Origin of the sequence: Candidatus Poriferisodalis sp. (assembly GCF_965205175.1) — a bacterium.
Lineage (GTDB): Bacteria > Actinomycetota > Acidimicrobiia > Acidimicrobiales > Poriferisodalaceae > Poriferisodalis.
This window is the reverse complement of record NZ_OZ242038.1, coordinates 459,559-574,901: the sequence shown is the minus strand read 5'-3', so window position 1 is coordinate 574,901 and position 115,343 is coordinate 459,559. Positions and strand designations below refer to the sequence as shown.

The window sequence follows — 115,343 nt, the reverse complement described above, 5'->3', positions numbered from 1 at the left end:
CTGGGGCACTGCTCGTCGTCGTCGGCACAACAGCGACGCTCGATGACAAAGCCGTTGTCGCCCCAGGCCTCACCGCCGACATCGAAGAGTTCGTCGCCGTCAGCGGACACCCAGTCTACGCTTCGGAGGCTTCTATATCTCTGGTCAGCGTCCGCACCAGCTTCGCCCCGTCGCTGTTCGAGTTCGTCGGCGCCTGGCTCGACGGCGCGACAGACGTCATCGACGTCGAGGACATCCTCGGTGACCGCACCATCGAGCAGAACCGTGACGCCGGCCGGCGCCAGATGGACCAGTCCACGCAGGTCGCTGTCGCGGTCGCCCTCGAGCACCTCGGCTATGAGGTCATGACCCCGATCGGCGCTCGGGTCGTAGGGGTCATGCCCGATTCCCCCGCTGAGGGTGTCCTCCGCGAAGGCGACATGGTGCAAGCGGTCGACGGCACCGCCATCACGACGGCACAGAGCCTGTCGGAGACGATCAAGACCAGCGAACCGGGCGCGACCGTCGCGCTGACCGCACTCGACCCCGAAGGCCAGACCCGCACCATCACGGTCGCTCTGGCCGACTCGGAAGGCGTCGCCCTCCTCGGCGTCGTCGTCGCTACTCATGTCGAGTTCGAAGAACTTCCCATAGACGTGACACTGCACGTAGACAGCATCGGCGGGCCTTCGGCTGGCCTCGCCTTCACGCTGTCGGTCATTGACGCCCTCACGCCCGAGCCGCTCACCGGCAACCTCGACGTGGCCGCCACCGGCACCATCCGTCACGACGGCACGGTCGGCCCCGTCGGCGGTGTGACCCAGAAATCGCATGCCGCCGTGCGAGCCGGCACCGACCTGTTCTTGGTGCCCGCGTCTCAAGTCGACGAAGCGCTCGCCGTCGCCGACCCCTCGGTCGCCGTCGTCGGTGTCGAGTCCCTCCAGGAAGCCTTGGACGCCATAGCAAACCACCGCAGCTGACGGCGCTCGGGCTGAGCCCCAACGGGTTGGTGTAGCTGCCCGGCATGGTTGCAGAGTCCAGTCCCAGCGTCGCGACCGAGGCGCTTTGACCGGGGTTGTCGCCGTGTCACAGGGTGGGGTACGGTGCGGTTGTTGTTCTCAGGCGCCAGATGGGCGTTGCAGCGTTTGTGAGGTGTACTGTGTCGGTTGCGGGTGTTGCGGTGCGGAGTCGCAGGTTGTGGGCAGTGCTGGCGGCGGTGGTGCTGGCCGGTTCGGTGCTGGGCGTGGTGGCTGGCTCGCCTGCGGGCGCAGCGAACTCGGCGGCTGAGTATCTGGTCGACTCGAACAACGACGGGCGGCCGGATTCGCGCGCGTTCGCCGGCAGGGACCGGTACGAGACGGCGTTGCTGTTGGCGAAGCACTTCGCTGACGGCGGCGAGCCGGCTGCGGTGGACACGGTCGTGGTGGCGTCTGGGGAGTCGCAAATCGACGCGGTGGCTGCTGCAGGGCTGTCGAGGTGGGAGGAAGCGCCGGTGCTGTTGACGCGGCGTGACAGCTTGCCGCGTGGGGTGGCTGAGTTCGTCGCCGATCAGGGCGTCCGCAAGGTGTACGTCGCAGGCGGCATGATGGCGGTGTCCGATTCGGTGGTGGAGCAGTTGGAGGGGCTGGCGTCGAAGCCGACGGTGACGCGCGTGTCCGGTGCGGACCGGTACGCGACGGCTGCGGCGATGGCCAAGCTGGTCGGCACGTCGGCGCGTTGGTGCGACTCCGACGACGACGCCGTGCTGTTGGTGAACGGGGATCGGTCACCTTTCACGTCCGCGGTGCTGGCCGGCCCGTTGTCGTATGGGTTGGAGATGCCCTTGCTGTTGACCGCGGCGAAGACGTTGCCGAGTGCGACGGCAGAGTGGATCAGCGACAACAACATCGACCGAGTAGTGATCATCGGCGACAAGACCGAAGTGTCAGAAGCGGTTGCGGACGAAGTGACCGCGTTGGGCGCCAAGGTGGACCGGCACGCGGGCAGCGACGCGGCGGCGACATCGGTCGCAGTTGCGAAGCTGATGTGGAACTGCGGCAGCCTGGGTGCTGACAAGTCTCGTGTGGCTCTGGTGTCCGAGAGTTCGACGGCGGACGGTGTTGCTGCTGCTCCGGTGATGGGCAACGGCATCAGCCGTGACGACTCGCCGGTGCCGATTCTGTTGGTCGGCGCCGAGCTGCCCGCCTCGGTGCGGGACTGGCTGGCAGCCACGCCCGCCAAGAATACAGACGGCACCAAGAAGCATCTGCAGGTTGTCGCGGTCGGCGGCACGGCTGCAGTGTCGGCAGCGGTGGTGACCGCCGCAGTCGCCGCCGCCTCCTCCGGGACGCCACTCACCGCGACGATCAGCGTGGACGCTGCGTCACGCACGGGTCGCGCAGAGGGTGACCCGAACTCGTTCAAGATTACGTTCAGTGATGCCATTGACACGACGGGGGACTGGAAGGCGGACCTCGGTTCGATGCTGTACGTGAACGGCGTACGAGTGCTGACCGAAGAAGTCACTGAAGACTCGGATTATCCAGTGGCGGGCACGTGCGCGCCGGGCAAGCGTGTCACGGTGACGTTGGAGTCGAATCTCAAAGCAGGCGACAAGGTTGAGCTGCGCCCGAACGCGGAAGCGGCAGTGGGCGCGTCGGGAGACATGCGACGCGTGGGGGCGACGTCGTTCACGGTGCCGTTGAAGACGACACCGGCCGTACCGCCGCCGTTGGAGGTCATCGCGATCGAGGGCCAGAAGCGGCTGTATCTGCGCACGACGATGGCGATGGGTCGCTCGGATGATGTCGGTAAGCGAAACGGGAAGATCACGGTCACCTCGAAGCGCGGTGCCAAAGTCACCGTGCAAGACCTCACGGAGAAGATATTCAAAAGCAGCGACTCGCAGGCCTACGAGCCGGCGCTAACGTTGACCGAGGCCTTCGATTACAACGGTGATGACGACAAGACCGACACGAACGAGCCGGCGGGGTCGCCGTATTTCCTGGGCGCGGGAGATACGGTGACGGTGGAGCGTGGCGCGTTGGTGAACGGCACGGCACAATCGCAGCGCAAGCGTGCGGTGGTGACCAAGCGGATGCCGAAGCCGAAGATCACAGCCGTACGGATCGGCCGTCCCGACACAGGCGTCAACGACGATCCGACTGACGACAAGAAGCCCGGCGGACTGCCTGCCGATGCCCTGCCCGATGCCGCCTCCGGTTCGTACATCAGTCTGCGCCCGGTTGCTCATGTCGGGGACGAGATAGCGTCATTCACTGATCCGCGCAGCCCGGCGGACCCACCGGGAGCATCGAGGGCCATCGTCTGGGGGTCGGGCGATGCCAAGCCTGCCCGGCAATTGCAGATCTACGGTCGGTGGGACGGGATGGCGGCTGGCGCGAAGGGCAACGACTGGGCGGTGCGTACGGAATTCGCGAAATCGTATTTCCCCGCGGACAGCACTGACGACGTAGACATCGACGTGTCGGTAGGTGCCAACTTCGGGCAGTCAGGTGGCGGCGTCATCCGGATCACATTCTTGGCGGGTGCCCCGACGCTGGCTGATGTCGCAAAAGCGTTGACCGCCAACAGCGATTTCACCGCGAACTTCACTGTTGCGTACAACTGCGCCGATCACGATGTGCGCTTGAAGGTGCCTGCCTCGGTCAGCACCGAGTCGGCTGATCTTCACTGGCACCGCAAGACGTACGGTCTTCAGGGAGGCGTTTCCACCGTCGGCTTCGAGGTCGTTTACGACGAATGGCACAACACAGGACGCCAAACCTCTGAGCTGCGCAATTTCGTGTTGGCGACGCTGGTGCCGAGGCCCGGAGGCTGGGACGTCGACGATACCTCTAGCAGGGTCGGCTCGGACGATGTCACCGGAATGAACAATTTCGAAGACACCAGCGCTCAACGATATTTCGCTCACGGCCATGTCGCCATGGGGCCGTCGAAGACATGGCACTTGTGGTTCATCACTGGTGACGCATCGCTGCTGCCAGGGCCGCGCACCGGCCCGACCGGAGGCGTGCTGAACTTCCCGGGCTACTTCTACGACAACACTGGCGCTCGGGTGAACCAGTGGGAGGGCGAGACACTTCGCACTCCGGGCGGCATAGGGAATATCAACTGGGACGGCAGGTTTCCGTACAGCTTCTTGGACCCGAACTCCTCGGACCAGGTCGAGTACGATGCCGCGACCGCAGCGACCAATGTGGCCGGGATGCTGCCGCAGCAGATCGACGACGACAAGTCCGGCGATCCGAAGAAGTCCAAGGCGGCTGGCAAGTTGACCGAACAGGTCGAGTGGGCTGCGCCGAAGCAGACCGTGCGAGTCACCTCAGGTAGCGTGCCCTCACACGTCACCGAGTTGCCCGTCAACTAGCTCCCACCCGCCGCCAGTGGGCTCGGTGTGCGCACCGGGACTGGCCACGAACTGCGCGACCTTCCAAAGACAAGGCCTTGGGGCATCAGCTCCTGGGCCTTGTCGCGGCCAAGATGCGAGAAAAGCGAGGGCGAGGCTGCCAGCGGTTCGCCCAACAGGGCTGCTGATGCTCCAGAAACTCGCTTGGACGGCAGGGGGCCGCCTCCTATGGCCCGTCGCGTTCTGACGGTTCGATGTGCGGAGGCTGCGGCGTCCGAAGAAGAACATGCGCTGCTCTCTGCTCGGCTGTGTGATCAGTTCGGCCCGAAGCTTGCGAAACTGCTGATGTCGCTGGTCCCCCGTGAGCTGCCGCCGGACTTGGTCACCGAGGGCTTCGTCGTGTCGGAGTTGGCGCGGTTCGTGACAAAGGAGCACTTCGACGCTGAGTCGGCGCGGTTCATGACGAAGGAGCACTTCGACGCGGTGATGGCGCGCTGGGCCCAGGATGCTGCGGATCAGCGGGAGGCGGAGCGCAACGAGCGAGTTGCTCAGCGAGAATTGGACCGCAAGGAGCGCGATGCCCAGCGGGAGGCGGACCGTGAGCGGCTGGACGCGCAGCGCGCCGAGGACCGGCGCTACGTGGATGTTCGCATGGAGAGGCTTGAGCGCCGGCTGCGTCGGGTGCAGTACATGTTGCCGTTGGAGTTGGCGGCCGGCGCGGCTGGCTTGGTGGTGGTGCTGCAGTGGCTAGACGGAGGAGGCTGAGCACGCAGCCCTCGGTCCGGCACGGCTAAGTCCGGTAGCGGTCCCTCGGCTGGAGCATCGTCCCCGGTGCCGACACACTGCTGGCCTTCCTTGGGTGCGGGTGGTGGTGGGGTGTCACAGGTGTGGGTGTGGTGTGGTTGTGTTGGGTAGGTGCCTGTTGGGGTGCTGTCGGGTTTTGTGAGGTGTGTTGTGTCGGTTGTTCGTGTGTCGGGTCGCAGGTCGTGGTGGGTGGTGTTGGTGGTGGTGTTGTTGGGGGGTTCGTTGTTGGGTGGGTCGTTGGTGGGGGGTGTGCCGGTGGGTGCGGCGAATTCGGCTGGTGAGTGGTTGGTGGACTCGGATCGGGACGGTCGGCCTGATGCTCGTGGGTTTGCGGGTCGGGATCGGTATGAGACGGCGTTGTTGTTGGCGCGGCATTTCGCGGATGGGGGTTTGCCGGGGTCGGTGGATGTGGTGGTGGTGGCGTCGGGCGAGTCGCAGATTGATGCGGTGTCTGCTGCTGGGTTGGCGGGGTTTGTGGAGGCGCCGGTGGTGTTGACGTATCGTGATCGGTTGCCGGGGGGGGTGGCGGCGTTTTTGGAGGATCAGGGTGTGGGGACGGTGTTTGTGGCTGGTGGTCCGGTGGCGGTGTCGGATGCGGTGGTGGCCGAGTTGAAGGGTTTGGCGTCGAAGCCGCGGGTGGTGCGTGTGGCGGGTGCGGACAGGTATGCGACGGCGGCGGCGATGGCGGGGCGGGTGCGGTCGTCGGCGCGGTGGTGCGGTTCGGATGATGAGGCGGTGTTGTTGGCGAACGGGGATCGGGTGCCGTTCACGTCTGCGGTGTTGGCGGGTCCGTTGTCGTATCGGATGCAGGTGCCGTTGTTGTTGACGGCGGCTGACAGGCTGCCTGCGGTGTCGGCGGATTACATCGGGGACAACGGGATCGACCGTGTGGTGATCGTCGGGGACGTGTCGGAGGTGTCGGAGGGTGTGGCTGACGCGGTGACGGCGTTGGGGGCTCGGGTGGATCGGTATGCGGGGGGTGACGCGGCGGCGACGTCGGTGAGGCTGGCGGAGTTGATGTGGGGCGGTTGTGGGGGTTTGGGCACTGACACGGGCCGGGTGGCGTTGGTGTCTGAGTCCTCGACGGCTGATGGTGTGGCGGCTGGGCCTGTGATGGGCCGCGGTCTGGATCGGGACGGCCGTCCGGTGCCGATTTTGGTGGTGGGGGCGGAGTTGCCGGGGGTGGTGCGGGATTGGCTGGCTGCGACGCCGGTGAAGGACGCTTCGGGGAACAAGACGCATATGTCGGTGGTGGCGGTGGGGGGGACTGCTGCGGTGTCGGCTGGTGTGGTGTCTGCTGCGGTGGCTGCGGCGGGGTCGGCGCCTTCGTTGTCGGCGTCGATCAGCGCGCAGCCGGCGTCTCGGTCGGGCCGTGTGACCGGTGATCCGTCGGTGTTCACGGTGACGTTCAGCGACGCGATCCGCTCCACGCGGGCGGATCTGTCGAAGCTGGTTGGGATGCTGTTCGTGAACGGCGTGTCGGCTTTGGTGTCGAAGGTGGAGCTGGACGACGCGTTCCCGCCGGCGGGTTCGTGCACGGCGGGCACGAGGGTGACGGCGACTTTGCTGGCGCCGTTGAAGGCGGGCGACAAGGTGGAGCTGCGTCCGGACAGGGACGCGGCGTTGGGCGCGTCGGGTGACATGCGCAGGGTGGGGGCGGCGTCGTTCACGGTGCCGTTGAAGGCGTCGGTGTCGGTGGTGCCGCCGTTGGAGGTGATCGCGGTGGAGGGCCAAAAGCAGGTGTATCTGCGGACCACTGGGGCGGTGGGCGGCGATGAGGATCTGGTGCTGTCGAACGGGAAGGTGTCTGTGACCTCGAAGCGGGGCGCGAAGGTGTCGGTGGCGGCTTTGGAGGACGTGTCGTTCCGTCGCACGAACACGCAGGCGTTCGATCCGGCGTTGACGTTGGCGGAGGCGTTCGATTTCAACGGCGACAAGGACAAGACCGACACGAACGAGGCGAAGGGCAGTCCGTATTTCCTGGCTGCGGGGGACACGGTGACCGTGGAGCGGGGCGCGTTGTCGTTGGACGGCGTCGGGTCGAGGCTGGAGCGTGCGGCGGTGGCCAAGCGCACCCCGAAGCCGAAGGTCGCCTCGATCCGGGTGGGGCGGCCCGACACGGGGGTGAACGACGACCCTGCTGATGACGGCAAGCCGGGCGGTCTGCCGGGGGACGTGGCGCCCAAGCCGACCGAGACAGGGTTTTTGAGTCTGCGTCCGGTGGCGCACATGGGCGCCCCGGTGGGGGCGGCGTTCAGCGATCCGCGTGCGCGGATCAAAGCCGACGACGGTTCGACGTCCGCGTCGATCACGTGGCCGGCGTCGGGGTTGACGGTGGCTCGCGAGATGCAGGCCTATGCCCGCTGGGACGGGATCGCGGCGGGCGCGAAGGGCAACGACTGGGCGGTGCGCTTCGACTACGCGAAGGCGTATTGGGCGCCTGGCGCGGCGTTGGAGGACGAGGAGGTGGAGATCGACGTGACGGTGGGCCGCAATGTGGGCCGTTCGGGTGGCGGGCTGGTGCGGGTGACGTTCCTGGCGGGTTCCCCGACGTTGGGCGACATTGCGGACGCGTTGAACGCCGACAGGGACTTCGCCGACAATTTCACGCTGGCCTATGACTGCGCGGACCGCGAGAAGCTGATCACGGCTCGTCCGGCGAACGAGTCGGCGGTGAACACGTACTGGCATCGCAGGTTCTACCCGTTGATCGGGGGGGTGTCCAGCGTCGGCATCGAGGTGACGTTCGGGGAGTGGCATTCGGCGCATAAGAACACCAGCGAGCTGCGCAATTTCTTGTTGGGGTCGCTGGTGCCGGGCTGGAACCCGGACAACGCCGCGGACCTGATCGCTGCTGCGGACGTGTACGGCAACAGCAACTATGTCGCGGACTCGGCGCAGCGCAAGTTCACGCACCATCAGACCGGCAACGTGGCTGCGGCTCGGCCGATCAAGGTGTGGCATCTGCGGTTCACCACCGGCGACGCGTCGCTGCTGCCGGGGCCGCGTACGGGCGTGTCGGGAGGGGCGATCATGTTCCCCGGCTACTATTACGACGACAGCGGCACGCTGGTTGACCTGTGGGAAGGGGAGCCGGCCAAGACCCCGTTCGGGATCCGGAACATCAACTGGGACGGCCGTTTCCCGGTCAGCTATTTGAACCCGACGGCGTCCGATCAGGTGGAGGACGACTCGCAGGGCGTGCCGGGGAAGCTGCCGGCGCAGATCGACGACGACGGCGACGGGAACGCGAAGCAGTCCAAGACTGCCGGGGTGCTCACTGAGCAGGTGGAGTGGGCGGCGCCTGATCACACGGTGCGGGTCACCGCCGGCGACGTGCCCTCCTACCAGTTCGAGCTGCCCGTCAACTAGCCCCCCGGGGGGTCTGGCGCCGGCAGCCTGGCGGCGCCCTCGACGCGACACACCGGCGTACTCCTTTGGGTGGGGTCCGCCGGCGTGGCTGGGCGGCCCCGCGGCAGAGCCTGCCCGGGTCCGGTCCGGCGGGCTGCGGGCTTGTGGGGCCGGCGTCTTTGTTTGGGGGCTGCGGCTGGTTCGGGGAGTGTTCTGCGGTCGGCTGCGTGTCGGAGTGGGGCGGGGGTGGGCGTGCGGCCGGACGCGGATGCTGTGGGATGCTGGGGGTGTCACAGGTGCGGGTGTGGTGTGGTTGTTGTGTGTGAGGTGCCTGTTTCGGGGTGCTGCGGGTTTTGTGAGGTGTGTTGTGTCGGCTGTTCGTGTGTCGGGTCGCAGGTCGTGGTGGGTGGTGCTGGCGGTGGTGTTGTTGGGGGGTTCGCTGCTGGGTGGGTCGTTGGTGGGTGGTGTGCCGGTGGGTGCGGCGAACTCGGCTGGTGAGTGGCTGGTGGACTCGGATCGGGACGGTCGGCCTGACAGTCGGGGGTTCGCGGGCAGGGACCGGTATGAGACGGCGTTGTTGTTGGCGCGCCATTTCGCTGACGGGGGTGTGCCGGGGTCGGTGGACGCGGTGATTGTGGCGTCTGGGGAGTCGCAGATCGACGCGGTGGCTGCTGCGGGGCTGGCGGGCTATGTGGAGGCGCCGGTGATCTTGACCTATCGTGACCGGCTGCCGAGGGGTGTGGCGGAGTTCGTTGACGCTCAGCGGCCGGGGACGGTGTATGTGGCTGGGGGCCCGTCGGCGGTGTCCGACGCGGTGGTCGCCCGGTTGGAGGGGTTGGCGTCGAGGCCGCGGGTGAGGCGTGTGGCGGGTGCGGACAGGTACGCGACGGCTGCGGCGATGGCGAAGATGATCAGGCCTTCGGCGAGGTGGTGCGAGTCTGACGATGAGGCGGTGCTGTTGGCGAACGGGGACCGGGTGCCGTTCACGTCCGCGGTGTTGGCGGGCCCGTTGTCGTATCAGATGCAGACGCCGTTGCTGCTGACGGCGGCTGACAGGCTGCCGGCGGCGTCGGCGGAGTTCATCCGCGGCAACGGGATCGACCGGGTGGTGATCATCGGCGACAAGACGGAGGTGTCCGACGCGGTCGCGGACGAGGCGGCGGCGCTGGGCGCCCGGGTGGACCGTTATGCGGGCGCGGACGCGGCGGCGACGTCGGTTCGGGTGGCGGAGCTGATGTGGGAGGGCTGCGGGGGTCTGCGCGCGGACCGCACGCATGTCGCGTTGGTGTCGCAGGGCTCGACTGCTGACGGCGTCGCGGCGGGGCCGGTGCTGGGCCGCGGGATCGGCCGCGACGACCGGCCGGCGCCGATCCTGCTGGTCGGCAAGAGCTTGCCGGGGTCGGTGCGGGACTGGCTGGCGGGCACGCCGACCACTGACAGCGCGGGGAGCAAGACGCATCTGGCGGTGGTGGCGGTGGGGGGAACTGCTGCGGTTTCGGCTGGTGTGGTGACAGCGGCGGTGGACGCGGCGGGCACAGCCCCGGCGTTGTCGGCGAGGATCAGTTTCGACACGAGCGAACGTTCGCGGTTCACGTTGACGTTCAGCGACAGGCTGCGGCTGAGCAGCGACGCGTTGTCGGCGGCGGACCGGAAGGCGTTGGCGTCGATGGTGTACGTGAACGGCTCGAACGTGGAGGTGAACAATTTCACGGTGAACGAGGGCTACACGGCGCCTGATGCGTGCTCGGCGGGTGCGGGGACGCAGCTGTTGGTGCTCTTGCCGGCGCCTCCGGGGTATCGGCTGCTGCAGCCGGGGGACCGGGTGGAGCTGCGCCCGAACCGGAACTCGATGCTGGGCGCCGGGGGGGACAGGCGGATGGTGCAGGCCGCCTCCGCGGTGTTCCCGGCGCTGCCGCCGCCGGCGTCGGTGGACCCGACGCCGACGGTGGTGGCAGTGGAGGGCCAGACCAAGATGCAGCTGTACCTGGACGCCTACTCCTATCCGGACCGGGGCAACGTGAACACTCAGATCGACGGCACGGCGGGGAAGATCAGCGTCACGACCGCACGGTTCAAGAACCGGCCGGGTCCGAAGGTGAAGCCCGACGACGGCTACGACCTGGAGTCGGTGGGGAACGCGTCGGGGTTCCCGGGGTACAACGTGAACCTGGTATTGGCCGAGGCGTACAACTGGAACCCGGGCGAGGACTCCGACACGACCGACACGAACGAGGCCGCCGGGTCGAAGTATTTCCTGCGCGCCGGGGACACCGTCACGGTCGACCGGGGCGCTTTGACGCACACCGCGAGCCGCACCCAGTCCCGGTTCGCGCGCACCACGGTCTCCAAGCGGGTCCCGAAGTTCGCGGTCACCTCGGTGCGGGTCGGCCGCCCGGACACGGGAGTGAACGACGACCCCGCCGACGACGCCAAGCCGGGGGGCCTGCCGGCGGTGGTGGCGCTGGACGGGAACGCGAACGACTCCACGCCGCTGATCAGCCGCCGCGCGCTGGGGTTCGTCGGACGGGCCAACACGACGACGTATCTGCATGTGCGGCCCCGCTGGGACGGGTACGCGGCGGGCGCTTTGGGGAACGAGTGGACGGTGCGCACCTTGTTCTCCCCCGACTGGGACCCGAACGGGGCGCAGCGGCTCGACGTGGACGTGAACAAGTACGCGACCGGCGTCGGCGGGCAGATCTCGGTCACGTTCGTCGGCGGCAGCTTCACGCTCGGCGACGTGTACGACATTCTGCGGGCCGACAAGGAGTTCGCAGCCAATTTCGACGTGTACTATCCGCCCGAGGCCGGCGAGCTCAGCAACAACTGCAACTGGCGCAGGGTGCGGGTGAACGCCAAGGAATGGGCCGAGACGTCGTCGGGCACCGCGATAGGCGACCAGCAGGTCCGCAACCAGCCGACGTTCTTCGGCGGGGGGGTCAGCTCGGTCGGCATCGAGATCACCTTCGGCGACTGGGTCGCTGACCTGCCGGGCACCGCGACGGGCCAGAAGCTGCGCGACCAGGTGCTCGCCGCTTTGGTGCCCGGTCATGTCCTGAGCAATGTGCCGGCAGGGTTCCGCACCAACGGCGAGGTGCGTCACATCCAGAGCAACGAGTCCGGCGGGGACCCCGTGGGCCGTGACGCGTCCATGCTGGTGGACATGCTCACCCACTCGGCGCGTCCCTACACGCCGGCGAACCACGACCACTACACGGCGGTGGTGTCCTCCGCCGACAACGGGACAGTGGGCTCGAGCGGCCTGCCCACCAAGACGTTCCATGTGCGGGTCACCACCCGCGACCCGCAGCGGCTGCCCGGGCTGCGCACCGGCGCCGGCAAAGGCGTGGTCAGCTTCGGCGGGGAGTACTGGTCCACCACCGCGGGCACGCTCGCCGGCAGCCCGGCCGCGGTCGCGTACAGCTACCTGTGGGCGAACGGCTCCGACCAGGCCGCCGACACCAGCCTCGGGGTGCCCGGCCGGCTCCCAGCCGAGATCGACGACGACCGCGACGGCGCCGCCGACAAAGCCAAGACCGCGACCAGCGAGCCCGCGGACTACGCGTCGGCCGCGGGCAGGGTGCGGGCCGTGTCAGGCGACGTGCCCTCGCTGCGTCCCGGCAACCCCCTCGGCTAGCCCCCCCGCCCGCCGGCGCCTCGTGTGCTGCCGTCCCGAAGCTCTCGACGGCTTCGGGACGGCATCGTCTTCGCCGCCCCGGCGGCCCCCCGCCGGCGGCGTCCTGAGGCGCCCGGTCGGCCGCGGGGGTCGGCCGGCGGGTCCGCGGGCCGGCCCTGGGACTTCGCCGGCGGCGGCCTTTGGGGCGCCCGTCCGGCTGGGGGTCCTGCGGGGCTGGGGGGTGGGGGTGTCACAGGGGGGGGCGGGGTGCGGTTGTGTTGGTGAGGCGCCTGTTCGGGCGCCGCGACGGGTCGACGGGTCGTTGCTGTCTAGGGTTGTGCTGTGAGGTGTGCTGTGCTGTTGGGTCGAGCGAGGCTGTGGGTGCTGTCGGGTCGCAGGCGGGCGGCTGTGGTGCTGCTGGCGGCTGCGGTGGCGGGGTCGATGCTGGCGGTGGCGCCGGGCGCCGGGGTGGGGGCGGCGAACTCGGCGGGCGAGTTCTTGGTGGACACGAACCGTGACGGGCGTCCTGACAGCCGTGCGTTCGCCGGGGGGGACCGTTACGCGACGGCGCTGTTGTTGGCGGAGCATTTCGCTGACGACGGCACGCCTGGGACGGTGGACGCGGTGATCGTCGCGTCGGGGGCGTCGCTGGTGGACGCCGTGGCGGCTGCGGGGCTGGCGGGCTATGAGCAGGCGCCGGTGCTGTTGACCCGCCCCGACGGGCTGCCTCGCGGCGTCGCGGAGTTCGTGGAGGACCAGGGGGTGCGCACCGTGTACGTCGCCGGGGGCACAGCGGCAGTGTCGGAGCGGGTGGTGACCCAGCTGGAGGGCTTGGCGTCGTCCCCGAAAGTCACCAGGGTCGCGGGGGCGGACCGGTATGCGACCGCGGCGGCGATGGCGAAGCTGACCCGCTCCTCGGCGCGTTGGTGCGGCACCAACGACGACGCGGTGCTGCTCGCGAACGGGGACGCCGCCCCGTGGAGCGCGGCGGTCGCGGCGGGGCCGCTGGCGTACGCGTTGGAGATGCCGCTGCTGCTCACCCCCTCAGACGCGCTGGCGGCCGCCGCGGCGGAGTACATCGACGACAACGGGATCGACCGTGTGGTGATCGTGGGCGGCACCGATCAGGTGTCGGCTGCGGTCGCGGATCAGGTGACTGCTTTGGGGGCGAGGACCGAGCGTGTCGCCGGCGCGGATGCGGCGGCGACGTCGGTCGCGGTGGCGAGGCTGATGTGGGGCGCCTGCGCGGGTGTAGGCACCGACACGAATCGTGTGGCTTTGGTGTCCGCGACGTCCGCGGCGGACGGCGTGGCCGCCGCGCCCGTTCTGGGTGCGGGGATCGGCGGTTCGGGCAAGCCGGTGCCGGCGCTGCTGGTCGGCGAGGTGCTGCCCGTCTCGGTGCGGGACTGGCTCGCCGCGACCCCGGTCGCCGACGCGGCGGGCGCCCGTCAGCATCTGTGGATCGCTGCTGTGGGCGGCACCGCGGCGGTGCCGGCGTCGGTGATGGCCGCCGCGGTGGCGGCCGCTTCGGGGGGTGCGCCGCTGACAGCCAAGATCTCCAGGGACCCGCTGACACGCGACGGGCGCATCGTCGGCAATCTGTCCGCTGAGGACAGAGCGAAGCAGGAAGAAGAGGACCGCCAGTTCACGATCACTTTCAGCGACAAGATCAGCCAGACCCCCGCGGCGCGTACCACGACGACGACGTTCGACGCCTGGTTCGACCGGCTCGCGTCGATGCTGTACCTCAACGGCGCCCCGATGGCGGTCGCCGCTGACGGCATCGAGGCCGACACGAACTATCCGCCGTCTGGCACGTGCGGCGCGGGGACTCGTGTGACGGTCACCTCGTCGGACACGCTCAAGGCGGGGGACCGCATCGAGCTGCGCCCCAACGAGTCCGGCTCGATGCTCGGCGTGACCGGCGACATGCGTCGTGTGCAGCCCGCGAGCTTCACGGTCCCGCTGAAGACGACGGTGCCGGTGGTGCCGGTCGTGGAGCTGGTCGCGGTGGAGGGCGAGAACTCCGCCGCGGTGCGTGTCGCCCAGCTGTCCGACAGCGAGCTGACCCGGCCCAACGACGTGAACTCCGCGAGCCATGCGGCCGACTACCATCCCGTGTCGGTCGTCAGCAAAGCCGGCGCGAAGATCAAGACGCGCTTCAGCTTCGGCGACGCCACCTTGCAGACCGCAGCGGCGAACAACCAGATCAACGGCTACAAGGTCGTCTGGAAGCTGGCGGAGGCGTTCGACATGAACGGCGACGGCGACACCGGCGACTCCTACGAAGCCAAGGGCAGCAGCTATGCGCTGCAGGCCGGCGACGTGGTGACCATCGACCGGGGCGCGTTCGTGCACACCGAGAGCGGCGCTCAGTCCCGCTACACCCGCACCGTGGTCACCAAGCGGATACCCAAGTTCGGGGCCACCTCGGTGCAGATCGGCAAGACCGACACCGGCGTCAACGACGACCCCGCCGACGACGACCTGACCGGCGGGCTGCCCGCCGACGAGCAGTGGGGCAGCGACGCCGATCTCAGCCGCCGCGCGATCGGCTACCTGGGCCCCAAGAGCGGGGATCATCTCAAGATCCGTGCCCGCTGGGACGGCATCGCCGCCGGCGCACGCGGCAACGACTGGTCCGTCAACGTGCGCCGCCCGGCGGGCGCTTCGGGCAGCGGCTTCCACCGTCCCGACGACCCGGTCGACATCGACGTGCGGGTCGTGCCCGGGATCGGCGCCGCCGGGGGCGGCAGGATCGACGTGACGGTCCTGGCGGGCACCCCCACCCTGGGCGACATGCACACCGCGGTGACCGGCACCAAAGCCTTCGCGGACAGCTTCACCGCCGAGTACAGCAACTGCGCCCGCCGCGGCCGCAAGCTCGCCGCCGTGCCGGAGTGGCTGAGCTCCCGCTACAAGATGCGAGGCGGCGTCACCACCGTCGGCATTCTGGTCACCTGGGAGGACTTCGTGCACACCGTGCTCACGAACACCCTGACATGCCAGGTGCTCGGCGCGTTGGTGCCCGGCCACTACACAGGCGGCTCTCCCGTCTCGTGCACCGCGGGCGCGTTCTCTTCGGCCCGGATCACCGCCCGCACCGTGGTCACGACCGACGCCGGCTGGGCCGCCACACCACCCGAGCCCGCCGAGCGCAGCGTCTACTCAGCGTCGGTCGAGTTCTTGCGGCCCTCCAAGTCCGCCCGCATACAGTTCTCGACCACCGACATCTCCAAGCTGCCGACGCTGACCAGCGGCTCAGGCAGAGGCGTCGTCACCTTCTACGGCAGCTTCTACGAGTACGCGCCTGACGGCACCCGAGGCCAGTTCGACACCGACTCCGGCTCACACGTGGCAGGCAACTACCTGCTTTCGACCTACAGCTGGAGCGGCCGCGTGCCGGAGATCGACGACGACGGCGACGGCGACGCCACCTACGGCAAAGGCCCCCGCACCGAGCCGGTCGACTTCCACAACCGCGCCCAGAAAATCGCTGTCACCACCGGCAACGTCCCCAGCACCCCATACGGATACTGACCACACCACACCCCCCGCACCACCGCACCGCAGCACAGGCAGCCCCCCACCCCAAAAACAGGGGAGAGGGGCTGCCTGTGCTGCCGTGTCCGCACAGCCACCACAAACCAGCTACGACACAGCCGACAGCACCAGACACCCCCTCCCGCCACACAACCAGCCGAACCGCGTGAGACTGACCACGAGCCGCGTCACGGCTCTGCTACCGTGAGTCTCGGACGAGCCGCCATATGCCGGGAGGTGTCCGGTGAGCACGAGCCCAGCCGAAACCGCATCAGGCACAGCCCGCCGCAACAGCCCACGCCGCACACGCACGGCACGGCACACCGTTCGCCTGCGCGCGGCACTGATCGCAGCGATAGTGACCGCAGCCGGTCTCAGCATGGCGCCGCCGGCGTCGGCAGCAGCTCGAGACGCCACCTACACCCGCATCGCCGGCACTGATCGCTACGACACCGCGGCCCAGGTTGCCGAGGCGTACCGCACCGAACGCGGCGCCGGCGTCGACACCGTCGTCTTGGTCTCCGGCGCCGACGAAGACTTCGGCTACGCATTGGTGGCACCGGCGCTGGCACGCCGGCACTCAGCGCCCATGCTGCTGACCGAGCCAGACCGTCTGACCCGCTCGGCCGAGCGCTTCATCGAACGACGCGATATCGACACCGTCTACATCATCGGCGGTGAAGAGGTCGTCTCGGCTGAAGTCGAAGTCGACGTCGAGCGGCTGGGCGCGACGGTGCGGCGCGTCGCTGGCGCCGATGTGCACACCACCGCTGCGGCCGTAGCGCAACGTGTCGGCCATCAGCCCGGTAAGCCCGGTACCTACGGCTCCGAAGGCCGCACCGTGCTGTTGGCTACCTCTGACAGCTTCGCCGACGGTCTCGCAGCCGGGCCGCTGGCCTACCGCGGCGAGCATCCCGTGTTGTTGACGCCCAGCGACAACCTGCATCCGGCCGCGCTGGAGTTCATGCGTGCCAGCGACACTGCGCACGCGGTGATCCTGGGCGGCACCGTAGCCATCAGCAGCAGTGTGGATCGAGAGCTGCGAAGCAACGACATCAGCACTGAGCGGCTCGCAGGCTCGGACCGGTTCGCCACAGCGGCGGCCATCGCCCGCGAACTGCAAGAGACCAACTCGCCTCAGACGTGCTTCGGCGGCGCCGAGGTGGGACTGGCCAACGGCTGGCGTCCGCCTGACGCGTTGGTCAGCGCCCCGCTGCTGGGCGAACGATGCGCGCCGCTGCTGATCACCGACCCGGCGGGGCTGAGCAGCGCCACTGAGGATCTGCTGGCCGCAGACGGCTACTTCACCGGTGACAACACCGGCCGATTGCGTATCACGGTGTTCGGCGGCACTGCGGCGATCTCGAGCACCGCGCTCAGCCAAGCCGACACCGCTGCGACGCTGACGCCCATCACGGCCCGCATCGATGCCGTCGAAGGTCGCTGCCAGATTGTCATCACCTTCAGCGAGCCGGTGCGGCGTACCGATGCAGTGGCCATCGGCAACTACCGGCACGGAGGCAGGCGCCTCGGCGCGAGCTTCGGCGCCGTCGATGCTGGCGTTGACGTGAACACGAACCGAGCCGTCATCACGCTGGCTGGTGCAACGTCGTCGGAGAAGGGGGCTGAACCGCTCGGCTGCACGACCCCGCTCAAGCGCACCGAACGCTTCGAGATCATCGCGAACGCCATCTTCGCGCCGGACGGCAAGCGGGTGGTTCGCGGCGAAAACCAGCGCGTCAGCTCAGACCGTGCGCGCCCGAGGATCACCTTCACGCTGATCGAAACCGCCGGTAAGTTCTACGTAGATGTCAGCGAATCGGTGAGCGACAACCCGGGCGACGACGACCAAGGCATCAGTCCGGAGGTCGTTTATGTGCGCACCGGCGAAGACGACATGAAGCTCCCACTCAACTTCGGAACAGGCGTGACGCGTGTGACCCTCAACGCACCGCATGCGGGCGGTGTCAAGCCAGGCGATTCGGTTCGGATCGCGGCGGGCGTCCTGGTGGACTTGGCGGGCAACACCAACACCGCAGCCACGCAGCGGGCCATCCGGGACAACAGAGCGCCTCGCCTCTCCCGTGTGGAAGTCAGCCAGCCGGCGGCGCGTGTGGCGGCATCTGTCTCATTTGACGGACGCGACGGCGGCGGCCGAGTGACGGACGCGCTCACCATCCGCGGCAAGCTCTCCGGTGCAGCCGCAGGCGCTGCAGGCAACGACTGGACCGTCGACGTGGAACTCGATGCGCGGGCAGATGCCCGGCAGCGCACCACGGTCGACGTGAGCACCCAACGTAAGCACATCGACATCGTCGCTTCGCAGCAGCGGTCCTTGGCTAGCGTCGCCGACGACCTCAACACGAACAGCTCGTTCCGTCTACTGTTCACTGCGACTGCGTCGTCGTTGGCGCGCAGCGGCGGTGCCACGTTCAGCGCAGGTGCGAGCGCAGTGCGGCTGAGCGACGGCACCAGCTCCGTGGACATGGTGGTGAGCTGGTCGGAAGCGGTGTGGCACTGCGATGAGACCGACGGTGTCAAAGCCGACAGACTCGGCGTGGACGCCGATGCCGACAACAGGTCAGAGTTCTACCTCGACGGCCATCTCGCACGGGCCGCGGGCGTGAGCTTCGTTCTGGCCACCGACGGCGGCCGCCAGTTCAGCAGCAACGGCGCCATCTGCGACACGACGCCTGGGGCGAAGCCGGGCACGCTGGTGGCTTCTATCCAGTCGTCGTCGGCAGCAGCGCTGCCGTCGCTTGACTCGTGGCTGCACGACACCGGCGGCGCAGCCACCGACCTCGTCGGCAATCAGTCGACGAGGCGTCGCTTCGCCGGTTTCAGCTCGCTGCGATGAAGCGTTGAGATGAACTGCGGAAAGCGGCCCCGCGACCCCCGTTTCGGCGGATGCGCAGGCTTCCGCAGCCTGCGGCGCTGGCGACCGTGGCGCTGCGCAGCGATGAGTGCACTGGCGATCGCCAGCGTGCTGACCGTCGTCGGCAGCGGGTCTGTCGCAGACGCGGCCGCACCGCTGGTCAGCGTGCAGCGGCACGCTGGCGCTACCCGCTACGACACTGCCGCGGCTGTAGCGCAGCGCTACGTCTCTTTCCGTCAATCCCAGAACCCGCCGGTGCAGGTCGACACCGTCGTGCTCACCTCTGGCGAGGAAGCCCATTTCGGCTACGCCTTGGCAGCGCCGCCGCTGGCGCGTCAGCTCGACGCGCCGCTGCTCATCACTGCCCCGTCGGAGCTGTCTGGCGCGGCGGCTCGGTTCTTGCGCAACAACAGCATCGACCGCGTAGTGATCATCGGCGGACCAGACGTGGTGTCGTCGAGCGTCGAAGAGCAGCTGCGCGCAGACGGCTACGACGCGGATCGCATCAGCGGCGGCGATGCCTATGCCACTGCGGTGTCGGTTGCGGAGGAGGTCGGGCGCACCGGCGGCAGTCCCGGTGTCTACGGTCGGCGGGGCCGCACTGTGCTGCTGGCAACCGGCGAGAACTTCGCAGACGCGCTCGCCCTCGGGCCGCTGGCCTACGAAGGACGGCACCCGGTGTTGCTGACGCCGCGCGGGGAGCTGCACGCAGACGTCGCTGGCTTCCTGCGCAGTGCTGGCGTGAGCCACGTCATTGTCGCGGGCGGGACCGCAGCCGTCAGCCGCGGCGTGCAGGACGCCGTCGAGCGCCTTCGTATCAGCGTGCAGCGGCTGGCGGGCAACGATCGCTTCGAGACCGCCGCGGTGATCGCTCGCGAGCTGCTGGACTCCGGCAATGCGTCGAGCTGCTTCGACGGCAGCAGCGTCGGGCTGGCCTACGGCTACCGATCGCCGGATGCCATCGTCAGCGGACCGCTGCTGGGCGTGCGCTGCGCCCCGCTGCTGCTGACCGACATCGACCGGCTCGACGCCGAGACCCGCCGCTTCCTCAGCCATGTCGACTACCTCGGCGGCGGCGACGACGGGCGGCTGCGGATGATGGTGTTCGGTGGCGCAGCGGCCGTCTCAGCCGACACCGCTGCCGAGGCGCAAGCGGCAGCCACGCTGGAGACGGTCCGGGCACGGCTGAGTGGCCTCGAGGGCCGGTGCAGCTTCGAGGTCACCTTCGACGAGCCGGTGCTCACCTCGCAGGCCAAGAACGTGCTTGCCTACCGGGTAGGCGGCTCTACGCCGGCCGATGCCACCGTTCAGGCCGGCACCGAAGAGGTCACCCGCCGCGCCGTTGTGCTACTCCGAGGTTCACGCACCGGCGGCGGTTCCGTTCCGACCGGCTGCGTCGACCCGCTGGAGGCCGGTACCGACATCGCCGTCGCCGGCGGCATCATCCGAGCTGCCGACGGCAAACGAGTTGTGGCACGGGCATCTGCAAGGGTCGCCGACGACAACCGTGCCCCGCGCTTGACGATCACGGCTTTCGTCGGCGGGACGAAGGTGTGGGTGGACACTGACGAGCCGGTGTTGCTGCGCAGCCTCGGCTTGCAGCTCAGGCGGGACCTCGCTGGCACCGCAAACGATCTCGACCAGGAAGTCGCGCTGCGGCACTCCGGGATCGATGCAGGTCTCGAGGCCGATGTGCCGACCGTATTCGGCCGACTACGACTTGAAGACACCATCACCGTGAGAGCCGGTGCGGTCCGCGACCTCGCCGACAACCCAAACGCCGTGCAGACTGTCAGGCCCGGCACCGACACCTCTGCGCCTCGCATTGCACGAGTGCTGGTGACCTTGCCCACGCCGGTCGATGCCGCCCGCGTCACCATCGACGCGGATGACCGGGGCAGCATCATCCGTGACGCAGTCGAAATCACGTCCAAGGCGAACGGCGACGCGGCCGGCGCCCGTGGCAACAAGTGGACGATGAAGGTGGAGATCCGGAGCGGCTGGGCCGCGGACCAAGTCTCTGTGGTGTCGGTTTCGCCGTCGTCGTCGAACCCGACGATGGTGCTGCGAGCTTCGGACAAGCGGACCCTGCGGCTCGTTGTCGCCGACCTGAACCAGGACAGTAGCTTTGCGTCGCGGTTCAACGCTGAGGTCGCCTCTGCTGTCCGTGGTGACACAGCGACGTTGCGCGGCGACTCGGGACCGGACCGGTTCGCGGACGGCACCAGCATCAACCGGATGCGAGTGGAATGGAACGAAGCGGTCATCGGCTGCGGCGAGACCGGCGGCGTCAGCCTCGGCAACCTGGCGGTCGATCGCGATCGCGACGACCGCGCCGACTTCCGGCTCGACGGCACGGTGTTCGACCGCAATGTTGAATTCGTGAACGTGCCTGACCAGAGCAACATCAACACCTTGGGGGCCGCAGCATGCGACACCTCCCCCGGGGCTCGCGTGGGCACGCTCGTCGCCTGGCTGCGCTCGGCGGACTACGACGCGCTGCCGTCGACGCGTTCGCAGCTGATCGTTGGTGCCGGCGCTGCGCAGGACCGCGCCGGCAACCGTGCAGCCGCCCAGACCTTCCGAGGTTTCACCAGCGGCTGACCGGCGTCGGCTGATCTTGGAACGACATGTGCGGGCTGCCAACAGGCGCGCGCACCCGCTGCGTAGTCTCGTCGCCGTGACGAGTCTCTTCGGCAGTTGCAGGCTGCCGCGCTCTTGCCGAGGCCGTCCCACTGGCCGAACTGCTGCTGCGGTGATGCTGTCGTGTGTCTTGGCCGCCGGCGCGTTGGCAGCCGCGGCAGCCGGAATGGCCGGTCCTGTGGGGGCAGCCGGCGCATCGGAGCTGTCGGTGCTACGCGGCGGGCCGGTGCCGCCTGCGCAATGGCCTTCGGGGAAGCTGGCGGCACCGTTGTTGGAGGGCTGGCCGAATGCACTGCGCATCTGGGGACCGGACCGCTACCAGACGTCGCTGGCCTCCTCGCTGGTGCTGCGCGGCAGCGGCAGCTTCCCCTTCGATTCGCCCGATCGCGGCGGCGGTGCTGACACGCTGGCAGCCGCAGATCACTGGTGGGGCTTGGGTGTGTGCCCGAAATCGGTCACGATCGTCGCCGGGGACTCGCAAGCAGACGCGCTCGCGGCGGCCGCGTTGACCGACCCCAGCGGCGGCTCCAGCGAGCCGTATCTGATGCGCGTTGCCGCGGCGGATCCGCTGTTCGACCCGCCGGGCGGATTTGCCCGCGTGGACACACACGGCGCTCCGGTGCTGCTCACCGACTCGGCGCGCAGCGGTGCTCGCAAGCTGGCGGTGCCAGTGCGGCTGGCCGTGGCGGACCTGCGCTCGGGTGGCTGCAACACCGCGCGTCAGGCGATCATCGTCGGCGGCCCTGCGGCTGTGCCCGCAGAGGTCGAGGCCGAACTGGTGTCGGTCGGCATCGCCGAGGTGTTCCGTGTGGCGGGCGAGAACCGCTACGGAACCGCGGCCGCTGTGGCCCATGCGCTGGGCACCGCGCCGGTGCCCGACGGCGCATCGACATGCGCGTCTGCCCGAGGTGCCGACGTCACAGATGGCGCTGGCGATGGCGACGATGGAGACGGCGTGGCCGGCGTGGGCCAAGGCGCCCGGCGCCCGCCCACGCTCGCCTTCTGGGCGAACTCTGTCGTGGAATGGCGCGCCAGCCCCACTGAGTGCCGGCTGCTCGGTCGGACCGTCGTGCTCACCGACGGGATCGAGGGCATCGACGCGCTCGCTGCAGGGTGGTGGACCAGCTACTGGCAGGTGCCGGTGCTGCTGGGTGACGGCAGCCGCCGCTTGCCTGACGAGACCGTTGCGGCGATGACGCTGCTCGACATCGACCACATCATCGTTGTTGGTGGTCCGGCACGTCTGCCCGAAGAAGTTGTCGATGCCGCAGCCAAGCTGACCGGAGCTGAGGTCCTGCGAGTGTGGGGTTCGAATCGCTACACCACGAGTGTCGAGATGGCCAAGCACCTCGGTGGTTGGTGGCCCGGAGTCGATCCTGCCGAGGCCGAGCCTGGTGGCGGCGGTCTCGAATCGGCGGTCGTGTGCGTGGCGGCATCCGGCGGCACACATCGCTCGCTGGGCTGGCCGGATGCGCTCGGGGCGGGCGCTTGGTGCGGTACTGCTGCCGCTGCCGGCGCAGCACCGCCGCCGCGGATGCTGGGCGCAGCGTCGGTGAGCAGACCGCCGTCGGTGCGGGCTGCAGACATCCAAGCGGCAGATGTCACGGTGCCCGGCGCTGGTGCGGGCCGCAGCAGCACCGCCGCCAGCCGTTCAAGCGGGGCAGCCCGCGTCGCAGTTCCGCTGATACTGGTGCCCGGCGGCGCTGATGAGCTCACCCCATCGGTTGCGCACTACTTGGAGCAGATGTTCGCGGCACCGGCCGAGTGCGTGGACGCAGCGGGCACCGGAGCGGCCGGTGCGGACAGCGACGCCATCGCTTATGCGATTGCGCTCGATGCCGGCGTCTGCCCCGCACCAGGGTTCGCAGTGGCCTTCGGCGGCCCTGATGCGATCACTCCTGCCGTGCTCGGGCAGATGTCGTCGATCTTGAGCGGAGGGTTGACCCCGGCGGCGGTGCCTGAGATCGGTTTGGCGGGCGCCGAGACGCCTGATCCGCATTCGCCGTTCGGCATCTCGTCTGTCCGCGGCGTGCCGCTGGGCGTCGGCGCCTTCGTCACGACCTTGGCGATGACGCCGGTGTTCCACGACGGTTTGGACGTGCCCGCGTCCGGTTCGCCGGGAGGCGTCGTGTCGGGGCGTTCCACGTCGACCGGCTCTGCGGGGCGTGGAGGTGTCGGAGGCTCGACAGGGCCGGTCTCCAGCACGGCGGGCGATGCGGTCACCGTCTGTTTGCCACGCGGCAGCTATCCCGGCACCCGCTGGCTGAGCTTCGACTCGACCCGACCCGGCACGTTGGTGAGCCATTCGCTGGGCCATGTGGATCTCAGCGGCATCGACTGGTATCGCCGCGATCACGACGGAACGTCCCGATCGAGCGGCGAAGGTGCGCCGGGATGTGTTGAGGTGCGCTGGCCGGCAGACCGCCCGCTGCTGCTGCGCGCTGTGGACCCGCTGGGCCGGTCGTCGCCGACGTTGCTCGTGACTGCCGATGTGGGCCGTCGTTTCGGTGTGAGTGCACCGCTGAGGGCACGCAACCCGCAGACGGCCGGCCGGCGCGACGATGTGCATGGGGTGACGGGAGTGACGCAGTGGGTGTTCACTGGGCAGGCGACGTCATCGACGGCTGAGATTGCCGACGTGACCGAGCCCATCGTGATGTCGCACATTCAGATCGACCTGCGCCGCCGCGCCGGCGACGACGGAGCGCCGAGCACGACGACATTCCGGGCGGAGTGGTTCATTCGCACCCCCGAGGGTCGGGCGAGCGGGACCGCCGAGGGCGAAGCGGTACTGCGCGGCAACACGTGGCATCTGCGCGGTGCCAGCGTGCTGAACGGGGGCAACTGGGCGTCGTCGGTGCTGGGGTCGCCCGCCGCCGCGCTGCCAGAGGCGCGGGCACCCGCCCGCCCGCTGCCTGCGGGGGCTGCAGTGACGCCGCTGCGGGTTGGCACCTCCGGCGGATACGGCGCCGGCGGCTTCAGCGCCGAGATAGCGCTCAATGGCCACCGAAGCAGCGACGACACCATCTCTTGGCAACCCGAGGCATTCATCAACACCGTCGCAGACTGACATCCGCCCGCCGTACCGCACGTGTAGTGCGCCGCAACTGGCTGGGTACGGCAATGCGGGTGGGCTATGGTGGGGTCTGCCTTGCTGCCCGGCTGATGCGGCGGCCTTTCGGGAACCAGACGAGCGCATAACTGCGCCGCGACCTGCAGTGAGGCTCAATGTCAGCTTCTTTGGAATCGACCGCCGCAATGGACCCAGCGCCAGACCCGCACACGCCTGCTGAACAGGTCGGTGGCCCTGCAGAGCCGCACGCTGCTGCTGGGCTGGCTGCTGGTGCTGTGCTGGCTGCTGGCGCAGCCGCCGTGCCCGCCGCTGGGCCTGCTGGTGCTGCAGCCGTGCCCGCTGCTGAGTCGTCGGCTGAGAGCACCATGCGGTCGCGGCGCGAGGAGCGTGCGCCGGTGTCGGCGGGTGTGCTGATCTCGGTGGTCGGCGGGCTGCTGGCGGCGCTGCTGAGCGCCATGTTCTCGATGATGATGTGGCAGTTCTCCGCGCTCAACGACCGCATCGATGGCTTGGAGACCGAGTTTCGGACTGAGATCGCGACGCTTCGAGCGGAGATGCAGGAGGATTTCCGTGAGGTACACGTGATCTTGCGGGATCACACCGAGCGACTCGCGCGCATCGAGGCTGTGTCCGCATTGCAAACGCAGTAGCTGCACAGTTCGCTGATCTATCGCTGGCCGAGCGATTGGTGCCTCAGTAGCGGTTCAGCTGGTGTTCAAGCTCGCCATATCGGCCACGGTGCTGCAGTGGGCTGGTGCTGCAGTGCGTTAGGGTGGTGTTTGCCTTGCTGCCCGGCTGATGCGGCGGCCTGACGGGAACTACACGAGCGCATAACTGCGCCGCGACCTGCAGCGAGGCCCAATGTCAGCTTCTTTGGAATCGACCGCCGCGATGGACCCAGCGCCCGACCCGCACACGGCTGCAGAGCCGCACCTAGGTGCTGTCCCGCACGCGGCTGCTGAGCCGGCGAGCGGTGCGTCTTCGGCTGCGGGTGGACCGGCCGGGGGATCTGCAGCTGCCGTGCCAATGTCGCGGCGCTCCCGGCGCGGCCAGCGTGCGCCGGTGTCGGCGGGTGTGCTGATCTCGGTGGTCGGCGGGCTGCTGGCGGCGCTGCTGAGCGCCATGTTCTCGATGATGATGTGGCAGTTCTCCGCGCTCAACGACCGCATCGATGGCCTCGAGATCGAGTTGCGCTCCGAAATCGCTGCGCTGCGGACGGAACTGCGCTCCGAAATCGCGTTGCTGCGGGCCGAGATGTACTCCGAGATCGCGGCGCTGCGGGCCGAGATGTACTCCGAGATCGCGGCGCTGCGGGAGGAGTTGCGCTCTGAGATAGCGGCGCTGCGGGAGGAGCTGCGCTTTGAGATTGCCAGTGTGCGCTCTGAGATCGCGGTGCTGCGGGAGGAAATGCAGGAGGGCTTCCGTGAGGTACACGGGATTCTGCGGGATCACACTGAGCGACTTGTTCGTTTGGAAGCTGCTGCCTGACTGGAATCTCGCTGCAGCCGCGTCGTAGCATTGCCGCATCGGCGAGCGCCGGGGTGCACATCTCGGCCTCGGCACCAAACGCCTCCGTTGCAGAGACGAAGAGCGACTGTTAACAGCAGCAGAATCGCGGAAAGCAGCAGTGCGAAGGCCCCATGGTGCATCACGACTTGGACCACGACCTACTTGCCCACACCATGACGGCTGACACACCGCCCCAACGCAGCGGCGTGAGGCGGTCAGCAATGCGTGCTCGGCGCCGCTGGCGCAGGCCCGCAGCTGCTGTTGTCGGCTGCGCGCTGGCAGCTTCGGCGCTGGTTGGCCTGCGACCTGTGGCGGCCCAGACATCGAGCGTCGCAGTGCATCGGGTGAGCGGCGACAGCGTGTTCGAGCTGGCCGCCAACGTCGCCGGCAGCAGTTGCAACGCCAGAACCGGATCGCACAGCGTGGCCATCGCCTCGGGCGAGAACTGGCCCGACGCGTTGGCCGGCGCAGCGCTCGACCGACCATTGCTGCTGACCCAGCAGGATGCGCTGCCGGCGGTTGCCCGGAGGTACCTCGAGCCGTGCGCATCGCAGGACAATGCGAAAGCGATCATCCTGGGCGGCCCCGCTGCGGTATCGGAGGATGTGGTCGAGGAGTTGCGTTCCTTGGGCTACCGAGTGGACCGATTCGCCGGCGAGGATCGCTACGCGACGGCCCGCCGGATAGCACAGACTTTCGCCCCACAACAGATCGACACCGTCTATCTGGCTTCCGGCGCCAACTTCGCTGATGCGGTCGCGGCTGCGCCCAGCGTTACCCGCGAGACGCCGCTCGTGCTCACCACGCCCGACAAGTTGCACGTACAAGCCCGCCGCTTCCTCACCGATGCCGACCGGAACGTGTCGTCGGTCACGATCCTCGGGGGCACGGCGGCAGTCTCGGCAGCAGTCGAGGCCGAGATACGTGAGCTGGGCATCACCGTTCGTCGCATTGCCGGCGCCGACCGCTACGAGACAGCAGCGCTGATCGCCCGCCGCGCCATCAGCGACGCGGACTGCCATCCCGTCGTCGATGTGGCAGTGGCCAGCGGGACGATGCCGTTCGGCGGGCTGGCCGCGGGAGCGGTCCGCGGTCCGTGCGAGCCGCTGCTGCTGGTGCCCGCGTCCAGCGAGGCTGTCCCCAAGGCGCTGGCCGAGTTCGGGCGGGACTGGCTGGCGACCATCGGAAGCCGTGCCGACATCGCGACGGTGACCGGCATCGGCTCGGCATCGGTCGTGGCTGCCGCTGCCCTTGCCGCGGTGGCCAACAGCACGGCTACGGGTACGGCGCCGAGCACTTCCCAACGCACGGAGCAGCCTGCGGGCAGCGGCAGCGCTGAAGGCGAGGTGCCTGACTGGGAAGCCGTGGCACGATCGGTCGTGAGGATACGGTGCGTCGACGGGTTCGTCGGAACCGCCGGGTCCGGCTTCGTGGTAGGCGACGGCCGCCGAATCGTGACCAACCATCATGTGGTGGTCAGCGACAGCGGATTTTCGTGCGGTCGGATCCACGTGTACACGGGCGGCACATTCGAGCGGGCGCCACAGCGGGTGCAGTCAGCCGAACTCGTGCGGGTCTCGCAGCGTCATGACCTTGCGCTGCTCACGCTCGGCCCGGACGCTGATCCGCTGCCGACGGCAATCCTCTCGGATCGGCCGCTGCGGGCGGGCGAGCGGCTCACGGCGCTCGGCTACCCCGAAATCGGCGGCGACACCATGACGCTCACCGCGGGCCGCTACTCGGGCACGCTTGAGCGGGACGGCATCACACGGATCAAGACCGACACGCCGCTTGCGCCGGGTAACAGCGGTGGACCGGTGCTCAACGATCGCCGCGAAGTCATCGGCGTCAGCACGACGCTGCATCTGGCGCTCGGCGGCAGCGAGGTCGTCACAGTCGGAACCTTGGGACTCTTGGCGACCAGCGCGAGCGTCTTGGCGCTGCTCTCCGGCGACATCGGCTAGCAGCCCCCATAGCAGCGCACAGTCAGCGCTGCCGAGCACTGCGCCCAGAGTGCTGTCCGCGAGAGCCACAGCAGCACGCGTGAAGTGAGCACGCGTGAAGTGAGTGTCCTGGCTGGGGCCTAGGTCGGGATCAGCTCGGCGTGCCGAGGGTGCAGGGCTGCGAGGCCGCGATCGAGGGTCGCGAGACGGCCGTTGCGGTGACGCGCCAGCGCGGCCAAGTACGCATCGGTCACCTGCCGGTGGCCGATCACCCCTGCGAGCACCGTTGAGTCGAAGCCGATCTCGTCGGCCCAGAAGGCATGCTGAGGCAACGACTGAACCTGCTGAAGCGCACCGGGCGCGTTGCGCGCGCTGACGCCTTCCCGCACGAGGAACCTCAGCAAGGCCCCTTGGGTGATCGGACATGTGGCCAGCTGGCCGGTGTGGCTGTCGAACCACGCTCGTGAGCGGCGGTGATGCACGTGGTCCTGCACGGTCAGCGCAATCAGGAGGTTGCTGTCGGCGAGCGCTGCGCTCATCGGCCCTTGCCTGCTCGTCGTCTGCTTGTCGTCTACTCGTCATCGAGCGATCGCACGTCCTCAGACGTGACGCTCCGGCCGATGCAGATGGTGGGCAGGCCGCCGGCCCGCGAGCTAGTCGGCGAGGGCAGTGTCGAGTTCTCGACGGGGTCCAGCCCGAGCCGGATCAATTCGGTGACGACTTGGCTCAGCGATTTGCGCTGCTGATGCGCCAGCTCGCGTGCGACAGCGTGCAGATCGGGCGGCAGGTCGATCGTCGTCCTCATGCAGGCAAGTCTAACGCATCAAAGCACCAGTACATCAATACACCACTATATCACCGCATCAGTACTTCAGCTCATCACACGCAGTCCCGGAGCTTGACGCCCCGTCTGCGCGTGTGTGTTCTAGAGTCCGTGGCGGAATCTCGGGCTGCTGCGACCGCCGGTCGTGGGCAACCTGTCGGAGGGAGACGAGTGGCGACGATGCTTGACTGCTGGCGCGCCGACGCGTCGGCTGAGTCGCTGGAAGGCGCGCAGGCCGCGTTGTTGGATCTGCTGTGCGCCAAGGGACTGACCGAGCTTGACGAACCGGTGCGGCTGGCCTCGGGCAACTGGTCCCGGTACTTCATCGACGGCAAGGCAGCGTTGGGTGCCGGGAACGACCTGCGCTCGGCGGCCATGGCGATTGCTGAGCGGGTACGAGCCGCGGGCATCGAATTCGATGCTGCGGGCGGCCTGACCTTGGGTGCCGACGCGCTGTGTGCTGCGGTCGCGGTGGTGAGCGGCGCGGGCTGGTTCATCGTGCGCAAGGAGGCGAAGGGCCGCGGCACGAACCGCCTCATCGAGGGTACGCGCATCGGGCAAGGCAGCCGGGTGTTGTTGATCGACGATGTGGTGACCACCGGCGGTTCGATCCTGCGGGCCTATGAGACGGTGCAGGAAACCGGGGCGGAGGTTGTGGCTGCGGTCACGCTGGCAGACCGCGGCGGCGACGCTCGCCAGAGCTTCGCCGACCTCGGCGTGCCGTACTTTCCGATGGCCACCTACCGCGATCTCGGCATCCCCGCCGTCGGCACCGAGGCCGCCGCTGAGGCTGCGGTTGACTGCGCTGCGCGCTGATCTAGCTGGCCGCAGAACATGCCAGGCATGCCAAGAAAATGCTGGCAGACTGAGCGTCGGCTCAAGTTAGTGTCATTCCATGACAGACGAACATATGACTGACCAACATACGACTGACGAACATACGACTGACCAAGCCGGCGCCCACGACGCTCTGCGCGACTACCTCGGCGTGATGTTCGCGCAGGTGGCGGAGAACTTCGGCGAGATGCACAAGCAGTTCGACGAGGTGCTCAAGCAGTTCGGCGAGATGCACGAGCAGTTCGACGAGATGCACAAGCAGTTCGGCGAGATGCTCAGACGGCTCGACCAGATCGAACGGCGGCTCGACCGGGTCGAACAGCGTCTCGACCGGGTCGAATGGCGGCTGGACCGGGTCGAACAGCGTCTGGACGTTGTGGAGACCAAGGTCGACCGCATCATGCGGGAGAACAGCGCACTGATCGACGCGGTCGCAGACATCAACCGCAGGCTCAACCCCGAGTCCACCTGAACAGCCGGCACTGGGCAGCCTGCACCGGGCTGCTGCCGCGACACGTAGGTGTACAAACAGAACCAGCCCCAACGCGACACCACAGGTGCAGGAGTGTTGCGGTACCCTCGTCCGAGACGGGAGCGACGGCGCTCTCGCTGTGCCCACGTGTGACTGACCGGTGTGTGACTGTCATGGCCCTGCGTCTTGATGATCGAGATCTCGTCCTCGCCTACCAAGCCGGTGACGAAGGAGCGTTCGTCGAACTGGTGCGCGAGTACCGACCGCAGCTGCTCAGCCATGCGCGCCGCCGGCTGAATTGCCCAGAGGCGGCCGAGGATGCCGTGCAAGAAGCGCTGGTACGTGCGCTGCGAGCCATGCCGCGCTTCAACGGCAACTACCTCGTGGGGCCGTGGCTGCACCGCATCTTGTCCAACGTCTGCAACGACGAAGGCAACCGTCGCAAGCGTGACTCCGACAAGACCGAGCGGTTCGCGTCGAACGACCAAGCGCTGAACCCGCCGTTCACCGTCGAGGACGAACTCGGTCTGGACTTTGACGATGCGGCGCTGGCCGAGGCCGTCGGCAATCTCTCCGAGCCGTATCGCGAAGCACTCATGCTGCGCTTCGTCGAGGAGCTCAGCTACGAGGAAGTCGCTGCGGCTGCAGGCATCTCGGAAGTCAACGCCCGTGCGCGGGTGTCGCGGGCTCGCAGCGCAGTTCGCGCCGCTCTGAAGCTGGCGGCCGTGGCACCGGTGGCGCTGGTGAGCCTGTTGCGGCGCGGTGAGCGGGCTGCAGCTGCGATGACCAGCCATGCTTCGCCCGGCACTGCACGAGCGGCGCTGCACTCGACCATGCCGATGCTCGCCGAAACCGCCCCGATGGCGTCGCGTGCTGTCGCTGCGACGGCGAATGCCGCGACGGTGGGCGTGCCGGTCGTTGCCAAGGCGGCCGTCGGCTTGGGGCTGGCGACAGCGGTCATCGCTCCGACGGTCGACTCGCCGATGCACAAGGCGGCCGACCGGGTGCTGCCTGACACGGTCATGGATGTGCTGGCGCCGCTGACGCTGGAGTTGCCGTCCCCGGATGCGCCCGTGGTGGTCCCCCTCGACGCGCTGGCTGTCGGTGCGGCTGGTGCTGGTGTGCCCGGCGACGCTCCAGCTGATGGCAGTGTTGTTCCCGTCGCTGCTCAAGCGTCGCCAGACAAGGCCGCAGCGCTCGTGGCGTCAGGATCTGCGTCAGGACCCGACGTTGATGCGGAGGCCGCTGGCACCGCGTCGCAGACTGCTGCGCAGGCGAGTGACGCTCCGTCTGCTCCGCAGGAGACCGAAGCGACAGCCGGCGACACCGAGTTGTCGGGCGGGCAGGCTGGCGAGCAGGGCGACACGACGGTCCAAACGGAGATTGTCGTCAACCCCCTGTCTTCGTCGCCGGCAACCGGCAGCGTGCAAGACAGCGTCCAGGGTGCCCGAGATGCTCAGGGTGCCCGAGACGCCCAAGAAGTCCAAGACGTCAAGTTGACGTTCACGCCTGCGGGCGCGGCCCGTTACGACGTGTCCGGTGCGCTGTCGCTGAAGGTCACCACGATCACCTCGACAACCGTCGATGGTGTCGAGTCCACCGAGACCGTGACCTCGACGGAGACGGTCGCCGTCATCCCGCCCAGCAGCGCATCGCTGCAAGCGGCTGAGCCCGCGGTTGACCCAGCTGCTGATGCGGATGCCGAGCCCGCCGCCGAGCGTCGTTTCAGCGCTCTGCTGGTGTTCGCCCCAGGCGACGACGGCGCGTCGGCCGAACTGCGCTTGGCCGCTCGGGGCACCGCGAACGAGGACGGCACGCTGGAGATGACTGGTTACTTCACGGCCGCCGGGACGGCATCCCTGCCGCTGGCCGAGCGCGGAGATCTGTCAGGCACACTTGTCCTTGACGCCGACGGCATGCCGGCCTCGCTGTCGATGGTGCTCACCAAGTAGCGCAAAACCCCAGCGCAGCATCCCAGCGCTGGCTCTGCTGATCTGGGTCGGCTGCGTTGGCTCAGGCGTTCTTGATGAGCAGGCCGCCGTCGACCGGCAGCACCGCACCAGTCATGTACTGGCTGGCGGGCAGACAGAAATTGAGCGTGCCGTGAGCCACTTCCTCCGGTTCGCCGTAACGACCCAGCGCCGTGCGTCGCTTGGCGAAGATCGTCTTGTGCTCTTCGGTGATCTCTGCGGTCATGGCGGTGCGGATCGGGCCGGGGCAGATGCAGTTCACCGTGATTCCTTCACGGCCCAACTCGACTGCCAAGGACTTGGTGAGGCCGATGACGCCGTGCTTGGCGGCGGTGTAGGGCGAGCCGAACTTGGTGGCACCCCACCCTTCTGTGGATGCAATGTTCACGATGCGTGCCGCGTCCGACTGGCGCAGGTACGCCAGCGCCGCCCGCACCGTGTAGGTGTGCGCCGTGAGCAGCACTTCGAGCGAGATGGCCCAGCTGTCTTCGTAGCTGTCGCTGTCGATCGGCGAGAACCGCGAGATGCCCGCGTTGTTGATCAGATGGTCGATGCCTCCGAAGCGCTCGGCGACCTCGTTCGTGACCTGGCTGACCCGGTGGCGGTTGGCGACGTCCATGGTCCAGCCTGCTGCAGAGCCGCCGGCATCGACGATCTCGCCTACCACGGCGTCCACTTCGGCTTGGCCGAGGTCGGTCACCGCAACGTGCGCCCCTTCGTCGGCGAACAGATGCGCCGTAGCCCGTCCCTGCCCGACGCCGGCACCGGTGATCAGCGCGACCCGGCCTTGGATCGAGCGGCTCAACGCCGAGAGTCGTGTCGTTGTCCCCATGATCGTCGCCTCCGTTGTTGTCGTCCCGTAGGTCACCTCGCCCGGGCTATGTCGCCCAAGCGGTGCCGCCGTCGACTTTCAGCACCGACCCCGTCGTGTAGCTCGATGCTTCCGATGCAAAGTACAGCGCGGCGCCGACCACTTCGTCGGCCTCGCCGCCTCGCTGCAGAGCGATCTCGTTGGCAGCCCGCTCGTTGAAGACCTCCATGTCCCACGCCGTGGAGATGTCCGTCAGGAACGGTCCTGGCATGATGCAGTTCACCCGCACGCGGGGTGCGTACTCCCGCGCGAACGACTGGGTGATCGCATGCACGCCTGCCTTGGCCGCCCCATAGGCAGTCTCGTTGGGTGTGGGTGCCACTGCGGCCACCGAGCTGACGTTGATGATGGCGCCGCCGCCCGCTTCGTACATCCGCTTGCCGAACACCGCTGAGGCCCGAAACGGGCCCTTCAGGTTCACGTCGATCACCTTGTCGAACAGGGCTTCGGACACGTCGTGGAGCGACGGGTACAGCGGCGACAGGCCGGCATTGTTGACCAGCACTTCGCAGTGTCCGAACTCGGAGTAGACGCGCTCGCACAGTCGGTCGTTCTGCTCCCAGTAGCCCACGTGGCACTCCACCGCCAAGGCCTGCTGCCCGGTGGCGTCTCGCACCTCGGCGGCCAGCGCCTCGCAGTTGTCGAGCTTGCGCGAGGCGATGACCACGTCGGCGCCGGCGTGAGCGAACGCCAGCACCATCTCGCGGCCGAGTCCACGCGAGCCGCCGGTGACCACAGCCACCCGACCCGACAGGTCGAACAATTCCGAGACTGGCCTTGCTGATTTCTCTGACACGGTGCTCCCTGACTTGTCGGACACTGACTTCCCTGTTGCAGAGTCTTCCGGTGCCCTGCCAGATCAACAGGGCCAGATGAGCGGTTCTCGGTCAGCGGTTCCAAGTCAGCGGCGCCAGCTGTTCCAGCTCATCACCGAGTCGAGGTCGGTGCGGGTGGCCGGCTTGAAGTCCGTGCCCTTGGTGTAAGCCACCGGGCTCAGCGCATACTGCCGCACGGTGTCGTAGGGAATGCCCAAGACGTCTGCTGCTTCGCGTTCGTAGCCGAGGTGCAGTGTGGTCCAACAGGTGCCTAGGCCTCGCTCGCGGGCGGCCAGCATGAAGCTCCAGGCGGCGGGGATGATCGAGCCGGCCTGGCCGACCATCATCCGCGGTTCGTCGGTGCGGCCGGTGATGCACGGGATGAACAGCACCGGACTGCGTCCCATGTGCTGCGAGAGGTACTCCGCCGACGAGGTCACCCGTGCCTGCTGAGCGTCGCGCTCGGCGCTCAGGCCCGATGCCACTCGGCCCGCGTACATGGGGCTGTTGCGGTACGCGTCGAAGCCCTGCTTGTACAGCGCGCCGATGGCCTCGATCTTGTCGCGTTCGGTGACGAACACGAAATGCCAGCCCTGCATGTTGGAGCCCGTAGGTGCCTGCACGGCGGCTTCGACGCACTCCCGCAGCACCGATTCCGGAACCGGGCGGTCGAAATCGAGCCGCTTGCGCACCGCCCGCGTGGTCGCCAGCACCTCGTCTGCCGACAGGCCCAGCTTTACGGCACCCGGTGCTGTTGCGCTTGGTGCGGTGCTGTCTGTCTCGTTGCCGTCTGCTTCGGTGCTGTCTGCCTTCAGTGTGTCTGTTTCGCTCATGGTTCTCGAGCGTAACCGGTGCCTGTGACACGTTTCCGGGACACGGTTCCGCGACACGCTTCCGAGGCCTCGCTGCCGCTGACCGAGCTTCGAAGCGCCATCAGCACTGTCGCTCGGTTGATGGTCACTGAGTTCTGCGCTTGAGTCTCCGCTGTGGATCCGTTGGGCGGCCGCTCCCACATCGACGCTTTCGTTGGCAGCAGTCGGCAATCATGCAGTCGGCGATCATTGGGAGCGCTGCGCTGGCGCAGGCTCGCAGGCGGACGCCGGGCGCTGTCGCAGTTGCCGCTCGCTGTTTCCGTTGGTCCTGCCGCAGGGTGCTACCTCAAGAACTTGCTGGTGGTGTTGTCGGCCAGCACGCGGCCGTCGGTCTGGCATCCGGCGCAGTAGTTGACCGAGTAGCTGTTGTAGGTGACGGCCCGGACCGCTTTGCTGCAGACCGGGCACGGCTGGCCGGTGCGACCATGCACCGCCGAGGGTCGCTCGGCCGACCGGCTCATCTCCGACCGTCCTCGTTCGAAGGCCAGCGATTCCTCCACGACGGTGCCGATGGCCGCCACCACTGCAGCGATGCTCTCGGCGTCGAGGCGACCGACCGGGGCGAATGGGGACAGTCGCGCTCGGTGGCATATCTCGTTGGCGAGCCGTCGTCCGAGACCGGAGATGACGCGCTGGTCTCGCAGGAAGTTGTGCAGGCGCGTCGAGCGGACCGCCATGAGCTCGGACATGGCGGACGTGTCGAGGGCGGTGGCCTCGGGGCCGAGCCCCGCCAGCGGAGCTGACCGGTGAAGGTCGCCGGGGAGCACCCAGACACCTGCCCGCTTCTGCGTGCCCGGCTCGGTCAGGACGAGCCCCAGTCCGCTGTCGAACTCGAAGCGGACCAGGCCGTCGCGGGGTCGTCGTGGGCGCTTGGCCGTCGGCGCCAACACTCGCAGCCGCCCGCCCTGCATGAGATGAACCACGAACGTCAGGCCGGCCTTGGCGGCGCCGCCGGTCGTGCCGGCCCTGCTGGCAGGCGTTGTTTCGACGGTTGGCTCGAGTTCGGGTGCGAACTCGGGCACGAACCGCAGCAGCAGGAACTTTGCTCGTTGCGTGACGCTGCGCAGCGACCATCCCACAGCGTCGCTCGGAGGCGGGCTGGCGGTCTTGAACGCCGTGAACGACAACGGTTCGATGCGCCGAAGCACGTCGCCGGCAGCGAGCGATTCGAGCCGTTCTGCGTGTGCTTTGATTTCGGGGATCTCCGGCACGGGCTGCCCCGTTTGGTCGGTGAGTTGTGCTCGGTGAGTTGTGCTCGGTCAGTTGTGGACGCTGCCAGCGCCGCCGCCTGCCGATCCGCTTGCACTGTCTCGTTTGCTGATGGCGCCAGCTGTGTGAGGATGATTGCTGTGGGTAGCGAAGCTGTCCGCGTCAGGCATGTCGCTATGAGTGCGGTCGCGGCTGTTCAGGCCAGCGCGGCTGCCGTGCCCGCCATCTTGTTCGTCGGTGACCTCGCTGGCGTGTTGCCTTGTGCGCGGTATGTTGCTGTCCACGTCACCCGCGCTGCCGGTGGAGAGACGGCTCTCGTCATCGGCGAGCGCGCGGCCAAGGGCGGCGTTCACGAGTTCCAGCGCTTCCGAAGCGGCGATCAGCACGCGCACGTCGCCGCTCACCTTGATGAGCCCGGCCTGCAAGGCTGCCAGCGCGGCCAGCTCGCCCCGCCGTACGGCGTCAGCGATCTTCCGCGACTGGCTCATCACCACCACGCCGTGGCCCGAGCTGCACTCGCCGCCGTGGCCACCTGCTGCGATGACGGCGCTGCTGCCGCATTCGTGCTTCGCCGGGGTGTCGCAGTGCCCACCGCGGCTGGCGTCGGCGCTGTGTGCATCCCCGGCTGGGCCGTTTGCTGGTCGGCCTGCGTCGTCGCGGCTGCTTGCGTCTTGGGCATTGCCTGCCGGTTGATGGCCGGTGCATTGGACGGGCAGGTCAGCGAGCTGGCGGCGGATTGGGTCCCCGTACGCCGACGCTTCGGGTGCCCTCGACGGTGGGCGCGGGCCTCCGGCCGGCTCGGCTTCGGGCGATACCGGCACGACATGCGCGCGACCGCCGTTGATCACGAGCCGGTAGGCCACCGCCGGGCCTCCGTTGCCGTCACTGATCCGCTGCTCGACGACGGCGCTGACCATCGGCAATTCCACGTCCGCTAGCACCTCGGACATGGCGGTACACCAACGCTGCGAACCGATCTCCACAGCAGCGAAGCTATGTCACGAGCACTCGGGCGCGCGCCGTTTTCTGCCACGACAGCATGCTGGACCTGCCCAGCTCGTACCCAGCTCGTACCCAGCGCGTAACAAAATGCACACCCGGCACTGCACCCTCAGCGGCCCGGCACCTGCGTGCCCGGCGGCCCAGCACCGCACATCCGGCACCGGCAGTCGGCTGGATGCGGGCGTAGCATTGCGGGGTGACCTTTCCGGCTCGCCGCCTTCGCCGGATGCGTCGCACCCCGGCACTGCGCCGCCTCGTGGCGGAGACAACCGTGACGCCCGACGACCTCGTTGCCCCGCTGTTCGTGCGCGAGGATGCCGCCGAGCCGCAGCCCATCGGGTCGCTGCCGGGCATCGTGCAGCACACCCAAGAGTCGCTGCGCACGGAAGTCAGCGAGCTAGCGGCCCTCGGCATCAGCGGTGTCGTCCTGTTCGGCCTGCCAGCACGCAAGGACGCGCTGGGGTCGCAAGCTTGGAACCCCGACGGCGTCGTGCAGGTGGCGCTGCGCAACCTGCGTGACGATCACGGTGCCGAAGTGGCGGTCATCGCCGACCTGTGCCTCGACGAGTACACCGACCACGGCCATTGCGGCGTCGTGACCGACAGCGGCGACATCGACAACGACGCCACGCTCGAGCTGTATCAGCGGGTCGCGTTGGCTCAGGCCGCCGCCGGCGCGGATATGGTGGCCCCGTCGGGAATGATGGACGGCCAAGTCGGGGCGATCCGCCAGGCGCTCGACCGCAACGGCTTCGAGGGCCTGCCGATCATGGCGTATTCGGCCAAGTACGCGTCGGCGGAGTACGGGCCGTTCCGCGACGCCGTCGATGTGACTATTGCCGGCGGCGGCGACCGCAAGGGCTACCAGCAGGACCCTGCCAATGCCCGCGAGGCAATGGCAGAGATCGAGCTCGACATCGCCGAGGGCGCCGACATCGTCATGGTCAAGCCGGCGCTGGCCTACCTCGATGTGATAGCGGCGGCCCGAGCCCGCTTCGATCTGCCCTTGGCGGCCTATCACGTGTCCGGCGAATACGCGATGCTCAAGGCGGCCGCGGCCAACGGCTGGATCGACGGTGCCGCCACCGCTGTCGAGCATCTCACGGCGATCAAGCGAGCCGGCGCGGGCCTGATACTGACCTACCTCGCACGAGAGTTCGCCGAGACGCTGCAGTAGCCGTGAAGACAGTAGCCGTGAAGACAGCAGCCGTGCGGCAGCCGCGCACCAGCAGATCGCGGACAGGCCAAGCCGCCAAGCGCTTGACCGCTTCGCGCCGCAGCGCTGCAAACCCGAACGCCACGGACGAGCCAGCCCATCCAGCCCATCCAGCCCAGATCGAGCTTGAGTCGAGCCCAAGCCGAGACAGTCCGCGTCGGCGGGCAAGCAATACCAAGCAATGCCTAGCGCCAAGCACCATCGGGCGCTTCGGTTGCCCGGATGAGCACTGCGATCTTGGCTGCGACGGTCCGCTTGAGACTGCTTTGGTTGAAGACTGCTTCAGCGCTGCGGGTGGGTAATTCGGGCGACAGCGATTGCGCACAGCGCGCCGGCGAATTGCGCCACGATGAACAGCGGCGCGCTGGCGGGTGCGATGCCGGCGAAGGTGTCGGAGAACATGCGAGCGATGGTCACCGCCGGGTTGGCGAAGCTGGTGGACGAGGTGAAGAAGTAGGCGCCGCCGATGTAGGCGGCCACGGCGAAGGCCACGAACTGGGCCTTGCCGGACCGCACCACGCCGATGATGACGATCACCAGTCCGAACGTGGCGATGATCTCCGACACGAACGCTGCGGCGCTGATGCGGTCCCTGGTGGACCACGACACTGCGTCGAGCTCGAAGATGACGTTCGCGGCGATGACGCCGAGGATCCCGCCGGTTGTCTGCACGGCCACGTAGAGCCCGGTCATTCGGTTGTCCAGCTCGCCGTCGAGGCGTGCCCACAGCGTCACTGCCGGGTTGAAGTGCGCCCCCGAGGTTGCTGCGAACAGCAGGATCAGGCAGGCCAGCGCAGCGGCCGTGGCGATGGAGTTCTCCAGCAGTTGCAGCCCGATGTCGTCGGGGCTGAGTCGCTGCGCCATGATGCCCGAGCCGACCACGCTGAGCAGCAAGAAGCCGGTGCCGACGAACTCCGAGGTCAGTCGGCTCGCCGTGGTGTCGCGCAGCGCTGTCACCGTGTCAGCCTGCCATCGCAGGGCAAACCAGCGTCAACGAGCAGGTGAACTCCACGAACTCGTGGTGCAGCGGCGACGCAGTGCATCAAGTGCGCCGCTGGGGGGTACTCCTCGGGTACTGCCGACCGGGGACTGGGGGGGGGGGACTGGGCGGGGACTGCGCTCACCGTCTGTCGCACCTGCTCGCGTCGTCTTGTGCGGCGGCCACGTTGGAGCAGGCGGCGCAGGGAACCACGGTCGAGTGGGTGGAGCAGGTGGCGCGCGCAGGGATACTGCCCGGAAGAACACCAAAATACGCACAGTAGACACACATTTTTCGGCTATTTTCGCGCATATGCACTACAGACGCTTGGCGCAGGTACCGGACCGGAGCTTCTTCCTGCTCGGTATGCGGGGCACTGGCAAGAGCACGTGGGCCAGTCGTGTGCTGCCAGACGCGTTGCGCCTGGACCTGCTTGACGAGGCACTGTTCACGGACTTGCTGGCCGACCCGTCGTTGTTCGGCCACATGCTGTCGGGTCTTGAGCCCGGCCAGTGGGCAGTGGTGGACGAGATACAGCGGATTCCCAGCTTGCTCAACGAGGTGCATCGCCAAATCGAAGACCGCGGCGTGCGATTCGCACTGCTGGGTTCCAGTGCTCGCAAGCTGGCCTCGGCGGGCACCAATCTGCTCGCCGGCCGTGCGTTGCACCGCACGATGCACCCGCTCTCACCTGTTGAGCTCGGCGACGACTTCGACCTCGACGAAGCGCTCGCGTGGGGCACCATCGCATTGGTGTGGGCCGCTCGGGATCGCCGCGAGGTGCTGCAAAGCTATGTGCATCTGTACGTGCGCGAGGAGATTCGGGCGGAAGCGGCGGTGCGGAACCTGTCGGGGTTCGTTCGATTCCTGCCGGTGGCAGCGCTGATGCACGGCCAGACGGTCAATGCGACATCGATTGCGCGCGATGCGGGCGTGACGCGGGCCACGATCGACGGCTACTTGGAGATCCTCGAGCAGACGCTGATGGCGGTTCGCTTGCCGGCGTTCGAGGCCAAGCTGCGTGTACGAGAGCGGCGCCGGCCGAAGCTGTACTGGGCCGATCCGGGGCTCGTGCGCGCCGTCAAGCGACAGCTCGGGCCGGCCACAGCCGAGGAGCGCGGCGCGTTGGTGGAGGGGTGGGTCCTCGGATTGCTGCGCTGCCACAACGAGCCCCAGCATCTGTTCGACGACATCGGCTACTGGGCCGCAACCGAGTCGAGCGCCGAGGTGGACTTCGTGCTCACACGCGACGGTGAGCACCTGGCCATCGAAGTGAAGTCGGCGCAGCAATACCACACTGCGATGCTCAAGGGGCTGCGTGCGCTGGCAGCGCTGCCCGGACTGCGGCGACGAGTGTTGGCTTACGGGGGCCGGCGGTCGTTCCGAACCGAGGACGGCATCGATGTCTGGTCGATGCCCGAGTTGCATCACGCGCTCGCTGCCGACGAGCTATGGCCGTGACTGTTGCGAGCGCGACTGCGGTGAGCGCGACACGCGTACTGTGCGCCTGCCGGCCACCAGCGCTTCAGCCAGTCGCCAATTGTGAGGTGAGCGAGAGGCGAGCGGCGCGATCAGGCCGCGTATGTGCGCTGTCTGTGCTGCTCCGAGCAGGTGGTTGCCAGGTGGTCGGCGAGCGCTGCGATCTGATCCTTGATGTCGTTTGGGCTGCCCGATAGATCGATGCCGACAGCGTGGAGTCTCATGCCCGTGTGTCTCACAGTGACGGTTGACTTGACGATGGATGACGCAGCCGGGCTGGGCCGCGCGGACGAACCGTTCGCGGGCGGCCGCTTGCTGCCCTCTTCCGGGTTCACGTCGGCGCAGTAGACGAGCGTTCCTTCGCGCAGGTCGAGCGCGGTGGTGTAGGCCAGCAGCTGGTACCAGTCGCCTTGGCGCGCACGCATTTCCGTGTTGGCGGGTGCGCTCGCGTCATATTCGGCGAGTTCGGCGAGCTTGTACTTGAGGTCCGCGACGCCGACTGTCTCGCCGCCGCTGCGCAAGGTGAGGTCAGGCCGCATCTGCACACGCTGCTCGTCGTCGAGATACAGGCTTGACTGAGCGGCAACGCTGAGCGGTCCGTGTGGCGCCCGCAGCGCACGCAGCTCGCGTTGCAGGCGGCGGGTCACGAACTGCTCGAACAGATCATTCATGTCCAGCATGAACGCTGAGGCAGCAGTGTGGCCGTGACGGTCTCGCAGGGTGCAGTTGGCCAGCAGCAACTGTGCCAGCATGAGCGCAGCGCGGTAGTGCTCGTTGATGCGCGTGTAGGCAATGCGGTCGAGGCATTCCAGCGCCGCCGATGCGGTGGGTTCGGCCACGCCGTCCAGCGCAGCCAGCAGCCGCCGGAGCCGTCGACGGTCGTCGTAGGGCACGTCGGGCACCCGCAGCGCCAACCTGATGGCCGCCGCAAGGCAGCGGTTCTCGTCGACGTCCGCGGTGAAGTCGTCCCATTCGCAGGCCATCGGCACCAGCACGCCGCCCCGCCGGAACTGCCGCACGAAGTCCATGCGGCCCCGCAGCGCCAGCAGATCGTCGGTTTCGTGCCGGTAGTGATGGAACAGCCCGCGTGCCAGCGTGGTCTCCGCTGTGCGTGCGAAGAACGACACCAGTGCCGCGAGCAGGTCGTGGTTGTCGGCGTAGTCGATGGCCTCGGCCCGCCAGTCCTCGGGCCGCAGCCCGACCTCCAGCAGCAAGAACAAATTCTCAGGCTTGATCTTCGGCTGCACGATGATGCGCAGGTCGCCCAGCGTGAACGCTCCCACGTAGTGGCGCGGCCGGACCCTCCACCAGCCCGGTTCGGGGTCAGGAGTCACGTGAAGCCACTGAGTCTGGCTGACTTGACTAGCTCGGCTGGCTTGGCCGACTCGGCTGGCCCGTCCGGTGGCTTGGTGGACTTGGCCGACTCGGCTGGCCCGTCCGGCTTGACCGAGATATCGAGCCGTCCCATCGTCCAGCCGAAGCCGCTCGCTACGCCACTCGACCAGTGTGATGACATTGCCGGATCCAGGCGCGGCCCAGGGCGCGGCCGCATGAGCACGCCGAGCCTCGCCACGAGTGCGGCCTTCAGCCATCCGAGCTGACCTGTCCGCTGCGGCGAGCTTCCGTCATGTGAGCGTCAATCATCCGAGCTGTTGGTTACGAGCTGTTGATCACGAGTTGTTGGCCACGGGTTGTTGGTCACGAGCTGTTGGCAATTTGAGTCGTGGGCCGTTCGGCAGTCGATGGATTGCCGTTTGCGGTGCGCTGCTCGCCTGTTTCGTGGTGAACCGGCACCCGCGCGGCCTGCAGCCGAGTTCATCGGAACGCTCGCTGTGCGCTGCTCGCCTGTTTCATGGTGAACCGGCACCGCTCACGCCGACGCGGTTCTGGAGGGCGTGGTTTGCGGTGCGCTGCTCGCCTGTTTCATGGTGAACGACTCTCGTTTTTCGGGCGGGAGGCTTGGCGGGAAGCTTGTTTGTCGGGTTCGTGCTCGTGTCATCAAGAGTCGAGGTGCTCTCGCGGCTCCGACACGACGTCGTGTCGGTCCGGGTCATGCATGTCCGGGCTATGTATGTCCGGGCTATGTATGTCCGGGTCCTGTTGGTCCGGGCCTTCTACGTCCGGCTCGACTCCAGCGGTGTCGCCCAGGTCAGAGTCATGCATCTTGGCTTGAGGGTCTCCAGGGCCTTGGGCGTTCGGGGGCGTGTCGGCGCTGTTGTTGCGCGCAGCTTGCGCCCGAGGGCCGTGCTGCTTGAGGACACTGTCGAAGCGAAACTGGTCGATGACGTCGTGGCGACCGAAGAGCTGGTCCTCGATGAGCGGCTCAATGTTGTACTCCCAGATGAGGCGCAGCGCGTCCTCGTCCAAGTCATCCTTCATGAAGTGGCTCGGACCGATCAGCATGTGCTCACCGCCCATCGCATCTGCGAGTTCATCGTTGACCGCATCCACCAACGCGGCGATCCAGCGTTGACCAGGTGAGTGCTCGTCCATCCAACGCCTCAGCAGCCCTTCGGTCGGACCGTGGCTCGGGAAGAACGGCACGAAGTGGAATCGTCGCCGCATAGCTGCGTCGATCAGCGCGATCGACCGGTCAGCAGTGTTCATCGTGCCGATGAACCAGAGGTTCTTGGGCAGCGAGAACTTGGCGTCAGGCCGATACTGCGTGTGAATGGCCTCGTCGCGGTACTCCAGCAGGTATAGCAGCTCGCCCAGCACGCGTGGCAGGTTCGCACGGTTGATCTCGTCGATGACCATGACGTGCCGCTCGTGCGGCTGCTGCACGGCCCGCTCCGCAATCCGCACCAACGGACCAGGCGTGAGTACATAGGTCATCTGTCCGCTGTCGTCGACTCGAGGCCGGTAGCCCTCGAAGAAATCCTCGTAGGAGTACGCCGGGTGAAACTGCACCAGCGAATATGCGGACGAGCCGTCGCGACCATTCTTGCTGTCTTGAACGTCGCCACTCGTATTGCCAGCGGCATTGTCGTTGTCACGACCGGCCACAGGGCTTCCATCGACGAGCGTGCTGTCACCAGAGTCGCTACCGGCACTCGCACGTGCCGACTCTTCGCTTGACAGCCTTTGACTTGCCGGTGCCTCGCCGGTAAGGCCGGCATCTAGATTGCTCACATCGTTAGCGCTGATAATGGCCCGTGCTAGACGCTGAGCAAGGTAGGTCTTGCCAGTGCCGGGAGGTCCGTACAAGATGACTTGCCCTTTGTCGTCGAGCAGTTTCGCGATATCGGCAAGGAACGCCTCCTCAACGAGCATCTCTTCGGCTAAGGCTTCCAAGTTCATGTTGTGGAGACCAGGCAGTCTTGAAGCGTCGTAAACTCCAGCATAACGAGGTCCGGGATCAAGTCCGTGTTGTGCCAGGTACAATAGCCGATATGCAGCATCGTCACAGTTCACCCTAAAGACCGTGCCTCTACGCTTCAACGAATCATTTAAGTCATGCTTGATTTGGTAGCGATCTACATCTGTTGCTAGCCATTCTACTGGCCGATAGAGCTGTTGGCGATCAGGCTGAGTCGCGTCGCTATCGCATGTTCCTTCAATGCGACCAATGCAAATGGTGCCTCCGCTAGCCTTATTTTGGGGCATGACAACGAGATCCCCAATCTCTATCTCCCGGCCAAAGCGCCAAATTTGATCTCGTACGTGGTATCGGCGGCCCCGAGACATGTCATGGGTGCGGTCGTCAATAAGTTGTCCCAAGTCAGCGCGTGAAGTGCAGCGCTCAAAGCTAGCGAGGTCTCCCCATTTGTTCCAGTTGAAGCCGACTGTAACGCGCCTCATTCGACGATTAGAGTAAGAATCTTCGCCCCCAGCGCTGGCTCGCACAACCCAGCAATTTGACGGTACGTCTGGCATCTGTCGAGACCATGGCTCGTTCTTGCACCAGTCACACCAAACCTCGATGCGTCGACTGTAGTTTTTCTTTTCTTGCTGATTGCGAATATGGGTGGTAGCCAAGAGATCATCTACTAGAGCTGACGAGTACTCTGCGGGATTATGGTTTGCTTGGAGCGAGAGGTGAATCCATTTCTTTAACCGGCGTCTACGGTCTCCAAGTGTCCTGACTGTTTGGCCTTGGCTACGGCGGTATTCGAGATACTGCTCAAGGCGACCAAGCCAAATCTGTTCGCTATCAACTGTATCGTCCTCGCCATTTGACTGTGGTAGAGTTGACGTATGCCACGGTTGTTCATGGCACCATTCGCACCATGACTTGGCGATCTGCAGATACAGTTTGGCACTAGCATCAGCACAGCCGGGAAAGATCTCCTGCAGCTGCTCGGAGCCATATTCTTCGAACAGCGCCGGGTCCCGTCCCGTGTCCAGTGACCATTGGATCCATTGCTGAAGGGCGGACTGATCCCTGTCGGGAGTCTTCTCTGCCAAGCCGTTACGAGATCGATGTCGGAGATATTCGTCGAGCCGCCGCTGCCAAAGCTGTTGTTGATCTGTGATTTCATCCATGGTGAAGAACCTATCTGAGGGGTGTGACGCGGCCGCTGATCACGGTAGCTCCGGACTCGCTTGACTCAGCGGGCCGAGGACGCGTCGCCGCGCCGTCGCGTGGTAGTGCCTGTGCGGATGCCGATATCGGTGAACTGGCTGATGGTCGGCGGAGCGGCCGGTGTGTCGATGAGTCCGTGCGCACCGGTGAGTGAGCGTCGAGCAGACGGCAGTTGATGGACGGCGTCTAGTCATTGCATTCATCGGTGGGTGTTGCACGGGTTTCGTCGTTGGTGTTCTAGTGTTCTAGTGTTCTGGTGGTCGGTGTCCGAGCTTGGGCAGCCGGAGCGATTGGTTGCTAATCCTCGCCACAGCGGGCCTCTGCCGCTGTTCATTGCAGTGGAGCCCGAGTCACTGTGACTGTGGTGGTGTTGGTATCGGCTACGGGCTGCTTGGGCGGTTCGCGAGACAGCCGTTTGCTTGACGGCGGCGGCTTGATCGATGGCTGCTTGGCTGACGACGGCGTCACCGGCGACGGAACGGCGGCTCGTTGCTTGTTCGGCGGCTGGCTGAGTCGAGGAGGCGGCCGGACTGACATGCGCTTGGCCGATTGCCAATGCGCAGGTGACCGGTCAGCAGAGGGTTCTGCAGATGATGTGTGTTCGGTCGCCGGCGCTGTGGCTGTTGGCTGCCTGCTCGCTGGCGGCTTGGTGGGTGGTTGGAGGCGGTAGTGGCCGGTGGCGGAATCGCGCTCGACGGTGAAGCCGTCTTGGTGGATGCTGTGGTGATGGCAGTGGTGGCAGACCGACACGAGGTTGTCGAGGTCGGTCTTGCCTCCGTGCCGCCATTCGACGATGTGATGCGCCCTGCACAGCTCGGGCGCTGCCCCGCAGCCGACGCAGCCTTGGTCGCGCACGGCGAGAGCGCTGCGCTGCAGTTCAGTGGCCGAGCGGCGCCGTCGGCCCATGCGCAGCTCGCCAGTCGCTTTGTCGAAGATCGCAGGCAGCACGCCTACATCCACGGCGATCTTGGCGATCTCACTGATCGGCACTGGTGTGCCGTTCGCGAGCCGCGCGTTGGCGATCTGCTGGTTGACGGTGTCGTAGTCGGCGACGAGCATCAGCGACGTGCCTGCTGGCCGAGCTGTGTCGGGGTCGCACAGGAGCTGGGTGATGGCGTCGGCGGTCCGCTGTGCCGGTGTGAGCCGCGCGCCGGGGGCCTCATCGCGGAACAGGCGTCCCGCAGCGGCATCCACGGCTGCGGCGATACGGGCGCCAGTGATCGGGTCGAACTGGCCGTTCACCACCGTCATGCCCGTCTCAGGACTCGTGAACACGCCTGCGGCACGCTTGTGCCGCTGCCGGTCCAGCAGCGAGGCCCCGTCGTCACCACTGCGGTCCGCTACGTGACGCTCGACCGTGCGGCGGAACGCATCGTGACCCTCCTGCTGCGCCCGCTCGGCCAAGAACTGCTCGTTGATAGTGGCGTCCTGAGCGGCTCGCGCAATCAGCCGAGCGTGACCCGCAGGAAGCGCGCCCGACACCAGGCCGCTGCGAGTCGCGTCCAGCTCATCGAGCGCAACCGCCGCAGCCACGTCGCGGCGCGCCGCACGTCCCGACACCGACAGTGCCTCTGCAGCGGCGTGTGCCGCATGGGCTGCGCCTTCGCGGCGGGCGATCTCGCTCAGCGCGGCTGCCCTGATCGCCGCCAGGCGCGACTCCGCGCGCCCAACTTCGGCCAGACGCAATCGCAGCCCGTGATCGCTCAACTGCGTCACGTCCGCAGCGCTCACATGAACTGACACATCCGCAGCGTCAATGCACTGCAGCACGTCCCGACCCGCTGGACTGGGACCAGCGACGCCCGACGGCCCTGCCGAGCCTGCGCCTGCATGACGCAGCCGGTCAGCATCGGGCGCGTCGTCGATGCCGGGACCGGCACCGCTTGTCCCATCGCCGCTGGTTGGTTCGGTGTGTGCCATATAGCGGAAGGTAGGGAGGGGGTGTGACACGGCGAATGGGGAGCCGATGTCAGTGGACTCGGCTTGCCCTGCGCCGTTGCCCGCTCGTACCGCTGCAAGGCGCACCGCCGGGAGGCCGACACCTTGTCGTACATCACTGTTCGCGGCGTCGGTGCTTGCCATGTGCCTCAACGTAGGTGAGGGGTGTGATACGACCAATGGTGCGACGGTGCATGCGGGCTTGGTTCGCCTTGTGCCGCCCACCCGCCCGCGTTGCTACGCCCTCGCCCGCTCGTTCGGCTGTGCCTTCGCCGTGCGCGCGGCGAGGCGCGCCGCTCGAGAGCCGAAACCGTGCAGCACCGCACCGGCGTCCGCAGCGACTGAATTCGATGCCCGACCGCAGCGCTACTGGTTGCGCAGGTCGAAGGCGATCTTCACCGAACCACGCGCGCCGGCGTTGGCGGCGTGGTCGAGCGCGGCGCGGTAGTCCTCCAGCCGGTAGGTCTCCGACACGAGCCGGCCGAGGTCGCAGTCGCGCACCAGGCCAGCGGCGGCCTTGAACGTGTGAGCGCCGTGGAGCGACGGTTCGGTCCCGTAGCAGTAGGCGCCTATCAGCTCGGTCTCGCGGTGCCACAGCGCCGACAGGTTCAGCTCCACATCGGCGGGCATGCCCAGCACCACCACTCTGCCACGAGGCCGGGTGATGGCGATGGCATCGCGCAGCGACTCCGACGAGGCGACGGCGTCAATCGTCACGTGCGTGCCCGAGCCCAGCGTCTCGCCGATCACCCGGGTGCCGGTCGCACGCCGCACGGCCCGCCCCAGCTCGTCGGGCGACACCGCCAAGTCGGCACCCAGCTCGCGAGCCAGCCGACGCTGATGGCCGTAGCGGGCGCCCACCACGATCACCGCCACGCCGGTCAGCCGACGCAGCGCCGCCACCGCCGCCAGGCCCATCGTTCCCGCGCCGATCACCGCCGCCGTGCCGCCCTCGGCCACTTCTGCGCGCAGCGCCGCATGCACACCCGCGGCGGTCGGCTCGATCATCACGGCGGCCTCGTCGGACAGTTCGGCAGCGTCCAGCGAGCCCGCCGAGCCCGATGAGCCCAGCGAATGCACCGAACCCGCCGATCCCGCCGAGTCCACCGAGCCCAACGAATGCAGCTGCGACTCGTGGGCAGCGAACGCCTCTGACCAGCCCCCGCCGGTGGACGCGCACGAACCGGTCTGCAACCCAGCCTCAAGCCGGCCTCCGATCAAGTGGCCGTAGTCGTGGCCGTCGGCAGGCGCAGCATCGCGCCACGGCGGGGCGAACCCGTGCGCACGATGGCCGAGCACCGGCTCGAGCACCACTCGGGTGCCGTCGTCGACGCGCCCCACCACCTCATGGCCGGGCACGAACGGGAACGACACCAGCGGCTCGAAGTAGCGCGACACCCGCCCGTCCACTGTCGCTAGATCGGAGCCGCAGATGCCTGCCAGCGCGGGGTACACATAGTGCCAGTCGTCGCCGGGCAGCTCCGGCGGCACCGTCTCGGTCAGGCGCAGCGGCCCGACGCCCGCACCCGAGCCGGGCTTCAGCCGTCCGACAGCCATCGCCGCTGCGAAGCGCAGTTCCTTGCGCTCGAAGATCAGCGCCTTGATCGAGGCAGGTGCGGCCTGCGCAGCCTGTGTCATGCAGCATCCTCGCCGCCGCCTGCATCGACCGCCTTGCGCTCCACCTCGTCAGCCAGCAGCGCCACGAACTCCGCCAACGGCACGTCGCGCCGCACCGGCCGGCCCCGCGGGTTCACGCCGACGGTGCCTGCCGCTGCATCGTCGTCGCCCACCACCAGCACGTAGGGCACCCGCTCCAGCTTGGCGCGCCGAATACGAGCGCCCAGCGGGTCGTCCGCAGGCACCGACTCCGCCCGGAACCCCGCATCGCGCAGCAGCGCGACGACCTGCGCGGCGAACGCCTCGTGGTCGGCCCGCACGCCCAGCACCACCGCCTGCACCGGCGCCAGCCACGGTGGGAACGCCCCCGCATAGTGCTCCACCAGCACGCCGAAGAACCGTTCGACAGAACCCATCAGCGCCCGATGCACCATGATCGGCCGGTGCAGCTCGCCGTCGGCACCGGTGTAGCGCAGGTCGAACCGTTCGGGCAGGTTGAAGTCGACCTGGATGGTGGACAGCTGCCACGACCGCCCGATGGCGTCGCGCACATCGATGTCGATCTTGGGGCCGTAGAAGGCCGCCTCACCCGCTGCCACCACGTACGCGACGCCGCGCCGCTCCAAGGCATCCTGCAGCGCGGCAGTGGCTCGCTGCCAATCGGCGTCGGCGCCCACGAACTTGCCCGCATCCTTCGTGGACAGCTTGAAAGTGAACTCGCGGAAGCCGAACGCGCCCAGCACCGACAGGACGAAGTCCAGCAGTGTCTCGATCTCATCGCTCAGCTGTTCGGGCGTGACGAACAGGTGGCTGTCGTCCTGGGTGAAGCCCCGAATGCGCATGAGCCCGTGCAAGGTGCCCGACCGCTCGTAGCGGTACACGGTGCCGAGCTCGAACAGCCGCAGCGGCAGCTCGCGGTAGGAACGCTGGCGCTGCCCGAAGATCAAGCAGTGCATTGGGCAGTTCATCGGCTTGGGGTAGTAGACGCCGTTGTCCATCTCCATCGGCGGGTACATGCCCTCGGCGTAGAAGTCCAAGTGGCCCGATGTTTCAAAGAGCCGGGCGTTGGCCAAGTGCGGCGTGTACACGAACTCATAGCCGCCTGATTGGTGCCGCTCGCGGCTGTAGTCCTCCATGAGCTTGCGGACCACTGCGCCTTTGGGATGCCACACGGCCAGACCGCCGCCGAGTTCGGCGGGGAAGCTCAGCAGGTCCAGCTCGGTCACGAGCCGCCGGTGGTCGCGCTGGGCGGCCTCGGCGAGTTGCTTCAGGTGCGAGCGCAGCTCGTCCGCTGAGCCCCACGCGGTGCCGTAGATGCGCTGCAGCATCTGACGCTTCTCGTCGCCGCGCCAGTAGGCCCCCGCTACCCGCATCAGCTTGAAGTGGCCCAGCCGACCGGTGTCGGGCACGTGCGGGCCGCGGCACAGGTCCACGAATTCGTCGGTGTTGCGGTAGGTGGTGATCACGCCACCGGCGGGCCCCGAGGTCGGGTCGTCCGCTTCGCCGTCCAGGATCTCGATCTTGTACGGGTGGCGGGCGAACAGCTCGCCGGCCGCGGCACGGTCCACCTCGGCTCGGATGAACGGCTGCCGCGCGGTCACGATGGCGCGCATCTGCTCCTCGATCGCTTCGAGGTCGTCGTCGCTGAAGGTCCGCGGTCGACTGGACTCGTCGAGGCCGAGGTCGAAGTCGTAGTAGAAGCCGTCGGCGATCGGCGGTCCGATCGAGAAGGTGGCCTCAGGATGCAGCGTCAGCACCGCCTGGGCCAGCACATGCGCGGTCGAGTGGCGCAGCACCTCGAGTCCCTCGGCTGACGACGGGAACACCAGCGACACAGCCGCTCCGTCGGGCAGCGGCCGGTTCAGGTCCAGCTGCTCGCCGTCGGCCACCGCCACCAGTGCGTCCTTGGCGGCTCGTCGGCCCAGCGACGCAGCGAGATCGGCACCGGTCGCGCCGTCGGCAAGCTCGCGGCTCTGCCCGTCGGGCAGCACTACCGTGATCACTGCTCAGTCCACTCCGTTGTCGCTGTTGCTGTTGTCGCCGCTGCGGCCGCTTCCGGCACCGTCGACCTTGCTTGGGGCAGCGGTGGCTAGCTCCCGCCGCCGCCCGAGAACACGATGTTGATGAGAATGATCAGAAAGAGCAGCCCGCCGAGTACCCAGAGCTTGTCGGCGAACCCGAAGCTGCGGAACTTCGCGAACGGGACCATCATCCTGTTCGGGTCCTGCAGCGACTTCTCGTCGACCTTGCGGCTGTCGCCGTCGCTCATGAGTCCTCCTGCAGTCAATTGATCGGTCAGCGGGCAATCAGATCAGCGGGCCATCAGCGGAAGTGTTCAGCGGGTCGCGCCGCAGGAACACTGTCGCACGGCCAGACGAGCAATGCGCTAGTCGCCTCGGGCGAGGCTAATGGCCCAGCGCAATAAGCTCGCAGCCAGTCTGCGGGAGCAACTGTGAGCTACACCGAAGCCGACGTCTCCGCAGCCCAGGCTGCGATGGGCAAGTACCGTCAAGAGTTCGACGGCGAGGTCGCAGCAGCGCTGGCCGTCGTGGGTCTCAGCGCAGAGCGGGCGCTCAAGGAAGTGCAGCTGCGCGACGACCTGATCCGCGTGGCTCGTCGCTCAGGCGCTTCGCTGCGTCAGCTCGCGGATGCCTCAGGTCTTGGACGCAAGACCGTGACCGCCATCGTGCAAGGTGAGCCAGGCACGGTCGCCACAGGCACGGAGGCAGACACGAGTCACTGACGCCGCCGGCTGCGCGGCGCCGGGCAAAGTCAGGTGCGCACTGCGTCTGCGCCGAGCAGTTCGCGCATGGGGCCGGCCAGGTTGCCGGCGTTCACCCAGCGTCCTTCGGGCAGCTGCACCACCTTGTCGCCGATCCGCAGGTGTACCGGCGCGTCCCCCGGGCACTCGTTCAGCAGCTGCTCGAACTGTGCCAGCCAACGGTCGTCCATGTCGACCCGCTCGACATTCAACAACAGCGGCACCGTGCCCTTGCGCAGCGCGAGCGGCGCCAGTTCGCTGGCGAGGAACGTGGTGTCGCCTTCGCCGCGACGGTCGGGGCGTCCTCGCACGATCATCACGGCGTCCTCGGCCAGCTCTTCGCCTGCGGCGGCGAGCACCTTGGGGAACACCGTCACCTCCACCGCCCCCGTCAGGTCCTCGAGCATGAAGCGGGCCATCGGCTCGCCGCTGCGGGTAGGGCGGCGCTGGAGGCTCTGCACCACACCGCCCAGCGTTACCCACTGCTGGCCGCCGTCGTGTTCGGGCGGCAGATCGCCGAGGCCGCTCACCGTACAGGTCACCAAGCGGTGCAGCTGCGCTTCGCCGCCGCGCAGCGGATGGTCCGACACGTACAGCCCGAGCAGTTCCTTCTCCCAGGCCAGCGTGTCTCGTTCGCCGGCTTCGATGTCGGGAATCTCGATCCGCTCGTCGAAGGCAGAGCCGTTCGCACTTCCGTTGGCGCCGGCGTGGCCCGCGCCACCGGCGCCCGCGCTGCCGAACAGGGACTGCACGCCTGCTGCGGCCTCCTCACGCCGCCGCAGCGAAGCCTCGATGACTTGATCGAAGACGTCCAGCAGGCCCTTGCGGGTGTGGCCGCAAGTCTCGAACGCGCCGGCCTTGATCAACGACTCCACGAAGCGCCGGTTCAGCACCTCGCGAGGCATGCGCATGCAGAAGTCCTCGAAGTCCCTGAAGGGCCCGTTGGCGTTGCGCTCGGCGATGATCGGCTCGGCCACCTTCTCCCCGACGTTGCGCACCGCCGACAGCCCGAACGGGATGGAGCGCCCGTCGGTGGCAAAATCCAGCTCGGACCGGTTTATGTCGGGCACTAGCACGTCGATGCCGTGCTGACGGCAGTCGGCCAGGTACACGCCGGCTTTGTCGATGTTGCGCTTGGCGCCGGTCAGCACCGCGGCCAGGAACTCGGTGAGATGGTTGGCTTTGAGGTAGGCCGTCTGGTACGCGATCAGGCCGTAGGCGAAGGCGTGACTCTTGTTGAACGCGTAGTCGGCGAACGGCTCGATGATGTCGAACAGCTGCTTGCCCAGCTCCGCCGTGTAGCCCTTGGCCACGCTGCCTTCCACAAACTTGGTGCGGTGCTCGGCGATCTGCTCGCGGTTCTTCTTGCCGCAGGCCTTGCGCAGGTCGTCGGCTTGGGCCATCGAATAGCCGGCGATGTTCTGAGCCACCCGCATCATCGACTCTTGGTAGATCATCAGCCCGTAGGTCTCCTCGAGCAGCTCGGCGAGGTCGGGGTGCGGCGGAGTGGCCGGCTGGCGGCCGTTCTTGCGGTGCGCGTAGCTGTTGTGCATGTCGGCGGCCATCGGGCCGGGCCGGTACAGGGCGACCAGCGCGCAGATGTCCTCGAAGCGGGTGGGCGCCATCGTGCGCAGCAGGGCCCGCACCGGCGCGGACTCCAGCTGGAACACCCCCATGGTCTCGCCGGCCCGCAGCAGCTCGAACGTGGCGGGGTCGTCCAGCGGCACGGCGTCGATGTCGAGCCGCGAGCCTGAGCTGCGTTCGACCAGGCGGACCGTCTCCTCGATGATCGACAGCGTCCGCAGTCCCAAGAAGTCCATCTTCAACAGGCCCAAGTCCTCCACGCCGCCCATGTCGAACTGGGTGACGATCGGTGCGTCCGCAGGATCGGTGCCCGTGGGGGGCTTGCGCTGGATGGGCAGGTAGTTGGTGAGCGGTTCGGGGCTGATGACCACTGCGGCGGCATGCACCGAGTCCTGCCGGATGAGGCCCTCGAGTCCGCGGGCCACGTCCACCACCTCGCGCACCTCAGGGTCGGCGGAGTACATGGTGCGCAGCTCGGCCGCCGCTGCGTAGCCCTCCGCGTGGCGCTCGTCGCGCTCGAGGCAGGCGCCAAGCGGAGTGTCGCGGCCCATGATCAGCGGCGGCATGGCCTTGGAGATGCGATCGCCCAGCGAATAGGCCTTGCCGAGCACCCGCGCTGCGTCGCGCACGGCGGCCCGCGCCTTGATCGTCGAGAACGTGATGATCTGCGCGACGTGTTCCTCCCCGTAGGTCTGGGCCGTGTAGCGGATCATCTCGTCGCGGTAGCGGTCGTCGAAGTCGATGTCGATGTCGGGCATCGAGACGCGGGCGGGGTTCAAGAAGCGCTCGAACACCAAGCCGTACTTGATCGGGTCGAGCTCGGTGATGCCCAAGCAGTAGGCGACTGCGCAGCCAGCTGCCGAGCCGCGCCCGGGCCCCACCCGGATCCCGGCTTCGCGGGCGTGGCGGATGAGGTCCCAGGTGATCAAGAAGTAGCCGGCGAAGCCCATGTCGGCGACCACGCGCAGCTCATAGGCGATGCGCGCCGCCGTGTCCTCGGACAGGTTCGGGCCCCAGCGCCGCTTGGCGCCCTCGAACGCCAGGTGCTCCAGGTAGGCATCGGCGTCGGCGTGGGGAGCGGGCACGTCGAAGTGGGGCAGCAGCGTCCGCCCGAAGGCGATGTTGGTCTCGGCTTGCTCGGCGATGGCCAGCGTGTTGTCGCACGCCTCGGGAAACTCCCGGAACAGGGCCCGCATCTCCACGGCGGACTTCAGGTAGTGCTGATCTCCGTGGAATTTGAAGCGGTCTGCGTCGGTGCGCAGCGAACCGGTCTGCACGCACAGCAGTGCGTCGTGTGCGAGCGCGTCGTGCTGGTGGGTGTAGTGCAGGTCGTTGGTTGCGAGCAGCGGTGCGCCGAGGTCGCGGGCGATCTGCAGCAGCTGCGGGTTGCAGTCACGCTGGGCGCCGATGCCGTGGTCCTGCAGCTCGACGTACAGCGAGTCGCGTCCGAAGATGTCCTGCAGGCGACCGGCGCGGCGGCGGGCTTCGTCGTAGTCGCCGGCCAGCAGGGCTTGCTGGACGACGCTGCCGAGGCACCCCGTGGTGGCCACTAGGCCCTCGGCGTGGTCGGCGAACATGTCCCAGTCCATGCGGGGCTTGTAGTAATAGCCCTCCAGGAAGGCCCGGCTGGCCAGCTTGAGCAGGTTGCGGTAGCCGGCATCGCTGCGGGCCAGCAGGGTGAGGTGGTAGTAGAGCTTGCCGCCGCCCTCGCCGTCGTCGCCCGTGTCGTCGACCTTGGCGTTCTTGGCCCGGTTCCGGTTGGGCCGTTCGTGGCGGCTCTCGGCTGCCATGTAGGCCTCGGTGCCGATGATCGGCTTGACGCCCTGAGCCTTGCAGGCACGGTAGAAGTCCAGGACTCCGTACATGTTGCCGTGGTCGGTGATGCCCAGTGCGGGCTGCCCGTCCGCGGCCGCCGCAGCGACCACTTCGCCGACGCGCGCCGCTCCGTCGAGCAGCGAGTACTCGGTGTGGGTGTGCAGATGTACGAACGACGCCGCCACGTTCCTCCTCGTCTGGTGCCGCCGCGCCCGCGCAGCAGCCCGATGACCATAGACCCGCGCCGGCGCCGCACGCAGCAATTTCGAGCCGCCCACGCGACGCAGCCGACGTCGCAGCGACTACAGTTATAATCATCGCAGAATTAGTATTTCGATACAGGCTGTTCGCACATCGTGAGGCCGGACATGAAGATGCCTCAAGCGCCGCCCGACCTGCAGCCGCTCCTCGCTGAGTTGGCGAACAGCGGCGACGCGGAGACGATTGCGAGCCTGATGACCGCCGGCCGACCGGTCGATGGTCGGGGGCGCTACCTGCACTGGGATGACATGCGCTACCGCGATCCCTCTTGCGGCGCGATGCCTCGGGGCGCGACGCGCGACATGTGGTGGCTTGCAACTTGGCTGAGCCGTGGCGCGCTGCGCCGCACTCTGCCGTTGAAGGCGGTGGACGGCAGCCCGTTCAGCATCTGCATGGTCGATCCGGTCTGGGAGGCGCTGCACCGGATCGACCAATCGGCCTCCGGCGACCTGCTGGCCGAAGCGCCCTCGGTGGCGAAGGGGAACCGCGACCGCTACGTCGTCAGCTCGCTCATCGAAGAAGCGGTGGCGTCGAGCCAGCTCGAGGGAGCGAGCTCGACGCGCGCCGAAGCCAAACAGATGCTGCTGCGCGGCCGGGCGCCCCGCAACAAGAGCGAGCAGATGATCCTGAACAACTTCAGGGCCATGGAGCAGGTGCGCGAACTCGCCCATGCCGAGCAGCCTGTGACGATCGAGACCATCTGCGAGCTGCATCGAATCGTGACCGATGGGACGCTCGGCGATCCAGCCGATGCCGGTCGCATGCAGACCAGCGGCGAGACACGAGTGTGGGTCTCGCTGCCGGGAGCAGGACACCGGGAGCTGCGAGCGCATACACCTCCGCCTGCCGCAGAGCTGCGCGAGCGGCTCGCTGCGCTGTGCACATTCGCTGCTGGCGAGCGCGACGCGGGGTTCGTGCATCCGGTGGTGCGCGCGGTGGTGCTGCACTTCTGGCTGGCGTACGACCACCCCTTCGTGGACGGCAACGGCCGCTTGGCGCGATCGCTGTTCTACTGGTCGATGCTGCGTTCCGGTTACTGGCTGGCCGAATTCCTCGCCATCTCTGCGATCCTCCGGAAGGCACCGGCTCAGTACGCCCGTTCCTATCTGTTGACGGAGACCGACAGCAACGACGTGACGTACTTCGTACTCCACCAACTCGACGTCATCGAACGTGCCATCGAGGCACTGCGCGCGTACCTCAGGTCGAAGCTCGACGAGGTCCGCGAGGTCGACGACATGCTGCGCGGACGGCCCGAGTTCAATCATCGCCAACGCGAGGTGCTGGCAGCCGCGATGCGCGATCCCGGTGCCGACTTCGCCATCGCCGCCCATCGGACCAAACACGCGGTCACCTACCAGACCGCCCGCACGGACTTGCTGGGCCTACGTGAAGCCGGCCTGCTCGACACGCGACGGGACGGCCGGTCCTACCGCTTCTTGCCTCCTGTCGACCTAGCAGCACAAATTCGCCGCCTTGCCTCCGGGCGCTGACGACCGAACGCTGACGACCACTCCGTCGGACGCAATCCAACACATCTGCTGCGCCGGGCGAACTTCATGGATGTAGTACTAATTGAGTTATAATTGATGTCAAATTAGTAAGTCGAATTCCGATGTTCTCCGTATCGGCGCTCCGAGACGGGGCCAACTGGTGGCCCGGCGCCGAGCACTGCGCTTGAGCCCGCAGGTGGTGAGTTTTCGCGCCTAGTCGTCGCGAAAGGCGTTTGGACGGCGGCTCGCGGTGCTGCATCATGGACACATGACCGCTCAGCAGAGCGCGACGCGTGCGCCCGCCCGCGCAGACTTCGACGCGCAACACGACATCTCCGACGGGTCGGACCCTGACGGCGACCTCGACGAGACGATGGCCGACGAGCTGGACTTCGACCTCGGCACCGTGCTGCCGTGCGACGAGCTGAACAGCGTGCTCGTGGCCGACGACCCGCGCGCTGGACTCTGGGAGCTGGTGGACAGCGGCTGGGCGCACGAGCACCTGCCCGAACTGCCGGCGCTGGCGCTCGCGCAGGATCCGATCCACCGCCACAAGGACGTGCTCGCGCACACCATTGCCGTGGTGACCCAGAGCCCGCCGCGTCTGCGGGTGCGGCTCGGGGCACTGTTCCACGACATCGGCAAGCCGCTGACCCGGTCGTTCGAGCATGGCGGCGTGACGTTCCGCAATCACGAAGCCGTCGGCGCGAGGCTGACCCGCAAGCGCATGCCCAAGATGGGCTACGGCACAGAACTGACCGAAGAGGTCGCTCGCCTGGTGCATCTTTCCGGTCGCTTCAAGGGCTACGACACCGGCTGGACAGATGCCGCAGTGCGACGCTACGCCCGCGACGCCGGACCACTGCTGGGTGACCTGAACGACATGGTTCGCAGCGACTGCACATCCCGCAACGTGAAGCGGATCGAGGCGCTGCACGACGCACTTGACCGCTTCGAGGTTCGGCTCGCCCGGCTGGCACGCGAGCAGGCGGCCAAGCAGCTGCGCCCCGAGCTGAACGGCGACGAGGTGATGGCCCAGCTCGGCCTCCGACCGGGGCCCGAGGTGGGTCGTGCCATGAAGTTCCTGCTGGAGCTGCGGCGCATCGAAGGCGAACTCGGCACCGTCGAGGCGCGCCGCCGCCTCGACGCCTGGTGGGCAAACACCGGTGCCGCCGACGATGCGCGGGAGGATGCATGACTGGCACTAGCTGATCGACAGCTCGTCAGAGTCCGACGATTGGTGGGGGGCGGGTCAGCTGAGGCGGCGTTCGGTCAGGCCATTGGTGGGAGTCCAGGTCTCGACAACGAGCTGGCGATCTGCCACGCGTACCAGCACGGCCCGACAGATCGCGACCGTGAACAGTGCCAAGGCGGCGGGATCGTCGATCTGGTGCCGATGCCCGCGTACGAACAGGTCGACGTGCGCTGCGTCGGCCGGCACTGCACGGCCTTCGATTCGTGCATCGCCGGCCTCGAGCTCCTCGTCGGTGTCTGGTGCCGAGTGGAGGCCGAGACGCGGGTCCCGACGCAGGTCAGCAGCCTTCGCTGAACTGTGCTCCATGCCCAACCACATGTGCCCGTCACGGATCGGCGCCTCCATGCCGGACATGCGCGGCGCACCGTCGCGACGGACGGTGGCCATCACCGCATGTAGGTGGCTGGCGAAGCGCTGCTGCATGCGCTCAGCCAACGACTCACTGGCCGCGGCGAACGCCGCCCAGCTCACCCCGCTGATCGATGTGGTCACCCGGTTACCTCCGCGGCTCGTCCTGCGCGATTGTGCATCAACGCTGTGGCTACGGTCGGTCATCGTGCATCTGACCCGAACAGCACTGCCGGCAGGAATGCTGGCGGCGGCAGCGCTCTTGGCGGGCGCGTGCGGGTCTGGCCAGGACGATATTGGGGACAGCACCGCAGGCCGGCAGGCCGACGCTGCCGCAGTCGGCACGACGCCCGGCGTGACTGCGCCCGCGGCGTTGCGGACGATCCCGTCGAGCAAGCCGCCGAACAGCGACACCGCTGACCGGACCATCGCGGCAGATCCGTCGAGCAGCCTGTCGAGCAGCGAAACAGCACCGACACCGACAGCATCCTCGTCGACGACACCCCGGACGACGACACCCCGGACGACGGCACCTTTGCCGACCGATACGTCGTTGGTCGCGTCGCCGGTGCCGAAGAGGACCACCGCACCCCCGAGCAGCGCGCCGGCCGGGGACCTCGGCGCTGCCGACGCGCACGGTCGATACGTCTTGGTGCCGGTCGCTGAGGTGCCGGTGCCGATTGCGCTGGTCGCCAAGCCCGACACCGGCCAGCGCTACGTTGCCTCGCTGACAGGACAGATCTGGCTGCTGGACCCGCTCGACGGCAACCCCGCCGGCAACGCAGCAGCCACTGGCAGCGACCCCGACGACGGCCATGCAGCGGCCAGCGCTGCCCCGCTGCTGGTCGGCGACATCGGCTCATTGGTCAGCCAAGGGTGCGAGAACGGACTGCTCGGCATTGCCTTCAGTCCTGACGGATCGGACCTGTACCTCAGCTACACGGACGCGGCACGCAACTCCCGCATCGCTGCGGTGCCCATGGCGGGAGAGTTTCCCCGCATGGACCGCCGCCGGGTGTTGCTCGCACTCGACCAGCCCGCGTGCAACCACAACGGCGGCCACCTGGCCTTCGGGCCGGACGGGAACCTGTGGATCGGCTTCGGCGACGGCGGCGGAGCTGACGACGTCTTCGGCCACGGCCAAGACCGCTCCAGCCTGCTGGCCACCATCGTTCGCATCGATCCGAATCACGCGTCAGGGCAGGGCTATGGCATTCCCGACGGCAATCCGTTCGCCGGCAGCGGCCACGGAGCGCCCCCAGTGTGGGCATATGGGCTGCGCAACCCGTGGCGCTTCGCGTTCGACCGGCGCACCGGCGACCTCTGGATCGGCGATGTCGGCCAGAACCGCACGGAGGAGATTCACGTGCTGTCGGCCGCGGCGGGCTGGTCGCCGGGTGCCAACCTGGGATGGCCGCTGTTCGAAGGCAACGAACGCTTCAGCGGTGACGTCGACGGTGAGGCGCTGCCGGCGGACTTGGCGTTCCCGGTTCACACCTACGGCCACGACGAGGGCTGCTCGGTGACCGGCGGCTACGTCTACCGGGGCAGCGCCATGGCGGGACTCGAGGGCACCTACGTGTTCGGCGACTACTGTACAGGCGAGCTGTGGGGCCTGCTGCGCGGCCCTGACGGCGAGGCGGTGCCCATCAGTCTGGGTGCGTCGGTGCCGCGCAACACGCTCGTCTCATTCGGCGAGGATGCCGACGGCGAGATCTACGCGCTGAGCGCAGCCGGCACCGTGTTCCGCTTGGCGCCCGCGGCCCGGTAGCGCCCGCGCAGCCAAACAGGCCGCCGGCGTGGCCGCTCAGCGCTGGCCGGCCAGCGTGCGATTCTTGATCTTGGCCTTCAGGTAGTCGCGATTCATCAACGCGATGAAGTCCAGGCTGATCTCCTTCGGACATGCTTCGGCGCACTCGCCGTGGTTCGTGCAGGAGCCGAAGTACCGCTCCATTTCCTCCACCATCGCTTCTGTGCGCTCCCACCGCTGCGGCTGACCTTGAGGAATCAGGTTCAGGTGTGCCAGCTTTGCCGAGGTGAACAGCTGGGCTGCGGAGTTGGGGCACGCAGCCACGCACGCACCGCACCCGATGCATGCTGCCGCGTCGAACGATGCGTCCGAGGCCTCCTTGGGCACCGGCGTCAGGTTGGCGTCGCCTGCTGCGCCGGTGTTGACCGAGATGTAGCCGCCGGCCTCGATGATGCGGTCGAACGAGCTGCGGTCCACCACCAGGTCGCGCACCACCGCGAACGCCTTCGCCCGAAACGGCTCCACGGTGATCACCTCGCCGTCGGCGAACTTGCGCATGTGCAGCTGGCACGTGGTGGTGGCGGCCTCGTGACCGTGCGCCCTGCCGTTGATCATCAGGCTGCACGTGCCGCAGATGCCCTCGCGGCAGTCGTGGTCGAACTCGATCGGCACGCCGCCGTCGGCAACGAGCCGTTCGTTGATCGTGTCGAGCAGTTCCAGGAACGACATGTCCGCGCTGACGTCGGGAGCGTCGAACGTCTCGAACCGGCCCTTGGCTTCCGGCCCGTCCTGGCGCCAGATGCGCAGTGTGAGATGCAGGCCGCCGGCGCGGCCCGCAGCCGATGCACCGGCCTCCAGTGCGTCGTCGTGGGTGGGTGTCGTGGTGGTCCCGCTCACTTGTAGCTCCGCTGTGTCAATGCGACTTCTTGGAAATCCAGCTCCTCGGTGTGCCGGGCCTGCACCTGGCCGGGCCCGGTCCATTCCCATGCCGCGACATGCGCGAAATTCTCGTCGTCGCGCCGTGCCTCGCCTTCCGGTGTCTGGTGCTCGGCCCGGAAGTGCCCGCCGCAGCTCTCCTCGCGCACCAAGGCGTCGCGGGCCATCAGCTGAGCCAGCTCGAAGAAGTCCGCGACGCGCCCGGCTTTCTCCAAACTCGAGTTCAGGTTGCCGCCAGAACCCGGCACGCGCAGATCGGCCCAGAATTCGGCTTCCAGCGCAGGTATCTCTGACAGCGCCTTCTCCAGGCCTGCAGCGGTGCGCTCCATGCCGATGTAGTCCCACACGATCTTGCCCAGTTCTCGGTGGAACCAGTCCGCCGAGCGGGTGCCGCCGATGGTCAAGAACCGCTGCGTGGCGTCGGTCACCTCGGCTGTCGCTGCGGTGAACACGGGATCGTCCGTCGGCACCGTCGGCTCGCCCAGACGGGCTGCGAGGTCGTCGCCGATGGTGTACGGCAGCACGAAGTAGCCGTCGGCGAGGCCCTGCATCAGCGCCGAGGCGCCGAGCCGGTTGGCACCGTGGTCCGAGAAATTCGCTTCGCCGACGGCGTAGCAGCCCGGCACTGTGGTCATCAGGTGGTAGTCCACCCACAGGCCGCCCATGGTGTAGTGCGTCGCCGGGTAGATGCGCATCGGCCCCTCGTACGGGTTCTCGCCGGTGATGCGCTCGTACATGTCGAACAGGTTCCCGTATTTCGCGGCCACGGAGGCCTGCCCGTCGCGGGCGATGACGTCGGAGAAGTCCAGGTACACGCCGTTGCGCAGCGGGCCCACGCCCTTGCCCTGGTCCACCACGGTCTTGGCGTTGCGGCTGGCAACGTCGCGCGGCACCAGATTGCCAAAGGCCGGGTACTTGCGCTCGAGGTAGTAGTCGCGTTCCGATTCGGGGATCCGGCCGGCCGGCCGGGTGTCGTCGGCCTGCGAGGGCACCCAGATACGGCCGTCGTTGCGCAGAGACTCCGACATCAGCGTCAGCTTCGACTGGAACTCGTCGCTGGCCGGAATGCAGGTGGGATGGATCTGCGTGTAGCAGGCATTGGCGAAGAACGCCCCCCGCCGGTGCGCTCGCCATGCGGCGGTGACGTTGCAAGCCATGGCGTTGGTCGACAGGTAGTAGACGTTGCCGTACCCGCCGGTCGCCAGCACGACGGCGTGCGCTGAGTGCGCAGCGATCTCGCCTGAGACGAGGTCGCGGGTGATGATCCCGCAGGCTCGCCCGTCCTTGACGACCAAATCCAGCATCTCTGTGCGCGTGAAGAGTTCGACACTGCCTGCGGCAACCTGCTTGGCGAGGGCCTGGTAGGCGCCCAGCAGCAGCTGCTGGCCGGTCTGGCCGCGTGCGTAGAACGTCCGGCTGACCTGCGCGCCGCCGAACGAGCGGTTGTCGAGCAGCCCGCCGTACTCCCGCGCGAACGGCACACCCTGGGCGGCGCACTGGTCAATGATGTTGAGCGATACCTCGGCCAGCCGGTGTACGTTGGCCTCGCGGCTGCGGTAGTCGCCGCCCTTGACGGTGTCGTAGAACAGCCGATGCACCGAATCGCCGTCGTTGGTGTAGTTCTTGGCCGCGTTGATGCCGCCTTGAGCGGCGATCGAATGTGCTCGCCGGGGCGAATCGTGAAACGTGAACGCCTTCACTCGATAGCCCAGCTCTGACAGCGATGCGGCCGCGGAGGCGCCCGCCAAGCCGGTGCCCACCACGATGATCTCGAAGCGGCGCTTGTTGTTCGGGTTGACGAGCTTCATGGAGAACTTGTGGTTCTGCCACTTGTCGGCCATCGGCCCGTCGGGCACTCGGGCGTCGGGCATGCCGTTGGTGTCGGTGCCGGAGCTGTTGGCGTCTGCGTTGGCGGCGGGGGTCGTCATGGCCATCTCCGTGAGCCTTCTTCGTCAGCCTTCTCAGTGAGCCGTCGCTTGATCGGCAAGACACTCCAGCCCGGTGGTGTCGTTGACCGGGCAGTCCCGGTGGTCTTCGTCGACCAGGCCCGCTTGCACCAGGACTGGAAACGACAGGTTGCCGACCAGGACCACGCCGGCCAGCGCCGTGGCCAGATTGCGGCGCAGGCCGTTGTAGCGCGGATGGTTCACCCCGAGGCTCTGGAACATGCTCCAGGTGCCGTGGAAGATGTGGAGCGCCAGCGCCGCATTGGCCACGACGTAGAGGATCGCCACCGGCACCGCGGACAGCGACTCCACCACGTTGTGGTAGGGGTCTCCCCGCACGTAGTCATCGCCCAGCCACCAGCCCCACGTCAGGTCGGCCAAGTGAAACAGCACGTACAGGCCCACGATGGGACCCGTCCAGCGCATGGTGCGCGAGGCGTAGTTGGCGGCGATGTAGTCCCGCTTGGACTCGTACTTCTTGGCGCCGCCCACGAAACCCGCCCGGTCCGAGGCACGGCGGCTGCGCTCCTTGAGCGTGTACGCCGAATGCAGGTGTACTACGAACATCGCGAGCAGTCCGACCCGCATGATCCACAGCAGCAGGGTGCGGGGCAGCAGCCCGCCGCCGAGGTCGCGCAGCGTCTCGGCGTACTCGTGCATCCGCGCGGGACCTTCGTACAGGTGCAGGTTGCCGATCATGTGGACGATCACGAACCCCAGCAGCCCGATGCCCGTCCACGCCATGACCCACTTGCGGCCGATGGCTGACTGGTAGATGTTCAGCGGAAACGGCCACGGCCGCTTGGCAGCGAACACCGGTGCAGAACCGGCGGCCTGTGTGGCGGTCGGCGCCATGCGTTCCTCCCTTAGGCGGCGTGGAGCAGGTGAGTGGAGCAGGTGATGTGACGCAGTCGGCGTGATCGTGGGCGGCGGGATGCGGAGCGTCACCGCTCACTCGTCGCCTCACCGGGCCGCGCCGACGCCGTACGGTACTTGCGCGCTCGCTGCGGCGCTTACTGTGCCGTCGGACCTGTCGACACTCGTTGCGCCGCTCAGCTGCTCGTTCTTGAATGCCAGTACGTCGGGCGAGTCGGATCCGCCGCGCGCATGGCTTTGCGCATGATGCTGCGTGCGGTCGGAGAACGCCAGGGCTTGCGTGCAGGTCCCGCCGAGATGCCCATCGGCTGCCAGGCGACGATGCTCGGATGGTGCCCCGCTTGGTCGGCGGCGGCCGCAGCGGCACGGCCGGCCAGTGCGCGTCGGCTGCGATCGTCGCCGGCGAACACGCCGGGGTCGAGGCTGATCTGCTGGCAGATCACCGCGCCACGTGCATTCGCCGCTGCGTAGGCGTTGCGATGGTCGACCTGGTGCTCGACGGTCTCGGTGGCACCGAGGCCGTCCGGATGCTGCTCGCGGTTGACCACCAGCCGGCCGCGACGGATTGCCACGGTGCGGACCCCGATCGGCAGGCGCACGATGTCGCTGGGCTGGCCGTCGACGGCGACCGTGACCGTGATGCAGTACAGATCTTGTGCGCCCATGCCAGCCGGCCACCACAGCGACGGCTGTTCCAGCGCCACCAGCCACTCCAGCTCGTTGCGCCCTCGTGCCAGAATCTGGACCGATTCCGCAAGACCGTCGCCCAGAACCGCACGCTGTCGCGGACACAGCGCCGACGTGCCGCTCGCCCGAGCGCCAGCGTCGGTGTCACGCACAGCTTTGCTGTGGACGCCGGCACGGGCGCGGCCATCGGAAGCATCTGAGCTGCGGGATGCGACCGGAAGCACGGTGGTGGTGAGTTCGCCGCGATGGGTGCCGGCACTGTCGACGGTGGCGGTGATGCGCAGCACGGCGCGATCCGGGCTGGCCTCGATCACCAGGGCGCGGACTCGCTCGATGCGCGCAGGTCCCGTGCGCTGTATCCGCATGTCGGCGTTCTCCTGCTGGGGCACCCGAACGGCGCCGTGTCCGGCCTCGACGGCCGCAAGATGCTCGATGCCGGTGCGCAGCAGTGCGTCCACCTCGAAGGCGTGCTCCGCGTGGCGTCCGCGCAGGTCCCCCAAGTAGGCGCCGTCCAGCCACAGGTGACCCAGCTCGCACAGGCCGCCGGCAACCAGCCACCAGCGAGCGCCGCGCTGCGAGGTCGCTTCCACCAGCGACGCCACATCGGCCGGAAGCTCGAAGTGCCGCCGGTATAGGACAGCGTGCTCACCGGCGAGGCCGGCGTCGAGCCACCAGCGGCCCGGCGACGACGTCGCCTGCCAGCCGGACTCGTCGAGCGCGCGGTCTGCCACGGTCCGCCACTCCCCGGGCCCCGCCGCACGCACCAGCCACGTGCCGTCCAGCACCCTCGCCGCATGGCCGTCATCAGTGTCGTCTGCCGTGTCGCGCACCGACCTGCCATCTGTCGCCGTGTCGTCCGCCGACCTGCCGCTTGTCGCAGCGCCGCCCACCGAAGCACCGCTCGCTGTAGTGCCGTCCGCCAACGTGTCATCTATCGCAGTGCCGTCCGCAGGGCCAGCCGCCGATGCGCCGCACGTCAGCGACCACCCAGGCAGATCGATCCGGTCCATTCGGCGAAGGTACCGCCCCGCCCGCGCGTGCCCCGTACTGCGGCGCCGCACGCTGGCGGGCCGCGTACCGGGCCGGCTGAGCACGGCCGAGCGGTGCGGGCACGAGGCATCGAATCGGCGTTTGCGCACTAGGTTGCCGCCATGTGCCAACCCACGACGCTCGGCGAGCTGCGGACGTCCGGCTGGGTCTCCCGTCCGGTCAAGGAAGAGCTGCGAGCCAACGCCGCACGGGCCATTGCGGCAGCCGAACCGCTGTTCGCCGGAGTGATGGGCTACGAGAACACGGTGCTGCCTCAGCTGGAGAACGCCATGCTGGCCGGGCACGACGTGGTGTTTCTCGGCGAGCGCGGCCAGGCCAAGACCCGCATGATCCGCTCACTGGTCAACCTGCTCGACGAGTGGATGCCCTACATCGAAGGCTCGGAGATCTTCGACGACCCGTACCGCCCGGTCTCGCGCCACGCCCGCGATCTCGTCGCTGAGCACGGCGACGACACGCCCATTGCGTGGGCGCACCGCGACTCCCGCTACGGCGAGAAGCTGGCCACGCCCGACACGTCCATCGCCGACCTCATCGGCGAGGTGGACCCGATCAAGGTGGCCGAGGGCCGGTACTTGTCCGACGAGCTGACACTGCACTACGGGCTCGTGCCGCGCACCAACCGCGGCATCTTCGCTATCAACGAGCTGCCCGACCTCGCAGAGCGAATCCAGGTAGGGCTGTTGAACGTGCTCGAGGAACGCGACATCCAGATCCGGGGCTACAAGATCCGACTGCCGCTCGACGTGATGCTGGTGGCCACAGCCAACCCGGAGGACTACACCAACCGGGGGCGCATTATCACTCCGCTCAAGGATCGCTTCGGCGCCCAGATCCGTACCCACTACCCGCTCGACGTGGACACCGAGATGGACATCGCGGCGGCCGAGGCCCGACCGCTGGACCTGGCCGAAGTCGGCGGCAGCGGCGGTGCCGTGTCGGTGACCATCCCCGACTTCATGGCGGAGATCGTGGCGACGTTCAGCCATGTCGCCCGTGCCAGCGCCCAGGTCAATCAGCGCTCGGGCGTCTCGGTGCGCATGACCGTGACCAACACCGAGACACTGGCGGCCAACGCCACACGCCGGGCGCTGCAACGCGGCGAACAACACGTGGTGCCCCGCGTCAGCGACTTGGACTCGCTCATGAGCTCCACTGCGGGCAAGATCGAGATCGAGTCGTTGGAGGAGGGGCGCGACGGCAAGATCGTGGAAGCCATGCTGAAAGCGGCGGTGCTCGAAGTCTTCAAGAGCCGTTTCTCGTCGGACGAGCTGAGCGATGTGGTGGCCGGTTTCGACGAGGGCAAGGTGGTACACACCGGCGACGACTTGGGTTCGGACGCCTACATGGACCTGCTGGCCGGCAACCAGGCGCTCGCGGTGGCGGCGGAGTCGCTGGTGGCGGCCTCGGCTGACGCCGACTTGGCCAGCAGCGCGGAGGAGGGCATCGCTCCAGCAGTGCTGGCCTCTGCGGCGGAGCTGGTGCTCGAGGGGCTGCACCTGTCGAAGCGGCTCAACAAGGAGCATGTGGGCGCTCGGGCGACGTATCGCTCCCGCACATGATCCGCCGCGGCCGCCGGCGCCGCGCCGGCCGTGAGGGCGCCCGCTTCCGCTACTCCGCGTGGGACGGCACCCAGGCTGGCTTCGAGTTCGACGCGGACAGCCTGTTCGCGGAGATGACCGACGATCTGCTGTACCACGGCGATCTTCACGCCGCGCTGCGACGCCTCATGCAGCAGGGCTTCACGGACGCCCACGGCAATCGGCTGGAGGGTCTGCGCGAGATGATCGAGCGCCTGCGCGAGCGCCGCTCGGAGCTGCTCGAGCGGTTCGACCTGGGCGGCGTGTACGACGACATCGCCCGCGAACTCGACGACATCACCGACACCGAGCGCGAGGCGCTGGCGGAGTTCGAGCAGGACGCCGCGGACAGCGCGGACCCGAGGCGACAGGAGACCGCGGCGGCCAGCGCCGCCGAGCGCAACCTGCAGCTGGACATGCTGCCTCGGGACTTGGCCGGGCGGATGCGCGGCCTGCGCAGCTACGACTTCGAATCGCCGGAGGCTCGCGAGCAGTTCGCTGAGCTGGTCGAGCGGTTGCGTCAGCAAATCGCCCAGAGCTACTTCGACCAGATGACCGGGGCCATGGGCAACATGAGCCCCGAGGACTTGGCACGCACCAAGGACATGATGGCCGAGCTCAACCGGATGCTCGAACAGCGCGCCCGCGGCGAAACACCGGACTTCGACGCCTTCATGGACCGCTACGGCGATTTCTTCCCAGAGCAACCCCAGACGCTCGACGAACTGCTCGAGATCATGGCCAAGCGCATGGCTGCTATGGCGTCGATGATGAACTCGATGACGTCCGAGCAGCGTCAGCAGCTCGCAGAGCTGGCCGCGCAGTTCATGGACGACATGGATCTGCAGTGGCAGGCTCAGCAGCTCGCGCAGCATCTCCAGGAGGCGTTTCCGGAGGCGGGCTGGGGCCGCAGCTACTCCTTCGGCGGCGACGACCCCTTGTCCATGTCCCAGGCGGCCCAAGTGATGGCACAGCTCGGCGACCTCGATGAGCTGAGCGAGATGCTGCAGGGCGCCGTCAGCCCTTCGGCGCTCGCAGAGGTGGACCCGCAGCGGGTGCGCGAACTGCTCGGCGACGAATCCGCCGAGGCCCTCGAGCGGCTGAGCGAGCTGGCACGCATGCTCGAAGAATCAGGCCTCGCTCGTCGCAGCGAGGGACGTCTGGAGCTCACGCCGAGGGCGCTGCGCCGCATCGGGCAGAACGCGCTGGGCGACCTGTTCAGCCGCCTGACGGCCGACAAGTTGGGCCGTCACCAGGTGCGCAAATCCGGCATCGGCCACGAGCTGGCGTACGAGACCAAGCCGTACGAGTTCGGCGACGCGTTCCATCTGAACATCGAGCGCACGGTGCGCAATGCCGTCGCCCGCCAGTCGAGCGGCACCCCGGTGCGCCTGAGCTCGGAGGACTTCGAGATCGAACGGTCCGAGCTGTTGTCGCGGGCCTCCACGGTGCTGATGCTGGACCTGTCGCTGTCGATGCCGATGCGCGACAACTTCCTGCCCGCCAAGAAGGTCACGATGGCGCTGCACTCGCTGATCTCCACGCAGTTCCCGCGCGACTACCTCGGCATCGTCGGCTTCGCGGAGACGGCGCAAGAGCTGACCGCCGCCCAGCTGCCTGAGGTGTCGTGGGACTTCGCCTACGGCACCAACATGGCGCACGGCATGTTGATCGCCCGCCGACTGCTCGCCCGCCAGACCGGCTCCAAGCAGATCATCATGATCACCGACGGCGAGCCGACCGCTCACTTGACGCGCGATGGCCGACCGTTCTTCGCCTATCCGCCGGCGCGTGCAACCATCGAGGCCACGCTGCGCGAGGTGGTGCGCGCCACTCGCGAGGACATCCGGATCAACGTGTTCATGCTGGATCCGAACAGCTACCTGCGGGCGTTCGTGGAGAAGATGACCGAGATGAACGGGGGGCGGGCATTCTTCACCAGCCCGCACAACCTGGGCGACTACGTCCTGGTGGACTTCCTGGAGCACCGGCGACGCTTGGTGACAGGCGGCCGCCTGTAGCCGCGTCTCGCACGGACGTTGCCCGAATCGTGCTGCCTACGCATGCTGCTGGAGCGGAGGCGGCGCAGCGGACGCCAGGCGTGTGGTGTCGGGTCGCGCAAGGCCGCCGAGGACCATGTCTGCGAACTGTCGAGCCAGCTCGTTCAGGCGGAGTTCGCCGCTGGCGCGATACCAGCTGGCGAGCGAATTGAGCCCTGAGATCAGGATGCGAGCCAGCGCGCCCGCGTTCGCATCGCCTCGCAGCGAGCCGTCCGCTTGGCCTTCGACGAGCAGGCTCACCCACAGGTTGGCGAACTCGCGCAGCGGCACGGCAAGACTCTGACGTGTCTTAGGAGGAGACTCGTTGAAGCAGCGGATGTTGGCCACGGTGAAGCTGCTCTCGGCGACAATGCAGTTGACGTAGGCCACGATGGCCTCGGCCAGCCGGTCGGCGCCGCTGGCGCCGGGCCCCAGCGAGTCCAGCGCTGTGTCGATCGCGCAGCGGGCGTGGTCGATGCCGACGCGCAACACCTCTTCGACGATCGAGTCCTTCGAGTCGAAGTGGTAGTAGAGGCTGCCGGCTTGCATCTGCGCGGCGGAGGCGATGTCGGTCAAGGTGGTGGCGGCGTAGCCGTGGCACGACAGCAGGCGCGCAGCGGCGTCCAGAATGCGCGTTCGGCTGCGCTCCCCCTTGCGAACTCGCTCGCCATTGCCATCACTGCTGTGCAGGCTCTGTGACGTTGCTGGGCCGGCTGATGCTGGACTGGTGCTGTTCATGCCGCGGCAGACACTAGTACTGAACGAGCGTTCGATATCAACGATGCGATGCGCCGTCACCGGATGCGTCTTGGTGCGCTCATCTACACTGCGCGGGCCAGCCGGGCGACCGCCGACCGGCACCGCGGACCGACGATGTCCGCGGAAGCGGCGGGGTCCGCAGTGCCGAAGGCGCCAGCGAGGGAAGGCCGCAGTGAAGTTCAGCTTGTTCATGTACTGCACGATTGGCCGGCGTCATGAGCTGGAAGCCGGCCTCGCGGGGCTCAACAACGACTACTACCAGCGCATGCTCGGCGAGATCGCCGAGATCGCTCGCTTTGCGGACGCCAACGGCTGGTACGGCTTCGGTCACCCCGAACACCACCTGCAGATCGAGGGCTTCGAGATCTCCAACGACGTGAACCTGATGGCCGGCTGGATTGCGGGCCACACCAGCCGGCTGCGGCCGATCGCGTGCGGGTACGTGTCCACTACCCACAACCCGCTGCGCGTCGCCGAGCAAGTTGCAACCCTCGACCACATGACCGGCGGGCGGCTCTGCTTCGGCGTTGTCCGCGGCTACCAGCACCGCTGGGTGGACCAGTTCAAGATCCGCCCGGACCTCGCAGCGGTGGGCAAGTGGAATCGCGGCACCGATGTCGATGTCTACAACCGCCGCTTCTTCGAGGAATTCGTCGAGGTCGTGCTCACGGCACTGCGCCACGACACATTCTCTTACGAGGGAGAGTTCTGGCGCTTTCCCAACGACCGCCTCAACCCCCACACCCACACGGTGTACGCCGACTACGGCGCCGGCGTCGACCCCGACATGACCATCCGCGAAGTCGGCATCGCGCCGCGGCCGCTGCAGACGCCGCATCCGCCGCTGTACGGCGGCTTCACCATGTCGATGGACTCGGCGGTGTTCTGGGCGCGCTATGGCGGCACGCCGATCGTGCTGAGCGACAAGATGGACTTCTGCGAGGCGCTGTGGCAGGCGTACCGCGCTGAGGCCGCGCGCCGCGGCCTCGACAAGCCGCGCGGGCACGAGTGCGCCTGGGGCGGTGTCGCCGTCTGTGCCCCAACCGATGAGCAGGCGTGGGCGCAGTTCGCCGACATGGAGTGGTTCTGGAACCAGTGGGCTGTCCAGTTCGGTCAAGGCATGCCGCTGCCGCTCGTGGGCAGCCCCGACACGATCAGCCGCCAGATCGAGCAGGCCCGTGCGGTGCTCGGCATCGAGGAGGTGTTCTTCTTGATTCCCCAAGGCATCCACTCAGCGGATCAGATCAACGCGTCGCTGGAGCTCATCAGCGACAAGGTCATGCCGCGCTTTGCCTGAGCCTGCGGTCGTCACGCCGCGGGGCGAACTTGACCTAGCGGCGATCGCGTCGCTGGATGCAGCAGTGCGCTCGGCCTTGGCCGCCGCCGGGACACCGCCGAGGCTCGTCATCGACCTCTCCGACGTCAGCGTGCTGCACCCCGTCGTGCTCGGCGTGCTGCTCGACGCTCGGCGCAGCTGTCGACGGCGCGACGGCGCCATGGCGCTCGTCGTGACCACGTCCGAAGTCGCCGTGACACTGGCGACGACCGACGTCGAGGCGCTGTTCGAGGTGACCCCCGGCCTGCCCCAGGCCATGGCCCAGGTCTCGCGCTGCTGAACCGTCGCTGAGCGTTCTCCGGCGGCAGCCCGGAATCATGTCGGACTCATGGCAGTGCCTCGGCGATGCTGCCCTATCCTGTTCGCCCGTATGTCCGGCGCGGAGTATCTGTTCCAGCGGGAGACGTTCGCAGGCGGGGACAGGTGGCTGGCCCGATACGTCGCCCGGCCGATCCTGCGCTTCGTACACCGCGAGGTCGCCAGCAGCGCGCTGTTGCTGGTGGCTGCGACGGCGGCGTTGATCTGGGCGAACTCGCCGTGGAGCGACAGCTACTTCGATTTCTGGCACACCCAGATCGACCTCAGCATCGGCGGCTACCACATCCATCCGCTGTCGCTGGAGGCCTTCGTCGACGACGGGCTGATGGCGTTGTTCTTCTTCGTCGTGGGCCTGGAGATCAAGCGCGAGTTGGTCACCGGCTACCTCTCGAGCGTCCGCGCCGCGACTTTGCCGGCGATTGCCGCCGTCGGCGGGATGGCTGTGCCGGCGCTGGCCTACTTCGCGTTCAATCCGTCAGGCGAAGCCGCCGCGGGCTGGGGCATTCCCACCGCCACCGACATCGCCTTCGCCGTGGGAGTGGTGGCACTGCTGGGATCGCGGGTGCCCCCGATCCTCAAGGTGTTCCTGCTGACGCTGGCCATCGTCGACGACATCGGCGCCATCGCCATCATCGCCATCTTCTACAGCGGCGACTTGAACCTCAGATGGCTGGCGCTGGCGGTCGGGCTCATCGTGGTGGTGCGGGCGCTGGCGTTGATGAAGGTGTGGGTGCTCGAGGTGTACTGGGTGGTCGGCGTCGTGATCTGGTACGCCACGCTGGAGTCGGGTGTACACGCCACCATCGCCGGGGTGGTGCTGGGCCTGATGACGCCGGCCAAGCCGCTGCTGGATCGGTCGGCGGCCCAGGAGATGGTGGATCAGCTCCCCGCCGACCCGCAGGTGGAACAGGTGCACCAGGCGTCGTTCCTGGTGCAGGAGTCGGTGCCGCTGACGGAGCGGCTGGAGGCCCTGCTGCACCCGTTCACCGCCTTCTTGATCGTGCCGGTCTTCGCGCTGGCCAACGCCGGCGTGCCGCTGTCGGTGGACACGCTGACCGATGCGGCCGGCTCGCCGGTCACCTGGGGCGTGCTGCTGGGCCTCGTGGTCGGCAAGCCGCTGGGCATCGCGGTGTTCACCTGGGTGGCCACTCGATTCGGTTTCGAGCTGCCAGAGGGAATGAACTGGCTGCAACTGGTGGGCATGGGCTTCGCGGCCGGCATCGGCTTCACCGTGTCGATCTTCATCACGCGACTGGCGTTCGACGACGGTGCCAGCATTGCCATGGCCAAGATCGGCATCCTGGTGGCTTCCGGTGCTGCGGGCGGCGCCGCGCTCGTGCTGCTGTGGCTCTCAGGCAGGCGCGGCGCGCACACCGAGGTGCCGCCCGAGCAGCACCAAGCACACGAAGGCCAGGCCCACGACGACGTCTCGGCTGTGAAGCGACCGTGAAGCGACCTTGGAGGTCCACGTGACTGCTGTTCCCTATCTGGCTCTGATCGCCTCTGCGCTGGCGCTGGCACTGGCGTACTACTTCGCCAAGGTGGTGCTGGCGGCTGACCAAGGCACCGAGGTGATGCGCGAGATCGGAGCGGCGATTCGCGAGGGTGCCATGGCCTTCCTGCGCCGCGAGTACCAGTGGGTGTCGGTCTTCGTGGCAGCCATGTTCGTGCTGCTGCTGGTGGTGCCTATCGACGGTCGTCCGGCTGCCAGTTTCGCCTACCTGATGGGAGCGGTGCTGTCGTCGGTGGCGGGCTTCATCGGCATGCGCATCGCGACGGCTGCCAACAGCCGCACCGCCAATGCGGCCCGCGACGGGGCCGCCAAGGCGCTGCCGCTGGCATTCAAGGGCGGCGCAGTGATGGGCTTCAGCGTTGCCGGGCTGGCGCTGTTGGGCATCTCGCTCAACTACCTGCTGTGGGTGAAGTGGCTCGGCGTCGACCAAGCGTTCCAGGTCGTCGCGGCTTTCGGGCTGGGGGCCAGTTCGATCGCGCTGTTCGCCCGTATCGGCGGCGGCATCTACACCAAGGCAGCAGACGTGGGCGGCGACCTGGTGGGCAAAGTCGAAGCCGGCATTCCCGAGGACGATCCCCGTAACCCGGCCACGATCGCGGATGCCGTCGGCGACAACGTGGGCGACGTGGCCGGCATGGGTGCGGACCTGTTCGAGTCCTACGCCGGGTCGATCGTGGCGCCGGTGGTGCTGGCTTCACTGCTGGTGCCCGTGTTCCTCGAAGGCGACAGCTTGGCCGGCAGCTTCGGCGACGCCGAGGGGCTGCTCATGTATCCGATCCTCATCGGGGCGCTCGGCATGATCGCCTCCATCATCGGCGCGCTCTTCGTGCGGGGCCGCGAAGGCCGCAGCCTGTCGGGACAGCTGCACGCCGGCCAGTACGTTGCCATGGCGCTCACGGTGGTCTTCGCTGTCGTGGGCACCTTGGTCCTCTTCGGCGGCAGCCCCACCGTCGGCGGCTACGAGCTGAGCGCACCGATCTTCTTGGCGCTCACGATCATCACCGGCCTGCTCGGCGGATGGGCCATCGGCTTCACTTCGGAGTACTTCACCTCAGAGCACTTCGGCCCGGTGAAGGGCATCGCACGCCAGTCAGAGACGGGACCGGCCACGGTGACCATCGAGGGCATCGCGCAGGGCAAGCTCTCGACGCTGCCGGCGGTGGTGCTGGTGGCCGCGATGATCGGCCTGTCGTACCTGTTCGGCGGTTTGACCTTCGGCGAAGCCGGCGACGTCATCGGCTTGTACGGAGTGGCGCTGGCTGCCATCGGGATGCTGGCAGTGACCGGCGTCATCGTGGCGGTGGACGCCTACGGACCGATTGCCGACAATGCCGGCGGCATTGCCGAGATGGCGGAACTGCCTGCCGAAGTGCGCACCGTCACCGACAGCCTCGACTCGTTGGGCAACACCACTGCGGCGGTGGCCAAGGGATTCGCGGTGGGTTCAGCGGCGGTGACGGCGCTGGCGCTGTTCAAGTCGTTCAGCCTGACCGCGGGCAGCGACGTCAACCTCGACATCAACGAGACGGCCGTCACCATCGGGCTGTTCCTCGGGGCCATGACCCCGTTCATCTTCGCTGCGCTGACCATGTCGTCGGTGGGCCGCGCGGCTCAAGCCATGATCGTGGAGGTCCGTCGGCAGTTTGCGGAGATCCCGGGGCTGCGCGAAGGCAAGCCGGGCGTGAAGCCCGACAGCCGCCGCTGCGTGGACATCTCCACCCAGGCGGCGCTGCGGGAGATGCTCCTGCCCGGCGGCCTGGCGGTGGTGCTGCCGCTGGTGATCGGGTTCATCGACGTGAACGCGCTTGGCGGCTTCCTGGCCGGCGCCGTGGTGACCGGCTTCCTGATCGCCATCTACATGGCGAACTCGGGCGGCGCGTGGGACAACGCCAAGAAGTACATCGAGGCCGGCGCCCACGGCGGCAAGGGCACCGATGCGCATGCCGCCGCAGTCGTGGGTGACACCATCGGCGACCCGTTCAAGGACACCTCAGGGCCCGCGATGAACATCCTCATCAAGGTGATGACCATCGTCAGCCTGGTCTTCGTCCCGGCCTTCCTGTAGAGCTGGCTCAGCGGCTGTCTGCTGGCTTGGCGCGGCCGCGTGTTCGCTGGTCTGGCTTGCAGCGGCCTCGTTTGAGGTCGCTTTGGACTGTTGGCGCCGGCGCAGCGTGACCAGCGCCGCAAGCGCCAGCAGTGCGCCGGCCACGATCGCGCCGATGGCCGCCGGCCCGAGGCCGCTTCCGGGTGCCGTCTCGACGAAGAGCGTCTCGGGCAAGCTGTCCGCCTCGCCGTAGTCGAGTTCCCACGTATAGGTGGACCGGCGCGCCGAGTCCGCATTGTGCTCGACGGCATCACCGGGCAGCTTCACCGAGATCGTCAGCGTGGGGGCCTCGTAACCCCAATCCGGCAGCGAGGCCAGCTCCCCGTCGGTGGCGCCCATGGTCTCTTCGAGTTCGTCTCCGCTGAGGCTGAAGCGCCAGCCGTCGTTGTCGAGACGGCGGAGGCCGAATCCGTCCCCTTCGGACATCTCGGCCAGGACTGCCTCGGCATCGGCCGCGTCCCACGAACTGGTTTGGGTGACGACGCAGTCACCGCCGTCGATGAACGCCTCGGCAGTCCACGACAAAGCGCTGATGCCCACGTCCAAAGGCTCGGCGCCTGCCTCTTCGCCAACTTCAGCACACAGACGCTCGACGTCGATGTTCTCGCCGAGTGTCGCCTGCTCCAGCAGGGCGCCGTCGTAGTTGATCGTCAACGACATCGAACCCGAGCCGTCGTCGTGGACGACCAGATCTATCTCAGCGTCGACGCAAGCCGTCGACACTGCGGCGATGGCAGTCGCGACCATCAGCGCTCGCAGCGCCGTGCCCCGACGCGACCGGGAACCACGGGACGGGCGCGAATCTGCTGCTGCTGACATGGTGCGACAGTAACCCGCAGTACGCATTCGGGCGTGTCGCTTTTGTCGATGAGGCGCTGGTGCTCAGGCGCCCTCGGCGTTCACGCCTGATCCTTCGTACACCGGTGCCGCCAGCGGCGCGAGCGGCTCGTTGTCGAGCAGGAGGTCGGCGGCCTTCTCGGCGATCATCATGACCGGCGCGTAGATGTTGCCGTTCGTCACCGTGGGCATCACCGAGGCATCCACGACGCTGAGGCCCGAGGTGCCATGCACGCCCATCGTCGCAGGGTCGGTGACCGCCGCGGGGTCGGTGCCCAGTCGTGCGGTGCCAGCAGGGTGCAGAGCCGTCTCGGCATCTCGTGCCACCCAGTCCAAGATCTCGTCGTCGGACTTGACGGCGGGACCGGGCGATAGCTCGCCGTCGCTGAAGGGCGAGAACGCCGCTTGGCTCAAGATGCGGCGTGCGACATGCACCGCTTCGACCCACTCTCGTTGATCCTGCGCGGTGGACAGATAGTTGAAGCGGATCGCCGGCTTGGTTGCGGGGTCAGCAGACGTGATGCGCACGCTGCCCCGAGCGTCGGAGCGCATCGGACCCACGTGCACTTGGTAGCCGTGCTTGCCGGCCGGCGCCGAGCCGTCGTAGCGCACCGCCAGCGGCAGGAAGTGGACCATCACGTTGGGGTAGGGCTCATCGGCGTTGCTGCGCACGAACCCACCGGCCTCGAAGTGATTGGTGGTGCCAGGCCCTCGTCTCGCCAACCACTGCAAGCCGATCCACGGCCGTCGCCAGCGCTGCAGCTGAGGCTGCATGGTCACCGGCAGCTTCGAGGCGTGCTGGACGTACACCTCCAGGTGATCCTGCAGGTTCTCGCCGACGCCGTCGAGCGCCGAGACGATCTCGATGCCGTGGCGGCGCAGCAGCGCCTCGGGCCCGATGCCGGAGAGCTGCAGCAGCTGCGGGGAGCCGAAGGCGCCCGCGCACAAGACGACGTGCCGTGCATGGGCGACGTGCTCTTCGCCGCGTCGCCGGCGGTAGACCACTCCGGTGGCCCGCGCGCCGTCGAACAGCACGCGGCCGATCAGCGTGCCGGTGCGCACGGTCAGGTTCGGGCGATCGCTGACTGGATGCAGGTACGCCCGCGCAGCCGACAGGCGCCGTCCTCGATGGATGTTGCGGTCGAAGGCGGCAAAGCCCTCTTGGCGGAAGCCGTTCACGTCGTCGGTCAGCACGTAGCCGGCCTGCTGCACTGCCTCGAAGAACGCGTCGAACAGCGGGCCGGCGGCCGGGCCTCGCTCGAGCATCAGCGGGCCTTCGCCGCCGCGCCATTCGTCGGGGCCCGCCAAGCACTGCTCCATGCGCTTGAAGTACGGCAGGCAGTGCCGGTAGTCCCAAGCCGACATGCCGGGTTGGCCGGCCCACCGGTCGTAGTCGACCGGGTTGCCGCGTTGGAAAATCATGCCGTTGATGGAGCTGGAGCCGCCGAGCACCTTGCCGCGGGCGTGATACACCCGACGTCCGCCCATGTGGGGCTCCGGTTCGGTTTCGTAACGCCAGTCGTAGAAGCGATTGCCGATCGGCATGGCCAGCGCTGCCGGCATGTGGATGAGCACGTCCCAGCGGTAATCGCGGCGTCCGGCTTCGAGCACCAGCACTTCGGTGCCGGGGTCGGCGCTCAGCCGATTGGCGAGCGCGCAGCCGGCTGATCCGCCGCCCACGATGACGAAGTCGTAGCGGGGTTCGCTCACCGGATCGCCGTTGCTCGCAAGGCGACCGGCGCCGGCCGAGTACGTCGAGTACCAGGTGCTCGCTGGTTGCACGGTCCGACGGCAGCGCGGGCTCTCCGGCAACGTGGCCGAAACATGGACGCAACCGCCACGACCCGCCATGTGCATGCAGCGGTCACGACGGTGTGACGGCAGCGCAACACGCGGTTCCTACGTTCGCCGGAGTCGGCTTGGCCGGAGTCGGTCTGGGCATGGCCTGGTGCGCGCATCTGCCGCCGAGCGGATTCAGCCAAGGCCAATTCAGCCAAGCAGCCGGCAGGTCAACGTCACTCGCGAAGGAGCATCCATGAAACGCAAGCTATTCGTCCTCGGTCTCGGCGCCGTCGCAGGCCTCTTCTTGTTCGCCGGTCCTGCAGGTGCTCAGGACGACGCGCTGTCGGCTGAGATCGTCCAAGCGGTGATGGACAACCTGTGGGTGTTCATCGCAGGTGTGCTGGTCTTCTTGATGCAGGCCGGGTTCGCGATGCTGGAGTCCGGCCTCACCCGCTCCAAGAACGTGGCCAACATCATGGCCAAGAACCTCGCCGACGCGTCCATTGGCATCCTGGCGTTCTTCCTCGTGGGCTACGGCCTGGCCTACGGTGGTGACTCCGCCGCCAACAGCGTGTTCGGCTGGGGCTCGTTCGCGCTGTCCGGCGTCGACCTGTTCGACATCTCCGAAGGCCTGTCGGGCTCGACCGACTTCTTCTTCCAAGCCGTCTTCGCCGCCACCGCGGTCACCATCGCGTCGGGCGCCATGGCGGAACGGACCAAGTTCAGCACGTATCTCATCTTCAGCTTGGTGACCACGGCGATCATCTATCCCATCGTCGTCCACTGGACCTGGGGCGGCGGCCTCATCGCCAACATCTCGATCGGCGATGCCGTCTACAGCGACTTCGCCGGCTCCACCATCGTTCACAGCGTGGGCGGCTGGATGGCGCTCGTCGGCGCATGGATGCTCGGGCCCCGCATCGGCAAGTACGCCGCCGACGGCACGTCGCGCAACATCCCGGGCCACAATGTGACGCTCGCCATCTTGGGCGTGTTCATCCTGTGGTTCGGCTGGTTCGGCTTCAACCCCGGTTCGGAGCTGGCCGCGGATGAGTTCGTGATGTTCGTGGCGCTCAACACGGTGCTGGCTGCCTGTGCCGGGGTGATCGGTGCCACGGCGCTGAACTGGCTGCGCACCGGCCGCCCCGACGTGCCGATGGCCGGCAACGGCGCGCTGGCGGGCCTGGTGGGCATCACCGCCGGCGCGGGCACGATGACGCCTTGGGGCGCCATCGTGACCGGGTTCATCGCCGGTTTCGTCGTGGTGCTCGTCGTCGGCTTCGTGGACCGCAAGCTGAAGATCGACGACCCTGTCGGCGCCTTCGCCGTCCACGGTGCGGCCGGCATCTGGGGCACGCTCGCCATCGGCCTGTTCGCTCGCTACGACGATGCGTTCCTAGGCCGCGAGAACGCCGGCCTGTTCTACGGAGGCGGCATCGAGCAGCTGATCGTGCAGCTGGTGATGGTGGTCATCGTGGCCGCGTGGGTGGTGGCGGCCTCGGTGATCCTGTTCGGCACACTGAAGGCCACCATCGGCCTGCGGGTCTCGGCTGAGGAGGAGACGGCCGGCCTCGACGTCTCCGAGCACGGCGGCCCGGGCATGACGCTGGACGAGGTGGTCACCAGCAGCAGACACACCAGCGACTGACCTTCAGCCGCCGGCACTCGGTCGTGGGCTGCAGCCGTGTCAGCCATCGACTGAAGACGCCTCAGCAGGCGAATGACGCTGTGCCGGCCAGCGCCATCGCACATCTTTGAAGGCGCCCCGGACGCGTGTCCGGGGCGCCTTCGCGCTCGGCCTGGGTCGCTGCGCCTAGCTTCTGTGCGGTGGTGCGGCGGATCATGGCGGATGTGGCGCGCGGACTGGCGATGGGCGCAGCCGATGTCGTCCCCGGCGTGTCGGGCGGCACGGTGGCACTGCTGCTCGGCATCTACGACCGGCTGGTGGCCCAAGTGGCGCACCTGAGCACATCAGCATCCGCTGCGCTGCGCGGCCACGTGCGGCTCGCCTTCCGCATGGCCGCTCAAGCCGAATGGAGCTTCCTGGCAGCGCTGGCTGCCGGTATCGCCATCGCGGTCGTGGCACTCGTCGAGCTGGTGCGCTACGGCATCGAAGAACAGCCCGTCGGCTTGTCGGCAGCGTTCTTCGGCCTCGTGCTCGCCACCGCGGTGATCACCCGGCGAGAGGTGAGTCGCTGGCGCTGGGAGCTCGTGGCCACGGCGGCGGCTGTCGCTGCTGCGGTGTTCGTGCTGCTGGGCGTGCGCTCGGGCAGCGTCACCGACCCCGCTGCGGCAGTGATCATCGCGGCAGGCACGCTGGCGGTCTGCGCCATGATCCTGCCCGGCATCTCCGGCGCCTTCGTGCTGCTGATGATCGGACTGTACGACCCGATCACGGCTGCGGTGTCGCAGCGGGACCTCGCGACGGTCTCGCTGTTCGCGCTGGGAGCTGCGGTCGGGCTCGGGTTGTTCTCGCGCTTGCTGGCGTTCGTGCTGGAACGACGACGGGACGCCGTGATCGCCGTGCTGCTGGGCCTGATGGCAGGGTCGCTGCGGGTGCTGTGGCCATGGCCGGTCGGCGACACCGCTGCGGAGGGGTTCGGCAACGCGGCACTCGGAGCGCCGCCTGCGTCCGAGGTGCCGGGCGCGCTCCTCGCTGCCGCAGTCGCAGCAGCATTGGCCGTGGCGCTGCGCCGTTTCGGCGGCTCCCAGCAACAGCGGGTGACCGAGCTTCCACGGAGCAATTCCCGCCGTCGTGCCTCTGCGACGAAGCGCCTGCCATGAGTACCCGAGTGGGTGCCCGGAGCGCATCGGCTGCCGCATGCAGAGACTGTTGCGCTATGTTCCGCCGCCGCGCCCCCGTCACCAAGCAAGCACCACCCCGCCACCACTGCGTCGCCACGAACCAGGCATCAAGCCACGGAGACAGGCAATGGCCAAGTCACTCGTCATCGTCGAATCACCTGCGAAGGCGCGCACCATCTCGCGTCTGCTGGGAGACGACTACGTGGTGGAGTCGTCCATCGGGCACATCCGGGATCTGCCGAGCAAGGCTTCGGAGATGCCAGCCGCCTACAGATCCAAAGGGTGGAAGAACAACTGGGGCGTGAATCCCGACGACGGCTTCAAGCCGCTGTACGTGGTGCCACCGCCGAAGAAACAGCAGGTCCAGCGGTTGCGGTCGCTGCTGCGTGACGCCGACCGGCTGTATCTGGCCACAGACGAGGATCGCGAGGGCGAGGCCATTGCCTGGCACCTGATCGAAGTGCTGAACCCGCAGATGCCGGTACACCGCATGGTCTTCCACGAGATCACCGCTGCGGCGATCCAAGAGGCCATCGACCACCCCCGCGACTTGGACCGTCGGCTGGTGGATGCGCAGGAGGCACGGCGCATCTTCGACCGTCTCTACGGCTATGAGGTTTCGCCGGTGCTGTGGAAGAAGGTGGCGCCGAAGCTGTCAGCCGGGCGCGTCCAGAGCGTGGCCAACCGGCTCATCGTGGAGCGGGAGCGGGAGCGGATGGCGTTCCGGTCGGCGGCGTACTGGAGCGTCACCGCCACGCTGGATGCCGCGTCCGCGCCCGCAGAAGGTGCCACCGGCGACGGCGGGAGCGAAGCTGCCGGTTCTGACCGTGCAGCGGAACTGTTCGACGCGTCGCTGGTGTCGGTGAACGAGCGCCGCATCGCGCAGGGCCGCGACTTCGACCAGCAAGGCGAGCTGCGAACCGACGGACTTGTGGTGCTCGACGCGGATGCTGCCGGCTCGCTGACGGAAGCCTTGACCGGGGCACCTTTCACCGTTGCCTCGCGCGAGGCCAAGCCGTATCGCCGCCGCCCGCAGCCGCCGTTCATCACCTCGACGCTCCAGCAGGCCGCCGGCGCTCGCTTGGGCTTCTCGGCGGCGCGCACGATGGCCGCCGCCCAGCGGCTCTACGAGAACGGCCGCATCACCTACATGCGCACCGACTCCACGACGCTCTCAGACCAAGCGCTCGATGCCGCCCGGCGTCTGGTGCGCGACCGTTACGGCAGCGAAAACCTCCCGTCCGCACCCCGCATCTACACCCGCAAGGTCAAGAACGCCCAAGAAGCGCACGAAGCCATCCGCCCTGCCGGCGACAGCTGGTCTGCGCCCGGCAGCGTCAACGACTTGGGCGGAGATGCCGCCCGCGTCTACGACTTGGTGTGGCAGCGAACCGTCGCCAGTCAGATGATCGACGCCACCGGCGAGACGGTCACCATCAGGCTGGTCGGCACAGCGGAGTGCGAGCTGCCGTCAGCGTTCGCGCCAAGCCCGAGTGCGCCGGCCGTGCCCGCGCCGGCCAGCGCAGGTGCGCCCTCCCACGATGCGGGGGCTGGCCGGCACCATGTGGAGCTGTCCGCTTCGGGCACAGTGGTACTCAGTCCCGGCTTCCGGCTCGCCTACGCGCCGCCGCCGACCAGCGCCGACGCAGACCGCAGCGATGACGAGCCCGAGCGGCTCCTGCCCGATCTGGCCGCAGGCGATGAAGCACTAGCCGTAACACTCGAGCCGAGTGCTCACCACACCAATCCGCCTGCCCGCTACGGCGAGGCGTCGCTGGTGCGGCGGCTCGAAGAGCTGGGCGTGGGCCGGCCCAGCACCTACGCCAGCATCATCGAGACCATCCAGACCCGCGGATACGTTTGGAAGAAGGGCTCGTCGCTGGTGCCGACCTTCACTGCCCTGGTCACGGTCGGACTGATGGAGCGCCACTTCGACCACCTAGTCGACTACGCGCTCACCGCCCGCATGGAAGAAGACCTCGACGAGATAGCGAACGGCCAGCGCGAGGCCCAGCCGTGGCTGCACGACTTCTACTTCGGCGAGAGCGAGGTCGATGCGCCGCAGGCGGCCGACGGTTTGCGTCATCTGGTCTCCGACGGCCGCTTGGCGGTCATCGATCCAGCCGAGATCAACGCCATACCCGTCGGCACCGACGAAGAGGGCGAACCGGTGATTGCCAAACTGGGTCGCTATGGGCCCTATCTCCGGCGCGGTGAATCCATCTGTTCGCTGCCCGAGGGCCTTGCGCCGGACGAGCTGACCCTGGAACGAGCGCTCGCGTTGCTCGACGAGCCGACCGACCGCGTCGTGGGCACCGATCCCGACACCGGACTCGACATCATCGTGCAGCGTGGCCGCTACGGCCCGTACATCTCGCTGGGCAGGGTCGGCGAGACCGACGGCAAGCCCCGCACTGCGTCGCTGCTGAGTTCGCAGACGCCCGAGACACTGACCCTCGACGATGCTCTGATGCTGCTGTCGCTGCCGCGCACCGTTGGGATGGACCCGTCCGATGGGCAGCAGATCGTGGTGCGTGCCGGCCGGTACGGCCCGTATCTGACCAAGGGCGAAGGCAAGCAGCAGGAGACCCGCAGTCTCGAGTCCGAGGAGCAGCTCTTCACGCTCACGCTGGATGAGGCCTTGGCGTTGTTGGCCCAGCCGCGTCGTCGCCGTGGCCAAACGGCGGCGAAGCCGGGACGCGAGATCGGCACCGACCCCGACAGCGGCAAGCCCATGGTGCTCAAGGACGGCCGCTACGGCCAGTACGTGACCGACGGCGAGTACAACGCGACGCTGCAGCAGGGTGACGATGCAGACTCGCTGACCATCGAGCGTGCGGCCGAACTGCTGGCGATGCGGCGCGCGAAGGGCCCGGCCAAGAAGCGCGCCGCGAAGAAGAGCGCGGCGAAGAAGGGCCCGGCCAAGAAGGGCCCGGCCAAGAAGAGCGCGGCGACCAAGCGCGCCGCGAAGAAGAGCGCGGCGACCAAGGCGCCAGCCAAGAAGCGCGCCGCGAAGAAGCGCGCCGCCAAGTCATCCGCGTGATACAGTGCTCGGGAGTTGACCACAGAGGCCTCATCTGCCGCCACTGTGGGCAGCATTGCCCAACTCATGGATTGAACTGGGGAGTTTCCGTGCGCTGCACCCGTCTACGTCTGTCCAAGTTGCTCATGGCTTCGTTGCTTGCAGCATCTCTGCTGACCGCTCACCTGTCCGGTGTCGCATCCGCGTCGACCGAACCACTGGTGCCTCCGAGTCCGACGAACATACAGGCGACCCAAGTCACGCAGACAAAGGCGGTGATCAGCTGGACTCCTGGCGCCGACAACGGCTGTCCAGTCTGGGGGTACCGCGTGACCCTAGATCCGAGCAAATATCTGCTGGACAAGAGTCCAGTGGAGTTCGAGGAGTGGATCTACACACGCACGAAAGGAGACACTTCAACCCGAGTGGCGGCCACAGGCTTGCGACCCAACACGAAATATCAAGTGCTGGTCTCCGTAGTGCCCGTAGTGCCCGTGACCAGTGCCAAATGCGCTAACCGTCTCAACCTCACCTATGGCAGCAGTTTCACCACGCTCAAGCCTGCGTCGACCGTACCTCCGAGTCCGACGAACATACAGGCGACCCAGATCACGCAGACGAAGGCAGTCATCAGCTGGACTCCCGGCGCCGACAACGGCTGTCCAGTCTGGGGGTACCGCGTGACCCTAGATCCGATCAAATATCAGCTGGACAAGAGTCCAGTGGAGTTCGAGGAGTGGATCTACACACGCACGAAACAGGATACTTCAACCCGAGTGGCGGCCACAGGCTTGCGACCCAACACGAAATATCAAGTGCTGGTCTCCGTAGCGCCCGTAGTGCCCGCAACTAATCCCAAGTGCCACAACCGTTTCAATCTCACGTACGGCGGCAGTTTCACCACGCTCAAGCCGACGCTGCCGGCTGCGCCGACCGGCACGAAACTTACGTCGATTACGCCGACAACCGCTTTGATCTCATGGGAAGCCGGAACTTCCACCGGCTGCGAACCTGATCAATATCAGGTGATGGTCATGCCGCTCTTGCAGCCCGAGCAGCGTGGGCATGGAACTCTGATACTCAATACGCGAGTACCCGGCAACACATTCAGCTTGAAGGTGACCGGTTTGACCCCCGAAGCACAGCACCGAGTGTGGGTGGCAGCTCACGGCGCCAGTGATGACCTTGGGTGCATTCAGCAGCAGTTAGCCCAGCCGCAAGCTGCCATCAACACGTTCGCAACACCGGCGCTGTACCCGACGCCGATTCCAGGCTTCCCTACCTTCACCCAAGTCACGGGAACTTCGGCGACCATGACGTGGACGCCCGGTGATTCAACTGGCTGCGTCGTCCAAGCCTATCGGATCTATGTCTGGCGTGAACCTTGGCGAGTCAGTCATGCACCGCTTATCGAAAAAGAGGTGGCGGGAAACGTGCTGACCACGACCATCACCGGACTGAAGCCGGATACGGGACATAGGGTCAGTCTTGAACCCCATGGCAACGCGGACTGCGGTCAACGCTACCTGGTAGGCGGCTCGTTTACCACCAAGAAGATTCCGCTTGTCAGACCGGCAACCATTGACTGGATGGGCATCGCAGTAACGAGGTCGACATCGGTTGACATCAAGTGGGGACTCAGGCCGGCCACTGCTTGCCCTGTTACTTCGCAGCATCTGCGGATTCAGCCGGCAGGCCAGCACCGTGCCACTCCGATCGTCGACGTTCGTCTCGGCGCCGAAACTGCCTACCGGGCGACCGGCTTGAAGAGCAACACTGCGTACATGGTGAAGATCACGACGCATGGCAGTGGCTGGGCCTGCCTGAACCCGCACACTACCTCCCGCATCAGTTTCCGAACTGCAGCCGACAACTCCGGTTCAGGTGCCCAATCTGTCGGGACAGTTACGGAAGACCCGATTATATCCGCATCCGACGTGTCTGTGGCTGAAGGAGACAGCGGCGAAACCGACATGGTGTTCACCGTCACTCTGAGCAGCTCTCCCATTCACCAGGTGTCCATCACGGCAACTGCGTGGGCGCGTGACGAAGCCGACAAGGCGAAAGGGGGTCGCAGCGCTGGCCTCGGCGGTGCCGGTCGTGACTTCATGATGTTCAGGAATCAGAAGCTGGTTTGGGAAGCTGGAGCGACCGGCGATGCGCTCACCAAGACCGTTACCGTGAAGATCCTCGGCGACGAAGTGCCGGAGGACCACGAGACTTTGAAGCTGCGCCTGAACAACCTGCGCACCGACGACACGCGGGTGTCGTTCCTTGGGGGCGAGCAGCGGCTGGAAGTCACCGGAACTATCCTTGACGACGATGCACACGATGCTGTTGGTCACACCATTTCGGTGTCCGATGTGACGGTGGAAGAGGGCGACTCCGGCAAGACCGACATGATCTTCACGGTCACGCTGAACAGTTCGCCATCGCATCGCGTGAGCTTGCGGGCAACAGCGTTCGGAAGCGACACTAGCAGTGCTCGTTTCGCTGAAGCCCCGACAGCCACGGGCGGTAAGTACGCCGACTTTTATCACTTCCACAAGCTGCGAACCGTAGTGTTCGAGGCGGGTGCCACCGGTGCAGCGCTCACGCAGACCGTGACCGTGACCGTGTACGGCGACACCGAAGTCGAAGAGGACGAGACGCTGGTGTTGTGGCTCGACAACTTGCGCACCGACGACACGCGTGTCCAGTTTGCCTCCGGCAGCAAGCATCACATGCAGGCCACCGGGACCATCGTCAACGACGACGAAAGCGAAGCGACAGTCGGTGAGAAGTCAGGCAGTGAATCGTTGAGCGACGCCGACGAGACATTGGGCTGACCACCGCGTCGGGCTGGTCCGCTGCGCCTACGACTGCAGCTTCCCCCGGCAGCACACCGCCAGAGGCGGCACACCCGCATCACGCCTCAACGAGTTCGCGCCAACCTGCACCTCGTCTGTTGCACCTAGTCTGCTGAGTGCGATGGGCTCGGATCGGGGGGACGCCGTGTCCAGCAGTCCGGACGGGCAACACCCAGACTCAGAGATGGACCAGCCGGGCGGGCGTGCCCCCGATGGCCGATGCCCGGGCCAACACCCGGAGGCGCAAGGTGCGGCGCCTCCGGGGCTGTTCAGCGCTCCCGGCTTCACGCGACTGTGGATTGCTCAAGTGGTGAGCTCGTTCGGCGACTGGATCGGCTTGCTCGCCATCATCGAGGTCGCTCGGCGAATCGGCGGCGACCAGCCAGGCTCGGCCATCGCGCTCGTGGTCACCGCACGGGTGCTGCCGGGCTTCTTCCTCGCCTCAGCGGGCGGCATCATCGTGGATCGCTTCAACCGCAAGCGGCTGCTGGTGATCTGCGACATCGTGCGGGCCAGTGTGCTGTTGACGATTCCGTTCATCGACCGCGTGTGGGGCTTGGTGCTGGCCTCGCTGGTGCTGGAGCTGGCCACGTCGCTGTGGAGCCCAGCCAAGGAAGCCATCGTTCCCAACATCGTGCCCACCGAGCACCTCACCGCAGCCAACTCGCTGGGACTCGTCGCCGCCTACGGCACCTTCCCGCTGGGCGCCGGCGCCTTCGCCCTCATGGCCAAGCTCGGCGAGCTGATCGGCTGGACCGACATCGGGCAAGTGGAGATGTCGCTGGTCGTCGACTCGGCCACGTTCTTGGTAGCGGCAGCGATCATCGCCACGTTGCCGCTCTCTTCGCACATCACCGCCGCGCAGCGCAAGCGCGCCGGCGGGCGGCACATCAGCTGGGGACAGGGCTTTCGCGAGCTGCGCGAGGGCTGGGACTTCATCGCTCTGAACCCGCAGGTGCGAGCCGTGCTGGTCGGCTTGGGCACCGGAATGATCGGCGGCGGAATGCTGGTGCCGCTGGGCGCGGTCTACAACGACGAGGTGCTGGGCGCCGGCAGTGCAGGCTTCAGCTCAATCCTGGTGGCCATGGGCCTCGGCGTCGGCGGCGGAGTGGCGTTGGTGACGCTGCTGCAGAGTGCTGCGAACCGTCACGGGCATCACTCCCGGTTCGCCGGCGGCAGTCGTGCTCGCCTCTTCGTGGTGTCGGTGTTCGCCGCCGGCGGATCGCTGCTGTTTGCTGCCTCGGTGTCGGTCACACTGTTGGTGCTGGCCGGGGTGGCGTTGCTCGGGCTGGCTGCCGGCTCGGTGTACGTCACCGGCTTGACGCTGCTGCACGAGAACGTGGAAGAAGTGCTGCGCGGTCGCGTGTTCGCAGCGATGTACACGCTGGTGCGCTTTTGTCTGCTCATCTCCATGGCGGTCGGCGGTTTCCTGTCCGACGGCTTCAACTGGCTCTTTGAGGTCGCCTTCGACAACCAGATCGCCTTCGGCGGCTCGGTGCTGACGCTGCCCGGCGTGCGGGGCGCGCTGTGGCTGGGCGCGCTGCTCATCCTGATGGCCGGCGGGCTGGCCGGCGTGTCGCTGCGGAGCAGCCGGGGCGAGGGACGCCGCATGCCGCGCACTGCCGATCCGAACGCGGGTGGCTCGTGAGCGAACGCGGCCGGTACATCGCCCTTGAGGGCTTCGAAGGCACCGGAAAGTCGACGCAGGCGAAACGTCTGGCAACGCACTTGGATGCGGTGCTGACCCGTGAGCCGGGGGCCACCGCCTTGGGGGCGCACCTGCGCGACATGCTGCTGCGTTCAAATCTGTGGCCGAATCCGAGAACCGAGGCACTGCTGTTCTGCGCCGACCGAGCCCAGCACATCGCCGAGATCGTCGCCGGCGAACTGGCCAAGGGCCGCCATGTGGTGACCGACCGTTCCTACGGATCGACGCTGGCATACCAGGGTCACGGCCGCGGCGTGCCGATAGACGAACTGCGCCTGCTGGTGGAGTACGCGTCGCGCTGTCCCGAGCCAGCCCCCGCCGGCCACGTCTTGCCCGACGTGCTGCTGCCCGATGTGGTGGTGCTGCTGGAGATGCCGCTGGCCGACGCACGTCAGCGCATCGCCGGTGTGGACCCCAGCGATGACAACCAGCTGGCGCTGTGGCGCGACGATGCCGCTGGCGCGCACAATCGCAAAGACAACTTCGAAGACGAGGACCATCGCTACTTGGAACGGGTATGCGAAGGCCTAGCGCTTCTGTGCGAGGCGGAACCCGAGCGTTGGGTGTCGGTGGACGCGACCGGCAGCAAATCGGAAGTAGCCGCACGGGTCCGCGCAGCCGTCGCGGCGCATCCGGCGATGGCGAGCTAGCGCGGTTCCGTGGCGTCAACCTTGGCGAACGACGGCGGCGAGGGCACCCCTGAGCCCGAGCCGCTGACGCTGTTCGACTTCGGCGACCAGTCCGAGCCGCCCCCCGAGGCTTCCGTGCCAGACGACGACGTGCCCAGCGGCGATGCGCGCTTGGCCGATGCGTCTTCCGATGATGCGTTCTCTGGCGAATTCCTGGCGGCGGTTGACGAAGCGCCGGTCGGTGACCTGCTCGCGGGCATCGTGGGGCAGTCGGCGGCGGTCGAGCGGATGCGCGCAGCGCTCGCTTCGCCGCTGCCGTCCTACCTCTTCGTCGGCCCCGCCGGGGCTGGCTTGCGCGAGGCCGCCTGTCGTTTCGCCGGCGAGCTGTTGGCAACACGCAGTCCGACCCCCGAACGCGAACGCCGGCTGGCACTCGGGCAACAGCATCCCGACCTGGTGGTGTTCGACCGTGTGGGCGCAGCCATGACCGCCGAACAAGCCCGCGAAGCAGTGCGCGCGGCAGCCTCCGCACCGGTGTCGGGCGACCGCAAGGTGATCGTGCTCTGCGACGTGGACCGGGCCGTGCTGAGCGCACCGATCCTGCTCAAGTCGGTGGAGGAGCCGCCGCCGTCGAGTGTGTTCGTGCTGCTGGCCGAGGAGGTCAACCGTTCGATGGAGACGCTGGCGTCCCGTTGCGTGCGCATCGACTTCGAAGCGCTGGGCGAGGCGGACCTGCGGGAAATGCTCGCTGCCGAGGGCATTGAGCACAGCCGCGCCGCGAGCGCTGCGGCGGCAGCCGGCGGCGCCATCGAACGCGCTCGCCTGCTCGCCGGCGACGACGAAGCGGCGGCGCGCATCGAGACGTGGCGAGCGCTGCGACACGGGCTGGACGGCACGGCCTCGACGGCCATGACCGCAGTCGATGCTGCGATGCAGGCTGCCGAAGCCGCAGCGGCACCGCTGGAGGCCCGTCACGCAGCCGAGCGAGTCCAAGCCGACGAGCAGGCCAAGCTGTATGGCACGAACATCGGCCGCAGCTCGCTGGACGAGCGACACCGCCGCGAGCTGCGTCGGGTGCGCACCGATGAGTTCACGATGGGGTTGTCGGTGCTGGCAGCGCAGGTTCGTGACCAAGCGGCCTGCGGCAGCCTGCGAGCAGATGTGGCAGCCGCGCAGATGCGGGCCATCGGCGACGCCGCGGAGGCGTTACGCCATAACGCCAATCAGCGTCTCGCGCTGAGCCGCCTGTTCATCCGCCTCGGCCGCAGCAGCGCGCAGCGACCGTAGTGCGAGCCCGCAGCGGGGGAGCCCGAGGTGGGGATTGAACCCACGACCTGCTCTTTACGAGAGAGCCGCTCTGCCACTGAGCTACTCGGGCGGGAAACGGGAGATGGGATGAACGAAGCGTGACGAGTGCGACCAGTTCGTGCGACCGCTCCAGCCAGTTCGCCAAGCTGAATCAGCCACCAGCGCCAGCGTCGGCAACCGCTGCTAGCACCCGATGGAGAGAGGCTACCCACGCAGGCAAGGGCGAGGAGACACGGCAGTTCGGCGCAGCCGTCATGGGCAGCATCAGCCGGCCGATGCGTGAGCGGCGGTCCAGGGTCGAGCGCGACCGCGAGCCGGACTGCATCGTCGAAGTCGATCGGGTCGCCCCACACCAACTGTTCGGCCATCGTCTCGTAGGCGTTGCGCAGGACCGTGTTGTGGCGCGTGCCGGAAATGAACGAGCTGACTGCCGCGAACCCTCCGGCAGGTCGCTTCGCGCCATCAACGCGGGCACGCCATCGCTGCGACACGGCGAGCCCGGAGCGGTCGCAGGCACTGGCCACTGCGCTGTTCATTGCAGCCTGGTTGTCGTGCAGTGCTCGTGAGCGTGGCGCGGCTGCCGCAGTGGGTGTCATGCCGGTCTGCGCGCTAGATCACGTCGGCGAGGCTGCTCGGTCACAGCCGTCGTCCTCGCCTGACGCGCCGCCGGAGCGGACTGACCCGTTCGAGGTTCCGCCATGCGGGTTGCGGTCCCAACCAGTCGTCCTCCTCCCATCGGCGAGGCAGGTGCCGGGTGATCGTGCGTACAACTCGCATGAATCCGCGCTTGCCACCGTGCGCGTTCCACAGGTCCGGATCGGGCAGCTCGCAGGCATCGGCGGCCGCGCGCAACTCGTCGCGGCGCACGAGCAGCAGTCCGCCGCCGCGAACCGGCAGCAATTCGGCGAGATTGCACAGCAGCGATCTGAGGTCGTAGCGCGGGTCGTGCAGCCGGTACTGCTGCAGTGCCTCCAGCAGCGTTGCTTCATGCCACGTGAGGTGCCTGCGCCGGGCGCCGTCGTTGCGGTGCTCCAGGATTGGCTGCCGGCGCGGAAAGTCCGGAAGCCGACAGTCGCGTTGAGGCACTGCGAAGCTCGCCCGCACGACGCCTTGATGGATCCAGCCGACCGCGGACAGCGCTGAGAGCCCCGACAGGCCGGAACCTGCTGGCAACAGCAGTCGGGCCGCACGGTGCTCGTCGAACGGGACACATCCGTACTGGTCATCGGCTGGAGGCGGCTCGCGACAGCAGAGGCCGGCGACGGGCTCAGAGATGATCGGCTGCTGCGCAGCGAGCAGCGTCGCGATCACGCAGCGGGCGACACCGATGGGCACCCCTGCGCCGTCGGCAAGCGTTCGGGCGACGAAGTAGCGACGAGCCGGCACGAGCTTCACCCATCGGTGCGCCACCCCGATCGCATCTTCGTCCACGGCATCGATCGCGTCGGGGCGTACGTCTTCGACCGGAGAGTCCTTGTCTTCCGGGCAGGCACCGCATTCCGGGCAAGCACCGGCATCGGAGCAGTCCTCGCTGCCGTCACGCAGCGCAGTCCAAGAACGCTCGGCGGACGAAGCTGCCGCCTGCTCACGAAGCGCAGCCACACGCAGATGCTACGCGCAACCGGCAGCCAGCAGTGCCCCGCAGACGGTGTTCTGGCGGCTGCGACGGCTAGCATGCGGGCTATGGACTGGGGTGTGAAGGCGCTGGCGGCGCAGGTCTGGCACTACTGGCTGGCGGTGCCGCTGGCGATTGTGACGGTGGCGACGGTTGCCAAGCTCGTCGTGGGCTACGTGCAGAGGGTGGTTGCGCCGCGGTACCCCAAGCGCTGAGCACCGGTGCCTGTCGCTGAGCGTCCGGTGCAGCTCTTCGACGCTGCGCGCGTCAGCAGCCCAGACGCTGCCGTCGACGGCGTCTCTACGACGGCTCGCACACGCTTTGAGCACGTGGTCGCACAGCACGGCACAACGAGGCAGCCATCGGCGCAGGCTGAACAGTGAGCCCACAGTGACCCCGCCAGCCGACGAGCACGTCGACTGGGACTTGGCGCGCCGCATCGCGGTTCGCATAGCCGGCACCGAACCGCTGTACGAGTCCTATCTCGCACCGAACCTGCGCGCCGACTTCGCTCGATTCGTGCCCGTGGCAGCCGAGCTGGTGGCTATCGAGACCAGGCTGGAGACCCCGGGCGAAGCGCACGCGGAGGTCATCGACCGGACGGGATGGATTGACGCGAACATCGCAGCGTTCCGACGCTTGCTGCAGCCGCTGCTCGGTGCTGTGACCGGTCTCGACGGGCCAGCCGAGACCTCCCGGGTGACGCGGACGCTGGGCGCTGTCGAGTTGGGCTCGGTGCTGGGCTGGATGGCGCGACGGGTGCTCGGCCAGTACGACCTGCTGTGGGCGGCCGATGACAGCGCCCCGGCGGCGGCCAGCCGATCCGCAGGCCCAGGCGCCGCGGGATCGGACCTCGCCATTGGCCCAGGCGGCGGTGCTGCGAGCGAGGCAAGCGACAGCACAGGCCGCGGCACAGCGGGCGACACCGTGTACTTCGTCGGCCCCAACATCTTGGTCACCGAGAAGCGCTATTCGTTCAAGCCTGCGCAGTTCCGCCTGTGGCTGGCGCTCCACGAACTCACGCACCGCTCGCAGTTCACCGGCGTGCCGTGGCTGCGGCAACGATTCGTACAGCTCGTCAACGGACTGGTCGACGACGCGCAGCCAGACCCGGAGCGCGTTCGTGAAGGCCTTCGCACCTTGATGAGCTGGCGCGGCAAGGGCGGCAGAGGTCGTGACCTGCTGGGCGAAGGTGGACTCGCAGCAGTGTTCGCCACTGAGCGCCAGCGCGAGCTGATTGCCCAGGTGGGTGGCATGATGAGCTTGGTGGAGGGACACGGCGACGTGACGATGACGCGGGCCGCTCGCGGTCACATCCCCGACGCTGAGCGCTTCGCTGTGGTCATGGCCCATCGGCGCCGCAGTGCGCGCGGCATGACGCGGCTGATACAGCGACTGATGGGGATCGAGGCCAAGCTGGCGCAGTACGAAGCCGGCGAGGAGTTCATCGCGCACATCGAGGCCGAACGCGGTTCTCGCGCAGTGGACCGCATCTGGGAACGCGCAGAGCACCTGCCGTCCATGAACGAGATCCGCGAACCGCAGACTTGGCTGGAGCGTGTCCCCGCGGCCTGAATGTCCCGCCCGCGAGGTGCCGGTGCTGTGACAGCCGCGGGACTGAGTGGGATGCGGTCGGCCGGCGCCTGGTCACGAAACGCTGCCGAGCGCGTTCGCCCGTGGGGTCGACGATGACTGCGGACGACGAGCTCGACCTGCTGCTCGAGCGGTGTACCTTCGACCACACCGTCAACGCCCGTGCCGAGCGCCCCGAGCTGACGTGTGCGGTGTCGGGCGGTCCTGACTCGGCGGCGCTGCTGGTGCTGGCATGCCGTCACGCCCAGCAGGTCGGCACTCGTGTCAACGCCGTGAGGGCAGTGCATGTGGATCACGGCATCCGCGCAGACGGTGACGCGGAAGCAGCACGGGTGCAGGCGCTGTGCGACCGAGTCGGAGCATCGCTGCGCGTCGAGCGGCTGCGCGTCGCCGACGGCCCTAACCTGCAGGCGCGGGCCCGCGCCGCCCGCGCCGGCGCGCTCGGCCCCGATGCGCTGCTCGGCCACACCGCCGACGATCAGGCTGAGACGGTGCTGTTGCAGCTGCTCCGCGGCGGCGCACTCGACGCGCTCGCTGCGATGAGGCCCGACAAGCGTCCGCTGCTGGGACTGCGGCGAGGCGACACGGAACGGGTCTGCGAACTGGTCGGCTACGAGCCGATCCGCGACCCCTCCAATGCCGACCGCCGCTACTGGCGCAGCCGGGTGCGTCACGAGGTGCTGCCGCTGCTGTGCGATGTCGCGGGGCGCGATGTGGTGCCGGTGCTGGCGCGTGCAGCCGGGATGGCGGCTGCCGAGGCAGACCTGCTCGATGCGTTGGCAGCAGACATCGATCCCAGCGATGCGTCCGAGCTGCGGGCAGCGCCGCCGGCAGTGGCCCGCCGAGCCGTCCGAGCATGGCTGCGCACCGAGCATCCGCCGGACGCAAGCGCTGTGGAGCGTGTGCTCGACGTGGCCAGGCACACCCGCCGCGCCACCGAGGTCGCCGGGGGCCGGCGGGTCGCCCGATCAGCCGACAGGCTCCGCATCGAACCGTGACCACGACAGCAGAACACCCGACGCCCATGCGCTAGGTTTGGCCCACGTGACACCTGCGCCGAGCTCGTTGACCTCGCCCGGAGGCCTCGACTCGATGCTCGCCGGCGACCCTGCCGTCGGGGAGGTGCTCGTCTCGGGCTCGGAGCTCGCCGATCGAGTCGCAGAGCTGGGCGCCCAGATCACCGCCGACTTCGCAGGCCGTCAGCCGTTGCTGGTGACTGTGCTCAAAGGCGCGGTGATCTTCGCCTCCGATCTCAGCCGTGCCATCGACCTGCCGGTCGAGATGGACTTCATGGCCGTGTCGTCGTATGGCAGCAGCACTCGATCGAGCGGTGTGGTCCGCATCCTCAAGGATCTCGACATCGACATCGCCGGCCGCGATGTCATCTTGGTCGAGGACATTGTCGAGAGCGGCCTCACCCTGTCCTACTTGCGCCGCAGCCTGCTGGCCCGTGGCCCGGCCAGCCTCGCGGTGTGCTCGCTGCTCACCCGTGAGCACAATGGCAGCCTCGACGGACTCGTCGACTACATCGGATTTCGCCTGCCGCCGGTGTGGGTCATCGGCTACGGGCTGGACATGGCGCAGAAGTACCGCAATCTGGCCGAGATCCGCGCCTACGACACCGGGCGGGACAACCAGCGGGACAACACACCATGAGCAAGACGTCGTGAACAAGATGCCATGACCAAGACACCCAAGACATCCAAGATGCCATGAAGGGGAAGTGGGCGGAGGGCATTCAGCCCCGCAACTTCACTTGGGTCGTCGCTGAGCGTCTCGCCGTGTGCGAGCGGCCGGGCGGCTATGGGGCTAGCCATCGGCGCGTCCGGCGCCAGGAAGAGATCATCTGGCTGCGCCGCAACGAGTTCGACATGGTGGTGTCGCTCATCTCCGCGCCGCACAACCTGCACAACTACGCGGAGCTGGACCTGCCTCACCTGCACCGGCCATGGCCGGCGTTCGACGACTTGGCGGGCTACCTGCAGACCGTCCACGACGACTTGGAGCGCCTGGCCGGCGAGGGCAAACGGGTGATCCTGCACAAGGAACGGGTCGGCGAGGACGTCTGCGGCTTCGTGGCGTCGTACCTGCTGTTGTCGGGCAAGGTCCCAGCCGGTCCTCAAGCCACGGCCATCACCGAGCGGATCTTCGGCCAGCGAGTCGGTCCGGAGGGGCGGCGGGTGGTGGACGTGGCGCTGGGCATGCTCGCAGGGCGCGGCGGCACCGGCAGCGGCACCGGCTGACTGGACGCTGGACGAGTGTGAACGCACCAGACGGCGATGCGGACACAGTGTTGCTCGGCGGTGACCGCATCGAACTGCGCGACCTGCGAGCAGTCTGCGTGATCGGCGCGCTAGCGCATGAACGCACGGCGCCTCAGCCGCTGCGCATCGACGTCGACCTCTATGCCGACCTCGCCGAGGCCGGCGCTTCGGACGACTTGCGTGCCACCGTCGACTACGGCGCTGCGTGCGATCTCATCATGACGCTGTGCAGCCAGACCCAGCCCCGACTGCTCGAGCGACTGGCTGAGCTGATCGCCGCTGCTCTGTGCCGCATCGATGCGGTGACTGCCGCCACCGTCACGGTCGCCAAGCTCCGCCCACCCGTGGCCGCCGACCTCGGCACCAGCGCAGTGCGCATCACCCGTCGAGCGCCGTGAACCCGTGAAGCGGTGAGTTCGCCCAAGACGCGGGCGTTCGTGGGGCTGGGGGCCAACCTCGGCAACCCCGCAGCGCAGCTGGCCGCCGCGCTGGACTCGCTGGACGCCGCAGGCGTGCTGTGGGCAGTCTCGGGCGTGTACCGCAGCGCGCCGGTCGGCCCGCCGCAGCCGCGGTTCTGGAACTTGGCAGCCGAACTGTTGGTGGCCGACAGTCCCTACGAGCTGCTGGCACGCTGCCAAGCGCTCGAGGCCACCGCACGGCGGCAGCGTTGGCAGCGTTGGGGTCCTCGCACGCTGGACGTGGACGTGCTGTTCTTCGGCGACGTGGTGATGAGCGATCCGGAGCTGGAGATCCCGCATCCGCGCCTGCGCGAGCGCCGCTTCGTGCTCGAACCGCTGGCGGAGCTGGCGCCCGAGCTGGTCACCGCTGGCGAGCTGGCTGCGGTGGCCGATCAGGACTGCGAACGCGTCGGCGACGCGGCGATGCTGCGCCAACTGGCGGCCGAGCATTGTTCCGGCGCCGAACGGCTCACGCCTCGGGGCCGGCTGGAGCATCGGCGCGCAAGATGAACAACCCGTCGGCCGTGATGCAGAGCCCTTCCGGGCCGCGCACCTCGGCGCGCTGGGTGATCTTGCGGCCGGAAGTGCTCTCGATCCACGCACGCAGCTGCAGCGGCACGCCGAGAGGGGTTGCGGCGCGATAGTGAACCGTGAGCCGCCCGGTGTAGGCCTGCCGGCCGCGCATGCGGTTCAGCGCTCCCATCAGCTCGTCGACGATGAGTGCCGCCACGCCGCCGTGGCAGCGCTCGGGCGGTCCGGCAAACATGGGGTCCACCACCGCTGTGGCGGTCACCGCATCATTGGATTCCTTGAAGTACTTGACGTCCACCGATGCGGGATGCAGCACGCCGCCACCGATGGAGAACGGATCGAACTCGATCTCGTCACCCGGCCCGAGCGGCAGCGGAAAGTACTGCCCTTCGTAGATCTCACGCAGATACGGCCGCGAGAGCATGTCGTCGAGCTTGTCGCGCGGCGCGCCCTGCTCAAGCCGCGCCGCCGCGGCTTCGACCGATGCGGTGACCTCGTCCAGCGTCGTGTCGTCCACCCTCCGGTTCGCCAGCGCCCGATTCAGTCTGCGCATCGCGGCAGCCGCCCGCGCCACCGCGCTCCAGTCTCCAGTACCTCGTTCGCCGATGCGCCGCACTGGCAGGTCCTCTTCGGCAGCCACGTCCCGTGACGCTAGCTGCGAAGCCACGCCGCAGTCCGCGAGACAGGGTACAGCCAACGCTCAACCGACGAGTCCCGCAGCATCAGCAGCTGAGCCGCTCCCGCATTGCACGTTTGGCCTAAGAGCGGTGTTCGCGATATGCGGCTTGGCGAGGCTGGGGACGGTGCGGGGTTGTTGCGAGGCGGGCTGTTTGTGTTGGGCTCGTGTGGGGTGTTGCGCTGCGTTGTGGTGGTGTGGTAGGTTGTGTGTGTCTTGTTGTCGATCGTCTCCTGCGGGTTGTCGCGGGGGGGGGGTCAGAGCCTGATGTCTGGTTCGGGTGTTGCGGTCCGTTTGGGGGGCCGTGGTGTGTGGGCGGGTTTGTCGGCGGTGGTGTTGGCGGGTTCGTTGGTGGTCCTGTGGGGGTCGGCGGGTTCGGCGCAGTCGGGGTCGGTGGTGGTGTCGGTGGGGGATGCGAGTGTGGCGGAGGGGGGTGTGGGTGAGCGGCTGTTGGCGTTCACGGTGTCGTTGTCGGGGTCGCCGACCCATGAGGTTCGTGTGACGGCGTCGGCGGTGCCTGGCGCGTCGGGCACGGCGTCGCGTGACGCGGGCGCGGGCCGCGATTATGTGGGGTTCACCGGCCGCAGGCTGGTGTTCGCGGCGGGCGCTACTGGGGCTGGGTTGTCTCAGACGGTGGCGGTGCGGGTGTTGGGGGATCATGTGGTGGAGCCTGATGAGACGTTCATTTTGCGGGTGAACAATCTGGTGACAGCGGATTCGCGTGTGGGGTTCGCCGGCGGTCACGCGAGGAAGACTGAGGCGACGGGCACGATCGTGAACGACGACAGCGCCGACGACACCGGTGTGGTGGTGTCGGTGGCGGACGTGAGCGTGGCGGAGGGCGACTCGGGGACTGTGGAGATGGAGTTCGCGGTGTCGCTGTCCGCGTCGCCGTCCCATGAGGTGCGCTTGAAGGCCTCGGCGCTGCGGGGCCGCACCGGCGCCGCTGCGGCGTCACGCGGGCCGGGACGCGATTTCGGGAGGTTCTTGGGCAAGGTGCTGGTGTTCGAGGCGGGCGCCGCCGGCGACGCGTTGACCCAGGCGGTGACCGTGGAGGTGGTCGGCGACACGCGTGCCGAGCCGGACGAGACGGTGCTGTTGCGGGTGAACAATCTCGACACCGCGGATCAAAGAGTGCGGTTCGCCGGGGGGCATCGCCGCAAGACCGAGGCCACCGGCACCATCCGCGACAACGACCGCACAGAACAGCAAGAAAGCACCCCCACCACCAGCAGCACACCGACCACGACGACGACCAGCACGACTAGCAGCACCACAACAACGAGCACCCCCACCACCACTACGACTGCCACGACGACGACGGCGAGGCCGAATGTGCAGATCAAGCCGAAGCTGACGGTCGAAGTGGACGGCACCACAGCGACACTGTCGTGGACTGACGCTTTCATCCCGGGCTGCCCTGACGTCTCGGAATACAACCTCTCTGTGCACAGCACGAATCGCCACACCGGAGAAACCACCGTTCCGAAGTTTCGAAGCTTCAAAGACGGGACGAGGACTTGGGTTGTGCCCAACCTGGCCAAGGAGGGGTATGATCACATAGCTCAGGTGGAAGCGCGGGCCTTTGACCCGGTCAAGCATTGGCTCTTTTGCAAGCAGCCGCTCAGAGATTTTGTCCAGTTCTCCGTAGAAGATCCAATCCCCGAGACAACGACCACAACCACGACAACGACAACGACCACGACAACGACAACGACTACAACGACGACAACTACGACGGTCCCGCAGCCGGGTGAGCCGACGAATCCCACGCTGGAAATCACCCACACGAGCAGCTCAGTGACGGTGACTTGGACCGATGCAGAAATCCCGAACTGCGGAATCGACCACTACGATGTAATTTTGACCAGATTCAGCCCTGGGACGGCGACACAGCTCGCGAGCAAGAGGATCAGAGACTCAACGAGGACAGTGATATTCACCACCAGCGTGACGGCCGACCTTCTGCACGCCGTCGATGTCGTCGCTTACCCACCCGATTACTGCGTAGATCCCTATTTGGACGCTTACCCCAGCTACCCTCAGGCAGTCGACTATTTCACCCCGTCCGGGTAGCCGTCCGGCTGGTCACGCTAGGGCTTTTCCCTCCGACCCCAGCACAGCAGCAGCCTCCCACAACGCAGCAGGGCATACCCATCGCGGGGTCAGACCACAGCTGGCGCGGTGCTCAGAGCACAGCACTCCCCGAGCCGCGAGTCCTGGCCGATCACCAGCCGAGCCGTTCTCGCATTGCACGCCTGGTCTGGGCACCTACGCAGCGCAGGAATGTCTCATAGGGCAGCGTGCCGATGCCCGAGTCGTCTGATGCAGCATGACGCACGCCGCATCCCGGAGCGACCAGGTAGGCGTGACCGCGAAAACGCCGATGTTGATTCACCAGCGCCAGCAGCCCGCTGCGATGATGGCTTGGAGAGGATGCGATTTCGAACGCAAGGCAGTCATCTCCATGGCCATACACCAAGTCGACTTCGCTCTGCTTGTGTCGCCAGTAGTGCAAGCGCTTGCCTTCGTTGAGCGACAACGTGTGCAATGAAGAGGCCGCAAGGTTCTCGAGCAAAGTGCCCTGTTCGATGCCATCATGGATCGGGCTGATACCTCGCTGCAGCGTGGCATTGCGCACGGCACTATCGACGAAATAGCACTTGCGCCCGCGTCGTTGTATGGTTTCTTCGCTCCCAGCGCAATTGGTCAGTCTGAAAATCATGTGCGACCGTTCCAAGTGCAAAATGTACTTGTCGATGGTAGGTTGCGAGAGGCCGACTTGTTGTGCGAGCTTTGTTGCCGACAAGATGCCGGTGCTCTGGCCAGCCAACACATATAACAGATGTTCGAGCTGCAATGGACTGCCGACACGCGCATACTGGGGTATGTCCTTGTAGACTGTTTTGTCGACCGCATCATCCTTCAGTACGCGTTGTGACCTCAGCACCACATCCTCGCGTGAGTGCATGCGCGAATCTGCATTGTGGTTGTCAATCAAGAGTTTCGTCAAGGTATCGAGTAGGAGTTAAAGCCCCCCCAATTTCCATCAGAATCTGGAGTTTCACTGTATCCGCTTCCTCCGACGATTGGCAATTGGCGTCGGAAGACAAGGCAACCAACGTTTCGCGCAACGTGGAGTACACCCCAAGGTCACATAAGATAGTTGACAGTTATGCTATTGATCAGTTAGCAAAATTGCTCGATGCGGAATTGGCTTGATGCGGCGGCAGTTGCATGCTCGCCACCGGTGCCTGCGGCAGCTGATAGGCAATTGGCATGAACGAGATCCATCCGGCCGAACTGCCCACGACCCGGTCGCCAGTCGTCGAGTCTGAGGGTAGCGACGGCACACCTGACACAGACGAGCCGGCCAGGCGCATCAATTCGGTGGCAATCGTCGGCGCGGGCACCATGGGCACCGGCATCGCGGCCGTGACCGCGAAGGCCGGATGCCCGGTGCTGCTGCTCGATGTCGACGAGGCGGCTGCGCAGCGGGCGCTCGACGGCGTCGATGCCCAGGATCGGCATCTCGTCAGCATCGGGACCGTGGGCGACCGGCTGGACGACATCGCCGGCTACGACTGGGTGTGCGAGGCCGTGGTGGAGGACCTCGCCGTCAAGCGCCAGCTGTTCGAGCGTCTCGAGGCTGCCCGCAGCGACGGCTCGGTCATCTCCTCGAACACCTCCGGCATCCCGCTGCGCCAGATCAGCGAGGGCATGAGCGAACGCTTCCGGCGGGACGTCGCCATCACGCACTTCTTCAACCCGGTGCAGGTGATGAAGCTGTTCGAGCTGGTGCCCGGCGACGACACCGAGCCGGAGGTGATCGAGGCGTTCGCTCGCTTCGGCGCGCATCGGCTGGGCAAAGGCGTAGTACACGCCAAGGACACCGTGAACTTCATCGGCAACCGCATCGGCTGCTACTTCATGCTGTCCGGCCTGCACCTGGCCAAGCCGTTCCTGGCCGCCGGCATGACACCCGAGACCGTCGACGCCGTGCTCGGCGCTCCTGTCGGCCTGCCCCCGACGGGCCTGTACGGACTCATCGATCTGATCGGTCTGGACGTGATGGAACTGGTCGGCGTCAATCTGGCCAGGAACCTGCCGGCGGGCGACCGCGGGCGGGCGTTCGCAGCGTTTCCCGAGGCGGAGCAGGCCATGGCCGCACGAGGTCAGCTCGGGCGCAAGACGGGCGGCGGCTTCGGCCGGCGAGCCAAGGCCGCCGACGGAACCCGCACGGCTGAGACCTTCGATCTCGTCCGCGGCGAATGGCGCACCGCATCGCCGCCTGACCTCGACGGCGTCCCCACCGATCTGGGCGAAGTGCTGTTCGCCGCCTCGCCCCAGGGCGAGCTTGCCCGGCAGGTCTTCGGCGGCACCTTGGCCTACGCAGCAGACTTGGTGCCAGAGATCGCCGACGACATCGCGAACGTCGACAACGCCATTCGCTGGGGCTTCAACTGGGTGTACGGCCCCTTCGAGATGCTCGACCACGTGGGGCCGGCCCGCGTGATCGATGTGCTCCGAAGCAGCGGCACACCCCTTCCGGCCATGCTGGCCACACTCGAAGCATCGGGTCGGCCGACGTTCTACAGCCGGTCCACCGACGGCACCCGAATGCAGTTGATGCCCGACGGCACGGTCGCACCGGTGGACGCACAGCTGCGCGCAGAGGCAGACGCCGGACTGCTGGACTCGACGAACTAGCCGAACTCGCCGGCTTCGCCAAGCTGGGACCTGCCGGCGCGCACGATGGCGTCGGTCATGCGGATCGCCTGGGTCATGTGGTAGGCGTCGTGGACCCGCACGATGTCGATGCCTGCACAGATGGCCGCAGCGATGGTGGCAGCTGTGCCCAAGAGCCGATCGTCGACCGGCGCATGGGTGACGGCCCCGATGGTGGACTTGCGCGACGTGCCGATGAGCATGGGCAGCTCCAGCGACCAGAGTTCCGGCAACCGGCGCATCATCTCCAGATTCTGCGCCACGCCGAACCCGAACCCGAATCCCGGGTCGACCACGATGCGGTCGGTGCTGATGCCTGCATCAGCGCAGATCTGCAGGCTTGTCTCCAGCCCGGCGGTCACGTCCGCGACGAGGTCGGTGTGGGGACGGCCCCGCTGATTGTGCATCACCACAGCAGCAGCCCGTCGTTGTGCCACCAGCGGTGCCAGCTGCGGGTCGAGACGCAGGCCGGTGATGTCGTTCACCACAGTGGCCCCGGTGTCCAAGGCCGGTGCGGCAACCGCGGCCCACGTGGTGTCCACCGAGATGGGCACGTCGGCATCGAGCCGGTCCAGCTCGTCGCGTACGGCCTCGATGACACGAACCGCCCGCTGCCGCTCCACGGCGACCGGCGTGGGCGCAGCGCCGGGCCGGCTGGAGGCGCCGCCCACGTCGATGATGTCCACGCCGTCGGCCACCAGTGCCCGGGCCAGCGCTCGAGCGTCGTCCGGCCGGTCGGCAACGCCGTCGCCGGAGAATGAGTCGTCGGTCGCGTTCACGATGCCCATCACGAACGTCCGAGCGCCCCACTGCCAACGCGGGCCGCGGCCGGGATCCCACGTCCGGTGCCGGTAGCGGCGCCGAATCGGCCAGCCGAACGACAGCGGCGACGACACCTCAAGCCTGGCTGCGTTCAGGAGGCGCTTGCGCCAGCCGCCTCAGCCCGCCCCGCCGCAGCAGCGGGTAGCGTGCCGAGCAGGTTCGACGCTGCGGCCCGCAGGCCCACCATGGCCGGCGTCGCATCGAACGACGCCAAGGAGTCGAGTGCTTGGGCGACGTAGTGCTGAGCGGTCTCGACCGCTCCGGCGATCTCGGGACCGTCCACGACGATTGCACGGGCCCGGTCCCGCCGGCAGTCGTCGAGCGGCTCGCCGAGCAGTTCCGCCAAATCCTCGCCGGCCGGGTGCGCACTCGCCAGCATGCGGATCACCGGCAGCGTGTACACGCCCTCGCGCAGATCGTTGCCCGCCGGCTTGCCCAGCTCTTCGTCGGAGGCCACCAAGTCCAGCACGTCATCGACGATCTGGAACGCCATCCCGTAGGCGAGGCCGAAGCTGGTCAGGCGGTCGAGGGTCTCGCTGTCGGCGCCGGCCACCAGCCCCCCGATGCGGCACGAAGTGGCGTACAGCTCGGCGGTCTTGCCGCGAATGGCCAACAGGTACTGGTCCTCGGTGCGGCTCTTGTCGTAGATCAGCTGCAGCTCGCGCACTTGGCCCTCGCACAGTCGCCCGATCGTGGCAGCGAGCAGGGCTGCGATCTCGGTTCCCAGCGACGCCGCCAGCTCCGAGGCTCGTGCCAGCAGGAAGTCGCCGGCCAGGATCGCCTTCAGGTTGCCCCAGCGCAGATTCACAGCCTCGATGCCGCGCCGGGTCTGCGCGTCGTCCATGACGTCGTCGTGGTACAGCGAGCCCAAGTGCACCAGCTCCACGGCCACACCGCCGCAGATCATGTCGTCGGTGACCGCGTCGGGCGCAGCGCCGTCGGAGTCGCCCGCCAGCGCCGAAGCAATGACGAACGCAGGCCGCAGCCGCTTGCCGCCTGCGGGGATCAGATGCGACGTCACCTCGGTGAGGAATTCGTCGCCGGTGATCGCAGCGGCCCGCAGCGCCGATTCGATGCGTGCCAAGTCCTCGTGCGCAGTCGGCCGAGCCTGCAACGGGGATAGCGGTGCCACAGCACAACCGTAAACGACAGCGCCGGTGCCGCCAAGCAGCGATCTCGCAGGGCGTCGTTACACTGCTCGCAGGAGACCCCCGCACGGGAGACGTTCAGCGGAGACGTACCGCATCGTGGGCGGGTTTCAGCACACGGCTCAGTACAGGAGGCCACGTGTTCGAACGCTTCACCGATCGGGCCCGCCGAGTGGTGGTGCTGGCGCAGGAAGAAGCGCGCCTGCTGAATCACAACTACATCGGCACCGAGCACATCTTGCTGGGGCTGATCCACGAAGGCGAGGGGGTTGCAGCGCAGGCGCTGGAGTCGATGGGCATCTCGCTGGAGGCCGTGCGCAACCAGGTCGAGGAGATCATCGGCCAAGGCAGCTCGTCGCCCAGCGGCCACATTCCCTTCACGCCGCGCGCGAAGAAGGTGCTGGAGCTGTCGCTGCGCGAGGCGCTGCAGCTCGGCCACAACTACATCGGCACCGAGCACGTGCTGCTCGGGCTGATTCGCGAGGGCGAGGGCGTGGCCGCGCAGGTGCTGGTCAAGCTCGGTGCCGACCTGTCGAAGGTCCGCCAAGAGGTCATCCAGCAGCTCTCCGGCTACAGCGGTCCTGGCGGCGGGCGGGAGACTGTCGGCGCAACCTCCGGGAAGGGCAGCGAGCAGGGCGGCCAGAGCGGGTCGCTGGTGCTGGACCAGTTCGGGCGCAATCTGACCTCGGATGCCCGAGCCAAGAAGCTCGACCCGGTCATCGGCCGGCTGCGCGAAACCGAGCGGGTCATGCAGGTGCTGTCTCGCCGCACCAAGAACAACCCGGTGCTCGTCGGCGAGCCCGGCGTCGGCAAGACGGCCATCGTGGAGGGCCTCGCCCAGAAGATCGTCAACAACGACGTCCCCGAACTGCTGCGCGACAAGCAGCTCTACACCTTGGACTTGGGAGCGCTGGTGGCCGGCTCTCGCTACCGAGGGGACTTCGAGGAGCGGCTCAAGAAGGTCCTCAAGGAGATCCGCACCCGCGGCGACATCATCTTGTTCATCGACGAGCTGCACACGCTGGTCGGCGCCGGCGCCGCGGAGGGCGCCATCGACGCTGCATCGATTCTCAAGCCCATGCTGGCGCGCGGTGAGCTGCAGACCATCGGCGCCACAACGCTGGAGGAGTACCGCAAGTACCTTGAGAAGGACGCGGCGCTCGAGCGGCGGTTCCAGCCGATCACCGTGGATGAGCCCACGCTCAGCCACACGATCGAGATCGTCAAAGGGCTGCGCGACCGCTACGAGCAGCACCACCGAGTCACCATCACCGACCAGGCGCTGGTGGCAGCGGCGAACCTGGCTGACCGCTACATAGCGGATCGTCACCTGCCGGACAAGGCCATCGACCTCATCGACGAGGCCGGCTCGCGCCTGCGCATCAAGCGCATGTCGACCCCGCCGGACTTCAAGGAGATCGAGACGAAGCTGGCCGACGTCATCGAGCGCAAGAAGCAAGCGGTCGAGGCGCAGGACTTCGAGACAGCCGGCGCGCTGCGCGACGAGGAGAAGGAACTGCTCGAGCAGCGCTCCGTCGTGCTTGCTCAGGCCAAGGCCGAGGGCCACGACCTGTTCGACGAGGTCGACGAGGAGGCCATCGCGGAGGTGCTGTCGATCTGGACCGGCATCCCGGTCTACAAGCTCACCGAGGAGGAGACCCAGAAGCTCCTCCAGATGGAGGATGCGCTGCACAAGCGGGTCATCGGCCAGCACGACTCGATCAAGGCGGTCAGCCAAGCCATCCGGCGCACACGAGCCGGGCTGAAGGACCCGAAGCGGCCCGGCGGTTCGTTCATCTTCCTGGGCCCATCCGGCGTGGGCAAGACCGAGCTGGCCAAGACGCTGGCCGAGTTTCTCTTCGGCGACGAGAGTTCGCTGATCAGCCTCGACATGTCCGAGTACATGGACAAGTTCACGGTGAGCCGTCTCGTCGGCGCTCCGCCCGGTTACGTCGGCTACGACGAGGGCGGCCAGCTCACCGAGGCGGTGCGGCGCAAGCCGTTCTCGGTGGTGCTGTTCGACGAGATCGAAAAGGCCCACCCGGATGTGTTCAACACGCTGCTGCAGATTCTGGAGGAGGGACGCCTGACCGATGCGCAAGGCCGATCGGTGGACTTCCGCAACGCCGTGCTCATCATGACCTCGAATCTGGGCACCGCGGACCTGCGCAAGGCGCGGGTGGGCTTCGCCACCTCTGACGAGGGCGCCAGCTACGAGCGCATGAAGGAGAAGGTCAACGAGGCGCTCAAGGCGCATTTCCGGCCGGAGTTCCTGAACCGGATTGACGACACGATCGTGTTCCACGAGCTGAGCATCGAGGAGGTGGTGCAGATCGTGGATCTGATGATCACGCGTACTACCGATCAGCTGAGGGCACAGGGTCTCGGCCTGGAGCTCACCGACGCCGCCAAGGAGTGGCTGGCCCGCACCGGGTATGACCCACAGCTGGGTGCCAGACCGTTGCGCCGTGCGCTGCAGCATCACGTCGAGGACGCGCTGAGCGAGCGGATCCTCTACAAGGAGTTCCACGCTGGCGAGATCATCGTGGTCGATGTCGAGGACGACGAGATCGTGTTCCGCGCTATTGAGGGCTTCGACCCGGGGCCCATCGAGCTCGAAGAGGCAGCGGCCGTCGATTAGGCGTGTACCTGTAGGTGTGGCCGTGTGCTCGCGGCTGGCCGGTGCCGCGTTGGTCGGCGTGGCGGTGCTGGTATCGGCGGTGGGCTGTCGAGTGGACGTTGTCGTTGACATCGACATCGCCCATGACGGCAGCGGCAGCGTCACTGTCGAGCTTGCCTTTGACGCTGAGGTGATGCAGTGGGTGCCCGATCTGGGCGAGCTCATCGTGACCGACGGGCTTGTCGGGTGGGATGTTCGACATGTCGCCGAGGAGAGTCCGGCGGGCCACGTTCTGCGCGTCGTGGCCGTCAAGCGCTTTGCGTCTCCGGCCGAGCTGGCACAGGTGCTGGCCGAGATCGACCGGCCGCCCGACGGCTCAGCGGGCTTGTTCCGGTCCGCCACGTTCACCGGATCGCGTGACGGGGCGCGGGTGCTGTATGACCTGACAGTGACCGTCGGCTTGGATCGGCCGGTGGCCGGACTCGTGAACCCCGCCACCGCAGACGCCTTGGAGGGTGAGCTGTTCGGACTGCCGATCGCGCAGATCGAGCAGCGAGCGGGCGCGTCGTTGGACGAGCTGGTGACGTTGACCGTCCGTGCCACGGTGCCTCAAGGAAGCGGCAGGCTGCCCGCAGAGGGGGTGATGACGTTCAACCAGGGCGGCGTGCGCGAGTTGCGCGTCTCCGGTGAGCTGTTCGACGCGGAGATTGCCGCTGCCGATGCTGAAGCTCAGCGCTTGTCCGGCAGGGCTGCGTGGGGTGCCCGCGTCGCGGTGATCTGGTGGATGGTCGTCGCAGCGATCGCAGCGGCGCTGGTGTACCTAGCGTTGCGAAGCCGCCGCCGGCGGCGGAGGCTCGCACACCCGTAGCTGCGGTCGACCGGCGCTGATGGCAGCCAGCGGTGAGTCCGGGCGGGACGGGGGCATGGGCCTCCGTGCTCAAACAGTTGCGACGCATGTGCTGGACGCTGGGGGTGCGTGGCGTCGCAAAACTGCGCGCGGAAGCCCCTGCCCCCGTCCCACCTTGGTTTCGTTCTGTCGGCCGCTGCTTTCTCGTGCGTGTCGGTCCGGCGTCGCCGCTTGCCCCGTCGGCCCCGTGTCGCCGCTTGTGTTGTCCTGCGCCTCGGGACGTAATCTGGTTGACGCGAGAGGCGTTGCTTGTGGCATGCTCAGGCGGTGACTGCTCAGCGCGAGACATCCCGCGCGTTTTCGATTGGGTATGAGCGACGCGAACTCGGCGAGCTGATTGCGCTGCTGCGCCATCACGATGTCGAAATGCTGCTCGACGTGCGACTCAACGCCGTCTCGCGCAAGCCGGGAATGTCCAAGAAGCGACTTGCTCAAGCTGCCGCTGACGCCGGCATCGAGTACCGGCACGAATCCGTGCTCGGTAACCCGCAAGACAATCGTGAGGCGTTCCGTCTTGGCGAACGAGCGGCACGTGACCGCTACATGCGCCATCTCCGCAATGGCGCGCTCCCAACGTACAAGGAGTTCATTGAACTCGCCCGACGGGCGCGTATCGCATTGTTGTGCTATGAGCGGGAGCACGACTGTTGTCATCGCTCCTGCATATTGGAGGCCGCCCAGCGCGATATCGAGGGTTTGTCCGTCCAGTATATCTAGTTGGACCCGCTTCCGTCATGCAGTTAGCTCAGCAACAAGAACTGAACGTGATGATCATGGTCAAGGCAGCGCCTGTTGTCACACCTGCACAGGGTGAGAGCATTTGCGTAGCTGCCATGAGCCTTGACGGCCACGATGGCAAGAGTCAGTGGATTCGCCTGTATCCGGTGCCCTTCCGCGATCTTGCAGACAATTCCAAGTTCAGAAAATTCCAAGAAGTCAAACTTCAGGCCGTCCGACCCCGCAACGACCGCAGACCCGAGTCATGGAAGCCCATTGAGGGCTCATTCCAGCCGGGGCGTGTCATCGGAACTGAAGCCAATTGGTCTGAGCGACGCAGTCGCGTTGCGCAGCTGGGCGAAGCAACGCTTTGTGAACTTCTGGAACTCAACCGTAGTAGATCAATACCGTCTGTTCCATCTCTCGCTGTAGTCCGTACGTCAGCGGCACCTGAACTGCTGATCAAGCGGCGAAGCCCAAATGAGATTCGCCAATGGCAAGAGCGAATCCAGTATATCGAGAGCAGGCCCTCGCTGTTTGATGAGTCGGACAAAACCAATGCTGTCTGCGAGGTCGTGCCGTGGAGATTTCAATACAGGTACAAGTGCCAGGCTCGTCGCTGCAATGGACATCAGCAGACTATTGTTGATTGGGAGTTGGTTGCACTCTGGCGTCACGTGCGTCATCAATCTGACTGGCAGGAGAAGATTCGGGCCAAGTATGGGGACGAGCTTTGGGCACATAATCGCGACACGAGACTCTTCGTTGGCAATATGGTCAGACGGCCTCAGAATTTCTTAGTGCTCGGCGTCTTTTGGCCTCCTCGGTCGGACCTTCAAGAACAGCTGATTTAGTGTTCACATACAGAGTCTCTGCTTCTGGGGTGAACGGGTGAGGCGGGTGTGGGCGTTGGTGCTTGCGGGGGGTGCTGGTAGTCGATTCGGCACAGGGACTGATGTCGGGGCCACGCGCACGGATGCTGTCGCTGCCCGCACGAAGGTGATGGTGCCTGTCGCTGGGCGCACCATGCTGGACTGGTCGGTGAGCGCGGCTGCGGCTGCGTGCGACGGAGTGACGCTGGTGCTGCCCGCCGGTCTGCTCGAGCAGGCAGTCCCGTCTGCGGAGACCGCGCTGGCACAGTCGCCTGTGCTAGGCGAGGAGCTGCGAGCTGGTCAGACAACGAGCGTTGTGCCCGCCGATACAACGCTTGCTGACGTGGCTCTGCGCGCTGAAGTGGTTCTTGCGCGTGCCGATGCGGTGGTGGCCGGTGGAGCGACGCGGTCTGCGTCGGTTCGTGCTGGGCTCGGGACCGTTCCTGATGATGTCGACGTGGTGGTGTGTCACGACGCGGCTCGCCCCGGCGCTTCGGCGGCGCTCTTCGACGCGGTGATCGCAGCAGTCCGGTCCGGTGCCGACGCGGCGGTGCCAGTGCTGCCGGTGTACGACACGCTGAAGCGAGTGCCTGCATGGCGCGACAGTGGCGGCACCGTCACGGCGACGGTCGACCGAACCGGCCTGTTCGCCGTGCAAACCCCTCAAGCGTTTCGCCGCGAGGCGCTGGTAGCGGCTCACGCCGGAGCACCGGAGGCCACCGACGACGCAGCGCTCATCGAAGCCGCAGGCGGCACGGTGCTGGCCGTGCCGGGCGAGGCCGAGGCGCACAAGGTCACCACGCAGGCTGACCTCGTGATCGTGGAGGCGCTGCTTGCCGGACGCGCACGGGCGGTTGCGACGCATCAGACCTCACCGACGGACGGCGGCAGCGGTTGACCCACACGAGGCGGGCGGTTCGGGTTCGACGGCCGCGGCATTGGCTCACGCAGATGCGTCATGTGGGCGCCGGCGACCGGCTCTAGCTTCAACGGCGGTGAACGCGGTTGGCCAGGCCGGTGAATGGCCGGAAATGCGAGTGGGGTACGGGTACGACGCGCACCCCTTCGCGGATGACCGCGCCGACTGCGAAATGAGCGCTGCGTGCGGCTGCGTTGCAGACCCGAACACAGACCGTCACGCGAGCCACGCCACAACCGACGTTTCCGACGACGACGAGTGTGCGCTGGGCCAGTGCGAGGGTGACATCGCCAACAGCGCTACGGGCGCCGAGCGCAGCGAGCGCACGCTGGTGCTGGGCGGCGTCCGGTTCGCGGGCGAACGTCCGCTGGCGGGCCACAGCGACGCCGACGTTGTGGCCCATGCCGTCATCGACGCGATGCTCGGCGCGGCCGGTCTTGGTGACATCGGCACGCATTTCCCCGACAGCGCCGAGCGCTGGCGCGATGCCGACAGCATCGAGATGTTGCAGCAAGTCGCCGCTCATCTCGGCGCTCACGGCTGGCGGCTGGCCAACGCCGATTGCACCGTTATCTGCGATCGCCCGAAGATCGCTCCGTACCGTGAGTCAATGCAACGACGGCTGAGCGACGCAGCGGGCGGCCCCGTTACGGTCTGCGGAAAGCGGACCGAGGGCCTCGGAAACAGCGAGGGCATCGTGGCGCATGCCGTTGCGCTCGTGCTCGCCGACCGCGAGCAGCTGTCGAAGCTCCAGCGCAGCGGGGGCGGTGAACAGTGAACGCGCAAGGCCGGCGCAGACACGGCACTGGTCGCCCCGGTTCCCGGCGCCCGAGCGCGTCGCGACCAGGCGGCGGCAGTCAGCAGCCGTCTCGCAACCCCAGGGTTCGCAGCTCCGCCAGGCGCAGTCCCAAGGGGCGCGAGGGCGACAGATCAGGAGCGCCGCAGCGACAGAACGACTCGCGTCGACGGGCAGGCCGGGCACGGGGCCATGCCGGACAAGCACAGCGCGTGCCACAAGCCCAAACTGCTCGACAGCAGGCGCGGCCGCGAGGTCTCGGCGGGGATCACGTGGAAGGCCGTCAGGCGGTGCGCGAACTGCTGCGGGCTGGCAAACGCAGGGTCCATGAGGTGCTGATCTGCGAAGACGCACAGTCGGCTGCGACGCTGGCCGAGATCGTCGACCTCGCCGGCGATCGCCGTGTGCCGGTGCGCGAGATCACGCGCCGCAAGCTGGACGAGGCGGCACTGACAGCGGCGCCTCAAGGCGTGATCGCCAAGGCGGCCGCTGTGACGCCGGTTCCGCTGGAGGACCTGGCCAAGCCGGCACGCGGCACGCCGCCGCTGGTGGTGGCGACCGACGGCGTCACCGACCCGGGCAACCTCGGGGCCATCCTGCGCACCGCCGAGGCTGCCGGTGCCACAGGAGCAGTGCTCACCAGCCACCGTTCAGCGAGTCTGACGCCTGCGACAGTGAAGGCCGCAGCGGGTGCCATCGAGTATCTGCCGATCGCGCATGTCGGCGGCCTTCCCGCAGCGCTCGCCCAGTTGCGAGAGCTGGGCCTGTGGGCAGTCGGACTCGACGGCAACGCCTCCGACGGCCTCGACGAGCTGCGGGTGGGCGACCAACCGATGGTGCTGGTGCTCGGCGCTGAGGGCTGTGGACTGTCGCCGCTGGTGGAACGCCGCTGCGATCACGTGCTGTCGATACCGGTGATGGGCCGAATCGACTCGCTGAACGTGGCCGCTGCTGCTGCAGTGGCTCTCTACGACATAGCCCGCGCTCGCCGACGCAGCGGCAGCGAACGCACCGCGCCTGCCGGCGGCACGCACTGAACGAGGGCGCTCAGTACGCGGCGGCGCGTGCTTGGCTGGTGCGAATCAGCTGAACAAGAACCTCATCGGGTAGCGGTTCGGCATGTCCGTCCTCACGGTGATGGTCATCAGAGCATTGCCCCAGCAAACGGCCGTGCCGTCGGTGCGTGCGCCGCAGGCAAGATTCTCGTTGACCGATGCCGTGGCGAGTTGACCAGCCGAAGGCGAGTTCCAGCCGTAGGTGTCGCCCCAGCAGGCGACAGCGCCGTCGGAGTCGATAGCGCACGCAACCCCGTCGCCCACCGACACAGCGGCATGCGTCCCGCTGGGCGGCTGTGCGACGCTCACTCCAGATTCGTCGATGCGCCTCAAGGGGTCGCCCCAGCAGGCAATGGTGCCGTCGCTGCGGATGCCGCATGCTTGGTTGGTGCCGACAGATACTGCGGTGAACTGGCCTGACGGCGTCTTGCGCACGAGCTTCTGGTTGGTTCCCCAGCAGGCAATGGTGCCGTCGCTGCGGATGCCGCATGCTTGGTTGGTGCCGACGGAGACAGAGGTGAACTGGCCTGACGGCGTCTTGCGCACGAGCTTCTGGTTGGTTCCCCAGCAGGAGAGCGTGCCGTCGGTGCGCAGACCGCAAGCATGCTCTCGACCGACGGATACGGCGGTGAATGTGCCAGACGGCGCGCTCAGGTGGCCGCCGCCCGAATAGCCGGTGTCGCCCCAGCAGGTGATGGTGCCGTCGGTGCGCACGCCACACGCGAAGGAGAGGTGTGAGTCGTCGTCTGATTCGTCGGAGTCCTTCACCAAGCCGCCGGCGACCGCCGTGAACTGGCCCGACGGCGGCTGGTACACGCGGCTCTTCGTGCTGCCCCAGCAAGTAACAGTGCCGTCGGTGCGCAGACCGCACGCGTTGTAGTCCCCCGAGGTGACCACATCGGTGAACGTGTGCGCCGTCCGGGTCGGGCGCTGGCTGCCGGGCGGAAGTGCTTGGCCACGCGCGTTGTCTCCCCAGCAGACGAGTGTGCCGTCGGTGCGCACGCCGCAAGCATGGTCGCGCCCGACAGAAATGTCCGTGAATTGACCCGACGGCGGGTCACCCCGACCGTCGTGAGTGCTCGTTCGGCAGACAATTCTGCCGTCGGTGCGTAGTCCGCAGCCGAATCTTGTGTCGAACTCGTACGCACTTCGGTAGCTACCGGCAATGTTGTAGTCGCCGACTCTGTATTCGGCGAACGTGCCCGAGAGCGGCGAGTAGTTCCTACTGAGCCAGCAGGAGATGGTGCCGCCGGTGCGCAGTCCGCATGCTGTCGATGAGACGGCGATGAATGTTCCGGAAGGCTGGTTCCATTCCTTCTTGTAGTCGCCCCAGCAGGTGATGGTGCCGTCTGTGCGCAGTCCGCAGGCGGCGCGTCCATTCAGTTGTACGTCAGTGAATTTTCCGGACGGCACCGCGAACGTGAGTCCGGCGATTCCTTGCGGATAGAAGAGCTTGTGGCGGAATGAGTCTGGATTGGCAATCCTGCCCCAGCAGGTCATGGTGCCGTCGATGCGCACGCCGCACGTGCTGCTGCTGCCCGCCGATACTGCGGTGAACTGTCCCGAAGGCGCCGTCGACTGCCCGCTTGCGCTGCTGCCCCAGCACGCAACGGCGCGGTCCGTGCGCAGCGCGCAGGCGTGAGAGTAGCCGACGGATACAGCAGTGAATGTGCCCGACGGAGCATCCAACCCGTGGCCTAGGTGGTTCCCGCCGTAGCGGCTCCAACCAAGATTGTCGCCCCAGCAGGCGAGTGTGCCGTCGGTGCGCAGCCCGCAGGAGAAGATGCCTCCGGCCGATACGGCGGTGAACCGGTCCTGGGTCGGGTCGGCGACTGTGCTGCCGGGCGCTCGGGACTGGCCGTAGTGGTCGCTGCCCCAGCAGGCAACGGTGGCGTCAGTGCGCACCCCGCAGGCAAAGGAGGAGCTGTCGCTGCCTGCTGAGACGGCGGTGAATTGGCCGGACGGCGCATCCGTCATGCCGAACGCGTCCTCCCCCCAGCATGCGACGGTGCGGTCGGTGCGCACTCCGCACACGTGGGTGTTGCCTACGGAGATGGAGGCGAACTGGCCCGACGGCACATTCTGGCGCGGGTACGGATTGCGTCCCCAGCATGCGACGGTGCCGTTTGTGCGCAACCCGCATGTCGACGCGTGCCCTGCGGACACTGCGGTGAACTGACCGGACGGCGCCGTGGTCTCGCCGCCGCGATCGGCGCCCCAGCAGGCGATGGTGCCGTCGGTGCGCAGCCCGCAAGCATGCCGAAAGCCGATGTCGACAGCGCTGAACTTCCCGGCAGGCGCACGGGACGAGAGCCACTGGTAGCCCCAGCAGACGAGCGTGCCGTCAGTGCGAACCGCACACGAGAAACCCGAGCCGGTTGAGACTGCGGTGAACGTCCCGGCAGGCGGTTCCGACTCGCCGCGGCGGTTGTCGCCCCAGCAGACGAGCGTGCCGTCAGTGCGCACTGCGCACGAATGCGCTTCGCCGGCGGATACTGCGGTGAATTGTCCGCCGGGTGTGTTGGTTTGGGGCGCGTTGAGTTGGCCTTGTCGGTTGTCGCCCCAGCAGGTGATGGTGCCGTTTGTGCGCAGCCCGCAGGCGTGGTGGCCTCCGGCGGCGACTGCGGTGAAGGTGTTGGGGGGTGTGGGGTCGGTGGTGGAGGCGCCGTAGGCTTCGGGGTCGTCGTCGGTGATGGTGCCGGTGGCTTCGAGGGAGGCTCGGCCGCCTGCGAGGGTGACGCGGCTGTCTGAGGTTCGCAGGTTCTTGAGCCGCAGGATCAGTGTCTCGTCCTGCTCGGCGGCGGTGTCGCCGATGACTTGCACGGTGACGGTCTGGGCGAGCTGAGCGCCGGCGGCGCCGGCGGGGAACACGACGCGTTGTCTGGCGAACCCGAGGTAGTCGCGTCGGTCGTTCTTGTGGGAGCGGGTCGCGGTGGCGCGGCCTTTGGGCGACACCGCGGACGCCTGCACGGTCACCTCGTCGGTGGGCGTGCCGCTCAGCGTGACGGTGAACGTCAGGTTCGCGTGGCCGACGTCGCCCTCGGTCACGCTCGCGTCGCTGACCGACACGGTCAGCACCGCGGGCACCGCCGCCGTCGTCGTCGTGGTGGTGGTTGTAGTGGGCGGCGCGGTGGTCGTCGTTGTCGTCGTGGTCGGAGGCGCGGTCGTGGTCGTAGTGGTTGTGGTGGTCGTGGTGGTTGTGGGCGGCGCGGTCGTCGTTGTCGTAGTGGTGGTGGTCGTCGTTGTGGTGGTGGCGTTCCTTTGCGTCTGCGCGGCGGCGGGTTTGACTTTGGCGGTGGCGGAGCTTCCCCAGCGGTTGCAGTCCTGGGAGTAGGCGTGCACGTCGATTTGGTGCTTGCCGGTTCCTGTCAGGTCCAGCTCCAGGCCGCTGCCCGGGTGCTGCACGCTGTGCTGGGCGACCGCGTCGCCGCTGCTGTCGTACACGTACACCCAGTAGTGCGAGGTGGCGCAGCCCGGCTTGTTTGCTTTGCTGCGCTTGTTGCGCGGCTCGGCGCCGCGTGTCCACCACAGCGACACGCCGCCGTCGCGCACAGACGCGGTCAGCTCCATCGAGGCGTCCACCGACACCGCAGCCTCCTGCGCCGCGGCAGCGGGCGGCACCACCGCCGCCGTGCCTGCCAGCAGCGCCGACACCATCACGCCACGCAGCAGCCGCATCGCCACACCAGCCCTTCAGTCACCGCACACAGTCAAGCGTGCGAACGGTCATCCACAGGGCCACAGGGCCACAGGGCCACAGGGCCACAGGGCCACAGGGCCACAGGGCCACAGGGCCACAGGGCCACAGGCACCATAGCACAGTGTGACATCACCGTGTGACCAAGGCGTCGTGCCGCTGAAACCTCCCGCATGGCGCGCGCCGTCCAGTGGCCGCGAACCAGCTCTTGGCGCGTAACACGGTGCGGTCTTTGCTGTGTTGCCAGTCGCCCGTCTCCGCAGGG

General features: G+C 67.4%; 79 protein-coding genes and 1 tRNA gene (1 of these 80 running past the window's edge). 50 read left to right on the top strand and 30 right to left on the bottom strand.

Annotation, left to right across the window (positions count from 1 at the left end; genetic code table 11):
• The 12 genes from ACOGI4_RS02340 to ACOGI4_RS02285 all read left to right on the top strand — a co-directional run.
• Positions 1–959: the 3' portion of a PDZ domain-containing protein gene (locus ACOGI4_RS02340; RefSeq protein WP_419842348.1), read on the top strand. Its footprint begins 385 nt before the window's first position; only the last 959 of its 1,344 coding nucleotides appear in the window; its start codon lies off the left edge, out of view; the stop codon is at positions 957–959.
• Between the two features lie 200 nt (positions 960–1,159).
• Entirely contained in the window at positions 1,160–4,348 is a 3,189-nt protein-coding gene (locus ACOGI4_RS02335; RefSeq protein WP_419842347.1) for a cell wall-binding repeat-containing protein, read from the top strand.
• A 324-nt stretch (positions 4,349–4,672) separates the two neighbouring features.
• Positions 4,673–5,092 (top strand): hypothetical protein, encoded by a 420-nt coding sequence (locus ACOGI4_RS02330; protein ID WP_419842346.1) that lies wholly within the window; start codon positions 4,673–4,675, stop codon positions 5,090–5,092.
• A gap of 204 nt (positions 5,093–5,296) precedes the next feature.
• Positions 5,297–8,503, top strand: coding sequence for a cell wall-binding repeat-containing protein (locus tag ACOGI4_RS02325; protein WP_419841531.1), 3,207 nt, complete (start codon positions 5,297–5,299; stop codon positions 8,501–8,503).
• Between the two features lie 361 nt (positions 8,504–8,864).
• Positions 8,865–12,119 carry a cell wall-binding repeat-containing protein gene (locus ACOGI4_RS02320; protein ID WP_419841530.1) on the top strand — a complete coding sequence of 1,085 codons (3,255 nt, stop codon included), beginning with the start codon at positions 8,865–8,867 and terminating at the stop codon, positions 12,117–12,119.
• Between the two features lie 333 nt (positions 12,120–12,452).
• Entirely contained in the window at positions 12,453–15,638 is a 3,186-nt protein-coding gene (locus ACOGI4_RS02315) for a cell wall-binding repeat-containing protein (protein WP_419841529.1), read from the top strand.
• A 361-nt stretch (positions 15,639–15,999) separates the two neighbouring features.
• Positions 16,000–18,498 carry a cell wall-binding repeat-containing protein gene (locus ACOGI4_RS02310; protein WP_419842345.1) on the top strand — a complete coding sequence of 833 codons (2,499 nt, stop codon included), beginning with the start codon at positions 16,000–16,002 and terminating at the stop codon, positions 18,496–18,498.
• 102 nt (positions 18,499–18,600) lie between these two features.
• Positions 18,601–21,120, top strand: a complete 2,520-nt coding sequence (locus tag ACOGI4_RS02305) for a cell wall-binding repeat-containing protein (protein WP_419842344.1) — start codon at positions 18,601–18,603, stop codon at positions 21,118–21,120.
• Positions 21,121–21,325: 205 nt separating this feature from the next.
• Positions 21,326–24,229: a cell wall-binding repeat-containing protein gene (locus tag ACOGI4_RS02300; RefSeq protein ID WP_419842343.1), complete on the top strand. Its 2,904-nt coding sequence runs from the start codon at positions 21,326–21,328 to the stop codon at positions 24,227–24,229.
• Positions 24,230–24,417: 188 nt separating this feature from the next.
• Entirely contained in the window at positions 24,418–24,882 is a 465-nt protein-coding gene (locus ACOGI4_RS02295) for a hypothetical protein (protein ID WP_419842342.1), read from the top strand.
• 412 nt (positions 24,883–25,294) lie between these two features.
• Positions 25,295–25,720 (top strand): hypothetical protein, encoded by a 426-nt coding sequence (locus ACOGI4_RS02290; protein WP_419842341.1) that lies wholly within the window; start codon positions 25,295–25,297, stop codon positions 25,718–25,720.
• A gap of 365 nt (positions 25,721–26,085) precedes the next feature.
• Positions 26,086–27,705: a cell wall-binding repeat-containing protein gene (locus ACOGI4_RS02285; RefSeq protein WP_419842340.1), complete on the top strand. Its 1,620-nt coding sequence runs from the start codon at positions 26,086–26,088 to the stop codon at positions 27,703–27,705.
• Between the two features lie 119 nt (positions 27,706–27,824).
• Here ACOGI4_RS02285 and ACOGI4_RS02280 read toward each other — a convergent pair whose 3' ends face one another.
• Entirely contained in the window at positions 27,825–28,223 is a 399-nt protein-coding gene (locus tag ACOGI4_RS02280; protein ID WP_419842339.1) for a TA system VapC family ribonuclease toxin, read from the bottom strand.
• Between the two features lie 32 nt (positions 28,224–28,255).
• A complete protein-coding gene (locus ACOGI4_RS02275) occupies positions 28,256–28,489 on the bottom strand; it encodes an antitoxin (protein WP_419842338.1) in 234 nt (77 codons plus the stop codon).
• A 198-nt stretch (positions 28,490–28,687) separates the two neighbouring features.
• Here ACOGI4_RS02275 and ACOGI4_RS02270 point away from each other — a divergent pair, with 198 nt between their 5' ends.
• The 3 genes from ACOGI4_RS02270 to ACOGI4_RS02260 all read left to right on the top strand — a co-directional run bounded on the left by ACOGI4_RS02270 (position 28,688) and on the right by ACOGI4_RS02260 (position 31,768).
• The gene (locus ACOGI4_RS02270; protein ID WP_419843067.1) at positions 28,688–29,323 is read left to right on the top strand and encodes an orotate phosphoribosyltransferase; all 636 of its coding nucleotides are present in this window, start codon (positions 28,688–28,690) and stop codon (positions 29,321–29,323) included.
• A 79-nt stretch (positions 29,324–29,402) separates the two neighbouring features.
• Positions 29,403–29,816, top strand: coding sequence for a hypothetical protein (locus tag ACOGI4_RS02265; protein WP_419842337.1), 414 nt, complete (start codon positions 29,403–29,405; stop codon positions 29,814–29,816).
• A 173-nt stretch (positions 29,817–29,989) separates the two neighbouring features.
• Positions 29,990–31,768: a sigma-70 family RNA polymerase sigma factor gene (locus ACOGI4_RS02260; protein ID WP_419843066.1), complete on the top strand. Its 1,779-nt coding sequence runs from the start codon at positions 29,990–29,992 to the stop codon at positions 31,766–31,768.
• A 61-nt stretch (positions 31,769–31,829) separates the two neighbouring features.
• On the opposite strand, the gene ACOGI4_RS02255 is transcribed toward ACOGI4_RS02260, so the two are convergent.
• The 5 genes from ACOGI4_RS02255 to ACOGI4_RS02235 form a co-directional block, all read right to left on the bottom strand.
• On the bottom strand, positions 31,830–32,618 hold the full coding sequence (locus tag ACOGI4_RS02255) for an SDR family NAD(P)-dependent oxidoreductase (RefSeq protein ID WP_419843065.1): 789 nt from the start codon (positions 32,616–32,618) through the stop codon (positions 31,830–31,832).
• A 46-nt stretch (positions 32,619–32,664) separates the two neighbouring features.
• A complete protein-coding gene (locus ACOGI4_RS02250) occupies positions 32,665–33,453 on the bottom strand; it encodes an SDR family NAD(P)-dependent oxidoreductase (RefSeq protein ID WP_419842336.1) in 789 nt (262 codons plus the stop codon).
• Between the two features lie 105 nt (positions 33,454–33,558).
• A complete protein-coding gene (locus ACOGI4_RS02245; protein ID WP_419842335.1) occupies positions 33,559–34,305 on the bottom strand; it encodes a nitroreductase family protein in 747 nt (248 codons plus the stop codon).
• Between the two features lie 320 nt (positions 34,306–34,625).
• A complete protein-coding gene (locus ACOGI4_RS02240) occupies positions 34,626–35,555 on the bottom strand; it encodes a DNA-formamidopyrimidine glycosylase family protein (protein WP_419842334.1) in 930 nt (309 codons plus the stop codon).
• A gap of 48 nt (positions 35,556–35,603) precedes the next feature.
• Positions 35,604–36,536 (bottom strand): hypothetical protein, encoded by a 933-nt coding sequence (locus ACOGI4_RS02235; RefSeq protein ID WP_419842333.1) that lies wholly within the window; start codon positions 36,534–36,536, stop codon positions 35,604–35,606.
• Positions 36,537–36,751: 215 nt separating this feature from the next.
• Here ACOGI4_RS02235 and hemB point away from each other — a divergent pair, with 215 nt between their 5' ends.
• Positions 36,752–37,732: a porphobilinogen synthase gene (gene hemB, locus ACOGI4_RS02230; protein ID WP_419842332.1), complete on the top strand. Its 981-nt coding sequence runs from the start codon at positions 36,752–36,754 to the stop codon at positions 37,730–37,732.
• A 321-nt stretch (positions 37,733–38,053) separates the two neighbouring features.
• Here hemB and ACOGI4_RS02225 read toward each other — a convergent pair whose 3' ends face one another.
• Entirely contained in the window at positions 38,054–38,728 is a 675-nt protein-coding gene (locus ACOGI4_RS02225; RefSeq protein ID WP_419842331.1) for an aquaporin, read from the bottom strand.
• A gap of 334 nt (positions 38,729–39,062) precedes the next feature.
• On the opposite strand from ACOGI4_RS02225, the gene ACOGI4_RS02220 reads away from it, so the two are divergent.
• On the top strand, positions 39,063–40,211 hold the full coding sequence (locus ACOGI4_RS02220; RefSeq protein WP_419842330.1) for an ATP-binding protein: 1,149 nt from the start codon (positions 39,063–39,065) through the stop codon (positions 40,209–40,211).
• A 110-nt stretch (positions 40,212–40,321) separates the two neighbouring features.
• On the opposite strand, the gene ACOGI4_RS02215 is transcribed toward ACOGI4_RS02220, so the two are convergent.
• The 6 genes from ACOGI4_RS02215 to ACOGI4_RS02190 form a co-directional block, all read right to left on the bottom strand.
• On the bottom strand, positions 40,322–41,563 hold the full coding sequence (locus ACOGI4_RS02215; protein WP_419842329.1) for an McrC family protein: 1,242 nt from the start codon (positions 41,561–41,563) through the stop codon (positions 40,322–40,324).
• Between the two features lie 664 nt (positions 41,564–42,227).
• Positions 42,228–44,714: an AAA family ATPase gene (locus ACOGI4_RS02210; RefSeq protein ID WP_419842328.1), complete on the bottom strand. Its 2,487-nt coding sequence runs from the start codon at positions 44,712–44,714 to the stop codon at positions 42,228–42,230.
• 370 nt (positions 44,715–45,084) lie between these two features.
• Complete coding sequence (locus ACOGI4_RS02205) at positions 45,085–46,674, bottom strand: HNH endonuclease (RefSeq protein WP_419842327.1); 1,590 nt, start codon at positions 46,672–46,674, stop codon at positions 45,085–45,087.
• A gap of 384 nt (positions 46,675–47,058) precedes the next feature.
• A complete protein-coding gene (locus ACOGI4_RS02200) occupies positions 47,059–48,330 on the bottom strand; it encodes a zinc-dependent alcohol dehydrogenase (RefSeq protein WP_419842326.1) in 1,272 nt (423 codons plus the stop codon).
• Positions 48,327–50,312 (bottom strand): threonine--tRNA ligase, encoded by a 1,986-nt coding sequence (gene thrS, locus ACOGI4_RS02195; RefSeq protein ID WP_419842325.1) that lies wholly within the window; start codon positions 50,310–50,312, stop codon positions 48,327–48,329. The genes ACOGI4_RS02200 and thrS overlap by 4 nt, the downstream gene beginning before the upstream one ends.
• Positions 50,313–50,398: 86 nt before the next feature.
• Complete coding sequence (locus tag ACOGI4_RS02190; RefSeq protein WP_419842324.1) at positions 50,399–50,578, bottom strand: hypothetical protein; 180 nt, start codon at positions 50,576–50,578, stop codon at positions 50,399–50,401.
• A gap of 183 nt (positions 50,579–50,761) precedes the next feature.
• Here ACOGI4_RS02190 and ACOGI4_RS02185 point away from each other — a divergent pair, with 183 nt between their 5' ends.
• Entirely contained in the window at positions 50,762–51,052 is a 291-nt protein-coding gene (locus tag ACOGI4_RS02185; RefSeq protein WP_419842323.1) for a hypothetical protein, read from the top strand.
• Between the two features lie 29 nt (positions 51,053–51,081).
• On the opposite strand, the gene dnaE is transcribed toward ACOGI4_RS02185, so the two are convergent.
• Positions 51,082–54,654 carry a DNA polymerase III subunit alpha gene (gene dnaE, locus ACOGI4_RS02180; protein WP_419842322.1) on the bottom strand — a complete coding sequence of 1,191 codons (3,573 nt, stop codon included), beginning with the start codon at positions 54,652–54,654 and terminating at the stop codon, positions 51,082–51,084.
• Between the two features lie 183 nt (positions 54,655–54,837).
• Here dnaE and ACOGI4_RS02175 point away from each other — a divergent pair, with 183 nt between their 5' ends.
• Both ACOGI4_RS02175 and ACOGI4_RS02170 read left to right on the top strand, forming a co-directional pair.
• The gene (locus tag ACOGI4_RS02175; protein WP_419842321.1) at positions 54,838–56,223 is read left to right on the top strand and encodes a Fic family protein; all 1,386 of its coding nucleotides are present in this window, start codon (positions 54,838–54,840) and stop codon (positions 56,221–56,223) included.
• A gap of 268 nt (positions 56,224–56,491) precedes the next feature.
• Positions 56,492–57,421 carry an HDIG domain-containing metalloprotein gene (locus ACOGI4_RS02170; protein WP_419842320.1) on the top strand — a complete coding sequence of 310 codons (930 nt, stop codon included), beginning with the start codon at positions 56,492–56,494 and terminating at the stop codon, positions 57,419–57,421.
• Between the two features lie 54 nt (positions 57,422–57,475).
• On the opposite strand, the gene ACOGI4_RS02165 is transcribed toward ACOGI4_RS02170, so the two are convergent.
• Positions 57,476–58,522, bottom strand: a complete 1,047-nt coding sequence (locus tag ACOGI4_RS02165; protein WP_419842319.1) for a pyridoxamine 5'-phosphate oxidase family protein — start codon at positions 58,520–58,522, stop codon at positions 57,476–57,478.
• Here ACOGI4_RS02165 and ACOGI4_RS02160 point away from each other — a divergent pair.
• Entirely contained in the window at positions 58,500–59,597 is a 1,098-nt protein-coding gene (locus ACOGI4_RS02160; RefSeq protein ID WP_419842318.1) for a PQQ-dependent sugar dehydrogenase, read from the top strand. The two genes, ACOGI4_RS02165 and ACOGI4_RS02160, sit on opposite strands and share 23 nt — an antisense overlap.
• A gap of 36 nt (positions 59,598–59,633) precedes the next feature.
• Here ACOGI4_RS02160 and ACOGI4_RS02155 read toward each other — a convergent pair whose 3' ends face one another.
• The 4 genes from ACOGI4_RS02155 to ACOGI4_RS02140 form a co-directional block, all read right to left on the bottom strand.
• Positions 59,634–60,395: a succinate dehydrogenase/fumarate reductase iron-sulfur subunit gene (locus tag ACOGI4_RS02155; RefSeq protein ID WP_419843064.1), complete on the bottom strand. Its 762-nt coding sequence runs from the start codon at positions 60,393–60,395 to the stop codon at positions 59,634–59,636.
• 74 nt (positions 60,396–60,469) lie between these two features.
• Positions 60,470–62,383 (bottom strand): fumarate reductase/succinate dehydrogenase flavoprotein subunit, encoded by a 1,914-nt coding sequence (locus tag ACOGI4_RS02150; RefSeq protein WP_419843063.1) that lies wholly within the window; start codon positions 62,381–62,383, stop codon positions 60,470–60,472.
• Between the two features lie 90 nt (positions 62,384–62,473).
• The gene (locus ACOGI4_RS02145) at positions 62,474–63,313 is read right to left on the bottom strand and encodes a succinate dehydrogenase cytochrome b subunit (protein ID WP_419842317.1); all 840 of its coding nucleotides are present in this window, start codon (positions 63,311–63,313) and stop codon (positions 62,474–62,476) included.
• 197 nt (positions 63,314–63,510) lie between these two features.
• The gene (locus ACOGI4_RS02140; protein WP_419842316.1) at positions 63,511–65,031 is read right to left on the bottom strand and encodes a hypothetical protein; all 1,521 of its coding nucleotides are present in this window, start codon (positions 65,029–65,031) and stop codon (positions 63,511–63,513) included.
• 141 nt (positions 65,032–65,172) lie between these two features.
• Between ACOGI4_RS02140 and ACOGI4_RS02135 the strand changes: the two genes are divergently transcribed.
• Together ACOGI4_RS02135 and ACOGI4_RS02130 are read left to right on the top strand one after the other, a co-directional pair.
• Entirely contained in the window at positions 65,173–66,633 is a 1,461-nt protein-coding gene (locus tag ACOGI4_RS02135) for a sigma 54-interacting transcriptional regulator (protein WP_419842315.1), read from the top strand.
• Positions 66,630–68,672: a vWA domain-containing protein gene (locus ACOGI4_RS02130; protein ID WP_419842314.1), complete on the top strand. Its 2,043-nt coding sequence runs from the start codon at positions 66,630–66,632 to the stop codon at positions 68,670–68,672. The genes ACOGI4_RS02135 and ACOGI4_RS02130 overlap by 4 nt, the downstream gene beginning before the upstream one ends.
• Positions 68,673–68,708: 36 nt before the next feature.
• Here ACOGI4_RS02130 and ACOGI4_RS02125 read toward each other — a convergent pair whose 3' ends face one another.
• Positions 68,709–69,428 (bottom strand): TetR/AcrR family transcriptional regulator, encoded by a 720-nt coding sequence (locus tag ACOGI4_RS02125; protein WP_419842313.1) that lies wholly within the window; start codon positions 69,426–69,428, stop codon positions 68,709–68,711.
• 193 nt (positions 69,429–69,621) lie between these two features.
• On the opposite strand from ACOGI4_RS02125, the gene ACOGI4_RS02120 reads away from it, so the two are divergent.
• The 4 genes from ACOGI4_RS02120 (at position 69,622) to ACOGI4_RS02105 (ending at position 74,681) form a co-directional block, all read left to right on the top strand.
• Entirely contained in the window at positions 69,622–70,746 is a 1,125-nt protein-coding gene (locus tag ACOGI4_RS02120) for an LLM class flavin-dependent oxidoreductase (RefSeq protein ID WP_419842312.1), read from the top strand.
• Positions 70,739–71,065 carry an STAS domain-containing protein gene (locus ACOGI4_RS02115; RefSeq protein ID WP_419842311.1) on the top strand — a complete coding sequence of 109 codons (327 nt, stop codon included), beginning with the start codon at positions 70,739–70,741 and terminating at the stop codon, positions 71,063–71,065. Before ACOGI4_RS02120 ends, ACOGI4_RS02115 begins: the two co-directional genes overlap by 8 nt.
• A gap of 90 nt (positions 71,066–71,155) precedes the next feature.
• Positions 71,156–72,553: a Na+/H+ antiporter NhaA gene (gene nhaA / locus ACOGI4_RS02110; RefSeq protein ID WP_419842310.1), complete on the top strand. Its 1,398-nt coding sequence runs from the start codon at positions 71,156–71,158 to the stop codon at positions 72,551–72,553.
• A 19-nt stretch (positions 72,554–72,572) separates the two neighbouring features.
• Entirely contained in the window at positions 72,573–74,681 is a 2,109-nt protein-coding gene (locus ACOGI4_RS02105; RefSeq protein WP_419842309.1) for a sodium-translocating pyrophosphatase, read from the top strand.
• Here the strand turns inward: ACOGI4_RS02105 and ACOGI4_RS02100 are convergent.
• Both ACOGI4_RS02100 and betA read right to left on the bottom strand, forming a co-directional pair.
• A complete protein-coding gene (locus ACOGI4_RS02100) occupies positions 74,607–75,539 on the bottom strand; it encodes a hypothetical protein (RefSeq protein WP_419842308.1) in 933 nt (310 codons plus the stop codon). The genes ACOGI4_RS02105 and ACOGI4_RS02100 overlap by 75 nt on opposite strands.
• A gap of 63 nt (positions 75,540–75,602) precedes the next feature.
• The gene (gene betA, locus ACOGI4_RS02095; RefSeq protein WP_419843062.1) at positions 75,603–77,267 is read right to left on the bottom strand and encodes a choline dehydrogenase; all 1,665 of its coding nucleotides are present in this window, start codon (positions 77,265–77,267) and stop codon (positions 75,603–75,605) included.
• 325 nt (positions 77,268–77,592) lie between these two features.
• Between betA and ACOGI4_RS02090 the strand changes: the two genes are divergently transcribed.
• From ACOGI4_RS02090 to ACOGI4_RS02060, 7 genes are all read left to right on the top strand, one after another.
• The gene (locus ACOGI4_RS02090) at positions 77,593–78,987 is read left to right on the top strand and encodes an ammonium transporter (RefSeq protein WP_419842307.1); all 1,395 of its coding nucleotides are present in this window, start codon (positions 77,593–77,595) and stop codon (positions 78,985–78,987) included.
• Positions 78,988–79,166: 179 nt separating this feature from the next.
• The gene (locus tag ACOGI4_RS02085; RefSeq protein WP_419842306.1) at positions 79,167–80,123 is read left to right on the top strand and encodes a DUF368 domain-containing protein; all 957 of its coding nucleotides are present in this window, start codon (positions 79,167–79,169) and stop codon (positions 80,121–80,123) included.
• Positions 80,124–80,271: 148 nt separating this feature from the next.
• Positions 80,272–83,187 (top strand): type I DNA topoisomerase, encoded by a 2,916-nt coding sequence (topA, locus tag ACOGI4_RS02080; protein WP_419842305.1) that lies wholly within the window; start codon positions 80,272–80,274, stop codon positions 83,185–83,187.
• Positions 83,188–83,312: 125 nt separating this feature from the next.
• On the top strand, positions 83,313–85,994 hold the full coding sequence (locus ACOGI4_RS02075; protein WP_419842304.1) for a fibronectin type III domain-containing protein: 2,682 nt from the start codon (positions 83,313–83,315) through the stop codon (positions 85,992–85,994).
• Between the two features lie 205 nt (positions 85,995–86,199).
• Positions 86,200–87,663 (top strand): MFS transporter, encoded by a 1,464-nt coding sequence (locus ACOGI4_RS02070; RefSeq protein WP_419842303.1) that lies wholly within the window; start codon positions 86,200–86,202, stop codon positions 87,661–87,663.
• Positions 87,660–88,373 carry a dTMP kinase gene (gene tmk, locus ACOGI4_RS02065; RefSeq protein WP_419842302.1) on the top strand — a complete coding sequence of 238 codons (714 nt, stop codon included), beginning with the start codon at positions 87,660–87,662 and terminating at the stop codon, positions 88,371–88,373. Before ACOGI4_RS02070 ends, tmk begins: the two co-directional genes overlap by 4 nt.
• A gap of 9 nt (positions 88,374–88,382) precedes the next feature.
• Positions 88,383–89,639 (top strand): hypothetical protein, encoded by a 1,257-nt coding sequence (locus ACOGI4_RS02060; RefSeq protein WP_419842301.1) that lies wholly within the window; start codon positions 88,383–88,385, stop codon positions 89,637–89,639.
• 19 nt (positions 89,640–89,658) lie between these two features.
• Here ACOGI4_RS02060 and ACOGI4_RS02055 read toward each other — a convergent pair.
• Positions 89,659–89,730 (bottom strand) — tRNA-Thr (locus tag ACOGI4_RS02055).
• 566 nt (positions 89,731–90,296) lie between these two features.
• On the bottom strand, positions 90,297–91,262 hold the full coding sequence (locus tag ACOGI4_RS02050) for a hypothetical protein (RefSeq protein ID WP_419842300.1): 966 nt from the start codon (positions 91,260–91,262) through the stop codon (positions 90,297–90,299).
• An 81-nt stretch (positions 91,263–91,343) separates the two neighbouring features.
• Between ACOGI4_RS02050 and ACOGI4_RS02045 the strand changes: the two genes are divergently transcribed.
• The 7 genes from ACOGI4_RS02045 (at position 91,344) to folK (ending at position 96,100) form a co-directional block, all read left to right on the top strand.
• On the top strand, positions 91,344–91,490 hold the full coding sequence (locus ACOGI4_RS02045) for a hypothetical protein (RefSeq protein ID WP_419842299.1): 147 nt from the start codon (positions 91,344–91,346) through the stop codon (positions 91,488–91,490).
• Between the two features lie 175 nt (positions 91,491–91,665).
• Positions 91,666–92,850, top strand: coding sequence for a zinc-dependent metalloprotease (locus ACOGI4_RS02040; protein ID WP_419842298.1), 1,185 nt, complete (start codon positions 91,666–91,668; stop codon positions 92,848–92,850).
• Between the two features lie 113 nt (positions 92,851–92,963).
• Positions 92,964–93,866 (top strand): tRNA lysidine(34) synthetase TilS, encoded by a 903-nt coding sequence (gene tilS, locus ACOGI4_RS02035; protein ID WP_419842297.1) that lies wholly within the window; start codon positions 92,964–92,966, stop codon positions 93,864–93,866.
• 94 nt (positions 93,867–93,960) lie between these two features.
• Positions 93,961–94,524, top strand: coding sequence for a hypoxanthine phosphoribosyltransferase (hpt, locus tag ACOGI4_RS02030; protein ID WP_419843061.1), 564 nt, complete (start codon positions 93,961–93,963; stop codon positions 94,522–94,524).
• A gap of 56 nt (positions 94,525–94,580) precedes the next feature.
• Complete coding sequence (locus ACOGI4_RS02025; protein ID WP_419842296.1) at positions 94,581–95,111, top strand: hypothetical protein; 531 nt, start codon at positions 94,581–94,583, stop codon at positions 95,109–95,111.
• A gap of 17 nt (positions 95,112–95,128) precedes the next feature.
• Positions 95,129–95,530 (top strand): dihydroneopterin aldolase, encoded by a 402-nt coding sequence (gene folB / locus ACOGI4_RS02020; RefSeq protein ID WP_419842295.1) that lies wholly within the window; start codon positions 95,129–95,131, stop codon positions 95,528–95,530.
• 12 nt (positions 95,531–95,542) lie between these two features.
• Positions 95,543–96,100, top strand: a complete 558-nt coding sequence (gene folK, locus ACOGI4_RS02015) for a 2-amino-4-hydroxy-6-hydroxymethyldihydropteridine diphosphokinase (RefSeq protein WP_419842294.1) — start codon at positions 95,543–95,545, stop codon at positions 96,098–96,100.
• On the opposite strand, the gene ACOGI4_RS02010 is transcribed toward folK, so the two are convergent.
• Positions 96,060–96,761 carry a PaaI family thioesterase gene (locus ACOGI4_RS02010; RefSeq protein ID WP_419842293.1) on the bottom strand — a complete coding sequence of 234 codons (702 nt, stop codon included), beginning with the start codon at positions 96,759–96,761 and terminating at the stop codon, positions 96,060–96,062. The two genes, folK and ACOGI4_RS02010, sit on opposite strands and share 41 nt — an antisense overlap.
• A 303-nt stretch (positions 96,762–97,064) precedes the next feature.
• Between ACOGI4_RS02010 and ACOGI4_RS02005 the strand changes: the two genes are divergently transcribed.
• The gene (locus ACOGI4_RS02005; protein ID WP_419842292.1) at positions 97,065–98,873 is read left to right on the top strand and encodes a Calx-beta domain-containing protein; all 1,809 of its coding nucleotides are present in this window, start codon (positions 97,065–97,067) and stop codon (positions 98,871–98,873) included.
• 151 nt (positions 98,874–99,024) lie between these two features.
• Here the strand turns inward: ACOGI4_RS02005 and ACOGI4_RS02000 are convergent, their stop codons facing one another.
• A complete protein-coding gene (locus tag ACOGI4_RS02000; RefSeq protein WP_419842291.1) occupies positions 99,025–99,810 on the bottom strand; it encodes an ATP-binding protein in 786 nt (261 codons plus the stop codon).
• Between the two features lie 266 nt (positions 99,811–100,076).
• On the opposite strand from ACOGI4_RS02000, the gene ACOGI4_RS01995 reads away from it, so the two are divergent.
• On the top strand, positions 100,077–101,507 hold the full coding sequence (locus ACOGI4_RS01995) for a 3-hydroxyacyl-CoA dehydrogenase family protein (protein WP_419842290.1): 1,431 nt from the start codon (positions 100,077–100,079) through the stop codon (positions 101,505–101,507).
• Here ACOGI4_RS01995 and folP read toward each other — a convergent pair.
• Both folP and ACOGI4_RS01985 read right to left on the bottom strand, forming a co-directional pair.
• Complete coding sequence (gene folP / locus ACOGI4_RS01990) at positions 101,504–102,421, bottom strand: dihydropteroate synthase (protein ID WP_419842289.1); 918 nt, start codon at positions 102,419–102,421, stop codon at positions 101,504–101,506. The genes ACOGI4_RS01995 and folP overlap by 4 nt on opposite strands.
• 17 nt (positions 102,422–102,438) lie before the next feature.
• The gene (locus tag ACOGI4_RS01985; RefSeq protein WP_419842288.1) at positions 102,439–103,479 is read right to left on the bottom strand and encodes a polyprenyl synthetase family protein; all 1,041 of its coding nucleotides are present in this window, start codon (positions 103,477–103,479) and stop codon (positions 102,439–102,441) included.
• A gap of 155 nt (positions 103,480–103,634) precedes the next feature.
• Here ACOGI4_RS01985 and ACOGI4_RS01980 point away from each other — a divergent pair, with 155 nt between their 5' ends.
• The 7 genes from ACOGI4_RS01980 to rlmB all read left to right on the top strand — a co-directional run bounded on the left by ACOGI4_RS01980 (position 103,635) and on the right by rlmB (position 111,363).
• Positions 103,635–106,136 (top strand): ATP-dependent Clp protease ATP-binding subunit, encoded by a 2,502-nt coding sequence (locus ACOGI4_RS01980; RefSeq protein ID WP_419842287.1) that lies wholly within the window; start codon positions 103,635–103,637, stop codon positions 106,134–106,136.
• Positions 106,137–106,158: 22 nt separating this feature from the next.
• Positions 106,159–106,983, top strand: a complete 825-nt coding sequence (locus tag ACOGI4_RS01975; protein WP_419842286.1) for a hypothetical protein — start codon at positions 106,159–106,161, stop codon at positions 106,981–106,983.
• A gap of 306 nt (positions 106,984–107,289) precedes the next feature.
• Positions 107,290–107,739, top strand: coding sequence for a DUF488 family protein (locus ACOGI4_RS01970; protein WP_419842285.1), 450 nt, complete (start codon positions 107,290–107,292; stop codon positions 107,737–107,739).
• 17 nt (positions 107,740–107,756) lie between these two features.
• The gene (locus ACOGI4_RS01965) at positions 107,757–108,593 is read left to right on the top strand and encodes a hypothetical protein (protein ID WP_419842284.1); all 837 of its coding nucleotides are present in this window, start codon (positions 107,757–107,759) and stop codon (positions 108,591–108,593) included.
• A gap of 37 nt (positions 108,594–108,630) precedes the next feature.
• A complete protein-coding gene (locus ACOGI4_RS01960; RefSeq protein ID WP_419842283.1) occupies positions 108,631–109,509 on the top strand; it encodes an IspD/TarI family cytidylyltransferase in 879 nt (292 codons plus the stop codon).
• A gap of 97 nt (positions 109,510–109,606) precedes the next feature.
• Positions 109,607–110,308 (top strand): 2-C-methyl-D-erythritol 2,4-cyclodiphosphate synthase, encoded by a 702-nt coding sequence (ispF, locus tag ACOGI4_RS01955; protein WP_419842282.1) that lies wholly within the window; start codon positions 109,607–109,609, stop codon positions 110,306–110,308.
• Between the two features lie 230 nt (positions 110,309–110,538).
• Positions 110,539–111,363, top strand: coding sequence for a 23S rRNA (guanosine(2251)-2'-O)-methyltransferase RlmB (gene rlmB / locus ACOGI4_RS01950; RefSeq protein ID WP_419842281.1), 825 nt, complete (start codon positions 110,539–110,541; stop codon positions 111,361–111,363).
• Positions 111,364–111,408: 45 nt separating this feature from the next.
• Here the strand turns inward: rlmB and ACOGI4_RS01945 are convergent, their stop codons facing one another.
• On the bottom strand, positions 111,409–115,059 hold the full coding sequence (locus ACOGI4_RS01945; RefSeq protein WP_419842280.1) for an RCC1 domain-containing protein: 3,651 nt from the start codon (positions 115,057–115,059) through the stop codon (positions 111,409–111,411).
• Positions 115,060–115,343: the final 284 nt, after the last annotated feature.

Coding starts and splice junctions, on each gene's coding strand:
- ACOGI4_RS02135 (WP_419842315.1), top strand. CDS start 65,173: ATGTGCCAACCCACGACGCTCGGCGAGCTGCGGACGTCCGGCTGGGTC.
- ACOGI4_RS02245 (WP_419842335.1), bottom strand. CDS start 34,305: ATGAGCGAAACAGACACACTGAAGGCAGACAGCACCGAAGCAGACGGC.
- ACOGI4_RS02045 (WP_419842299.1), top strand. CDS start 91,344: ATGGACTGGGGTGTGAAGGCGCTGGCGGCGCAGGTCTGGCACTACTGG.
- ACOGI4_RS02140 (WP_419842316.1), bottom strand. CDS start 65,031: ATGGACCGGATCGATCTGCCTGGGTGGTCGCTGACGTGCGGCGCATCG.
- ACOGI4_RS02205 (WP_419842327.1), bottom strand. CDS start 46,674: ATGGCACACACCGAACCAACCAGCGGCGATGGGACAAGCGGTGCCGGT.
- ACOGI4_RS02305 (WP_419842344.1), top strand. CDS start 18,601: ATGAGTGCACTGGCGATCGCCAGCGTGCTGACCGTCGTCGGCAGCGGG.
- ACOGI4_RS02100 (WP_419842308.1), bottom strand. CDS start 75,539: ATGTCAGCAGCAGCAGATTCGCGCCCGTCCCGTGGTTCCCGGTCGCGT.
- topA (WP_419842305.1), top strand. CDS start 80,272: ATGGCCAAGTCACTCGTCATCGTCGAATCACCTGCGAAGGCGCGCACC.
- ACOGI4_RS02210 (WP_419842328.1), bottom strand. CDS start 44,714: ATGGATGAAATCACAGATCAACAACAGCTTTGGCAGCGGCGGCTCGAC.
- ACOGI4_RS01995 (WP_419842290.1), top strand. CDS start 100,077: ATGAACGAGATCCATCCGGCCGAACTGCCCACGACCCGGTCGCCAGTC.
- ACOGI4_RS02280 (WP_419842339.1), bottom strand. CDS start 28,223: ATGAGCGCAGCGCTCGCCGACAGCAACCTCCTGATTGCGCTGACCGTG.
- ACOGI4_RS02220 (WP_419842330.1), top strand. CDS start 39,063: ATGCACTACAGACGCTTGGCGCAGGTACCGGACCGGAGCTTCTTCCTG.
- nhaA (WP_419842310.1), top strand. CDS start 71,156: ATGTCCGGCGCGGAGTATCTGTTCCAGCGGGAGACGTTCGCAGGCGGG.
- ACOGI4_RS02330 (WP_419842346.1), top strand. CDS start 4,673: ATGTCGCTGGTCCCCCGTGAGCTGCCGCCGGACTTGGTCACCGAGGGC.
- ACOGI4_RS01965 (WP_419842284.1), top strand. CDS start 107,757: ATGCAGTTAGCTCAGCAACAAGAACTGAACGTGATGATCATGGTCAAG.
- ACOGI4_RS02130 (WP_419842314.1), top strand. CDS start 66,630: ATGATCCGCCGCGGCCGCCGGCGCCGCGCCGGCCGTGAGGGCGCCCGC.
- ACOGI4_RS02255 (WP_419843065.1), bottom strand. CDS start 32,618: ATGGGGACAACGACACGACTCTCGGCGTTGAGCCGCTCGATCCAAGGC.
- ACOGI4_RS02260 (WP_419843066.1), top strand. CDS start 29,990: ATGGCCCTGCGTCTTGATGATCGAGATCTCGTCCTCGCCTACCAAGCC.
- ACOGI4_RS02190 (WP_419842324.1), bottom strand. CDS start 50,578: ATGAGCGACGGCGACAGCCGCAAGGTCGACGAGAAGTCGCTGCAGGAC.
- hpt (WP_419843061.1), top strand. CDS start 93,961: ATGCTCGCCGGCGACCCTGCCGTCGGGGAGGTGCTCGTCTCGGGCTCG.
- tilS (WP_419842297.1), top strand. CDS start 92,964: ATGACTGCGGACGACGAGCTCGACCTGCTGCTCGAGCGGTGTACCTTC.
- ACOGI4_RS02075 (WP_419842304.1), top strand. CDS start 83,313: ATGGCTTCGTTGCTTGCAGCATCTCTGCTGACCGCTCACCTGTCCGGT.
- ACOGI4_RS02070 (WP_419842303.1), top strand. CDS start 86,200: ATGGACCAGCCGGGCGGGCGTGCCCCCGATGGCCGATGCCCGGGCCAA.
- ACOGI4_RS02295 (WP_419842342.1), top strand. CDS start 24,418: ATGGACCCAGCGCCAGACCCGCACACGCCTGCTGAACAGGTCGGTGGC.
- ACOGI4_RS02145 (WP_419842317.1), bottom strand. CDS start 63,313: ATGGCGCCGACCGCCACACAGGCCGCCGGTTCTGCACCGGTGTTCGCT.
- ACOGI4_RS02200 (WP_419842326.1), bottom strand. CDS start 48,330: ATGACACAGGCTGCGCAGGCCGCACCTGCCTCGATCAAGGCGCTGATC.
- ACOGI4_RS01945 (WP_419842280.1), bottom strand. CDS start 115,059: ATGCGGCTGCTGCGTGGCGTGATGGTGTCGGCGCTGCTGGCAGGCACG.
- ACOGI4_RS02175 (WP_419842321.1), top strand. CDS start 54,838: ATGAAGATGCCTCAAGCGCCGCCCGACCTGCAGCCGCTCCTCGCTGAG.
- ACOGI4_RS02005 (WP_419842292.1), top strand. CDS start 97,065: ATGTCTGGTTCGGGTGTTGCGGTCCGTTTGGGGGGCCGTGGTGTGTGG.
- ACOGI4_RS02265 (WP_419842337.1), top strand. CDS start 29,403: ATGACAGACGAACATATGACTGACCAACATACGACTGACGAACATACG.
- ACOGI4_RS02170 (WP_419842320.1), top strand. CDS start 56,492: ATGACCGCTCAGCAGAGCGCGACGCGTGCGCCCGCCCGCGCAGACTTC.
- ACOGI4_RS02125 (WP_419842313.1), bottom strand. CDS start 69,428: ATGAACAGCACCAGTCCAGCATCAGCCGGCCCAGCAACGTCACAGAGC.
- ACOGI4_RS02090 (WP_419842307.1), top strand. CDS start 77,593: ATGAAACGCAAGCTATTCGTCCTCGGTCTCGGCGCCGTCGCAGGCCTC.
- ACOGI4_RS02270 (WP_419843067.1), top strand. CDS start 28,688: ATGCTTGACTGCTGGCGCGCCGACGCGTCGGCTGAGTCGCTGGAAGGC.
- ACOGI4_RS02025 (WP_419842296.1), top strand. CDS start 94,581: ATGAAGGGGAAGTGGGCGGAGGGCATTCAGCCCCGCAACTTCACTTGG.
- ACOGI4_RS02150 (WP_419843063.1), bottom strand. CDS start 62,383: ATGCCCGACGCCCGAGTGCCCGACGGGCCGATGGCCGACAAGTGGCAG.
- ACOGI4_RS02300 (WP_419842343.1), top strand. CDS start 21,326: ATGGCCGGTCCTGTGGGGGCAGCCGGCGCATCGGAGCTGTCGGTGCTA.
- ACOGI4_RS02275 (WP_419842338.1), bottom strand. CDS start 28,489: ATGAGGACGACGATCGACCTGCCGCCCGATCTGCACGCTGTCGCACGC.